Genomic DNA, 115,343 nt, shown 5'->3' on the forward strand with positions numbered 1-115,343 from the left:
CTTGGGTCTTGAGCCCGTTGCCGGTGATGTAGGCGACCGTGACATCGCTTTTCTTGATCACGCCCTGCTTCACCAGCTTGCGCAGCACCCCGATCGTCACGCCGCCGGCCGTCTCGGCAAAAATCCCCTCCGTCTGGGCCAGCAGCTTGATGCCCTCCACGACCTCTTCATCGGTGACCGCTTCCATCGCGCCGTTGCTCTCCGCGGTGGCCTTCAAGGCGTAGTAGCCGTCCGCGGGGTTGCCGATGGCCAAGGACTTGGCGATGGTCTTGGGCTTCACGGGTTTGAAGAAGTCGCGACCCGCCTTGTAAGCCGCGGCGATCGGGGAGCACCCTTCGGCCTGGGCCCCGTTCAGTCTCGTCGGCACCCGGTCGATCAAGCCCAGGGTGTGCATCTCGTGCAGGCCCTTCCAAATTTTCGTGAGCAACGAGCCCGAGGCCATCGGGATCACCACCTGGTCCGGCGCCCGCCAGCCCAGCTGCTCGACCGTTTCGAAGGCGAGGGTCTTCGATCCCTCCGCGTAGTACGGGCGGATGTTGATGTTGACGAAGGCCCAGCGATGTTCGGCGGCAATTTCGCTGCACAGGCGGTTGACGTCGTCGTAGTGTCCTTCCACTTCGACGACGTTCGGCCGATAGATCAGGTTGCCGAGCACCTTGGCGGCTTCCAGATCGCCGGGGATGAACACGTAGCATTTCATGTTTGCGGCCGCCGCGTGGGCCGCCACCGAATTGGCCAAGTTGCCGGTCGAGGCACAGGCGACGGTTTCGAATCCCAACTCCCTCGCACGCGTCAGCGCCACGGCGACGACCCGATCTTTGAACGACAACGTGGGGTGGTTGACGGTGTCGTTCTTGATGTACAGCTCGTCGAGCCCGAGAAACGCGCCCAAGTTCTTGGCCCTCACCATCGGCGTGAGGCCGGCATAGAGGCCGACGGTTGCGGCGCCCTCCACGGGGAGCAGGTCGATGTAGCGCCACATGCTGTCCGGTCCCTCGGCGATCTTCTTGCGCGAGATCGAAGTCCGGATCTCGTCGTAGTTGTATTTGACCTCGAGCGGGCCGAAGCACAGCTCGCACACGTGCATGGCCGTGGTGGGATACTCTTTGCCGCATTCCCGGCAGACGAGCGCTTTCATCTTGGTCATCGGAGCACCACAGTATGAAGTTGAGGCTGGGGCGACCGTCCACCGTGAGCGGGTCGGTCCAAACGTTTACTCCCCTCCCGGTCGCACCGCGCAGATTTCCGGCTCGTGATCGAACAGCTCGGTGATCGTCGGCCGTTCCCCGCAGAGGGGGCAGTGCGGGTTGCGCTTGATCCGGATTTCGCGGAACGCGGTGCGCCGGGCATCGTAATCCAACAGGCGGTCGGTCAACGGACGCCCGATCTTGAGGACCACCTTCAGGGCTTCCGTCGCCTGGATCGTCCCGATGATCCCCGCAAGCACGCCGATGACGCCGGCTTCCTGGCAGCTTGCGACGAGGCCCGGCGGCGGCGGATTCTTGAAGACGCAGCGATAGCACGCGGTCTGACGGGGAATGATCGTGAAGACACGCCCTTCGAAACGGAGGATGCCGCCGTGCACCAACGGCTTGTCGGCAAAGAAACAGGCGTCGTTGATCAGAAACTTCGCCGGGAAGTTGTCCACCCCGTCGATCACGATGTCATAGTCGCGGAACAGCTCGAGGGCGTTCTTGGAAGTCAGACGGTCCTCGTACATGATGACGTTGACGTCCGGGTTCAGCGCCTGAATCTTCTCTTGGCCGGAAAGCACCTTTGGGCGACCGACGTCGGCGGTGTGATGGAGGATCTGCCGCTGAAGGTTCGAAAGATCGACGACGTCGCTGTCGATCAAGCCGATCGTGCCCACGCCGGCTGCCGCCAAATACAGGGCGGCCGGCGAGCCGAGCCCCCCGGCGCCCACGATCAGAATGCGCGCCTGCGCGAGCTTCTTTTGGCCTTTCCCGCCTACTTCCGGCAACAGGATGTGCCGACTGTAGCGGTTGATCTGCTCTTCGGTGAATTCCACTGTTGCTGTCAGCTCTCAGCTTCCAGCTATCAGTTTCGGGCTGACGGCTGAAGGTGTCCCGGATCAGATATTGAAATACTTCTCGATGCTGATGTACCGCTCGCCGGTGTCGCAGAGCACGGTGACCACGTGCTTGCCGGGCCCGAGCTCGCGGGCCACTTTTTGCGCGGCAAAGACGTTCGCGCCGGCTGAAATTCCCACGAGCAGGCCTTCCTTCTTGGCGAGGAGCTTGGCCGTCTGGTAGGCCTCGTCGTCGGTCACCGTGATGACACCGTCGAGGATCGATCGGTTCAGGACCTTCGGGATGAACCCGGCGCCGATGCCCTGGATCTTGTGAGGGCCCGGATCGCCTCCCGACAGGACCGGAGACCCTGCCGGCTCCACCGCTACGATCCTAACCCGCGGGTTCCGCTCCTTGAACACCTCTCCGCAGCCGGTGATCGTGCCTCCCGTACCGACGGCGGCGACGAAGGCGTCGATCCGGCCGTCGAGCGCTTCCCAGATCTCGGGCGCCGTCGTTTTCCGGTGCATGTCCGGGTTCGCCGGGTTGGAAAACTGGTCCGGCATGAAATAGGACGGGTTTTGCGCGACGATGCTCTCGGCCTCCTTGATCGAGCCCTTCATGCCCTCCCAGGCGGCCGTGAGCACCAATTGAGCGCCATAGGAGGAGAGGAGGCTGGCTCGCTCCATGCTCATGCTTTCCGGCATGACGAGGATCAGCTTGTAGCCGCGGACCGCCGAAACCAATGCGAGCCCGATGCCGGTGTTCCCGCTCGTCGGCTCGACGATCGTCCCGCCCGGCTTCAGGCGTCCTTGGCGCTCCGCTTCGTTGATCATGTTCAAGCAGATGCGGTCCTTGACGCTTCCACCCGGGTTGAACGACTCCACCTTCGCGTAAATCGTCGCGCCGCCGTCGGGAGAGAGCTGGTTCAGGCGGACGAGCGGCGTGCGTCCGATCAGTTCCGTGATTTGCTTGTGCGCGAGGATCGTCAACGGCCGCCTCCCATGTAAAAGAGGAATTCGAGGCTGTCGCCGTCCTTCACCGGGGTGGTGCCGAGCTGGTCGCGCTCGAGCATCGTCGAGTTCAGCTCCACCGCCACCATGTGCGGGTCGATGCTCTTGGCTTTCAGCAGATCGAGGACGGTAGTGGCTTGGATGTCTTCGGGTTTCCCATTGATTTTTACGAGCATGAAGAGCTCCGCAAGTCTGCGTCAAGTAAAAGAATTCCAAACGCTAGCAAAGTCATCTCCGAATTGTCAAGGAGCGCCCGAGCCCGTGCGCTCCGGATGATTGGTCGCTGGATTATACCGGATCGTCCCGCGCTTCGTCTCGCCTCTTGACAGGATCCAGCGCCGGCCGACAGTATGGCGCACTTTTGATCATCGAACCGCCGATTGATCACCGATTGTCGAGGTCTCAGCGTATGTGGAAGCACAATTTCATGTTCCGGTATCAAGACGCGACGCCGCTCGAGCAGTCCGAGAACGAGCTCTTTCACGATACGGATCCGGCCCTCGACAGCGCCGGCCTTCAACTCGAAAAGTTCATCTCGGTATGGATTCAAGGGGAGGGCCGGGATGGGGAGCCGCCCGTGACGTTCACGAACATCTATGTGCGGACAGCCGTGCTGGACGTCCAGAAGCGGGCCGGGTTCCTGCAACCGCTCCAGGGACGAAGCCATCAAATCAAACAGATGTTGACGGCGGGGCAAAAGCAGTACCTCCGCGAGTGGCTGAGTCGGACCTCACCGCAAGCGTGGGCCGAGGCCGACGAGCACTTCAAACTGGTGTTCGAGGCGGAATGAGCCGGATGGCCTCCCGTGCACGGCCGCGCCTGGTCGTCCGTCTCGCGCTCGTCGACTCGGCGGCGGCCGGCCGGCTCGAGCGGGCCGGCCCGGCCGCTCACCACGAGGTCCCCGCCCCCGCCTTTCCATACAGTTTCTTGCGATGCGGCGGAGTGGAGCGCGATGAGCACTGAGCAGACCGACGTGGTCATCGTAGGAGCGGGGGGAGGCGGGGCAGTCCTCGGGCTTGCGCTCGCTCGTAAGGGCGTGAAGGCGCTCGTCTTGGAGCAGGCGCCAGGCCCGCCGACCGGGTTGAGAGGGGAAATTCTTCAACCGAACGGCCAGCGGGTGCTCGATCGGCTTGGGGTGCTCGATGCGCTGCCGGCCAATGCCGTCCGTGCCGTCCGGCACTTTCACTTCTACCGGGCCGGCGGCGAGCGGCTCTGCACGATCGACTATGGAATCCTTCCCCCGCCGTACAACCGAGCCTTGGTGACGCTGCCCAACGTCGCCCACCACGCCATCTTGTCGGCGCTCGAGCGCGCCGCGCCCGGGATGCTTCGCTATTCCACTTCATTCCGAGGCCTTCTCCGCGAGCAGGGACGTGTCGTCGGCGTGGAAGCGGAAGAGCGCGGTCGCGGCGTCACGATACGGGCCGAGCTCGTCGTGGGCGCCGACGGAGCGCGTTCGAAGGTTCGCGAGGCGCTCGGGATTCCGGCTCATGTCCATCTGTACCCGGAAGCCTATTTGATCGCCATCCTCGACAGCCCGTCCGACGAGCTTTCCGAAGGGCGCTACTACGTCGGGCGCCGTGAGATTCTCGGTCTGTTCCCCGCAGCGGACCGCAGGGTCTACCTCTTCTGGATGATCAAGGCGAACTCGATGTCCGAGGTGCAGTCCGCCGGACTCGACGCGCTCAAGGCGCGGTGGAGCCGCGTCGCGCCCGAGTGCCGCCGGCTGTTCGACCATTTGACCGACTGGGACCGGACGGCCTACATGCCGACCGGCCGCGTCCGGGCGAACACGTGGGTGGCGGACGGCGCGGTCTTGATCGGAGATGCGGCGCATGCCATGAACCCCCATGCCTCGCAAGGACGGATGCAGGCGATGGTCGACGCGATGACGTTGGCGGACCTCGTTCCGGCCTGGCTGGAGGGAGGAGACACCCTGTCCGGGACCTTGCGGACGTTCGAGCAGGCGCGCCGTCCGCAGGTCGACATGCTGCAACGGTTGGCGGACGAACAGGTCCGGGTTTGGAACACCGGGAACCCGGTCATCGGGTATCTGCGCGACCGCGTGTTCCGAACCTTGGACTCCAATGCGAGGCTGCGCTATCGTGTGCTCATGACGACCGCCGGTCTCAGAACGGCGCCCCCGTTCGGCCTGCTCGATCGCCTCATGGCCGCCGGCCTCCTGCCCGATCCGCACGCCAACGAGCTTCCCGCTGAAGCGCCGGTGAGCGTCTGAGCCATGCCGTCGAAGGACGAGATGATGCAGGCCTTGCCGGAGGAGCCGCGTGAGACGCTCAAGCGGTTCGTCCGTGACACCACCAAGCTCTTTGGGGGGCAGCTCGCGGGGCTCCTCGTCTATGGCAGCGCCGCTCGGCTGGAGTATCTGCCCGGCCGATCGAACCTGAACTTCCTCATCCTGCTCGACCGGTACGATCGCGATCTCCTGACGAAGTATGCCGGTGTGCAACCGCGATGGAGCCGTGAACAGGTCGTAGTGCCCTTGTTCCTCACCGACGCCGACGTCGCGGCCGTCCACGGGCTCTTTCCGCTGGAATACTCCGATATCAAGGAGCATCATGTGCTCCTTGCCGGTCGCGACCCATTCTTGGGTATCGAGATCGACTCCCGCTGCCTCGGGTTCGAGGCTGAGCAGGAAGTCCGGGGCAACCTCGTTCGGGTGCGGCAGCGACTGGTCGAGGGTGGCGGCACAACGGAGGCGATGGCCATCCTCCTGCCGCTCTCGCTCACCTCGATGCTCGCCGCGCTCCGCGGCGTGTTTCGACTGTTCGGGTGCCCGACGGCCTCGACCGAGACGATCTTGACCGACGCGCAGGTTCGGTTGGGGATCGACCCCGGCGTCTTCCGCGACGTCTGGAACCTCAAGCGCGGCCTCATCACGCCGGGACCCGTGGAGCTGCCCCGGCTCTTCGACCGCTATGTCAGTGCGCTTCAAGCCCTTGCCGATCGCCTGGGGGAGATGAGACAGGAGGGGCGCTTGTGACGCGACGAGCCCGTCTGCCGGCGGCCGCCCCCCTCGTGCTCCTGTGCGCGGTCCTCGCGATACCAGGTCCGCTGGCGGCCACACCGCCCGATCGAGCGGCGGTGCCGGAGCCGCTCGGATACGTGACGGACCATGCCGGCGTGCTGGATGCCGATTGGAAAGCCCGCATCCGCTCGGTCTGCCAAGATCTGGAACGGAAAACCGGCGTGGAGATGGTCGTCGTGGCCGTTCCCAATCAGGCGGCCTTCCGATCCGTCGCCGACTTCGCGTCGGCGGTCTACCAGCGATGGGGGGTCGGCTCCGCGCAACAGGAGCACGGCGTCGTCATTCTTGCGGCGATCGAGGAACGTCAGGCGGCGGTGACCGTCGGAAAGCCGCTGGTCGGACGCCTGACGCAGCCCGTCTTGGAGGACATCGGCAAGACCTACGTCGATCCAGCCTTTCGAGCCGGCCGCTACGGGGAGGGTCTGTATCGAACAACCGTTGCGCTGGCCGCCAAGGTCCAGGACGTCCGCGTCGGCGATCCGCCCCGGCGGCATCTCAAGGGGCTCGGCGTCGTCCTGACGGTCCTCACGTTCTTGGGTGCGTTCGTGTTTCTCTGGTGGATCAGCCGGCCGGATCTCCGGCACCCTTATCGGCGGCTGCACCGGCAGCTTTTCTGGGCCAGTGGGCAAGGGGGCTTCGGGGGAAACTTCGGGGGCTTCGGCGGAGGCACCGGCGAAGGGTTGAAGTGAACGGGTTCGGGCTGGACACGGAGCGCCGAACGGGAGCCTGGCTCTGCGGTCGTTCGGCGCTCAGCGTGTCAACGCTGTTTCAACGCCTCGAGGCCGGCGGTCGCACACGCATCATCCAGATGGGCGCCTGGTGCCCCGCCGACCCCGATCCCTCCCACCACCTCTCCTGCGAGCTCGATCGGCATCCCCCCGCCGAGGATCAGTATCTTCTCGTTCATATCCCGGAGCGCCTGGAGTCCCGGGACCTTGTTGATCAATTCAGCGAGCTCCGTCGTCGGGCGGCGTAGGCTCGCCGCCGTGTAGGCTTTTTTGGCGCTGCTGTCCGTGGTATGCGGACCGGCGCCGTCCCCGCGCATCAACACCTTCACCACGCCCGCGCGGTCCACCACCGCCGCGCTCACCCGGTAGCCGTCCTGCTTGCATTTTTCGACGGCTGCCGTCGCCGCCTTCGTCGCGAGCGACAGCGGGAGGACGACTTCTCGGGGAAGCTCTTCAGCGGCCGCGGGGAGGATCCGGAGACAGGCCAGCACGCACCCGGTGATCATGATCGGTTTCCACAGGTCTCGAGTCATAGGCTCTCCTTTATCAGCACTGCCATGGATCAAGCGACGTGAACCGCCTCACCTTTTCAGCCCGAGCTCACCCTTCGCCTTACCCTGGTTCTCTCCGTGGCACCGACCGGCGTTCCTCGAGGTCCAAGAGGTCCGCCCAGGTCGTGACGTCCGTTCGCGTCGGATCGATCGCATGGCGTAGTTGCTCGAAGTACGCGCGCTTGTCATCGGTATCGGGCCTCAGCGCGAGCATCATCCGGTTCCAGCGTTCGATCTCGTCAGGGGAACGAACCCGGGCCGTCTCCAGAAACCACGCGGCGATCTCCTCGTCCGATCGCCCCTTGACCGCTTCCAGGAATCGCTGCGGCGCGATCTCACTGAACTCGAGCAATCGTCGATCCAGCGGGCAGGGGAAGATATACTCGCCGTGCGTGCCGGCCAAGACCGCCCGGCACTTGTCGATCATACGCCCGAGATGCACGTAGCCCGCAAGGCGGTCCCGCAGACTTCGCGGGTACTGCGTGCGCAAATCCATCACAGCATCTGATGATTCGCGAACGTCAGCGATCGGACGACCACTTCCCCGTTCTCGAACGAAATGATCCGGCGGGTGGCCGGCAGGTCCGAGGCGTCGATCCGGACGTGGCTGTCCGTGAAGCTCTCGACGTTGGTCAGCCGGCGGTCCTGCGGGGTGTAGTAATAGACCGTGTAGCGCGACGTCAAAAATTTTCCATCCTGGGTCACCGCGCTCTCTTCGACGTTGATCGTAAAGGCCGTGTGCGGCATCTTCCGGTTGATTTGGGTGATCCGGTCGCCCTTGACCCGGTAAAACGACTCCATGCCGTCCCCATGGATGAAGAGCTTGGGACCGAACGGATGGTCCTGATCGTCGCCGAGCGTCAAGCTGTATTTGCCGTCGGATTCATCGAAGCTCCGGGGCCCCCGGTGGACGGCGATCATCCCGATCTGGCCTTCGGTCCACTTCTGGATCTCCGGGTCGGGTAGGCTGACGGTGACGTCACGCAGGCCCTTGACGGTGACCGTACCCCGGGTTTCTCTGCCGTTGACGTTGACGGTCAGATCGGCGGTGAAGCCCTTGAAGTCGGACTGCCATCGTGCGGTCTTTTCAAACGCCTGCTTCAACAGGGTTCTGGCTTTGGGATCGTCCTGCACCTGTGTTCCACTCTGCTGGCGGGTATACATTTCCATTCCCGTACTCCTTGGCTAAAAGGACAAAGCGCATTATAAAGCGAGGCCTTGGGGACCACAACGCGCGCGAGCTGAGCAGAAGACCGGAGAGCCGGCGGCGAGCGAGGGACAAAGGCTAATATTTCTGCATGGTTCTATGAAACTCTCAAAAGTTCGTGTATAATGGGGCCGCTTTCCGGCGACGGCCATTCCAACGAAAGGAGAGCGCCTGAGCATGGAACGACGACCGGCATCGACGGAAGAAGAGGAAATGAATCAGCGGCGACGGCTGCTGAATCTGGCCAGGAAGGGGGACCCGAAGGCCATCAACCGGCTGTTCGAGCTGTACCAGGTACGGGTATATAGCGGCGAGCAGCTGGCAAAAGCCAAGCGGCTCCCATCGATTGCGATCCATGAGAAGCCGGCGCCGCGTCAAAAGAAGTCGCCCAAGCGCACGGCCCGCCCGCCCGCTCGGAAGCCGAGCCGGAAGGTCACCCACAAGTAGATGCCCTCGGCCATCGGTCTATTGCATCGCCACGCGCAGCCCTCCCGCTGCTAGATGGTTGGCAATTCCCTCCGCGGTCTTCCGCTCCCCGCTGTAGACCACCGCGCTTCCCTGGTGATCGATCTGCCACGCCAACTCGAACGCCCGCTTGGGGTTCATCCCCGGAATCGCTTCACAAAAGAGTTGAATGACCTGCTGATAGGTGTGGCAGTTGCAGTTATACACGGTGACCCGGGCTTCAAGGTCATCGCCGGTGCTGGTGGAGACGTCTTCCAGTAACTCGGGTGTGACGAGGGTCCCAGGCGGATTCGCCATAGCGCTATTCTACCTTCTGCTCACAGGGGTGCCAAGGTCGTTGTCGGCCACGAGACCCGGGCCGTTACCACCCTTCGCGGTCGATCCGCTCGTGAACGACCGCGAGCTGCTCGCGGATCCGCGTCCGTTCCAGCAAATCAAAATGGGGCTTGGAATCGGTAACCGCCGTCAAATGAAGGGTGGTCGCGAGCCGCACGGTATGGTGAAGCGCAGCGGCGGTTTTCACGAGCGCGAGCCCGTATTCGTACTCATAGCCCTCGTCGGGTGTTCGGACGCCTCGGCTCAATCGACGAACTCGGTCCACCGAACAAGCGGCGGACACCCGTCGGGGGTCGAGGAGCGACAGGAGCGCGGCCGCTCCGGGGACGATCCTGTTTGCGATCCGCATGCTGTGGCTGAGATCGAACAGTCCCCGCTGGAATCGGCGGTCTTCGCCCAGCGCTCGATGAAACGAGCTCCTCCACACCGGGTCGGCGAGGTCCCGGTCGACGGCGACCTCAATGGCAGGGTCCAGCGGCCCCGACACCGAATGGCCTTGGACGATCCGTCCGGCCTGCACGAGCTCCGGATGCCGATCGCCCATGCGATCTTGGTAGGCCGTGAGCCCGGTCATCGCCGTGAGCTGAAGCGCCATGTAGTCGCGAAAGTGAACCGTCGCATAGCGCTCGAGCAACCGTTCGAGCGTGGTCTCATGGCAGAGGTGAAACGGGTAGTAGAGCGCATGGCGTGTGAGTGGGGTCGTCGACAAGCCGAAAACCACTGTGCTAGGTTGCGCCGATGCCAGCCTGGCTGAAAGAGGCCAACAAACTCTATCTCCTGCTCATCGTCATTCCCGTCGCCGCGGTGCTCGAATGGGGCCATGCCGATCCCCTGCTCATCTTCGTCGCCTCAGGGCTCGCGATCATCCCGTTGGCCGGCCTGATGGGCGAGGCGACCGAGCAGTTGGCAAGTCACGTCGGCGCCGGCGCGGGCGCCCTGCTGAACGCGTCGTTCGGCAACGCGGCGGAATTGATCATCGCCTTCATGGCGCTGCGGCAAGGCCTCCACGACGTCGTCAAAGCCTCGATCACGGGGTCCATCCTGGGCAACATCCTCCTCGTCCTCGGGGTGGCGATGGTCGCGGGCGGCCTTCGCTATGAGCGCCAGCGCTTCAACCGGACGGCGGCGGGAATGGGCGCCAGCCTGCTCCTGCTTTCCGCCGTCTCGCTCGTCGTACCGGCCCTTTTTCACTTCACCGCCGCCGATCAGGGCGTCGTGGTGGAGCGGGAGCTGAGCCTCGAGATCGCGATCGTCTTGTTCAGCATCTACGCGCTCAGTCTCCTGTTTTCCCTCCGCACCCACCGGCACCTCTTCGCCGGAGAGAACCCTGTGTCCCGTGCGGGCGATCACGCGGGATGGTCCAAGCGGACCGCCACGTTCGTACTGGCCGGTGCCACCATCCTGACCGCGCTGATGAGCGAACTGCTCGTCGGGGCGCTGGAGCCCGCCGCGGCGAGTCTCGGCATGACTCAGATTTTCGTGGGGGTGATCCTGGTCGCGCTCGTCGGCAATGCCGCGGAGCACAGCACGGCGGTTCTGGTCGCTTGGAAGAATGACATGGACCTGGCGTTGGGGATTGCCGTGAACTCGAGTCTTCAGATCGCGCTCTTCGTCGCCCCGTGCCTGGTGTTCGCGAGCTACGCCATCGGCTCGCCGCTCGACCTCATCTTCACGCCGTTCGAAGTCGCCGCCGTCACCGTGTCGGTCCTGATCGTCGGTTTCGTCGCGATGGACGGAGAGTCGCACTGGATGGAGGGTGTGATGCTGGTGGGGGTCTATCTGATCCTGGCGATCGCGTTCTTCTTCCTGCCCGGCTGAGACGTCCGCTCGGAACGACCGACGCTTGGATCAGCGATCGATCACCATTTGTCCATATCGATGACTTCGGTGGCGTCCCAGAGGTTCTTCCACTCGGCGTCCGCCAGCGCGAGCTCGCGGTCCCGCTCGGTCATCTCGTCAGGCGTGCCGGACGCTTTGGATGTGCCGGACGCCTGGGTTTTCGGCTCCTCCTGTTGCGGCCTGGCCGGTGCGGACGGCTGCACCGGCTGTTGCACCGGACCTTCTTTTCGGCGCTTCTTCGACGGGTCCATATTGACAGGCATCTGATTCCTCTCCGTCTCCGTCAGTTCCTACTCCGCGCTCGTCCGCCTTGTCAAGCCGGCGTTGACTGAGCCGGGTCGCATTGCTAGAGTGCCGACCAGCCGTGCACCGGAGGCCGTGTGCTGAGCGCCAAGGTTCTGTGGCCGCTGTTTCCCCTCCTGCTCCTGGTCGTGGTCGTGTGCCTGACCTGGGCCTTGGTGCGGGCGGTACGCCGGGCGCGCGGCACGGCCGCCGTCTGGCTGCAGGCTGCGGCGCTCGGCTGCTACCTGCTGGCGGCGTTCGCGGCGATTGCGAGCGAGCGCGGAGGGATGAGCCGGCACGTCCACCGACCGTTTTCGCTCCTGACGCAACTGGCGATCGCCGTGGCCCTGTACCACGTCTGGCCGAAGGACCGCTCGCTTGCCGCCCTCAACATCGCCGCCTGGGGCGCGATCTTGGCGGACACGGCCTTGCATTACCTTCTGCGTTAGCCGGCCCCTATGGGAGCTCCCAAGCCATCACTGACCGCGTTCCTTGTCTGCGACATGGTGATCGACGACAAGGCCACGAACAAGAAAAGCCTGATCGGGGCCTTCACCCATATTTGGGCGCAAGGCTTTCCGTGCATCCATCACAAGATGGCGGTGTATTTTTGTTTGACGGACGCGGAGGGGGAGTATGAAGTCGTGCTCCGCTTGGTGAACTCGGAAACGGAAGCGGTGCTTGCGGAAGCCGGCTTGTCCGTGGCGATCACCGATCGGCTGGCGATCAGCGACTTCGGCGTCAACATCCCGGTGGTGCAGTTTCCCGCCCCTGGGCGGTACGAATTTCAGTTGTTCGCCAACAAGGAGTTCTTGGGCCGGAAGGACTTCCTCGTGACCACGCTGCCTCTCCAGTCCGACGCGGACGGTTAAAGCAGGTCGACGGCGACCGAATCGGCGAAGCGGCGGCCGAGGGCCGTGAGCTTGAGACGGTCGCGGTCCTGCTCCAGCAATCCCGCCTGCAGCAACCGCTCGATCGCCGGCGGTCGAGCGCCGCTCTCGGCCCCAACCGATCGCATCGGCACTCCTTGGATCATCCGGAGACCGAAGATCAGCCGTTCACGTCGCTGCCGGTCTTCGGTGAGATCTTCGCGCTCCGCGATCGGGAGCTGTCCGGCGGTCACGCATTGCAGGTAATCGGCCAGGTCCTCGGTGTTTCCAGCCCGGGTCTCCGCGAGATAGGACTGTGCGCTCGGTCCCAATCCGAGGTACTCTCCGCCTTGCCAGTAGAGCAGGTTATGACGACAGGCAAAGCCGGGCCGGGCCCAATTCGAAATCTCGTACCGCTCGAATCCCGCGTCTTCGAGCCGTTGTGCGGCCAAGTCTTCCATGTCGTTTTGGAGAGTCGGGTCCGGCTCCCGGGCATGTCCTCGGCGCACGTCCACGGCCAGCCGGGTCTTCTCCTCCACGGTCAGGGCATAGCACGACACATGGGGAGGACCCAAGGCCAGGACTTCGTCGAGCGTCGCCTGCCAGGATGCCAGAGTCTGACCGGGCAACCCGTAGATCACATCCAGATTGATGTTGTGAAAACCGGCCGAGCGGGCGTGGCGGACAGCCGAGACGACGACGTCCGGGAGCATCCGCCGGCCCACCGCGCGCAACTCCACCGCCTCCATGGTTTGGACCCCGAAGCTGACGCGGTTGAACCCGTGATCGTAAAGCTGCTGGAGCTCCTCGACGGTGACGGTATCCGGCGCGGCCTCGATCGAGACCTCTGCGTCCGGCTTCACACGGGCGAACGTTCGGAGCTCGGCCAGCATCCGTGCGAGGTCGGTTGCGGGAAGTGAGGTGGGGGTTCCCCCGCCAAAGTAGATGCTGGAGACCTCGCGCTCGCCGAACGGCCGTTCCTTTGCATGGAGGTGCACTTCGTGCAGGAAGGCCTGTACATAGGCCGCCGCCCGATCCTCACGGTGAATCTGGAGATAGAAGGCGCAAAAATGACAGCGACTCCGGCAGAAGGGGACGTGGATGTAGAGGCCTGGCATAGGGATAGAGCGGTAGAGGGTTAGAGGGTTAAAGGCATAGCCCAAGCCTCATGCTCTTCAGAGCACCAACCTCTTCAGAGCACCAACGGTTTGATCGGCGAGAGGATCTTGGCCGGGTCGTCTCGCCAGGTGGCGGGATCGGCATCGACATAGAGCTCCACCTCGTTGCCGTCCGGATCCGTCACGTACAGGCTCTGCGTCACTGTGTGATCGCTCATGCCGACGATCGGCACCCGGTGCTCCTCGATCTCCCGTTTGGCCGCCCGCAACGCCTCGATGGAATCGCCGATCTTGATGCCGATGTGATACAGGCCGAGGCGGCGGCCGGGTGGCGGGCCGGGAGCCGGCCCGACGTCGATGAGCAGGAGCTCGTGGTGCGTGCGGCCCGAGGTCAACGCTGCAGCGGACCCGCCGAAGATGCGGCCGATTTCTTGGAAGCCGAGCAGATCGCGGTAAAAGGCCAAGGCGCGCTCGAGGTGGCTCACATACAGGACGATATGCCCCAGGTAATGGGCCTTCATCTGCTGATCCGTTACTCTAGACCTTAGACCTTCGACTGGGTGAAATCCTTGACGAGGGCAATCTCGATCTCGTCCTCGGGCGGGATCCCACGATTTCTGGCGTGAACTTTCCATGAGGGATGGCGCCTGAGCGACTCGAAGAGAAGCTTGATGACCTCCGGTTTCATTCGCCGCTCCCACTCGGCGACCCACGCATGGTTGTCTTCGTCGCCCTCGTAGTCATCGGGAAAGAGCGCTTCCAGACTGAAGCGGACGGTGAAGGTCTTGTCCTCTTGGAACATGCGATCTCCTGGCTCGGAACGTTGCGACTCGGGTGGCCGTCCGCCTATAATACACGCACGGGAGGAGCGACGACTATGCCGATCTTCGAATACATCTGCCAGGACTGTCAGCATCGGTTCGAGCTGCTCGTTCAAGGCTCCACCGTTCCGGAGTGCCCGGCCTGCAAGGCGACTCGATTGCAAAAGCAATTCTCGCCGTTCGGCGTCGGGGCCACGGGCGGATGGCCGTCCCCAGGGTCCGGCGCCTGTGGCACCTGCGGTGACCCGCGGGGGCCCGGCGCCTGCTCGATGAACTGAACCGGAGGCCGCAGCGTCTTCGTCCACCTGAGTGGCCGCTCCGCGACAACGTCTACCTGCTCAACCATCATCTGCCTGCTCCATGACCGTCGACGACGCCATCCAGACTTTGTCCTCCGCTGATCCGATCATCAAGCTCTTGCAAGAGGTCAAGCTGGGACGGATGCGGGCCACGGACCCCGGCTTGCGGGTGATCACGGAGTCCTGGATCGACAGCTATCGGAAAATCTTCGAAGGGGCGACCGACTTCGATGGGACCGCCCTGTGTCGCCTCGACCCGCGCCCCAGGCTCGCGGTGCTCGTCGCAGTGGGCGTCCTTCCGTCCGATCATCCGGGTGCCGGCTCGCTGCTCGCCGTCTTCGAGCAACGACTCTCCGCCGCGCTGAACCGTGCGCGCTGACCACCGGTCTTTCTCCATAGCGATATTGGTATTGGCGACGGCGATGCTGGGCCCGCTTATGGCCGTCCTCCTCGCTGCGGAGCTGAGCTCTGGCGTGCGTCCGCTCATCACGACGGACGGCGACCCGGCCCGGGCATTGTCGCACGCGACGCGGGTGCTCGATACGGCGGCCTCTATTGAAAGCTTTCTCGAGGACCTGGACGGCGCACCCCCTGACTGGGCCGCCGTCTTGCGTGATGGCGGTGAGCACGACGAGCGCCTGTCGGCTCTGAACCGCCAACGGGATCGCCGGCGTGGCGGCTCTCCGGTGCTGGAGGAGCGGGTGACGTTCTTCTGGCTCGGTGAGCTGTCGGACCGCGACGCGGAGACGGGTGGGTTTCGCGTGGCGGTGGGGCCGAAGTTGATTCGGACCCGGTGGGGGCAGGTCCGGTTCAAACCGGAAAGTCTGCCGGGCAGTCTCGTCGTGGTTCCGTCCGCCGACCAAACGGACGCGCTTCAGGCCCGGGTCGATCGCGGGGAGCGCATCGACATCCAGGTGGCATTTACCGGACGTCTCGTTCCCGAAGAGTCCCTCATCTACGACCTGACCCATGAGGAGCCTCGTGAGGGCCTCGTCATGCCCGTCGTTTTGATCGACCGGATCGATTATTTCGCTCGACCGTGAGGAGCCGACGGGAAGGCGCGCCGCGGACGATCAGCGGTCGTCTTTGGCGCAGCGGAAACCGGCCCCGCTGGGGCGCGCTTGGAGCGTGCCGTAATCGCGGTCCCCGGTGCGGAGGCTGGAGGCGGGTTTGAGCCACGACCCGCCGCGCATGACTTTGACGGAGCCCTTGGCCGGGCCGGGCGGGTCGCTGGCGGGCGCCTTGGCATAGTATCCAGGGTCGTACCAGTCCTCGACCCATTCGGACGCATTACCCGCCATGTCGAAGAGTCCGTACGGGCTGACGCCGTCCGGAAAACTGCCGACGGGGAGCGTGAGCACTTCACCCTTGATGCCCCGCTCCTTGGAGATCCGGGCGCCCTCTCCCGTCATCCAGAACGCGTTCCATTCATCGCCGGTCTTGAACTCGATCGTCCGGCCGGCCCAGTAGCTCGCGCTGTTCGCGAGCGAGGGGCTCCACTCGTTGCCCCAGGGGTAGCGGCGCCCGTCCGTTCCTCGCGCCGCCTTTTCCCATTCGGCTTCCGACGGGAGCCGCTTCCCCGCCCACCGGCAGTACTCCGCGGCATCCGCCCATCCGACGTTCACGACCGGGTGAGCGGCGATCTCCTTGGGCGCGGACGCCCCGTCCCACACGGTCGCGGCCGGATTGTTGTTCTCGGGTGCGCGATGTCCCGTCTCGTGGACGAACCGCTCGTAGTCGGCGTTCGTCACTTCATGGCGGTCGATCAAGAAGGCCCCGACGTAGACCCGTCGCTGGGGACGCTCGTCGTCGAATCCCTCTCCGCCGGCGGGGTTCCCCATCGCGAATTCGCCGGCGGGGACGAGGACCATCCCGTCGTCGGCGCGGGCCGATGGAAGCGTCGCGGAGGCAAGCGCGAGCGACACCAGGAGGCGCGCGAGGATGACGACACGGTCCGTCACGGCGACGACCGGGGCTTCGAGAGCCGGCAAGCGCGCGCGACCCCGTCTCGGTAGCGCAGCCAGAGGCGAAGACTCATGTCGAGCGCCGTGAGGATGCGGCGTTGCCGTCTCGGTTCCCGGGCATGGGACAGGACGATCTCATAGGCATCATGGCGGTGCCCCGCTTCGACCAGTTGGTGGGCGCGGATCAAATCCATGCAGGCGGGAGCGACGCCGTGGTGCTGGACGAGGGGATGCTTCCGTATGGTGTCCTCGATCTCGGACGCGGTTTTCGGCTGCGACGGCGCCGCGATCTCCCGGCGGTCCTTGATGCTGCCTTCGACGAAGATGGTGAGAACGGCCGCCGCGACGACCCAGTCCGGGCCCGCCGAGACCTCATCGAGCCACCGGCGGTAGGCTCGGCTGGCCGGCAACAACCGCACCCGCTCGAAGTCCTCGGCGACGTAGCCCAGTCCTTGCATCATCTCGAGAAAGAGCCGGGGATGGGATCGACCCACCGACAATCCTCCGGTGTCCTCCTCGAAAATATTCTCCGCCAGCTTTTGCCGGACGTCGAACGGTGGATTCCGACCGTGGACGCGGGCGAGCAGGACCGGAAAGTCGCGCACGTACACGGCGTATTCCTGCTGGAAATGGATCTTGAGCTGGGCGCGGCTCAGCCCCCCTCCGCTGAAGTGCGGCCAGGCCCAGTGATGTTTGCGATCCATGATCGCGAGCAACGCGTCTTGAAACCGTTTCGCGGATCGAGTCAGTCTCGCCATTGCTTTCTTTTCCCGCGGCTCGCTAGAATCGGCAACCGCCGGAGGCGGCGGAAGTTGAACTGTCACGCCGTCCCGGCCGTGGACGGCTGAACGCGGGTCTCGTCATGGATTCCATCACCATTCAGCAGCCCGACGACATCTTGAACGTCTTGGCCGACGTCTCGCTGCGCGGCAAAGGCTTCACCACCGACTGCCTGCTCGACTACGTGCTCGACGAAGGCTTTACCGAGCCGATCTACCTCAATGCCTCCGGTGAAGACCCGGAGGCCTACTACAAGGGGCGGCCGAATGCGTGGGCGATCTATCAGATCCGCGAGTGGAAGCGGGTGCTCACGATATCCGGCGGGCCGGGACGGGAACGCCGCGTCCAGATCGTCGAGACCCCGTAACCGCCGCTGTCGGCTTCGCGCGTGCGAACCGGTGCAGTCTAGGCGCGGTGCACACAAAAATCAACGCAGGAGCCCGTGCGTCTCGAGTGAGCCGTTGTGGCGAGGGGGCGCCGCGTCCCCCCGACGGCCAGTGTCGAATTCTTGCGGCCGACCGCCCGGGTCGGCGAGCGGCAGTTGAATCAAGAACGTGGCACCCTCATGAGGCCTGCTCTCGACCAGGATCAGTCCTTGGTGCTCCTCGATGATGCTGTGGCTGATCGACAGGCCGATTCCCGTCCCTCTCCCCACCGCTTTCGTCGTGAAGAACGGATCGAAGATGCGCGGCAGGTGATCCGCGGGGATCCCGATGCCGGTGTCTTGAAAGGCGATCTCGACCCCGTCGGAGCAGATGCGGCTGGTGATGCGCAGGGTGCGTCGGGGAGCGCCGTCGAGCGCATCGCGTGCGTTGGTCAAGAGGTTCAGAAACACCTGCTCGAGCTGGATGCGGTTCCCGAAGACGATCGGGTCGCGAGGCCACAGGTCGACGATCAGCTCGATGTCGCGCAAGCGGAACTGCTCCGACAGCAGGCCGAGCGCCGACAAGAGGCACTCGTGCACCGAGAAGTGCTGTCGCGACATCGGGGCGCTGCGGCCGAACGTGCGCAGGTGGCCCACGATAGCGGCGGCCTTGTTCACCTGCTGAAGCGCCTTCTCGATGCTCCGGCACGCGCTGGACGGGTCGACCGGCCCTCGGGCGAACTGATCGAGGAGATTGCCGAGAAACAGACTGATGTTGTTGAGCGGGTTGTTGATTTCATGGGCGATCCCGGTGGTGAGCTGTCCGAGCGACGCCAGCTTGGCGGACTGCACGAGCTGGGCCTGCTTGTCGCGCAAGGCCTGCTCGCGCTGCTCCGATTGCTTGAGCAGATGGAGGATTTCGTCCTCGGCCCGCTTGCGCTCGGTGACGTCCTTCAGGACGCCCGTCATGCGGAGCCCCGTCGCTCCGGGTTCTTCCGCCACGCGCCCTTGGTCGGCCACCCACCGTATCGATCCGTCGGGCGCGGCGATCCTGAACTCCGTCTGGTAGTCGCCTCCGCCCGCGAGGACCGTCCTCAGCTGCGCCACCACCCGGTCCCGGTCGTCGGGATGGATCAGCGCAAAGAACTGCGAGCCCGTTTGGACCGTCACGCCGGCCGGCAATCCCAGGACCCGATCGGCGTTCGTCGACTGCACCAGCCGGTCGGTGTCCGCCTGCCACTCCCACGCCACCATGCCGGCGGCATCCAAGGCGTAGCGAAGCCGCATCTCGCTCGCCCGTAACGCGTCTTCCGCACGTTGCCGGTCCGTGACGTCCGTGAACATGCCGAGCGCGCCGGTCACGTCGCCGCGCTCGTTCCACATCGGGCTGGTACAGCCCAGCACCAGGATCTCGCCGCCGTCGCTCCGGCGGAATCGGAAGTCGAATTGTTCCGAGACCCCTTCCTGGATGTTCTTGCTGAGGTGCTGCCGGGCGACCGGAAGGTCGTCGGGCAGGACGAACTCGAAGACGCTTCGTCCCTTCATGCCGGCGGCCGTCATGCCGAGCATCACCGCCATCCGGTCGTTGACGTAGGCCGTCCTCCCCTCGGCGTCTACGAGCCAGATGCCCTCGTTGGCCGTCTGGACGATCGTGCGATACCGCTGTTCGCTCGTACGCAGGGCCCCCTCGGCCTGCTTCCGCTCGGAAAGGTCGATCGCGAAAAACACTCCTGAATCGAGCCGATCGGCGAAGGTCGCCCCGCCGATGTACACCGGGATCCGGCGGCCGTCTTTGGTCGCGTATTCCTTCTCGTAGGGGCGGCAGGAACCACGGGCGGTGATCTCGTGCAGCGCCTCGTCGTCGAGCTCGCGATATTCGCCGGGCGTGATGTCCCGCCAGCGCAAGCGGTCCGCCTCCACGTCCTTGCGGCTAAAGCCCACAAGGTCGAGAAGCGCATCGTTGGCGTCGGTAATCCTTCCGTCGCGGGTCCAAACACCCATCGGGACCATGTTACACTCGAACGTGCGCCGGAACCGCGCTTCGCTCTTCTTGAGGGCATCGGTGCTCCGGAGCGCGCGCACCAAGAGCACCGCGGTGCCCCACAAGACCGGGATGCCGATCAGGCGATTGACGACCGCGGTCCACCCGGCGGGTGTGTACACCTGCCCGAGCGCCAAGAGGGCGGTCACGATTCCGGCGATGAGGAACACCGGCGAGAAGCGGCGCCGCGGCAGATAGATGGCGAGCCAGATCGGGATGAGGTAGAGCACCCAGATCGTCACGCCGGGCGTCAGGACATCGACGATGAAGATGCCGATGAGCAGCGACGCGAGCGTATACAGAATGAACGGGCGATCGTGCATGTCGTGGATCCCGCAGCGGGCCGGTATGATTATCGCCTCCGGTAAGGCTGCGTGCTGTCGGTCAGGCGTTCGGATGAAGTCAGACGGAGGAGGCGCGCCAGGCGGGCGCGGCGGGGGAGCAAGCGGATGTCGATCGGCTCACTGCACGGGGGCGTGATCTGGGGCTCCGTCGCCGTCGCGCTCGGAATCGGACTCTCGATGCTGATGTGGCCCATGATCAACGTGGTGGAAACCGGGCGCACCCCGCAATATCCGGACATCGTGCCCCGGGTCTATCCCGGCGACAAGGCGGCCGTCTTCGATGCGGCGCTGCACGCGGTCAGCCGATTGCCGCGATGGACCTTGATCGACTACGACGAGGGACGCGGTGAGATTCGGGCTGAAGCCGTCACGAGGGTGTTGCGCTTCGTCGACGACGTGCACGTCCGACTGGAAGAGCGCCCCGATGGGGTGACGGTACACGTCCGGTCGGCATCCCGGGTCGGGAAGGGGGACTTCGGGCAGAATGCGCGGAACATCCGCAGCTTCTTCAGCGAGCTCGATCGGCAGCTGACGGTCGAGGCGTTACACTGAACACGAGGGAACATGGTCGTCCTGATTGAGCCGCAGAATCAAGGTGAGCTCATCTTCATCAAGAGCCTCTTGGACGCGAACGGCATCCGCTATTTCGTGCGCGATGAGCACGTCGGGAGTCTCTATCCGGGCGTGCCCGCCGTGGCGGGCACCGTCATGGTCGGGGAGGACGATTTGGATCGCGCGAGCACGTTGATGAGCGAGCTGAGACGCGAGCAACGGGGGCCGTTTGGGCAGGTGCGCCGGCTGCGTGCGTCGGATGACCTGTGAGCAGTCGGTAGCCCGGAAATCGGGCACGGCGCGGGTGGGTCGGTCGGAAGGTCGGACTCGTCAGGAGCCGCCGAGGTCCTTCAACGGGTCGGTCTGATGGAATTTCGGAGGCGCCACGGCCTTCGGGCTGGGATCGTTGGAGTAGTACCAGCCGCCTACCAAAATGTTCTCCTCGAAATAAAGGTACCGGTGCCGGACGTCCGACGCGCTTTCCCAATCTTCGTAGATCCACTCCTCGCGTCGCAAGCCGTCCTTGGTATAGGACACGTTCATCGAATACGGCGAGCCCCATGCTTGCAGCACTTGCTGCCGGGTCATCCCGACCACGACGCGCTTCTCGGCGATGTGCTTCTCGAAAGTCGGATCCAGCAGGATCGGGACGTAGCGCCAGGACACCATGGCGATCAGAAGCAGCGCAAAGAACGCATAAATCGTAAGGCGAACGGGCCGCCGACAGAGGAACGGTTTGCTCGGGGGGGTGGGGGCTTCACTTGCCCGATCGCCCTCGGAGGCCAAGGCCTGGGACGACAGGGAAGGACCGTGTGTGGAGGCTTGCGTACCCATGAGAAGGGGGTGAGTCTAACAACCGGCCGATTTGGGAGTCAAGGGTCCCTAGCCATTGACCCGGCGGCGAGCCGGACTGAATCACCCATGTAGGCGCAGGAGGGCATTGGTCGAACATGGTGGTCGAGGTTGAACCCAATCCGAACTGCGAGCAGGCGGTGTTCGCCAGATTCAAGGAGGCGGGCTGCCAGCGGCCCGTCTTCCAGGTGAAGAGCTATGACCGGGTCCCGGAAGGGGAGTGGTGTTGGGTGACCGGTTGGACGGATGATCCGGAGCAGCCGATGTCCGGAGCCTCGCTCCAACCGGTGGAGGACTCCGGGGCAGGGATCGCGTATCTGGTGTTCGGCGGCATCTGGGGCATTCGGCTGAAGCCGGTGACGCTCGAGGAGGACTGGGACCTCGCGAGTCCGAATCAATGGGGCGAGCCATATCTGTTGCTCGCCGATCCCCGGGATGCCCGGAGCGAAGACTTCGAGCATCGGCCGTAGCTTCTCGGCGGCCGTGCGGCTTCGGGCTGAACGACGTCGTCAGGCCGGCTAGTCCGCGTACTGGGGGACGGGTATCTTCTTCGTCTTGGGCGGGGGCGGCGGGCGGAGTGCGAATTCTTTCGAGAAGGGGTTCATGATGGGTTCGTGCGTCAACCGTTGTCGTTCGCGGACGAGTTGGAGGCTCTGCGCGCTTACTTCCATGCGGTCGATGGGCGTCTGCAGCGTCAAGTACTCCGGCAGCCCCTGGAGTGAGAACATCTGGAAGGCGAGCGTCCAGTCGAGCGATTCTTTCGTCCGTTCCCGGACGATGGCCCGCGCTTCCGGGGACGGCGGGCCGGAGAACACGAGCAGCCAGATATTCGAGCGGAAGGCCGGCGCCTGCGGGGCCTGCGGCGGCCGGAACTCCGGAACAAGGCTCGGGATCCGTTCGATCGGAACCGGAGGGGTGAACTCGATGTCGACGAGACTGACGTACAGCGTCGGCGAATCGGAGGTGTCGTCGGGATCCATCATGTAGCTGAACGAGTAACGGACGTCCACCCCGTTACGTTTGTACGTGTACACATCCTCCCCGTTTTGCGGGGCGATCAGCTTTTTGAAATAGTTTTCCCAGTCGGCAAAGGAGTAGTACTTGAAGACCCGCAGGGCGGATTTGCGGTCACGGACCGCGTGCGGCGGTCCGAGCTTCTCGCGCAACTCCGTTTGCGTCAACCCGAGGTAACCGTCCTCGAAAAACGCGCCGCCCAAGGCGGAAGACGAGAGACTGACGAGGAAGAGCAGGACCGCGAGGGGGACGGCCGGGGAGAATGCACGTGACGTCACGAATGACCCCTGTGGCGCCATCGTATCGACGGGGTCCGAAGAAAGTCAAGACGGGGCACGCGCCTTGCCTGCTCCCATCAATGCCAGTATAGTGGCGCAGGGCTGAGACCGAGCATCACGGGAAGGTGCGCATGGAGAACTCGGTAGGGCGGCTGGAAGAGTTGCTGCAGGAACGGATCGTCATCATCGACGGCGCGATGGGAACGATGATCCAGGGCTACCGGCTCGACGAGGCGGGCTACCGCGGTCGGCAGTTCGCCGATCACCCGCGCGACCTCAAGGGCTGTAACGACCTCTTGTCGATCACGCGTCCGGATCTCATCGAGGAGATCCACCGGCAGTTTCTCGACGCCGGCGCCGACATCATCGAAACCAACACGTTCAACTCCACCTCCATTTCCATGGCGGATTATGGGTTGGAGGACCAGGTCTACGCCCTGAACTACGCGGGCGCCCGGGTCGCGCGACAGGCGGCGGACGCGGCCATGGCCCGGGACGCCGCGCGACCCCGCTTCGTCGCCGGCGCAGTCGGGCCGACGAATCGGACGGCGTCCATCTCACCCGACGTGAACAATCCCGCCTATCGCGCGGTCACCTACGACCAGCTCGTCGAGGCATACACGGAGCAGGTCCGAGGCTTGATCGACGGCGGCGTCGACGTCCTGCTCGTCGAGACCGTCTTCGACTCGTTGAACTCCAAGGCGGCGCTCTTCGCGATCGATGCCTACTTCGAGAGGATCGGCCGGCGCCTGCCGGTGATGGTCTCGTTCACCATCACACAGCGCGGCAACAACCGGACGCTGTCGGGGCAGACGGTGGAGGCGTACTGGAATTCGATCTCCCACATGCCCTTGTTGAGCGTCGGCATCAACTGCGCGTTGGGCGCCAAGGAGATGCGCCCCCACATCGAGGAGCTGTCCGGGCTCGTGCCGATCGCGGTGAGCTGCTACCCGAACGCGGGGCTGCCGAATGCCTTCGGCGGCTTCGACGAGACGCCGGAGATCATGGCGGGCGACCTGCGGGAGTTCGCGGAGTCCGGCTGGCTGAACATCGTAGGCGGCTGCTGCGGAACCACCCCCGCCCACATCAAGCTGATCGCGGACGCCGTGCGCGGCGTGCGGCCTCGGACGCCCGCCACCCCCGAGCCCTATACGCGCTTGAGCGGCCTTGAAGCGCTCACGATCCGTCCCGAGACGAATTTCGTCAACATCGGCGAGCGGACCAACGTCACCGGCTCGCCGAAGTTCGCCAAACTGATCTTGAGCGGCGACTACGACGGAGCCTTGGCGATCGCCAGGCAGCAGGTGGACGGCGGAGCGCAGATGATCGACGTGAACATGGACGAAGGCATGCTGGACTCCGAAAAGGCCATGGTGACCTTTCTCAACCTCATCGCCTCGGAGCCGGACATCGCCCGTGTCCCGGTGATGGTCGACAGCTCGAAGTGGTCGGTGATCGAGGCCGGCTTGAAATGCCTGCAGGGCAAGGGCGTCGTCAACTCGATCAGCCTCAAGGAGGGCGAGGCCGCCTTCACGGCGCACGCCCGGCTGATCCGCCGCTACGGCGCCGCCGTTGTCGTCATGGCCTTCGACGAGCAGGGGCAGGCCGACACGCTCGAGCGCAAGATCGAGATCTGCCGGCGCGCCTATCGGATCCTGACCGAGACCGTCGGCTTCCCGCCACAGGACATCATCTTCGACCCAAACATCCTCACCGTCGCGACCGGGATCGAGGAGCACAACGCCTACGCGGTCAACTTCATCGAGGCGACGCGCTGGATCAAGGCGAATCTCCCGCTGTGCAAGGTCAGCGGCGGCATCAGCAATATCTCGTTCTCCTTCCGCGGCAACAATGTCGTGCGGGAAGCGATGCACGCCGCCTTCCTCTACCATGCCATCAAGGCCGGCCTCGACATGGGCATCGTGAACGCGGGGCAGTTGGCCGTCTACGAGGAGATCCCCAAGGACCTCCTGGAGCTGGTCGAGGACGTCCTGTTGAATCGACGGCCGGACGCGACCGAGCGCCTGGTGACCTTCGCGGAGACGGTCAAGCAGAAGGCGAAAGGCGGGGAACAGGAAGACGAGTGGCGCGCGATGCCGGTCGAGGCCCGGCTGTCGCACGCCCTGGTCAAGGGCATCGTGGACTACATCGAGGCCGACGTCGAGGAGGCGCGGCGCAAGTATGCCAAGCCGCTCGAGGTGATCGAAGGGCCGCTGATGGCCGGGATGGACGTCGTGGGGGAGCTGTTCGGGTCCGGCAAGATGTTCCTGCCGCAGGTCGTCAAGAGCGCACGGGTCATGAAGAAGGCGGTGGCCTACCTGCTGCCGTTCATGGAAGCCGAGAAGCGGGCGTCCGGCGACCATCGACCGCAGGGAAGGGTGCTGCTGGCGACCGTGAAGGGCGACGTGCACGACATCGGCAAGAACATCGTCGGGGTCGTGCTCGGGTGCAACAACTACGAGGTGCTCGATCTGGGCGTGATGGTGCCGTGCGAGAAGATCCTGGCGACGGCCCGGGAGCAGAAGGTCGATGTGATCGGGTTGAGCGGGCTCATCACGCCGTCCCTGGACGAGATGGTCCACGTCGCCCGTGAGATGGCGCGCGAGGGCTTCGAGGTGCCGTTGTTGATCGGCGGCGCGACGACGAGCAAGGCCCACACGGCGGTGAAGATCGCGCCGGCGTACCGCAAGCCGGTCGTGCACGTGCTCGACGCCTCCCGGGCGGTCGGCGTGATGGGGAGCCTGCTCAGCAACGAGCAGAGCGCGGCGTTCGCCGAGCGCAACCGACTCGAGCAGGAGCGGATTCGAGAAGCGCACGCCGATCGAGGGCCGAAGCGCCTCCTGACGATCGAAGAGGCCCGCGCCCGCCGGCTGCCGGTCCGGTGGCGGGCCGAGGACCTGGCGAAGCCGGCGTTCACCGGGGTCCGCGTCCTCGATCGCGTGCCGCTCGAACAGCTCGTCCCGTTCATCGACTGGACGCCGTTTTTTCATACGTGGGAGCTTCGCGGCCGCTATCCCGCCATCCTGGAGGATCCGGCGGTGGGCGGTCGGGCGCGCGAGCTGTTCGACGATGCACGGAGGCTGCTCGAGGAGATCGTCGAGGGCCGCCTCTTGAGCGCCAAGGGCGTCTACGGCTTCTTCCCGGCGAACAGCATCGGCGACGACATTGAGCTCTATACCGACGAGAGCCGGACGCGGGTGCTCGGGGTCGTCCATACGCTGCGCCAGCAGGGGGAGAAGCCCGACGGGCAGTACAATCTGGCGCTTGCGGATTTCGTCGCACCCAAGGCTTCAGGCTTCCGCGACTATCTTGGCGCGTTCGCGGTGACGGCGGGCCTCGGCCTCGATGCGCTCTGCCGGCGTTTCGATCAGGACCATGACGATTACAACTCCATCATGGCCAAGGCGCTGGCCGACCGTCTGGCGGAAGCGTTCGCGGAGTTTCTGCACAAGCAGGCGCGCCTCGATTGGGGCTATGGGGAGGGCGAAGCGTTGACCCATGAGGACCTCATCCGTGAGCGGTACCGCGGCATCCGCCCCGCGCCCGGCTATCCCGCCTGCCCCGACCACACGGAAAAGCGGTTCCTGTTCGATCTGCTCGATGCCGAGAAGGCGGCCGGGATCAGCTTGACTGAGACGTACGCCATGCTGCCGGCCAGTTCGGTCAGCGGCTGGTACTTCGCGCATCCCGAGTCGCGCTATTTCGCGGTGGGGAAAATCGGCCGCGATCAGGTCCACGACTATCACCTGCGGAAGGAGATGGACCTGCGCACCGTGGAGCGCTGGCTGTCGCCGAACTTGAACTACGATCCGGAAGAGGAACAGCGGGGAGGAAGCGGGGCGGCCGCCGAAGCAGGTGCTCCTGCGGCCTCTCGCATCAAACCATGAAGCGCTAGGACCAGTCTAGGCGGTTGCCTGCAGGCTTTCCACCTGCGACCGAGCAATCGCGCTCTCGAGCGCCTCGACCACCCACCGATAACGCTCCTCGGCCCATGCGTTGAACCCGTCGGCATCCGGGAATACGAGTTCCCATGCCTTGACCCCGTCGAGCAGCAGGAGGTGGTGCGGGCGGTTGTGCCCGGGAAAGTAGACGACCAGCACGGCGGAGTTTCCGATCAGGCTGATGTCGGTGAAGACGTGGAGCATGGACGCCGGGGGGAGGGCGACCGCGCGGCTCGCGGCTTCCACGATGGGGTTGTAGACGCGGTTCAAGAACTGGGAAATCGCCTCATACGGCGCCTTGGCTTCATGCAAGCGATGGTTGGGCGCCTCACCGAACAGGTTCGCCGTGAAGTAATCGGCGGCCTCCCAACTGGGCATAACACCGGTCGTGACGAGGGCCTCGGTGATGTAGGCCATCCAATTTCGGCTGACGGCAGACGCGTTCATCACATTCCTCCACTGTGTGGCGGGCCGGGCCCGCATGAGTGTAACAGAGCTACCGATGCTGGAGTGCTGGAAACCGGATTACCTGGCAGGAAACCCTGAGGAGTCCCGGCGTGCGGCGCTTACTGTAGCGTGCGGCCCGGGTCTTGTCAATGTTCCGCCTCGGAGTAAGGAGGACGGCTACAGGTCGGCGTACTGACTGCGGACCATCAGGACTTCGTCCATGCCTTCGAGGAAGGTGTCGAGGAGCTCCGGGTCGAAGTCTTTCGCACGGCGTTTGTGGAGGATGTCGATCGCTTGCTCGACGGGGTACGCAGGCTTGTAGACCCGTTTGCTGGTCAGCGCGTCGAAGGTATCGGCAATCGCCGCAATCCGTCCCTCGAGGGGGATATCCGAGCCCTTCAACCCACGAGGATAGCCGCTGCCGTCGAACTTCTCGTGGTGGGTCCATGCGATCGTGGCCGCGAGGTTGAGCAGCTCGGCCCCCGACCCGGAAAGGATGCGATACCCGATCTCCGGGTGCAGGGCGATCGCCTTGAACTCTTCCGGCGTGAACTTCCCGGGTTTCAAGAGAATGTGATCCGGTGTCCCGATCTTGCCGATGTCATGCATGGGGCTCGCGATCCTGATCAACTCGCAATGCTGCGGATCGAGGCCGTGGCGACGTGCCAAGAGGGCGCAGTAGTGGCTCATCCGTTGGATGTGTTGGGCCGTCGCCCCGTCTCGGTATTCGGCGGCGATCGCCAATCGCTGGATGGTTTCCTCGCGGGAGAGCCGGAGCTCCTTCTCCGCGCGCTCGAGGCTCTCGATGGCGTGGCGGAGCGCCGAGGTGCGCTCCAGGACCGTGAGCTCCAGCCGCTCGCGGTGCGCCCGATTTTCGATCTCGAGGCGGCGGCGCCGCAGGGCGTTGGCGACGTTGATTACGATCTCGTTCGATTCGAACGGCTTCAAGATGTAGCCGTAGGCGCCGAGCTCGAGGGCGACGCTGGCAAGTTGCGGGTTGTCGAGCCCCGTCACCATGACCACCGCGGTCAGGGGGTACTGTGCAAGAATGAACCGCACCAGGTCCAGGCCCGACTCGCCGGGCATGTTGACGTCGCACAAGACGAGCGAGAATTCCTTGTCCTGCAGTCGTTCACGGGCTTCCTTGGCATTGGACGCAAAGGTGCAGCAATAGCCGTACTGTTCGAGAAGCCGACTCAGCATCCGCTGAATCGCGATCTCGTCATCGACGATGAGGATGTTTTCCATTATTCCTAGTATTTCTAAGGGGATGTCGGGAGTGCCGTAAGGATCGGTGATTTTCCTGCATCTGTCAACTCAACCGAGCAGCGAGTTCGACCGTCCTGAGGTGTGCAGATTCTGTACCTGATGAGCCGTCCCCATCTCATTGAGATCGATTCGCAGAACCCCGCGATGCAAGGGAGCGGCGTCCGAGCAGGGCGAGCGGGAGTGCGACCCGTCTTGCCGATGAATACAACCTGCCGTACAAATTTGTCCGACCGTGGTCATCTCGACGCACTTTCTGGAGGCGTTGCACCGCAGCAGAAGACTCCCTATCCTGTGCCATGCCCTATCTCTTCCCGCATGAAGCCGTGTTTGTGGCCGGGGTCGTCTTGCTGATCATCGGTCTCCTGTTCGTTCGTCTGAAACGCGGGCACCGGGCCGGCCATCGCGATACCCGGCGAGAGCCTTGATCATGGACACCTCGTCATTTGATCTTTGATGGACCCTACCTTATAATCCATCGTCTTGATTCTGAGGGGAAATCCGATGAGCCTCGCCGTGAAGCTGCGACGCGGAGACGGCCGCCGCAACGATGAAGTCCGGCCCGTGAAGATCACACGGGACTTCATCAAATACGCCGAAGGGTCGGTGCTGATCGAAATGGGCGGCACCAAAGTCATCTGCACGGCCTCGGTGGAGGAAAAGGTCCCGCCGTTCCTCAAGGACAAAGGGAAAGGATGGGTCACCGCCGAGTACTCGATGCTGCCCCGGGCGACCCACGAGCGGACGCCGCGTGAAGCCGTCAAAGGCAAACAGGGCGGGCGCACGCTGGAGATCCAGCGATTGGTAGGGCGGGCGCTCCGGGCGGTGACCGATATGGCGGAGATGGGAGAGCGAACGATCTGGATCGACTGCGACGTCATCCAGGCCGACGGCGGGACGCGCACCGCCTCGATCACGGGGTCGTTCGTCGCCTTGGCCGATGCTTTCGCGGCGTTGAAGAAGAAGCATCTGATCAAGAAACGGCCGCTGACGGATTACCTTGCCGCGATCAGTGTGGGCAAGGTCGGCGGCGATGTGATGGTCGATCTCGCGTATGCCGAGGACTCGTTGGCCGAAGTCGACATGAACCTGGTCATGACCGGGCGCGGGCGGTTCGTCGAGGTCCAGGGGACTGCGGAGCTCGCTTCCTTCGACAAGAAGGACCTGGACGAATTCATCGGCCTCGGCTGGAACGCGATCCAGAGCCTGGTGGCGCTGCAAAAGGATCTGATCGGAAACTTGGAATGATGGCGGGCATGCTGGCGGCGCTTCATCGAGCCCGCCATGCGCGATCTACGGAGTGACGGCGCCGTGAAGGACCTCGTCGTAGCCACTCGGAACGTGCACAAACGGGCCGAGATCGCGGCCTTGCTCAGCGATGTCGGCATCCGCATCAAGACCCTCGATGAGTTTCCCGATGCTCCGGACGTAGTCGAGGACGGCGAGACGTGTGAAGCGAACGCCGTCAAAAAGGCGCAAGCCATCGCTCGCTACACGGGGCTGCCGGCGGTGGCGGACGACACCGGGTTGGAAGTCGATGCGCTCGGCGGCCGCCCCGGGGTGTACGCGGCGCGATACGCCGGGGATGAGGCGACGTACGAGGACAATTGTCGTAAGCTGCTGCAGGAGCTGCGCGGTGTGCCGTCAGGCAAGCGGACGGCTCGATTCATCACGGTGGTAGCCATTGCAGACCCATCCGGCGCGGTCGAGACCGTCACCGGCGAGCTCGAAGGGGCCATTGCGGAATCCCCGGCCGGGGCGCGGGGCTTCGGATATGACCCCGTGTTCGTGGTGCCTGACCTGGGCAAGACGTTGGCCGAGTTGACTCCGGAAGAGAAAAACCGTATGAGTCACCGCGCGCGCGCGTTTGCGAAAGCGAAGGCGCGGCTCCGTAAGTTACAGTCACCGGTCGAAAACGTCGGGGCGTAGCGCAGCCCGGTAGCGCGCCTGCTTTGGGAGCAGGATGTCGGAGGTTCAAATCCTCTCGCCCCGACCATCCCTCGCTTGGCGTGAACCGAGCGCCTGTTGATTGGGGCGCTCGGAGAATACCTCACGTTCTCGCTTCGTATGGATGCCTTCTCCTCTCCGCGCCCGTAGCTCAGTCGGATAGAGCATCGGCCTGCTAAGTCTGACAGGCCACTGGAACCCTTCGGAATCACCAATGGTTCCGAGGGGTTTTTCTTGCCATTTTGGGTGGCGGGGATAGAAGATGGGCCGTTTTGGATGCTCTCGGGCACAATCGGGAGCACATTAATGCAGTGTTCAGTAGCGCGGTGATGAGGGACGAGTTTTCCAAACGTACTCAGGACAGGCTTGCAAAGCGTGCCGGAGGGGTCTGTTCGAATCCTGACTACGGGCGCCTACCTTCGCTGCAAGTCAAGGGAACGACGGTGTCGTTAATGTCGGTTGCAGTTGGAGAGCATCCATCTGACTATTCGGCATGTGTTAAGCAGCTAGTCGGTGTTCCCATTCCAGAGCTGCGGAAGGCATTGTTCTCGATGGTGACGAACGGGAACGCGGCCGAAGCCCAGTTAGCAGCTGAGTGCTTACAACAATCGACGATATCCGAGATGGCTATGGCCCTGTCCCCGAACCACGTCATCCCGATATTGATTCTGGACGTCCCTGGCCATTGACCGTCGGCGCGGCTGAGACCTCCCGCTAGAGCGCCGGCCACGCTCTACCTTTCTCGCAAACCGCTCTCAGAGACACCCGAATGGGGTTTGAGAGTCGCCTCAGGGAACAGGTACTCTTTGTAGGGATCTAGCTGATTTATCTTACGACCAACCTTGGGTAGCCTCGCTTACCTTCACGATTTCCCCGATAGTTCCAGAAAGAGAGCAAAGGAGTTTCCATGCCCAGTGTTGAATTCAATCAAGAAATTTGGAACAGGATCTGGCCATGGTCTCAGCAGGGGGAGGAATGGTCTGCCGGCTGGGGGAATGCTGAAGCCCAATGGTTCTTCTCGATCTATCCACGTATCCATTCCTTCCTTCCTGCAACGACTATCTTGGAAATCGCTCCAGGGCGCGGCCGTTGGACAGAGTTCCTCAAAAACCACTGCGAGCAGTTGATCGCGGTTGACCTTGCAGAAACCTGCATTGACTATTGTCGAAACCGCTTTGCCGCAGCTCGGCACTTAAGGTTCTACGTTAATGACGGTAAATCCCTAGACATGGTCCCGGACGAGACGATCGACTTTGCCTTCAGTTACGATTCACTGGTTCATGCCGACGCTGACGTGATTCATAGCTATCTACGACAACTCAGCCAAAAGTTAATGCCAAATGGTGTTGGCTTTCTCCATCACTCGAACCTCGGGCAGTACATTCGTCTGCTATTGTTAACAAATAAACTTCCGAAGGTTCTGCAGCGGATGCTGTACGGGCAGGGCGGCCTTATTGGTCCCTTATCATGGCGATCCTGGAATACCAGCGCTGACCTCGTTGAGCGATATTGTGAGGAGGTCGGACTTCAATGCATCAGTCAGGAGACCGTAACCTGGGGAACGAAAATCCTTCTCGATTGCTTTACAGTCTTCGTGAGAAAAGATTCTACATTGGCTCGCCCCAACGTTAAGTGGAAGAATCGAGCCTTTGATCACAAAGACTGTGCTAAGCCCTTAGCGACTCTTTACACTGGCTTGAAAGGGGACTGGAACACCCAACAACGTAGGCCCTCCCAAGCCATAACCACCTAGGCCCCCCGCGCCTACTTGACGTAGCCGCCTCGCCGCAACACGTCGACCGCGTGCCCGTTGGCCAAGAAAGTTTGGCACGGGTGCGGGATCGACGAGCTCAAGGTCAACGCATCCGTCCCAGGTTTCCGATGTGATGAAACAGCTCCCCGATTCGGCCCAGCGGTTCTCGTGCACCGGAAATAAGTGTTGGGCGGCAAGAATTGGCACTGAGCCGCGGTCAGGGTTTTTCGAGCATGAAGATTTCGAACGAGTCCGTCGATACCTACGTCCTGACCTTCAGGTTGTGGTGACGATCGCCACGCTGCAGCACGACTTCCGCCGAACCGGGTCAGGAATCTCACCCGCCGCGGTGTACCGGAGCGGGTGACGATGAAGGTGACTGGGCACAAGGGGTGTCGGTGTTTGACCGCTACAACATCGTGAACGATGCGGACCTCCAAGAGGCGACCCGAAAATTGGTCGCGGGCACAGTTGCGCGCACAGTCAGTCCTTCCGCGGTTGTCTCATCCCTCTCAAGTGTGCGAAACTCCAGGCGTGCGCCCGTAGCTCAGTCGGATAGAGCATCGGCCTTCTAAGCCGAGGGTCGCAGGTTCGATTCCTGCCGGGCGCGCCAGCTCTCAAGCTGGCAAGCCACGGTCAGGGAAGCGTCCCGGCCAATTCCAGATCGCCTCCGCACTGCCGCTCCTACCCCCAACTTCATCCGCCGAGAGCGACGCCGGTCGGTCGAAGAAGCGCTCTACGGACGTCGTTTCCGGCGACGTGAGAACCGTGTAGGAGACAACCCGCCTCCGCCCTTCCCCGGTCGAGACTAGTGATTTCCTGTGCCGTGCACTAGCCTACGACGAGCCCTACGGCGCCGTGATGGACCTCGTCAGCATCATCATTCCGTGCTTCAACCAGGCGCGCTTCGTGTCCGAGGCGATCGAGAGCGTCCTTGCGCAGAGCTATCCGCGGTATGAACTGGTCGTCGTGGACGACGGGTCGAGCGACGGCTCGGCGGACATCATCCGACGATATCCCGACCTGCGGTACGTGTATCAGCCGAATCAGGGGCTTTCGGCGGCACGAAACCGCGGCCTTGAAGTCGTTCGCGGCCGCTACGTGGTGTTCCTGGACGCCGACGATCGTCTCGATCCCCACCATCTGTCCATCAGCATGGAGACGATCCGGCGGGCGCCGGAAGCGGCAGCCGTCTTCGGCGATTACCGACTCTTGGGAAGCACGGCCGGCCACACGCATGACTGTGCTCCGAGACCGGATACGTACGGCACGCTCCTGCGTGGCAATATCATTCCCTGTCCCGCGGTTGCCGCCGTGAGGCGCGACATCGTGGCTGCGGTCGGCGGCTTCCGCCGCCAACTGCGGAGCGCCGAGGATTACGATTTGTTCCTGCGGATCGCCGCCCATTATCCCATGGTGTGCCATCACCGGGTCGTCGCGGAATACCGGCAGCACGAGGGGCAGATGTCGCGACGCTGGCACGTCATGCTGACCGCGTCCATGCAGGTTCTCCGGATGCAATCGCCGTACGTGAGGGCCAACCCACAGTACCGAGAGGCCCATCGCGCGGGCATCCGGCATGTCCAGCAGCGGTACGGAGAGCCTTTACTGTGGCAGACGACCGATGCCCTGCGGCTCCGCCGGTGGCACGAGGCGTTTGCGTGCCTGCGGGTGCTCGTACGCGATTATCCGACCGGGATGGTGGCTCACGTCGGGCGGAAGATTCGACGAGCGGTGCAGCGGCCGGGTTCGATCCCGGCGGCCGGTTGACGGTCAACTGCGAGATCGACGTAGGAGAGGTCGACGTAGGAATGGTACCTGCCCGCCGGCTCCTGCGCGCTGACTTGCGGGGGTAAGAAGGAGCCTTTAGAAGATGCAGCGGTAAGGCCGCTGTCCCTTTCGCGCCGGGCGAACAGGCCGCGGAAGGGCCGGTCGTCCGAGGAACGCCCGCTGATGGAGCTCCAATGTCAGCTACTGTGCTGAAGCCTCTGGCTGCCGCGAGACCGGGTCTGGTGACCACGGTCATTCCCTGCTTCAACCATGCCCGGTACTTGCCCGAAGCCATCGAGAGCGTTTTGAGCCAGACCTATGCCAACCGCCAGGTCATCGTCGTCGACGACGGCTCCAGCGACGAGACTGCGGACGTCGCGGCCCGCTACGCCGATGTGGAGTATGTCCGCCAGGAGAACCAGGGTTTGCCGGGTGCCCGCAATACGGGGCTTCGGCACAGCCGGGGAGAGTACGTCGTCTTCCTCGACGCCGATGACCGCCTCCTGCCCGGACACTTCGAAGCCAGCCTGTCGGCGTTTCGCCGGCACCCGGATGCGGCCTTCGTCTGCGGCAGCTTCCGCTACTTCGGGGCGGAGACGGGCCGCCGCTCATACCATTACTGCGAGCCTACGCCCGATCACTACGCCACGTTCCTGCGGTTCAACTTCATCGGTGCCATCCATTCGGTGATGTTCAAGCGTAAAGCGCTCCTCGCGGCGGGCGGGTTTTCGCCGGAGCTGCGGGCTTCCGAGGACTACGACCTCTACCTGCGCTTGGTCAGCCGATATCCGATGCACTGTCATCATCAGTTGGTCGCCGAGTACCGCCAGTACGCCCAGCAGATGAGCGGCCGTCCCGATCTGATGCTCGAGACGACGATGTCCGTGCTCCGGCGCCAACGTGCGCACATCAAAAACCGGCCGGCGTACCTGGAGGCATATCGGGACGGGGTCCGCCGGATGCGGGCCGACTATGGCGAGCGGGCGGCCTGGCAACTGGCGACGCTCGTCCGTGCGGGGCAGTGGCAGCGGGCGGCACAGTCCCTCCGGGTCTTGCTCCGCTGGTATCCGAGCAGTCTGCCGATGCTCCTCAAGCACAAGTTGGCCCGCCTCTATTCCGGCTCTCGGCCGGGGCATCCCGCGGCCCGTGCGGCGGCACCGAGCGGCGGCGTCGAAAGGAGAAGCCGATGAGCGGCCGGGTCGCCCACCGGGTGCAGCGGTGGCTGGGGTTTTCGTCTCCCGCCTCGGGTGGGCGCCCTCCACTGCATCAGGTCCGCTTTGGGGACCTGAGGCGGGTGACGCCGATCAGCCGGGTGTTTGGGTACGACCGCGGACTCCCCGTCGACCGCTACTACGTCGAGCGCTTCTTGGCCGAGCAGGCGCAAGCGATCCGCGGCCGGGTGCTCGAGGTGGGCGACGATAGCTATACGAGGCGGTTCGGCGGGGGCCGTGTGACCGCGAGGGACGTTCTGCACCTGCACGAGGGACAGGGAGCGACGATCGTCGCGGATTTGAGTCGCGCCGACCACATTGCCTCGGACCTCTTCGACTGCATCGTGCTGACCCAGACGCTGCATCTCATCTATGACGTCCCGGCCGCATTGAGGACGCTGCACCGGATCCTGAAGCCGGGCGGCACGTTGCTGGCCACGTTCCCGGGAATCAGCCAGATCGATCACTACGAATGGGCGGAACATTGGTACTGGAGTTTTACGACCCGGTCGAGCCGGCGCCTGTTTACCGAGGTGTTCCCGGCGAATGCGGTGGAGATCGAGGCGCAGGGGAACGTGCTGGCGGCCATTGCCTTCCTCCAGGGGCTTGCGACGGAAGAGTTGACCCCGGCCGAATTGGACTATCGGGACCCGGATTATGAGGTCCTCATCACGGCGAAGGCGGTGAAGCCGGCATGATCGGCGCCTGTGCCACGCTGTGGAAGCGGCTGCGGCAGGCGGGACGCGGCGCCGCCTGCCGTATCGTCCTCGTCTATCATCGCGTGGCCGACGTGCCGTCCGACCCTTGGGGGCTGGCGGTCTCTCCCGGGCATTTTTCCGAGCACCTGGAGGTGCTGCGTCGCCTCGCTGCGCCGTGCCGTCTGAACGACATGACGAGCCCGACCGGGCGCCCGCCGCGCCGCGTGGCCGTCACCTTCGACGACGGGTATGCCGACAACCTCCTCCACGGCCGTCCGATCCTGGAGCGGTACGACGTGCCGGCCACCGTGTTCGTCACGACGGGGTCCTATGGTCGGCAGCGGGAGTTCTGGTGGGACGATCTCGAACGGGTCTTGCTCACCCCGGGCACGTTGCCCGGCCGCCTTGCGCTCGTCATCGATGGCCGCCGGTACGAATGGCGACTCGATGGAGCGAGCCGGTACGAGGCGAGCGAGGCGGCCGGTCATCGCGGTTGGCGCGCGTGGGAGTCCACGCCGACGGCGCGGCATGCCGTGTACCGGGCGATCTGGGAGTTGCTCCAGCCGCTCGCCGAGGGAGAGCGGATCCGAGTCTTGCAGGGACTGTACGAGTGGGCCGGCGTGGAACCGCTCGTGCGCCCGTCTCATCGGGCGTTGACCTCGGACGAAATGCTGATGCTCGCCGAAGACGGATTGATCGAGATAGGGGCGCACACCGTCAGTCATCCCGTGCTGTCCCGCCTGTCGCGTTTCGAGCAGCAAGAGGAAGTCCGGGGCAGCCGACGATTCCTCGAGGAGGTTCTCGGCCGCCCGGTCACCGCGTTTGCGTACCCCTATGGGAAGCCCGCCGATTTCAACGAGGAGACCTTGGCGGTGCTTCGCGAATCGGGTGTACGCCATGCCTGCGTCAACGTGCCCGGGCGGATCACCGAGGCCTCGGATCCGCTCCGGCTTCCGCGGATGCACGTGCAAGACTGGGACGGCGAGGAGTTCGAGCGGCGGCTCTCCGCCTGGCTGAACGGCTGAAGACGTCTGAGGATGGAAGGCGCACGGACACTCAAGGCCCCCGTTGCTCCCACGAAGCCCTTCACGCTGATCGAGCCGCGGCGTGGTCTCTGGCACCTCGCGCTCGGCGATCTGTGGCACTATCGGGAGCTCCTGTACTTCCTGGTCTGGCGGGACGTCAAGGTCCGCTACAAGCAGACGGCGATCGGGATCGCCTGGGCGGTCCTGCAGCCGCTGGCCGCCATGCTCATCATGACGGTCGTGTTCGGCTACCTCGTCCGGGTGCCGTCCGACGACCTTCCCTACGCCTTGTTCGCCTATACGGCGCTCGTACCGTGGACCTATTTCGCGCACGCCCTCGGGCGGTGTGTGAACAGCGTCGTCGTGGACTCCTCCCTCGTGACGAAGGTCTACTTCCCGCGATTGATCATTCCGCTCACGTCGGTGCTGTCCCCGCTGCTCGATTTCTGTTGGGGGTTCCTCCTCTTGTTGGGGCTGGCCGCCTGGTTCGGCCGGCCGTTGGGAATCGCCGTGCTCGCCGCTCCGTTGTTTCTCCTGCTCGCCATGTTCACCGCGCTGGCCGTCGGCGCCTGGCTCTCGGCGTTGAACGTCCGGTATCGCGATGTGGGGCATGTCGTCCCGTTGCTCGTGCAGGTCTGGATGTTCGCCTCGCCCATCGTCTACCCGGTCAGCCTCGTGCCCGAACGATGGCGCTGGCTCTACAGCCTGAACCCGATGGTCGGCGTCATCGAAGGGTTTCGGTGGAGCGTGTTGGGCAAGGCCGCGCCGCCGCCCGAAATGGTGGCGGCGAGCGTCCTCTTCGTGGCGATCCTGTTGGTCGGCGGGATCGTCTTTTTCCGGAACATGGAACGGACCTTCGCGGATGAGATCTGATGAGTGACGTCGCGATCCGGGTCGAGAACCTCTCGAAGCAATACCGGGTGGGTATCCGGCGGCGTCGCTACGACTCGTTGCGGGAGCAGGTCGCCGATGCGGTGGCGACCCTCTTCACCAGGAAAGGACAGTCGCAGGAGGGGCGGACCATCTGGGCGCTCAAGGACGTCTCGCTGGAGATCCGTCATGGCGACGTGCTCGGGCTGATCGGCGCCAACGGCGCGGGCAAGAGCACGCTGCTCAAAATCCTTTCCCGCATCACCGATCCCACGAGCGGCCGGGCCGAAGTGTACGGCCGCGTGGGGTCGCTGCTCGAGGTCGGGACGGGCTTTCACCCCGAATTGACCGGCCGAGAGAACGTCTACCTCAGCGGTGCGATTCTGGGGATGAAGCGGCGTGAGATCGAGCGGAAGTTCGACGAGATCGTCGCCTTTGCCGAGATCGAGCGCTTCATCGATACGCCGGTGAAGCGCTACTCCAGCGGCATGTACGTGCGTCTGGCTTTTGCCGTCGCCGCCCACCTCGAACCCGAGATCCTCATCGTCGACGAGGTGCTCGCCGTGGGCGATGCGGCGTTCCAGAAGAAGTGCCTCGGGAAGATGGAGGACGTGGCGCATACGGGCCGGACCGTCCTGTTCGTGAGCCACAACATGAGCTCCCTGATCCAATTGTGCCCGCGCTCGATCCTGCTCGAGAAGGGGCGGGTGTCGGCGATCGGAGAGACGAAGGCGCTCGCCGAGCGCTACTTCGCGCTCCTCTTCACCCCGGACAAGACCGATCAACTCCTCACCGAACGACACAAACCCGACCGCGCTCGGCTGCGCTTCACCGGCGTCCGGCTCAGAAGTCCCGCGGGCATACCGATCACGGCGCCGATCGCCGGCGAGCCCGTGGAGATCGTGCTGGGATACGAGAGCTTCGAGCGCTTGGCCCATGTCCGGTTCATGCTCACGATTTACAACCATCGCATGATTCCGGTCACCCATTGTCATGTGGCTTCCTCCGGCCGCTCGTTCACGATTCCACCGGGCAAGGGGGAGGTGATCTGCCGAATCCCGCGGCTGCCGCTCCCCATCGGCTCGTACAAGATCGGGATCGCGGCCGAGGACGACGGGGGCGAGCTGGACCACGTCCCTTCCGCGTACTTTTTCAACGTGGAGGCCAGCAATTTTTTCCAGACGGCGTTCGTCCCGCCCATCGAATACTCGACCGCCCTCGTCGAACACGGTTGGGAGCTGAACGAACAGCCGTGACCGCCTTTGAGCGAGCCGTATGGTCAACGTCTTGATCGTCGTAGAGCCGGATCACGAGCGCCGTGAAGTTCGTCGAACGGGTCGAGCCGTCGCTCGCGTTCCTGCCCGGTTTGAAGACGGGCCGACCAGATCATGATCGTCCATGACGGGGCGGAAGTGTCCCGTGTGCCCGCGGCGAAAGGTCATGGAGTTCCATGAAGGTCTTGATCGAGCACCGGTCCGGAGCCAATCTGGGCGACATCGCGATGATCGAGGGGACCGTGGCCCGCTTGAGGCTCGTCTGTCCGGACGCCGAGATTTATGTGCCCGAGCGCGTCGGGTTCACGACGGATCTGTGGCGATCTCCCCGAGTGCACCGAGTCCGCGATTATGCCGTGTCGTATCCTTCGCGGGCGCAGTTGGCCGGACGGCGTTTCTGGTGGCGCTACGCGTCGACGCTCGAGCACTGCGCTCAGTGGGTCTTGACCCGTACGGTGGGGGCGGGCGTCGGCGCCGGCTTGCTGCCAGTGACCGCCCCGGCGCGCGCATCGTGCGGCGGCGGCACTCTTGCGGACTTCTGCCGGCCATTCGATGCTCTCCTGTTGCCCGGGCAGTGCGGGCTGACCGATTACTTTCCTGATTGTTTGATACAGCAGTGCTGTACGATCTTGGCGTTCGCCGAGCAGGGCAAACCGGTGCTGTTGACCGGGCAGCAACTCGGGCCCTTGCGGAACGCGAACTATCGGCGCTTGGTCGGCCGAGCCTTGCGCGCCGCGGTCTTTCTCGGCTTGCGAGAGCCGACGGAAACCATCTCGATCAGCCGAGAGGCGGGGTGCGCCGGCGACCGGGTGGAGCTGATGGGAGACGACTCGTTCGCGCTGCCGGCCGCGCACCCCGCCGAGGTCGACGCCTGCCTGGACTCGATCGGCATGAAGGACCGGCGCTTCATCGCGGTGAACATCCGGCTGGGGTATTATGCCCGTGAGCACAGCCGCCACGTCGAGAAGATCGCCGCGGTCCTGAACGACGTCGCAGACCGATCCCGCCTCCCGCTGGTCTTCGTTCCCACCTCCTTCGAAGCGCTCGATTCGGACGTGGAGACCGCTCGCCACTTGGCAGGGGTCGTTCCGAGTCTCAGGGTCCTCGACGGGAAGGGCTGCTCCGCCGGAGTGATCAAGGGGGCATTTGGGCGAGCGGTCGGAGCCGTCTGCATCTCCTATCACGCCTGTACGTTCGCTCTGAGCCAAGGCGTCCCGGCGGTGTGCCTGTACGACGGCGCTTACTATGGCCAGAAGGCGCGCGGCTTGTGCGCCTTCTGGGGGGATGAGCGGCTCGGCGTCGACCTCCAAGAGATGGAGGCCGGCGAGGCCGCCGGCGCGATCATGGGCGTGATCGAGGACGACGCCTTCCGGTGTACTCTCGGCCGCCGCGCCGCCTCCGCGATCGAGACGTGGAATCGGATTTTCGAGTCCCGCATGCGAGCAGCCCTTCAACCTTCTGAAGCCCGCCCCGCTCGAGTCGGCCGTCCGGCCGGCTGACCGTTCCAGGCCTCATCCATCTTTCCTCATCCATCTTTCGATGGATGCGCAAAACGGCCGGCTGCGACGAATTCCGCTGTCGCGGTCAGCGCGCCTGGCTCCCGTCCGAACGGACGGGTGCTACCCCCGCGAAGGACGCGGACAGTTCAAGTCACAGCCGCCGTCAACCGACATGATGACGTGGCATGAGGAATGCGTCGGAGCAGGGCAGGGTCGTCGGCAGAGAGCGGAGGTGAACCGTGCAGTCCCACCAGCCTGAGCCCGGACCGGACGAGCGCCCCGACGAGGAGACGTTCAGCATCCGTGAGTTGGTGGATGCGAGCCCGTCCACCATCTCGTTGATCGACACCCAGAAGTGGCAGGTGCGCTTTCAGAACTCATCCAGTCAGCAGATGTTCGGCGACATCGTCGGCAAGACGTGTTACGAAAGCATCTCGCAGTGCCCCGTGCGCTGCGCCTTCTGCCGAGCGCCGGAGGCGTTGGAAACGGGCAAGACCACGAGCAGCGAAGTGGAACACCCGGACGGACGCTGGTTCTTGGTCCAGTGGGCCCCGATCCGCAACGGGCAAAAGATTCTCGCCGTCGAGTCGATCACCGACATCACGGACAGCAAGCGGCGTGAGGAAGAGACGCGGCGCTTGAAGGACCTCTTCGAACACCAGGCGACCATCGACCCGTTGACCGAGCTCCTGAACCGGCGGGGATGGACGGAGCTGGCGGAGCGCGTCTGGTGGCGGGCGGTGCAGAACGATGAGGTCCTCGAGGTGCTGCTCTTGGATCTGGATCACTTCAAATCGGTCAACGACCGGTACGGGCACCAGGTCGGCGACGCGGTCCTGCGGCACGTCACCGCCGTCTTGCGCCAGCAGATTCGGCCCGGCGACCTGCTCGGACGCTGGGGCGGCGAGGAGTTCATTCTGCTCCTCCATCCGCCCGTCAAAGACGTCGGGACCGTCGCCGAGCGGATCCGCCAGGCGGTCGAGGACGCCTCGCTGGCGGTGCACGGTCTCGCGCACCCCATCCATGTGACGATGAGCATCGGCGGCACCACCTTCCATCCACAGGGACAGGACGGGGGTGGGCTCGATGCGGCCATGGCGAGAGCCGACAGAAATCTCTACCGTGCCAAGCAGTCAGGTCGCAACCGCATCGTCGTTTAGGCAGGATGTTGAAAAAGCCCCCCAGCTTTGTTCTCGCATCGCTCAGGACCTCAACGTACCGCAAAGGGTACGCCTCGGCCCCTCGCTCGCTGCGGCCGCGCTGGATGGACTTTTTGAACATCCTGCGGGTCATTCTGCTTTCATCCTTGTTTCCCGAAGTTCCTGATTTCAGCGTCCTCAAAATGGCTTTTCAATAATTTGCTAGGCTCCCCTCGGGTCACTTCCCGAACAGCTCGTCGCCCGTTCCGATCGGTTGCCGCTCCACCTGGTCGAAGCCGCATTGGGTCGGCGCCTTGTCCGGCCGCCACCTCAGGAACTTGGTGCCGTGCCGGAAGCGGCCCTGCGAGAAGTAATCGTATTGCACCTCGCAGACCAGCCGGGGCTCCAGAGGTTCCCATTCATGGTGCTCTCTTGCGGACCAACGGCTCGGGCCGCCCGGGGCCCGTCCCGTAAACCCCGGTCCACCGATCAGCGGCTCCACGACCGCGGCCAACTCCACTCGCTGCCCTCCCGAGAAGGACGAAGTAAAGCCGACGAAGTGCAGCAGGCCGGCCCGATCGTACAGGCCGAGCAGGAGCGATCCAACCGGCCGCGTTCCCGCCTGCCGCGAGCGCCGCGCCGCCTTCCCTGCGGCATAGCGAAAACCGGCCACCACGCAGTCCGCCGATTTCACGTGCTTGACCTTGATCATCGCGTCGCGCTGGCCGGCGCGATAGGGTTCGCCGCGTTTCTTGGCCATGACGCCGTCCAGCCCGAACGGCCCGAAGTCCTCGAACCACTGCTGAGCGACGCGCCTGTCCTCCGACTTCGGAGACAGTTGCAGGGAAGGGGACGGAGGAAGCGATCTCATGAAGGCCTCCAGGCGGCGCCGGCGTTCGACCAGCGGCCGGTCCAGGAGGGGCCCGAGCGGGTCATGGAGGAGGTCGAAGGCCACGTACGTCGCCGGGCTCTGCACGGCCAGCTTCGCGACCCGAGAGGCCGCGGGATGGATGCGGAGCAGGAGGTCGTCGAACGAGAGGCGGCCTTCGCGAAGGATCACGATCTCGCCGTCGAGCACGAACGAATCAGGCGTGAGCGATTGGAAGAGCGATACGAGCTCGGGGAAGTACCGCGCCAGCGGTTGCCCGGCTTTCGACTGGAGCGCAACGGCCGCACCGGACCGGTAGACGAGACACCGGAATCCGTCCCACTTGGGCTCGAACTGCCAACCCTCGCCGTCCGGCAGGCGGTCCCGGCGGAGCGCCTCCATCGGCGGCAGCGGAATGGGGACCGGAAGCGCAAGATGCGGAAAGCCGTCTGCCTGTGCCGTGCCCGGCAATGAAGCGATCGGAGGAGCGGGGCGATTCATGCGGGTGCCGTGGAGACGAGGCTGTTCAGATCGAACCGTTTCTTCCCGAGGACGGGCTTCCACAGGTCGCCGTCGGCCTTGAGCAGCGCCGGCACGTTGTCGAGCCGATAATCGGTCAGGCGGATCCCCCGTTCGACGTCCTCCCAGCGAACCGGCATCGAGACCGTCGCCAGCGGTTTCGGCCGGACGGAATAGACCGATGCGAGGGTCCGCCCCCAGGCGTTTTGGTTGTAATCGACGAGGACGCGTCCATACGGCCGGTTGGCCACCCGATATTCCGCGGTGACGTGTTTTGGATAGCGGCCTTCCATCGCCCGTGCGATCTCCTTGGCGACCGTCCACACCTCCTTTTGCACCGGCCCGCGAACGATCGGCACGTAGACGTGCATGCCCTTCGACCCCGTGGTCTTGGGATGACTTGGCATCCCGAGGCTGCCGAGGAGGTCCCGCAAGCGGAGCGCCACGTCGCAGACGTTGGTGAAATCGGAGCCCGGGCCGGGGTCCAGGTCGAAATTCAGAAAATCCGGTCGATCGTAGTCGTCACACCGCCCGTACCAGGGGTTGAGGTCGATGCAGCCCAGGTTCACGATCCAGAGGAGGCTGGGCAGGTCCTGGACGAGCGCGAAGTCGATGACGTTGCCGCGCCGGTGGGGTATGGAGCAGATCCGGATCCAGGGCGGCCGCGGGTTTGGGGCGCGCTTCATGAAGAAATGGTCTCCCTCCGCGCCGTTGGGGTAGCGCTTCATCACCATGGGCCGGTCGACGAGATGGGGGAGCAGGAACGGGGAGACGTCGGCGTAGTATTGGAGGAGTGCGGCCTTCGTGATGCGGTGCGCCGGCCAGAACACCTTGCGCAGGTTCGTGAGGTGCACCTCTTGACCGGCGACCTCGAGCGTCGCCTCGTCGATGGTATCCGGAATCAGCATGCGGCGCTTGCCGTCACGCGCAGCCACGGGGCCTCCTCGAGCCGTATCCTACACGCCTCGCCGGTGTGAGGCAGTCGGCTGACGGATTGCATTTCGGTTCCCCAGCACCTACAATGCGCCCCCGGATCATGCCGCGCCGGGACGTGACAGCCGCTGCTCGACCGCGTGCAGCACGACGCGCACGCACGCCCTCGAAGCCGACGGTCCTCGATCGCGGTCTGAAGCGCCGCTTCCAGCTCCGGCTCCTCAAATGGTATCGCGAGCATGGTCGGGACTTGCCGTGGCGCAAGACCTCGGACCCCTACAAGATCCTCGTCTCGGAAGTCATGCTCCAGCAAACACAGGTCGACCGGGTGATCCCGAAGTACCATGAGTTTCTCGAGCGGTATCCCTCCTTCGAGCGCCTTGCAGCGGCGTCGACCGAGGAGGTGAAAAAGACGTGGTACCCGCTCGGGTACAATATCCGCCCGTTGCGTCTCCACAGCATTGCCTGCGAGACCGTCGCCCGTTATGGAGGGACGCTCCCGAAGGAGCCGGAGCAACTGTTGTCGTTCAAGGGCATCGGCCGGTACACCGCGGGCGCCATCCGCTCGTTTGCCTTCAATGAAGATGCGCCGATCCTCGACACGAACGTCATTCGCGTGCTCCACCGCGTCTTCATCGGAACGGGCGATCCCAAGGCTCGGAAGGCGGAGCTCTGGAAGCTCTCCGAAGCGCTCATCCCGAGAGGGAAGGGATATGACTTCAACCAGGCGCTGATGGATTTCGGTGCGATGGTCTGCAACGCCCGCGATCCCTACTGCCTCCTGTGTCCGATGAAGGACTTCTGTAAGACGTATCCCTTCGAACACAAGCGATGACCGGGCGCTCCATGGCGGCGGAGCCGCCGCGGCCTGCCGACCGCCGAGACGGTAGGGGATCGATGGCTCAGACGGTGACGGGGGACAAACCGAGAATCGAGGTCGCCGCCGGGATCATCAAGCGGGACGGCCGGTACTTGATCACGAAAAGACAGGCCGGGGTGCACCTCGCCGGCCTCTGGGAGTTTCCCGGTGGAAAACGCGAGACCCACGAGTCGATCGAGGAATGTTTGGCGCGAGAGCTGCGTGAGGAATTGGGCGTGGAAATCGTACAGCCGGTCCACTTCGAAACGGTCCGCCACGATTATCCGGAGAAAATCGTCGACCTGCATTTCTTCACCTGCGGCATCGCCTCGGGTGAGCCGCGCGCCCTTTCATGCGAGGCCGTGAAGTGGATTCTCCCGTCGGAATTTCGCCACGAAGACTTCCCTCCCGCTGATCGGCCGATCATCGATCGCCTGCAGACGACGGGGTGACGTGCGTTTCCCGATCGACGCCAGGCTCAAGGATGGAACCGCCGTCCGGCTCGTCCAAGCCGGCCGGGACGATGTCGAGCCGTTGCGCACGCTCTACCGCGTCATCGTGGAGGAAGGCCAGTCGTATCCTCACGACCGCATGCCGGATGACGAAGACTTTCAGGATTACTGGTTCCGAGGCAAGAGCACCGTGGCCGCCTATGAAGCCGATCGGGTGCATCAGCCCCCGCTGCTCGGGGCGTTCTACTTGAAACCGAACTGGCCGGGACGTGCACGGCAGGTGGCGAACGCGGGGTTCATCGTCGCGCCCGAATGGCGAAACAAGGGGCTGGGCTGGCTTTTGGGGGCAACGATGCTCCAGTATGCGAAGGATCTGGGCTACCGGAGCGTGATCTTCAATCTGGTCTTCTCGAACAATCGCCCGGCCCGGCATCTCTGGCGGAAGCTGGACTTTCGCGAGGTCGGCGTCATACCCCAAGCCGTCCGCAACGACGACGGGAGCTACCAGGATGCCTTCATCCTGTGGCGGTCGCTTTGAGAAGAAGGGGTAAGGGATAAGTGGTAAAGGGATAAGGGTAGTAGGAGGCAGAGTGAAAGTCGCGCTCGATATCGAAACGGTTCAAGCGCCCAAGGAGGAATGGGCGCGCATCGCCGGCTGTCTCCCGCTGGTCGACCCCTCTTGCCTCGAGAACGCGGAGGACCTCTTTACCGCGTCGGAAGCCGAACAGCGGCGAAAGACGGAGGACGAGCTGTACGAGAAGTCGTCGTTCGACGGCACGTTCAGCCGGATCGTCTGCATCGGGCTCATCGTCTTCACGGACGCCATGGAGCCCCATGTTGCGGTCTCCTGGTACGGGCCGAACGAAAAGGAGCTGCTGCGGCAGTTCTGGGCGCGCATCGGCCAGATCCGCCCTTCTCTCTTCATCACTCACAACGGTCTCGGATTCGATCTGCCCTTTCTGAAGAAACGGTCGATCGTCCATCAGGTCAAACCGTCGGTCGACATCCCGCTGGCCAAGTTCCGCGCCGAGCCGGTGTATGACACGATGGCGATCTGGAGCAATTGGGAGGCGCGCGGATGGGTCAAGCTCGATGTCCTGGCGCGGGCGCTGGGCGTGGAGACGAAATCAGGCAGCGGGAAACAGGTCGCGGAGATGTGGGCGAACGGGCTGGGCAAAGATATCGCGGAATACTGCCTCCAGGATACGTATGTGGCCTATGCCTGTTACTGCCGCATGAACTTTCGCGAACCGCTCCCCAGCGGCACCGTGCTCCTCAATCGCGAGCTGATCGAGACGACCTAGCCGCCGTCAACCCTGATTTGGATTCCGATCGCCGCTACTCGATGACGAGCCGACCGGATTGGTTCTTCTCACCGCCCGGGACCGGAGCTTCCATCCTCGCCGTGTAGGTGTAGTGACCGGGAGACAAGAAGCACAGGCTCGCATAGTCGTTCGCTTTGATGCGGGCGCTGTTCGCCGTTGCATTGTTGCTCGAGAACAGGTTGAACATCCCGCTCTCCAGGAAGCCTTTCTCACAGGCCAGGCGGCCGTTCAAGTCCTCGACGAAGACGATCCGCACCGGTGCGCTCCGGGCGTTGACGAACCGGACTTCGTCGCCCTGACGCGCGTGGAGCTCCTCGGGGTTGAGCGTTTCGCCGATCCTGACGTCGTAGATCTTTCCGGTCCGGGTCGAGTGTTGCAGCTCCGGACCCGAGCTGCATGCCGCCACCAGCAGTGCCGTGTAGGCGATCGCGCTGAGCGCTCCTTGCCTTCGCATGATGCACCTCCATTACCCAAGTCTACTATAGGGCTACTTGCTATGACGGCTTGGGGCCATCGCCGAACTGCGCTACAGCGCGTAGGGAAAAGACGGGAGGACAGGGAAGATGCCGAGGAAGCCGTCGGACGGCCGGGATCCTACGAAGCGATATCTAGTCTACGGGAGGATGTCGGGCGACTGGGGAGTCGGACGAACTCGTTTTCGTAGGGCGTCGACCTGGGCATCGCGCTCCTCGAGTTGGCGGCGGAGCGTACGGAGCTCTTTCTTGAGGGCTTCCAGCTCGAGGTCCTTCTTGATGACGAGATCCTTGAGCGCTTGGGTGTCCTCGCCGTGGGAAGGGGTTCTCTTGGACGGTCTGGCAGTCTCGGGAGGACCTCCATTCGGTGTCGGCGGCTTGTCCTCGGCCGGCGCTCCTCGCTCCTTTGTACCGGGTGTCTGACCCACAGGGGGCGGCGACGACGCGGCCGGCGGCAGAGACGTCGCCTCACGAGCGGAGACCTGATGGGGTTGCACGGGCTCACTCTTGAGCGCCTGGTAATCGATCACGAGCATCGTCCGCGGGGATCCGTCGCGCAAGGCCGTTTGCTTGAAGAGATCGGGACGCAGCGCGGACTCCGGTTGGAACCGCAGCTCACGGTCCTCCAACCCCGTTTGCTCCGGGTAGTAGCGATTCGGGCCACTGATGACGTCCGGTTTGACCGCGCGGTGACGATACTTCTCCAACCCCACGTGCAGCGACAGCCCATGGACGTACAGCCATCCGGCCGTCGTCTCCGCCTGCGGCAAGCCGGTGACGGGCTGGGAGGAACCGACGCCGGCCCCCCTCGTGACCTGCGGTGCAATGGGGCTCACGAGGTGCGCCAGGCGAAAGCGAACCCGTTGGTCGGGCGTGGCTCGGGCCAGCGCCGAGCTGAGGAGAGGAGCCAGGAATGCGATGTCGTCGTCGCTGAAGACGCGGACGGGTTTCGTGTTCCCCGTGAGGAAGCGCTGGATCGGCGTCGTAGGCTCGACCACCTGAACTCCCGCGAGCGCGCGGGCGATCACCTGCTCGCTCAGCGTGACGGGGTGCGTGGCTTGAAACTCCGCTTTCGCGACGCGCTCCAAGCCGACGGCGCCCTGCGGGGATTCATGGAGCACCGTCTCCATGCGCGACCCGGTCGCGCAGGCAGCGACCAGTATGGCGCTGAACAGTATCGGAAGGGAGGAGCGCGGCAACCGGGACCTCACGATCGCCGCGCAGTCTAACACAACCCGGATACGGCCGGGAGGGAAAACACGGTGATTGACAGCCCGAAATCCGTCTGTTATGTCTAGGCCCAACGGGCGGGACAATGGTGTTCCTGCCTGAGCGGCTAGGACAACGGCGTCCTTTTGGTTGAACCCGTTCGCCAGGAGGACGTTTTTTTATGCCTAGCCATACCCCGTCGTCGAGCATCGGCGTTGGTCTGATCCCGCTTCTCGCTCTGATCACGACCGCCTGCAGCGTCCCCGTGATTCCGCCCACGGCCGCACAGTCGAGGAGCGCCGATGAGCAAGCACTCTTGGAAACGGCGATTCATGAGCGGGATGAAGCGCTCGCCCAGGTGAGCGCAGCCATCCTCCGCTATTGCCGGCTCCAAGGCGATTCCATTCGAGACCGCGAGGAATGCAGGATTCGGCGCTGGATGGATGTTCAGCGCCAGGCGAGCGTCGACACGGCCGAGCCGGGCGGCAGCCGAGCTGAACCGACCTCACGACTGCGCTGCGAAGCACAAGGCCGGCAGACCCTCTGCTCGAGGGTGCCGCCGGACCTCCTGCAAATCGAGCTGAGCCGACTCTACCGGCGTCAGTAGACCTGGTTGTGGGGCATGCTCCGCCGGTACTCGCGCGCCCGTTCGTCGGCCGTGTCAGCGGCCGCCCGCATCTCTCGGGCCAGGTCCAGCTTTCGATTGAGTTGCTCCTGGTCCTGGCGTTGAGCGTGGATTTGCGCTTCGAGCTCCAACTTGCGGGCCGCCTCACGGAGCTCGGCCGCCTGTTGGCGGAACTGGAACACGAGGTCGCTCGTGTTGCTGAGCGGCGAGCTCGGAATCCCTTGGACCCGCTCCGTCGACCCCGTCGAGCACGCCGACAGAGTCAGGCCGGCGAAGACTGTTGCGACTGCCGCGAAGGCTTTGACCGACCGAGGGCTGTTCATGGTCCGCCTCCTTGCAAAAAGAGCGATGCTGCTCCCATCATACCACCGCGAAACGCTGTGGAGGCAGCAGAGGACTCGGCCCGCCGAGGCTCTTGACATGAACCCGGCCAAGGGCTTATAAGGCTCGAATCCGGCGCCAAGAAGTGGACAAAGGGGTCCACTTCTCCCGCCGAAAGCTGTGAGAAGGACAACGACGTCCTTCTGGTCTGTGGAGACCGGAAGGGCGTTTTTTTTGGCACGCCGCCCCTCCGGTCTTGGTGTTCACCCTTTGGCACGAAGGAGACTGGAGGATGAATCGAGACAGGAGGAGGGAACAACGCCTGGCGTTGTTCCTGACGCACATCGTTGTCACGGCGGCATGCGTCTTCACGGTGTCGCCGGCATCGTCAGAAGAGCCGGCGGGTGAGGCGGCCGGGGCCGGCCGCCTCACCCGTGAGCAGGAAGCGCCAATCCGTCACCTGTGTGCGGGGTGTCTGGCGCCCATCTTCACGGACGGCAGCCGCGGAAGCGTCACCCCATACGGCCGCGTCGAGCTCGACGCGATCTACAGCAACCGGAATACCAACCCTCTCGACCCTGCCCAATTCAACGGCTATGCGACAGCGGCCGGCAGCAATAACAACGGCACGAGCACATTGAATCCCCGCTACAGCGTCTTCGGGATCCGTGCGGACCGGACCGACGGGAAGCACAGCCTGAAGGGCGTGGTGGAGGCGGACTTTTACGGAGAGCGCGACGTGGCCAGCAGCATCCTGCCGCGGCTCCGTTTGGCGAACGTCTCCTATTCGGTGAACAGGTTCACGATCGTCGCCGGGCAAGATTGGACGCCCGTCATGGCGCTCCACCCCGATCTGATCGATTTTTCTATCCTGGGCTACGGCGGCAACCTGTGGCAGCGCATCCCGCAAATCACGGTGCGGTACAGGTTCACCGAGAACTTCGACGCTCTGCTCACCGTCATGCGGTTCGAGCGCGGCCTGTATGCGATCTCCGGCCAGCGTCAAGTACGTCCCAGCTCGGGACCGAGGACTGCACAAGGCAACGCCCCGGCTCCCAATAACTCCGACGACGCCTTCAGCGACCCCGTCCTCCATCCCTATTACGGAACGAGGCTCGCGTACACCGGGACGGGTCGCCTGGACGGGGTCTTGGTCGCGGTGAGCGCCGCGTACCGCTATTACCGCTCGGCGCCGATCCCCGGAGGCGCCACGGGATTCGGATCATCCGGATTCACGCCCGGCCGGGACATCAACTCCTACCTGGTCGGCGCCGAATTGGTCGTGCCGATCACGCAAACCCTCAAGTTCTCCGGCGAGCTCGCGTACGGGCAAGCGCTCGGGCAGGAATTCTTTCGGTTCGGGCAGGACCTGAACCTGACGACGGGCAAGCCGGTGAGAACGTGGCTGGGCTGGGGGCAATTGTCTTGGGCGGCGGCGCGTGAGTACACCGTGCTGGCCGGGGCAGGATGGGACAATCCCTACGACAGCGACCTGCGCGGCAGCACGGTCAACGTGGATACCCAGTATCTGAACAACTATCGCACCTACCTCACCGTGGTCCATCCGATTTGGGCCGACTTCCACGTCGGGTTCGAATGGCAACACCTGTGGACGACCTGGGTGGTAGGGAACGGGAGTCAGAGTTTCCAGGGCGACATGTACAACATGTCGCTCTGGTACAACTTCTGACACAGCACTTCATTCTCAGCATTCGGCTCTCAGCTTCTGACTGAAGACTGACAGCCGACGGCCTTGACTCGAAAAGAGGAGCGATGACCATGGGTGACATGGATGGCAATGAAATGCCGAAAGACACCAGCGAGACCAATCAATCACGGCGGGAGTTCTTGGCGAGCAGCGGGAAGATCACTTACGGCGTCGGCGTCGCCGCGTTGCTCGGGAATCTGGGCAACTGGGCGTTGTCGTATGCGGCGGACAAGGAACCGATCAAGATCGGCGTGCTCCATTCCCTGAGCGGCACGATGGCGATCAGCGAGGTGTCCCTGCGCGACGTGGTGCTGATGGCGGTGGAAGAGATCAACGGCAAGGGCGGGGTGATGGGCCGCAAGATCCAGCCGGTCGTGGTCGATCCGGCGAGCAACTGGGACCTGTTCGCGGAGAAGGCCAAGCAACTGCTGCTCCAGGACAAGGTGGCCGCGGTCTTCGGCTGCTGGACGTCCGTCAGTCGCAAGTCGGTCCTGCCGGTCTTCGAAAAGAACAACGGCCTGCTCTTCTACCCGGTGCAGTACGAAGGCGAGGAATGCTCGCACAACGTCTTCTACACGGGTGCGGCCGTCAATCAGCAGGCGGTCCCGGCCGTGGAGTACCTGATGAGCAAGGAAGGCGGGGGCTACAAGAAGTTCTATCTGCTCGGCACCGATTACGTGTATCCCCGCACCACGAACAAGATCCTGCGCGCGATGTTGCTGGCCAAAAAGGTGCCGGAGGCCAACATCATGGAGGAATACACCCCGTTCCACCACCAGGACTACCAGACGATCGTCGGCAAGATCAAAAAGTTTGCGGCCGGCGGCGGGGCGTGTGTGATCAGCACGATCAACGGCGACAGCAACGTCCCCTTCTACAAGGAGTTCGCCAACCAGGGGTTGCGGGCCGAGGACGCGCCGATCATGGCGTTCAGCGTCGCCGAGGACGAGTTGCGCGGCATGGACGCCGGGCCGCTCGTCGGCCATCTGGCGGCCTGGAACTACTACCAGAGCATCGAGACGCCGGAGAACAAGAAGTTCGTCGCCGACTTCAAGGCGTACTGCAAGAAGAACAACCTGCCGGACGGCGACAAACGTGTGACCGATGATCCCATCGAGGCGGCCTACTACGGCGTCTACGTGTGGAAGCAGGCGGTCGAGAAGGCGGGAAAAACCGACGTCGACGCCGTCCGGAAGGCCGTCTACGGCATGGAGTTCAATGCGCCCGGCGGCAAGAAGAAGATGGACGAAGCGAACCATCACACCTACAAGCCGGTGCTGATCGGCGAGATCCAAAAGGACGGTCAGTTCAAGATCGTCTGGCGGTCCAAGGGGCTCGTGAAACCCGAGCCGTGGAGCGAGTACACGAACCCGGACAAGGGGTGCGATTGGGTGAAGCATCAGGGGACGTATCAGAAGAAGGCATGAGGGGCGCGTGGGAGGGCCGCCGTACCGGCGACGTCCGTAGGCGGCCCGATCCACGCCGCAGCTTTTTCAGGGAGCAGGGGAACCATTGAACAAGTTGTTCAGGATGATGTTCACCGCGCTCGCGCTCTGGGCCGCCGTGGCAGGGCCCGTGTCGGCTCTGGAGCCTGAGAGCCTGCATCAGCCGGCCGACGTCGAGCAGGCGCTGAAGGATGTGACGAGCGCGGACGCGTCGGCGCAGGAGGCGGCGGTCGCGGTGCTGATCGCGAGCGGCGATGTCGGTCTGCTCCCGAAGCTGGAGGAGGTGCGGGAAACCGCGGACCGAAGCGTCCGGATGCTCATCAAACCCGTCATCGATCTGCTCAAGAACAAGGCGAAGCTGTCGAGCGACGAGGCCGATCAGCGGCGGTCCGCGGCGACCGACCTCGGGACACTCGGCAAACCGGTCGCGATCCCGTGGTTGGAGGACCGGCTCGAGGTCGAGTCGGACCGATGGGTCCGCTATACGATCGAAGAATCGATCGCACTGATCAACCTGGGGTCGGCTGACCCCGCCGTGCAAGCCGCTGCGGCCGCCAAGCTCGGGGAGCTGAAGAGCGCGAACGCCGTCCCGACGTTGAAAGAACTGGCCGGCAGCCAGGCGCCCGAGCTGGCGACGGCCGCCAGGCAGGCGATCGAGCGGATCGAAACCTGGAGCAGTTGGGCGAGCGCCTTCGAAACGCTCTTCCGCGGGATCAGCCTCAGCTCCATCCTGTTGATCATGTCGCTCGGCTTGGCCATCGTGTTCGGCTTGATGGGCGTGATCAACATGGCGCACGGCGAGCTCATGATGGTGGGCGCCTATACGACCTTCGTCACCCAGGAGATCTTCAAGGCCTGGCTGTCGCCCGAAGTCTTTGATTACTATTTCCTCGCGTCCATGCCGCTGTCGTTCCTCGTCGCCGGCGCCTTCGGCTTGCTGCTCGAAGCGACCGTGATCCGATTCCTGTATGGGCGCCCGCTGGAGACGATGCTCGCCACGTGGGGCGTGAGCCTCATTTTCATTCAGGCCGCCCGCGTGTACTTCGGGGACTTGACCTCGGTCGCGGCGCCGAGTTGGCTCACCGGCGGCATGCAGCTCATGGTCGGCGTCTACCTGCCGTACAACCGACTGTTCATCATTGCCTTGTCGATCCTCTGTGTGGCCGGCATTTATCTCCTGTTGTTCCGCTCCGGGCTCGGGCTGCGCGTCCGGGCGGTCACGCAAAATCGAAACATGAGCGCCTGTCTGGGCATCCCGACGCGGAAGGTCGATGCCTACACGTTTGCATTCGGATCCGGGCTCGCCGGCCTGGCCGGCTGTGCCTTGACCTTGATCGGCAACGTGGAGCCCGGTCTGGGGCAGAATTACATCGTCGATTCCTTTATGGTGGTCGTGACGGGCGGGGTGGGGAAGCTGGCCGGCACGATCGTCGCGGCGCTCGGCATCGGCGGGCTCAACAAGCTGCTGGAGCCGAGCTTCGGTGCGGTCTACGGAAAAGTGCTCATCCTCGTGCTCGTGATCCTCTTCCTGCAGCGCCGGCCCTCGGGGTTGTTTGCCATGAAGGGGCGCTATGCCGACGCATAACGGGATGCTGAAACAGGTTTCCACCTGCGTGCTCGGCTCGAAAACATCCTCGACGCACTTCAGCGGGTACGCCTCCGGTTTGTTCTCACCTGCGGCCTTGTCGGAAAACCTGTTTGAGCCTCCCTCTCGAGAGCACGATGATGAGTGAGGCGGCCACGCGAAGAGAGTCGAGCGACGTCGGGGGGCTGGTGTCCTTTGGCGCCGTCGGGGTCCTGCTGCTCGTCGTGCTGCCCCTCCTGAACCTCTTGCCGCCCGAAGATTCGTGGCTGTACGTCTCGGACTTCAGCCTCAATCGATTCGGAAAATTCCTTGCGTTCGCAATCCTCGCGCTCGGGCTCGATTTGATCTGGGGGTACACGGGGATCCTGAGCCTGGGGCAAGGCGTCTTCTTCGGGCTCGGCGCCTACTGCATGGGCATGCATTTGATGTTGACGATCGGGAGCGAGAGCGTGTACGGGAGCGATCTGCCGGACTTCATGGTGTGGAACCAGGTCAAGGATTTGCCGTGGTTCTGGAAGCCGTTCTACAGCTTCCCGTTCGCGCTGCTCGCGGCGATCCTCGTGCCCACGATCTTTGCCGGCATTTTCGGCTTTCTCGCCTTCCGCAGCCGGATCCGCGGGGTGTACTTTGCGATCATCACGCAGGCGCTTGCGCTGTCCGCTTGGCTCGTCTTCAACCGCAACGAGACGAATCTCGGCGGCACGAACGGGCTGACCGACTTCAAGCAAGTGCTCGGCCTGCGCCTGACCGATCCTTCCACGCAACGGATCCTCTATATCGTCACGGTCCTGTGCCTGGGCGGCGCCTATCTTCTGTGCCGCTGGATCATCAGATCGCGTGCGGGACGCGTCCTCATCGCGATCCGGGACAGCGAGCAGCGCGTCCTCTTCACCGGGTATTCCCCGCCCAATTACAAGCTCTTCGTGTTCGTCGTCTCGGCGGCGCTGGCCGGGCTTGCGGGTATGCTGTACGTCCCGCAGGTCGGGATCATCACCCCGGCGCAGATCGGCGTCCTGCCGTCCCTGGAAATGGTGATCTGGGTGGCGGTCGGGGGGAGAGGGACGTTGATCGGCGCGGTGATCGGGGCCGTCGGCGTGAATTTCGGGCGCAGCATCCTGACCAATCACTTCCCGGAGCTGTGGCCGTTCTTCCTCGGCGGGCTGTTCATTGCGGTCGTGCTGCTGTTCCCCGACGGCTTCGTCGGCCTTGGTCAGAAGGCGCGCAAGAGCTGGTCCGCCTTTGCCCGGTCCCTGGTGGGCGGGCACGCCAAGGTCGAGGCGGAGGCGAAGGCCGAATCGGTTAAGTAAGTGAGTAATCGAGGTAATAAGTAATTCTGGCGCGGGGTTGCTCAGTGACTCAATCACTCAGAGTTCTTCAGCCCGAACCTTAACCTCAACCTCAGCCTCAACCTTTCCTGATGACTGACCGCGGCTCCATCATCTATCTCGAAGGCGTCACCGTCGATTACGACGGGTTCAAGGCGCTGAACTGTCTCAACTTCATCGTCAATTACAACGAGCTGCGGGTCGTGATCGGCCCGAACGGGGCCGGCAAGACGACGCTGTTGGACGTGATCTCCGGGAAGACGAAGCCGGTGAGCGGCCGGGTCATCTTCGGCAAGGATACGGACCTGATCGGCTTGCGCGAGCACGAGATCGCGCAGCTCGGGATCGGCCGGAAGTTCCAAGCTCCGTCGATCTACGGCAACCTCACGGTCTGGGAAAACCTGGACCTCTCGCTCAGGCGGCCGAGCAAAGGCGTGATCGCGACGCTGCTCGGCACCTCGACGCCCGAGGAGCGGGAGAGGATCGGCATGACGCTGGAGACGATCGGCCTGAAGGAGAAAGCGCACGTGCGCGCGGGATCGCTCTCGCATGGTGAAAAGCAGTGGCTGGAAATCGGGATGGTGATCCTTCAGGACCCGGCCCTGCTGCTCGTCGATGAGCCGGTCGCCGGGATGACCGACCGCGAGACCGAGCAGACCGGGGTGCTGCTGCAGTCGCTGGCCGCCAGGCACGCGATCGTCGTGATCGAGCACGACATGGAATTCGTCCGGCAGATCGCGAGGACCGTCACCGTGCTGCACGAAGGGACGGTGCTGTGTGAGGGGCCGGTCGAGCAGATTCAATCCGATCCCCGTGTCGTCGAAATCTATCTCGGCCGTCACAAGGGGGCCCATGCTGCGGCTCGATAACCTGAACGTCTACTACGGCGAGAGCCATATCCTGCGGAACGTCTCGTTCTCGGTGGAGCCGGGCCAGGTCCTGTGTCTGATGGGGCGCAACGGGGTCGGCAAGACGACGACGCTCAAGACGATCATGGGTCTCTTGAAGCCCAAGGCCGGCCGCGTGCTGTTCGGGGAGGCGGACATCACGGGCGAGAGCCCGGACCGTCGCGTGAAGCGCGGCCTGGCCTATGTGCCGCAGGGACGAGAGATCCTGCCGCATTTGACGGTTCGGGAAAACCTGCGACTCGGGTTTTGGGCCCGGGCTGCCTCGGAGAACGGGGCGACCGAAAAGGCCGCGTACGAGGAGGTCTTCACTCTGTTCCCGAAGCTCACGACGCTGCTCGACCGCCCGGGCGGCGTGCTGAGCGGCGGCGAACAGCAGCAGTTGGCCATCGGCCGGGCGCTGCTCTCGAATCCGAAGGTCCTTCTCCTCGATGAGCCGACAGAAGGGATCCAGCCGTCGGTCATCGATCAGATCGAGGAAGTCATCCTCGGCTTCAAGGCGCAGCGGCGGTTTTCGATCGTGTTGGTCGAGCAGGGCGTGCAGTTCGCAGCGCGGCTTGCGGACGGCTACGTAATTATGGCAAAAGGAGCGGTGGTCGCGACGGGCAAGACCAGTGAGTTGAGTGCAGAGCAGGTGAAGCAGCATTTGGTGGTATGAGGGGGCCGCGGCGGGACCCGGGGCGTGCCGCCGGCTTCGCGTTGATGCGTGGGCGAGGGGCGGCAATTGGAGTCCGTCGTATTGGCCGGCTGCAACTATAAAGCTGCGGCCAAGGGCCGCAAGGCCGTCGCGATCGGCACGGCATCCGGCTGGTGAACGGGCCGCGCCCGCCACGCGAGAGCCGCTGCCCGCCCCGGGTCCCACCGCGGCGTCTATTGAGAGAGTGAGGAGTTTGAAAAGTGGGGAGATGGGAAAGGAAGGAGCAAGGGTGGCGGCGGGGCCGGGCTCGGCCGCCGGCTTCGCGGCGATGCGTGAGGGAGGGACGGCAGCTGGAGTGAGTCGTGTTGGCCGGCTGCGACTATGAAGCTGCGGCGAAACGCCGCAATGCCGTCGCACCCGGCACGGCATCCGGCTCGTGAACAGGCCGTGCCCGCCACGCGAGAGCCTCTGCCCGAGCCCGGTCCCGCCGCGGCATCCATTGAAGGGTTGGATTGGAAGAGTGGGGAGAGAGGGGGAAAAGAAGAAGAGTAAGGTTGCGGAAGAGAGAAGAATTGAGGTACGAGGGCAAGTGCGACATTTGAAGTGCTCTCAAACGTGAACTCTCGATGTAGCATGACATGCATCTGACTCCGCGGGAACAAGAGAAGCTGTTGATCTACGTCGCCGCGCAGGTGGCGAAGGACCGGAAGGCGCGCGGGCTCAAGTTGAACCATCCCGAGGCCATGGCCTATCTGACCGCCGAGATCCTCGAAGGGATTCGGGACGGACGGACGGTCTCGGAGCTGATGAGTTACGGCGCGACCCTGCTGAAGCGCGACGACGTGATGCCCGGGGTGCCGGAGATGATTCCGGAATTGCAGGTGGAAGGGACGTTTCCGGACGGGACGAAATTGGTGACGGTGCACCAGCCGATCCGATAGAGGCCATGAAAAAGAAAGCCACGAAGAATCAGAGCCCGGCTCGATCGGCGGCGAAGTCGAAAAGTGGGAAGCAACCGCTCGGCCGGCGCTCCGTAGACGACCTCGTGCCGAGCGCGGTCATCCCGGGCGAAATCCTCCTTGGCCAAGGCGACGTCGTGGCCTTCGAGGGCCGCGAGACGCGGGAGCTGCTCGTGGCGAACACCGGCGATCGGCCGATCCAGGTGGGGTCGCACTGTCACTTTTTCGAGGCGAATCGAGCCTTGCGGTTCGACCGAGAAAAAGCGTTCGGGTTTCGCCTGCAGGTGCCGGCCGGGACCGCGGTTCGGTTCGAGCCCGGGGAGGAGAAGCGCGTGACGTTGGTCTCGATCGCCGGCAACCGTGTCGCGTACGGTCTCAACGGCCTCACGAATGGCCGCCTCGACGACCCCACTATCAAAGCCGCCGCGCTGGCACGTGCCGGGGAGCAAGGATTTGGCGCCGACCGGTAGCAGTGTTGAGCGAAAGGAGAACCAGGCTGCTCAAACAGGTCATCCAACAAGGCCGCAGGTGAAGCCTCCACCGCAGGCGTAGCCGAAGGCTACGTTGAGGATGAGGCGAGCCGAGAACGCAGTTGGGGGCCTGTTTCAGCAGCCTGAAGAGATGAAGATTCCCCGCCGTCAATACGCCGACCTCTACGGCCCCACGGCCGGTGACCGCGTTCGGCTCGCCGATACCGACCTCATCATCGAGATCGAAAGGGATCTGACGACGCCGGGCGAGGAGGCGAAGTTCGGCGGCGGCAAAGTCGTCCGCGACGGGATGGGGCAGTCCCCGGCGGCGACCCGGGCCTCGGGTGCGCTCGATCTCGTGATCACCAACGCCGTCGTGCTCGACTACTGGGGGATCGTCAAAGCGGACATCGGGATCCGCGATGGCCGCATCGTCGGGATTGGGAAAGCCGGCAACGCGGACATGATGGCCGGGGTCACGCCGGGCATGGACATCGGGCCCGGGACCGAGGTGATCTCGGCGGAAGGCAAGATCGTCACGGCGGGAGGGCTCGATACTCACATTCATTTCATCTGCCCCCAGATCATCCAAGAAGGCTTGGCGGCCGGGCTGACCACGCTGATCGGCGGTGGAACGGGGCCGGCGACCGGGACGAACGCCACCACGTGCACCCCGGGGGCGTGGAACATCCATCGGATGCTGGAAGCCGCGGAGGGGTTTCCCATCAACCTCGGGTTCCTTGGGAAGGGCAACTCCTCGCTGCCCGATGGCCTGGGCGAGCAGGTCGAGGCGGGCGCGATCGGGCTGAAGTTGCACGAGGACTGGGGGACGACGCCGGCGGCGATTTCGACCTGTCTGGACGTCGCGGAGCAGTACGACGTCCAGGTGGCGATCCATACCGATACGTTGAACGAGGCCGGCTTCGTCGAGGACACGATCAAGGCGTTCAAGGGGCGCACGATCCATTCGTTTCATACCGAGGGCGCCGGGGGCGGCCATGCGCCGGACATCATCAAGGTGTGCGGCGAGTCGAACGTGCTGCCGTCCTCGACGAACCCGACGATGCCGTTCACCGTCAATACCATGGATGAGCACCTCGACATGCTGATGGTCTGCCATCACTTGAATCCCCGCGTGCCGGAGGATATCGCGTTCGCGGAATCGCGTATCCGCCGCGAGACCATTGCGGCCGAAGACATCCTGCACGACATGGGGGCCATCAGCATCATGTCGTCCGACTCCCAAGCGATGGGGCGGGTGGGCGAAGTGATCATGCGCACCTGGCAGACGGCGCACAAGATGAAGCTCCAGCGCGGCCCGCTCGAAGGATCCGGCCAGCAGGAACACGACAACTTGCGCGCCAAGCGCTACGTGGCCAAGTACACGATCAATCCGGCAATCACCCACGGCATCGCGCACGAGGTCGGCTCGATCGAGGCGGGAAAGCTAGCCGATCTCGTCATCTGGAAGCCGGCCTTCTTCGGGGTCAAGCCCGAGATCGTCGTCAAGGGCGGCTTTCCGGTGTCCGCGGCGATGGGCGATCCGAACGCCTCGATCCCGACCCCCCAGCCGGTCTACACCCGCCCGATGTTCGGCAGCTTCGGCCGGGCCCCGTTCGCGACGAGCGTGACCTTCGTCTCCCAGGCGGCGCTCGAGAGGGAGGTGCCCAAGTCGCTGCACCTCCAGAAGCGGGTCGTGGCCGTGAAGCGCTGCCGCGGCATCGCCAAGCGCGATTTGAAGCTGAATGACGCCTTGCCGCGAATCGAGGTCGACCCCGAGACGTACGAGGTCCGCGCCGACGGGCAGTTGCTCACGTGTGAGCCGCTGGCGATCCTGCCGATGGCCCAGCGGTACTTCTTGTTCTAGGGGCGGCAAAGGATCTGCAGGCATCTGCGTCGTTCTCGGCCCGAAAAACTCCTCGACGTATTCCAGCGAATACGCCTCCGGTTTTTTCGAGCCTGCGGCCTTGCATCCGCCCGCATCTCCTTCGCCTCGCAACGAAGGATGACTCGGACCAGCCTCCTGGGCGATGAAAAAGCCCTATGAGCGAGGAGCATGGCCGACCGACGAGCGGTGACGACGGTGAGCGGAACATGAAGACCACCTCCTTGTTGAGAGGGCTTCGCTTCATCGACAGCTTCTTCCCTTCGGGTGGGTTCGCCTTCTCCTCGGGATTGGAAGCGGCGGTGCACGCGGGAGCCGTACGAAACGGCGGCGAGCTCTCCCGCTATGTCGAGGATCTCCTCGTGCGCGGCATCGGGCCTTGTGACGGAGCGGCCGTCGGACGAGCCCACGAGGCGGGCGATCGCCGACGACCGGATCTGGCGATCGAGGCCGACCGGGAGCTGGACTCCCTGAAAGTCAGTCGGGAGTCGCGACAGGCGAGCCGGCAGATGGGCCGGCAGGTCGTTCGTCTGGCCTTCATGGAGCCGGCGACCAGCACGGTGAACGCGTTCCTTGCCGAAGTGGAAGCAGACCGGACGCCGGGCCATCTGGCGATCGCGATCGGGCTGACGTTGAGCGCGTGCGGCTGGAGCCGGGAGCAGGCGGTCGCGGGGTTCCTTTATCACACGGCGGTGGGGTTCGTCTCCGCTTCGTTCAAGCTGCTCCCGATCGGCCAGCGGGAGGGGCAGCGCCTGCTCGATTCCTGGGTGCCGCTCATCGAGGACCTGAGCCGGCAAGCGGCATCGACCTCACGGTTGACTGCCTGGTGTCCGGTGCAGGACGTCTATTCCATGCGGCACAGCCGGTTGACCTCCCGGTTGTTCAGATCCTAATCTCATGGCTGACAGCGTATCGCTGATTACTGACGGCTGTTCATGAGCGCGGAGCACCATCATCACGCAGGCGACCGGCCGACGCTCGCGCGGGCGCGTGGCGTTCCAGTCATCGGGATCGGCGGGCCGGTGGGGTCGGGAAAAACGGCGCTGGTCGAGGCTCTGTGCACGCGGCTTCGTGATCGCTACAGCCTGGGTGTCGTCACCAACGATATCTTCACCAAGGAAGACGCGGAGTTCCTGACCCGGCGCGGCGTGTTGCCGGCCGATCGGATTACCGGGGTCGAAACAGGCGGCTGCCCGCACACCGCGATCCGGGAAGACGCCTCCCATAATCAGGAGGCGATCGATGACCTCGTGAAGCGGCTTCCCGGAGTCCAGTTGTTGTTCGTCGAGAGCGGCGGGGACAACTTGGCGGCGACCTTCAGCCCCGAACTGGTCGATGCCGTCGTCTACGTGATCGACGTATCGGCCGGGGACAAGATTCCACGAAAAGGCGGCCCGGGCATCACGCGTTCCGACCTGCTGGTGATCAACAAGATGGACCTGGCTCCCTACGTGGGGGCCGACCTCGGGGTGATGGAACGCGACAGCCGACGGATGCGAGGCGATGCGCCGTTCGTCTTCACCAACCTCCGGTCCGGCGAAGGACTCTCCGAAGTCGTGCGGTGGGTCGAGGCGTTCGTCCAATCCCATTCGGCCCGCGCCCATGCCGTCTCCGCCCATCATTCCAGCTAGCGACGCCGGCCAGGTCGGCCGGGCCGGCGACATCTCGCTCGCGTTCGTCCGTGCAGCGGGGACTACCGTCCTCTCGGAGTCCCGCGCGTGTACCCCCTGGCATTTCCTCCCCCCCATGACCATGGACGACGGGGCGGCCTACGCCCTGCTGGTCAACCCGTCCGGTGGGCTCGTCGGCGGAGATCGGCTCGGGATTCGTGTCGCTCTGGGCCCCGAAACCCGCGTCCTCTGCTCCACCCCGTCGGCCAACCGGGTCTATCGGTCGCTTGGGGAGCGCGCCGACCAAGTCGTCGACCTCGAGGTGGCTGAGGGCGCCGTGCTCGAATGGGTGCCGGACCTGACCATTCCGTTTGCCGGCTCTCGGTACCGGCAACGCATGCGCGTTCGCCTCGGAGCGGGAGCCATGTTGCTCCTTTGGGATGCGTTTGCTTCCGGCAGGGTGGCACGAGGCGAGCGGTGGCGCTTTGCGACGTTCGAGAACGAGGTGGAGGTGAGCGTCACGTCGGGGTGGTGTGCCAGGGAGCGATATCGTCTGGATCCGGGCGGAGCGGGCTGGAATGTCGGACTTGCCGAGGACTGGGACTACGTCGGGTCGCTCTGGATCATCGGGGAGTCGATGGCGGAGGAGAAGCGAAAGGGGCTGGAGGACAGTCTGGCGGCGATCCTGGGAGATCGGCAGGGCCGGGTATTGGGAGGGGTGTCGGAGCCAGCCGTGCGAGGCCTGATCGTGAAATTCTTCGCGAAATCAGCCCCGGATTTTACTGCGTGTTTCGAAGCTTGCTGGGCGGCTGCTCGGGCACAATTATGGGGTCTCCCGCTCCCGGCCCTGCGACGCTATTAACTCACCAGATTCCAAGTCCCATCATCACCATACCGATGACAAGCCAACCAAAGACGCCGACGGCGATCAGAGTTTCGAGCGACATAGCGAGCTCCGTGACATCTGTATGTGCGTTCTGTACTGCAAAGCCAATGCCGACGAAAATTGTTTCCTGGAAAAGCGAAGGACGTCGAATACTGGAGCAGAGATTCTCAGTTTTGTCTGTTGTTTGCCCTCATTGGACAGTGAGTCCATTTTTGTACATCGGTGGCAAAATTTGTCACAGGGTGTGGCTGATCTGAAAGCACGTCCAGTATGAGCGTCGGGGGCAGCGCTGTTCGAGGATCTTCGAAACCTCTCGCGAGGCTTCACGGACCAGCGGGGTTGCCAGGGGAAGGGACGGTGGCCAAGAGGCCTTGCAGCATGGCGTTCAACTCGTCTTCGCTGTGCTGTGACTGAAGCGTCGCTTTGATTTGGTCCAGCAGCGCCGTCGACTCCGGACCCAATTCCCGAATGACGGCCGCAAGATTTCCCTGCTGCAGCTCGGTCTGGATTTGGGCGTCATCCAGTTTGCCTTCAGCCATACGTTGTTGCAGCAGCTCAGCGAGTTGTTGGATTTGAGCCACGAGCGCCGGTGACATCATCCCGAACGTCCCGGAGGTTTGGCCGTAGCCGTCGGGTTCGAGCGCCAGGAGGAGCATCATGAAGGCGATGATCGGCCCGAAGTGCTGCTTCGACATTTCAGGTTCTCCTCTCGTTGTCACGGAAGTATAGCAGGCGGCTTGGGTGGGCTCCGAGGAGCACCTCTTTCATCGAGATAGTGAAAGATTCGTAGAGATGATCAGGTAAAATAATCCGATTTGTCCGTTGATTATGGTCCTGCTATGTGCCTATTTTCCTCTCAATGCTTCCATCTACTCAGCGAATTAATGAATGCCAAATGACCGGTAAAAACAATTCCGCTTAATGCGCATTTATTCATAATTGTTGGATTGACAGCGACGACCCTGGTGGCCTACTTTAGCGCACGCCGGAATGCTGCCGGGAGAGGCACGTGACTTCCGACCGGTTCTCTCGAGCGGGAATTTCGAAGGGACTGCGCGGTGCATCGCGAGCTGTTTGGTTCCTGGCTCGAAGACTCGGACGGATAGCGTCGAGGACGTTGGCCGAGCGTCTTGACACGTTCACACTACAGGCCTGTTGGCAAAGGAGACAGCATGAACGATTTGATCGAGGGGGTTCGGAAATTGCTCACGGAGAAGGAAGCCTTGGCGCTCAAGGAACGTCGCCTGATCGAGAGCTTGAACCAGGTGCTTCAGAAAGTCGGCTATCAGATCGTGCCCAAGGCCGGAGCGGGCGCAACCGGGCGACGCCGCGGCCGGCCGCCGAAAATTCAATCTCTCGTGAACAACATCCCGAAGCGTCGTGGCCGGCCGCCGAAGCGGGCAGGTGCGAAGTGATGTCGTCATGCAGGACGAAGAAAAGGCGGTCAGAATCCAGGAATTCGGTCGCGGCGCGCGCGCCCTCTTGGAATTGCTCGAACGCGGCGAAGCGCTGACGGGAGTCCAGGAAAACACGGTCATCGACACGATTCACGCGCTACAGCTCGCGTACAACGACTGGTTCCGCCGGCAGCCCCATAAAGAACAGTCCTTCCCGGCTGACCAACAGTAACGCCTCCCGCCGGTATGGGGCGACTATGCCGCGCCACGTCACGCGCCGTCTGGTCGCGTGCCGCCGTTTTTGCTGCTGTAACAGACTTGTCAATGCGCTTGCCGCTGCACTGAGCCCCCCGCACGGTTGAGAACTCTTCTCCCGGCTCCCGCCACAGCTCGACGATTTGGGCCTTGACATGCTTGGGTAAGAATGGTAATGATAACAATTATCAATATCGACTCGACTTTCCAACGTGTCTCGCAACCGGGCCGAGCGATATTGATCACAAGATAGGCCAGAGACCTCGCGTCCCGAGCCCCAGCCCTGGCTGGGGCTTTTTGTTTTCACAAAGGTACATCCGAATCAGGAAGGGATCACCATGAATCATGGGGCTGAATTGACGGAGAGGTCGGAGTGCCCGCCTATAGGTCAATCTATCCCGGCGACCCTCGACTATGCCTTGGTCGAGGCACTGTTTCATGAGTATTGGTCGAAGCTCGCTTCTTGGCTGCATCGGATCGTCGGATGTCGCGACACGGCTGATGAGCTGACCCAAGAGGCGTATTTGCGGCTGGTCTCCGCCTCAGACGGTCAAGCGATCGACCACCCCCGCGCCTTTCTCTATCGGACCGCGAAGAATCTGGCGCTCGATCACCTTCGCAAAGGCAAAGTTCACGCGTTCCAGACGACCGGGCTCGAAGAGGCGCTGCATGTCCGAAGCGATCAGCCGTCCGCGGATCGTGTGCTGGCGGACAAAGAGCGGTTCGATCGATTCGTGGCGGCCCTCGAGACGATGCCCGTTCGATCACGAGAAGTCTTTGTTCTCCATCGAGCCCATGACCTCAGCTACCGCCAGATCGCCGAACGCCTGAACATTTCCGAGAGCGCGGTGGAGAAGAACATGATGCGCGCCCTCACGCACTGCCGGCGTGCAGTCGATGAAGGTATGCCGTCTAGGAAGCGCTGAAATTGTACTCACTGCTCCGGCCGGATATACTGTCCCCTCTAGCGCCACTGTCGAGGGGGCGTGGCAGGGTGCCCTATCCGTGTCCGAGCGAGAGTCCGTTTCCAGTCAGGGGGGTGACGATCAACCAGGCCGTATCTCGGACGAGGCCCTGGCGTGGCTCGTACGCCTTCGATCGCCCACGGTCTCCGACGAAGAGCGGAATCGATTCGAAGCATGGAAGAACGCGTCCCCGGCACACCAGGAGGCGTGGGCTCGAGCGTGGCGTCTCTGGAACGATCCTGAGCTGACGCGTGCCGTCGAGCGGATGGCCGGGAGCCAAGCTGGTTCGGCCCACGTCCCCTCTCACACGCCTATTTCCCCCAAAGTTGCTCTCGCTGGGATCCTCGTCTTCGTGTGCGTGGTCCTTGTTGCCGTCAAGACTCTCCGGACGCCAGCGCCTCAGTACTCCACGCGTCCGGGTCAGCAAGAGCACATCCGACTACCCGATGGGTCGGCGGTGATCTTGAACACCCGGACCGCCATGTCCATCGAGGTGACGCAGGAACACCGCTATGCCGACCTGTTCACCGGAGAAGCCGTGTTCGATGTCGCCCCGGATCCCAATCGTCCATTCGTGGTCCGCGGGCAGGGGGTTGCCGTTCACGCCGTCGGAACGAGGTTCAATGTTCGGATGGACGAAAGCGTCGATGTCACGGTGATCGAGGGCATGGTGGAGGTGACAGCCGGCGGACGAGACGCGCCGGTGTCGGCTTCTGCGGGAAAGCGGATCTCCGTGCGGCACGGCGTGATCGGCTCGCCGGAGCCTGTGAGTGCGGATGCGGCGATCGCATGGACTCATGGCCGGCTGGTGTTCGATCAAACCCCACTGGGCGTCGCGATCGCCGAGATCGCCCGATATCACGACGGGCGCATCTTCATGCTCGGGGATGTCGGCAGTCGGGTCACGGTGAGTGGAACCTATTTTCTCGAGGACCCCGAGAGAATTCTCGAGACCCTTGCCCAGACCCTTCCCATCCACCTCGTTCGTGTGACGAACCGCCTCTGCTTCGTCTATTGACACGCCGGCCCTGAGCCCTTCAGCAGCGCACCTCCCGCTGACTCGAGCGGTTCACGGTGGCACGTCAGCCCTTCCCCTTGATCGGCATCCAGTGCAGGACGCCAGTCGCCTCTCTCACGTCCTGAGCTCGGGGCGAGCCCGCCCGCCGCCTCCCTCTCCTGAACTTCCTCGATCCATGGCCTTTCGTACCCCATCTTCTTCATGCCGAAAAAATGTTTCAGGCCGGGTGAGGGAGGCGCCGTCCTCTACGTCGAAGGGAGTACTTCTCCATGCCTATCGAGGAGGGGGATCTTCATCCGACCTATTAGGAGGGAATGATGTACGACGGCTGGTGGAAGCGGGTGGGGTTCACACGGTTCTTACGATCACCGATTGGAGCCCCTGTTCTCACGGTTGCGGCACAGGGGTTGTGCCTGTTCCTCCTGATCGGTGGGGCTTTCGAGCACGCTCTTGCCCAAGGCTCTCCATCTGCACAGTCGGGTGAGAAAAGAGACTATGATATCCCGCCGCAGCCGCTCGGCCCAGCGATGAACGAGTTTGCGAAGACCAGCGGGCTCCAGGTCAGTTTCCCTTCCGAGGTGGCTGCAGATCGGCACTCGCCCGGCGTCACCGGGCGCTACAGTCCCGACGAGGCCTTGCAGGCGCTTCTTGCGGGAACGGGCATGACGTATCGGTACGTCAGTGCCGATACGGTCACGCTTCAAAAGGCGTCTGAAGCGGAACCGCTCAGGATGGCTGCCAGTGAGCAATCCACCGGTCAGCCACAAGGCCCTCCCGAGCCGGATGAAACGTCGGCGTCGCAGGCCATCAAAATCCCCCAAATTCTGGTGAGAGAATCGCCGGTTGAGCGCGACTATTTCCAACCTGAAGAATTTATCGCAACAAGGATCCCTCTCGATCGAAAAGACGTTCCTGTCGTGAGCAACGTTGTGCCCCGGCAGGTCATCGAGGACCAAAAAGCAATTCGTTTGGATCAGGCGCTCCAGAACGTCAGCGGTGTCTTTTCGACGAACTTTGGATCCTTTTTCGATCCGATCCCGATCTGCCGGGGATTCGAATGCGGCTTCTTCAAGAACGTCCTTAGGCAAGACAAGTTCCGTCAGGCACGGCTGATCGAGATGGCCAATATTCAGCGGCTCGAAGTCCTCAAGGGACCTCCATCCGTGCTGTACGGCCGAAGCGAGCCGGGCGGTATCGTGAACGTCATGACCAAGCAGCCGCTGTCCAGCCATTACTACGCCGCCGATATGATCATCGGCAGCTACAACCTGTATCGACCCACGGTCGATTTCTCGGGGCCGCTCAACAGCAGCAAGACCTTGCTCTATCGCTTCAATGGTGCCTATGAAAGCGCGGAAAGTTTTCGGGACTTCGTCTTCGGCAATCGCTATTTTGCGGCTCCGGTATTCACGTGGAAAATCGGCAGTCGGACGGTCTTGACGTTCGAAGGAGAGTATCTGCGCGATCGCCGCTTCCTGGACCGCGGCCTTGTGGCGGTTGGCGATCGTCCTGCTGCGATTCCACTCAGCCGGCAACTTGGTGAACAGTTCAACGAGGTGAAGACACAGGATGGACGAGCCGGCTTTTTCTTGAATCATCAGTTCAACGACACCTGGTCGCTGCTCAGTGTATTTCGCGCTGATTTCAACGGGCAGGATTCGTTTGATGTGGGGCTGGGAAGTGTGGAAGCCGACGGCCGTACATTGAATCGATTCTTGTTGAGAACCGGCACCAGATTTTCCAGTTACTATTGGCGCAATGACCTTGTTGGCAAGATCTCGACCGGCTCGATTAATCATACGTTGTTAACCGGCTTCGAGCTCGGTCGGGAATCCTTCTCCAGCCAAGAGGGGTTTGTAGGCGCAACCTCGATCGACATCTTCAATCCAGTCTATGGCACGCAGGCCAAGATCGATGTCCCGCCGGCGTTCCTCTTTGACACCCTGCTCCAATCGGCCGGTTTCTATGTCCAGGACCACGTCGAGCTGCTGGAAAACCTCAAGCTCCTCGGCGGTGTCCGGTACGATATCTTTCGACAGCGGCAAAATACGGTAGGGTTCGGTGGTGCGCCGGTGCAAACGCAGGAGGACATGGCTTTCAGTCCCCGTGTTGGTCTCGTCTATCAGCCGATTCGGCCGGTCTCCTTGTATGCCAACTACACGCGATCCTTTGTGCCACAGCTTGGGGTCACGGCGGACGGCTCGGCGTTCAAGCCAAGCCGCGGCACTCAGTATGAAGTCGGTGTCAAGACCGATCTGATCCCGAACAGGCTATTTGCCAGCCTGGCCTTCTATCGGATTCTCCGAGACAATCTCACGACGCCAGATCCCGCCACGTTTGGGATCTTTTCGATTCAAACCGGGGAGCAGAAGAGCCGAGGCATCGAGCTGGACATTTCCGGCCAGATCACACCCGGGTGGAACATCATCGCTACCTATGCCTATACCGACGCGGAGGTGGAAACCGACAACACGTTTGCGCCCGGCAACCGGCTCCCAAACGTCGCGCGGCATGCAGGCAGTCTTTGGACCACGTACCAGATTCTAGAGGGGGCGTTGAAGGGCTGGGGCGTGGGGGCGGGGATCTTTGCGGCCGGAGAGCGAGTAGGCGATCTGGCAAATACCCTCGAGTTGCCCGGTTATGTGAGAGCCGATGCCGCTCTTTATTACCGGAAGCAGAATATCTTCAACCGGACCAACCTGTACGCCGCGCTGAACGTGAGAAATCTCTTCGACAAGGAATACTTCGCCGCCACCGACGGCTTCCGTGGCTCGATCCTTCCGGGCGCGCCGTTGACGTTCCTGGCGTCTCTCAAGCTGGAGTACTACTAACCGTCTTTCGACAGAGGAGCTCTCCTCGACTGCGCCAGTGGGTCCGCCCGCTGGCGCAGTCGTATTTGCTGAGAAGGTTCCCTTGGCGTCGATCGCACCTCGTAAGCTCCTGCTCGTGCTGCACCGGTGGCTGGGGCTGCTCGTCTCGGCGGTGGTCATCGTCATCGGTCTGACGGGGGCCGCCCTGGTTTTTGAGACGGAGATCGATGAAGCGCTCCACCCGGAGCTGTGGCGTGTCGTTCCGGGCGGCGTGCCGCTGTCCCTGGATGCCCTCCTCGACGCGGTTCATGCGGCCTATCCATCGGAGCGTCTGGAGTGGATCGAACTGCATGCTGCCCCGGATCATTCCGTTATTCTGCATACGGTCGGCGGCCGGCAGATCTTCGTGGATCCCTATTCGGCGGCCGTCTTGGGCGAACGGAAGTACGAGAACACGTTTTTCGGGACGATGTTCTCGCTGCACCGGACTCTCTTGGCGGGTGAAGCCGGCCGAATCGTCGTCGGTGTCGCGACCCTGGGGGCGCTCTTCCTGCTCGTCACGGGGATCTTTCTGTGGTGGCCGCGCACCCCGGCGCGCTCCAAACCCAGTCTCAATGTCAGGTGGAAAGAGGGAACGAGGCGCCTGATCTATGACCTGCACAATGTCCTGGGCTTCTATGCCTCCTGGTACCTGATCGTGATCGCGCTGACCGGTCTCGTCTGGTCGTTTCCTGTGGTGAACGAGGCGATCTTTTGGCTGACCCAGTCCCCTCCGCCTCCCTGGAAGTCGGAAGGCTGCTCGCAGGCGGTTCCCGGCGCCCGACCGCTCTCCGTCGACGAGGCCCTCCGCAGGGCAGACGCAGTCTTGCCGGGCGCGCAGGTGACCGAGTTGATGTTCCCGCAAAAGCCAGATGACCCCTACGCAATCACGAAGCGGTTTCCCAGGCGGGGGAATCCGAATGCTCAAAGCCATCTCTGCGTAGATCGGTACAGCGGGGAAATCCTGCAAGTGGCCAGATATGAAGATCTGCCGCTGGGGGCCACGATTCGGTTGCTGGTGTACCCGATCCACGTCGGTGCGATCTACGGCCTGCCGACTCAGGTCCTCGCCTTCATTGTCAGTCTTGTGATACCTATCTCTGCTGCCACGGGATTTCTTCTGTGGTGGCGGAAACGGAAGCCATCACCGGGTCTCGGCCGCTAGTGTTCGATGACTCTCTAGCCCTCGGAAGGCATCGAGCGAGTTACGGTCTTCTCATCGACACCGCCGACGCCCCGCCGCCGGGGCGGAACCGAGCAGGACGGGAACGGTGGGAATCAGGAGAGGCGACTTGAACCGAAGGGCCTGGCTCTTCACAGGTCTCGTGCTTTGTACCCTGCTGGGTGGGGGGCTGCTCCTCTCTCTGCGTTCGACCGAAAAACTCGGGGGATCGTCGGCCGCCACCGAGACGCCCGAGGCCGACCTCATCCGTGTCGACGTCGCCGAAGTCGTCCCCGGAAGTGTGACCGAGGCCGTGAAGGCGGTCGGCACGCTTCAGGCGAAGGAGGCGGTCACGATCCGGCCGGAGATCGCAGGCCGGGTGACGCAGGTCCTCTTTGAATCAGGCCGGCGGGTCAGCAAAGGCGCCGTGCTCTTCATGCTCGATGATGCGGAGCTGCGGGCACAGGCGGCCCAAACCGAGGCCCGACTGGAGGAGGCTCGAATCGGGTATGAGCGCATGAGGCAACTGGGTCAGGAAGGAAACCAGTTCGTATCCCAGGAGCAGATCGATCAGGCGGCGAGCAAGCTCAAGAGCGCGAAGGCGGAACACGCGCTGAACACCACCCGGTTGGAGAAGACGAAGATCCTTGCTCCCTTTTCCGGGCACCTCGGCATCCGACGCGTCTCACCGGGCGAATACGTCGAGCCGGGACAGGATCTCGTAACGCTGGAGGACCTGGACACGTTACACATCGACTTCAAGGTCCCGCAGACGTTCTTGAGCCGGCTCTCCGTCGGCCAGGAGGTGCGTCTCTTCACCGATGCCTACGCCGATGAAGAGTTCAGCGGAACGATTTCCGCACTCTCACCCCGCATCGATGAAGCCAACCGCGCCGTCCCCGTTCAGGCCCGTGTTCGGAATCCCTCCGGCAAGCTCCGTCCTGGGCTCTTTGCCAATGTCACGGTTCTGCTGGACCGCAACGACCACGCCTTGTTGATCCCGGAAGAATCGGTGATCCCGCAAGGCGCGCGGACCTACGTCTACCGGGTGGTGAACCAGACCGCCCGGTTGACCGAGGTCGAGCTCGGGGCCCGCGAGCGGGGCTTGGTGCAGGTCCTCGACGGGTTGCAGGCGGGAGACGTCGTGGTGCGAACCGGACAGCACAAGCTCCAGGAGGGGATGCGGGTGAGAATCGTGAATCGTTAATCGTTGTTCGTTCTTCGTCAGAGATGAACATGCTCGTTGCTTCCGACGATTAACGAGTAACGAATCACAAGTAACGATTCTCTTTGCCTCCGACGTTTCACGAATAACGAACAACGAATAACGATTCACGTCTCCCATGAGGCTCTCCGAAATTTCCATCCGCCGTCCTGTTCTCGCGACCGTCATGACGCTGGGGCTGGTCCTTTTCGGGCTCCTCGCCTTCACCCGCCTGTCGGTTCGCGAATATCCCGACATCGAGCGTCCCGTCGTCTCCATCCGGACCGTCTACCCGGGCGCGAGCGCTCGGTTGGTCGAGACCGAGGTCACGACGATCCTGGAGGACTCCGTCAGCGGAATCGCGGGACTGAGGGCGATCACGTCCATCAGCCGGGAGGAAGTGTCGCAGATCACCTTGGAGTTCGAGCTGGGGCACGATCTCGACGCCGCCACGAACGACGTCCGCGACCGCACCGCGCTCGTGCGGCGCCAGCTTCCGTTCGAGATCGAAGAGCCGATGGTGGCGAAATCGGACGCCGGTGACGACGAAGTCCTCTGGCTGGCCTTGTTCAGCGACCGGCATACGGAGTTGGAGCTGACCGACTTCGCGGATCGCCAGATTCGAACCCGCCTGGCGGTGCTCCCGGGCATCTCACACATCTATGTCGACGGTCAGCGGCGCTATGCGATGCGGATTTGGCTGGACCCGGACCTGCTCGCCTCGCGCCGGCTGACCGTGCAAGACGTCGAGGACGCGCTCCGCGCGCAGAACGTGGCGATCCCGTCGGGCCGGATCGAGAGCGAGCGGCGGGAGTTCACGGTGAGCACCGAGGGGGGGCTGGAGACGCCCGAGCAGTTCAACCAACTCATCGTGGCATACCGGGACGGCTATCCGGTTCGTCTCAATCAAGTCGGGGGAGCGGCGCTCGGAGCCGAAGACGACCGCAAGCTGGTTCGTGTCAATGGAAAGCCGGCATTGGGCCTCGGCGTCATGAAGCAATCCCGGGCCAATGCGCTGGCCGTGGCGCGAGCGGCCAAGCAGGAGATCTCCCGGATTCAGCCCTCCTTGCCGCCCGGCATGACGCTGGACGTCGCCTTCGACAGCTCCCTCTCCATCGAGCGATCCATTCGCGAGGTGTATGTCGCCATGGCGATCGCCCTGGGCCTCGTCGTCCTCGTCATCTTTCTCTTCCTTGGTGGCGCGCGGACCACGGTCATTCCCGCGGTGGCCATCCCCGCATCGATCGTGAGCACGTTCACGTTGCTGTATCTCTGGGGATTTTCGATCAACCTCCTGACGTTGCTGGGGCTCGTGCTGGCCATCGGCCTCGTCGTCGATGACGCCATCGTCGTGCTCGAGAACATTCACCGGCGCATCGAGGGCGGGCAGCCGCCGGAGCAAGCGGCGCTGGTGGGCAGCCGGGAGATCGGATTTGCCGTCATCGCGACGACTCTCGCGCTCGTGGCGGTCTTCATTCCCATCGCGTTTCTCACCGGGACCGTCGGCCGGCTGTTTGGGGAGCTGGCGCTCGCCGTCGCCGGCTCGGTCCTGATCTCGGGGTTCGTCGCCTTGACGCTCACGCCGATGATGTGCGCCCGGATGCTTCGGCGCACCCGTCCCGGTCTGCTCTCAGCCAAGCTCGAGTCGGGCTTCGCCCGGCTTGCCGCCGGGTATCGGCGCGTGCTGCACCAATCGTTTCGTGCCCGTTCCCTCGTTCTGTTCGTCGGAGGGGCGTCACTGGTCGTCAGCGTGTGGTTGGGGACGCGTCTTCCATCCGAGCTCGTGCCGGTCGAAGATTTGGGATGGTTCATCGGGATGATGACCGCGCCGGAAGGGTCCACCATCCGCTACACGGACGAATATGCCCGGCAGCTCGAGGCGCTCTACGCCCGGATACCGGAGATCCGATCGATCTACACCGTCGTCGGTCGCGGGGATCGCCCGACCGTCGTGAACCTTGCGGCGAGCTGGGCCTCCCTGGTCGATTGGGACGAACGGAGTCGGACCACCCAGGAGATCGTCGCACGCCTGACGCGCGACATGGAGGAGATGACCGGCGTGCAGGCCTTCCCCAATATGCCCTCGCCGTTCAGTGCGTCGAGCAGTAAGACCTCGCTCCAGTTGGTCATCGGCGGGAACTCGTATGAAGAGCTGGAACGGCAGGTCGGGCTGATCATCGGGAAGGCGAAGGGCCTCGAGAGCCTGACCAACTTGGATACCGATCTGGACCTGAACAAGCCCGAGCTGGAAGTGAAGGTGCAACGAAACAAGGCCGCGGACCTGGGCGTGTCCCTGGCCGGCCTGGGACGAACGCTCGAAACCCTGCTCGGAGGGCGTCCCGTCACGCGATTCATCCGGGACGGCCGGGCGTATCCCGTCATCGTAAAGGTACGGGACCGCGACCGCGTCAAACCGTCCGATATCCAGGCGCTGTACGTCCGCGGCCGCGACGGCCAGCCGGTTCCGCTCAGCAACCTGGTGACCATCCGCGAGACCGTGGCACCCAAGTCGTTGAACCACTACGATAAGATGCGCGCGGTCACGATCAGCGCCAGCGTGGCGCCGGGGTATACGCTGGGCCAGGCGCTGGAAGGGCTCGAGGCGACGGCACGAGAGATCGTGCCGCCTGGCACCCGCATCAGCTATGCGGGCGAAACGAAGGAGTTCAAAGAAGCGACCGGCGGCCTCGTGTTCGTGTTCGTGCTTGCGCTCGTGGTGATCTACCTCGTGCTCGCCGCGCAGTTCGAGAGCTTCGTGCACCCCTTGACGATCCTGCTGTCCGTCCCGCCGGCCGTCACGGGGGCCCTGCTCGCGCTGAAGCTGCTCGGCGGCACGCTGAACATCTATACCCAGATCGGGCTGGTAATGCTGATCGGGCTGGTCGCCAAGAACGCGATCTTGATCGTCGAGTTCGCCAACCAGCTTCGTCAACGCGGAAGCGATCCGACGACCGCGATCCTCGATGCCGCCACACTGCGGTTACGGCCGGTCCTCATGACCAGCCTCGCCACGGTCCTGGGGGCCGTGCCGCTCGCGTTGGCGACCGGCGCGGGCGCCGTCAGCCGCCAGCAGCTCGGCATCGTCGTCATCGGCGGCCTGCTCTTCTCGACGCTGCTCACCCTGTTCCTCGTCCCGGCCGTGTACCTCCTGCTGTCCCGAGAGCGAGTGACACATCAGGCTGCCCGTGTGGCTGATGACGAGCGGAACCTGCCGGAACCGGTGAGCCCGGTGATGGAAAGCTGAACGTGCCCTCTAGGCGGTATCCGGTCTGAAGGGATGAACCGTCGAAGGTGGAGTCTGGCCGAGCGCCCGCCAGGCGTCGGCTCGGGCTTGGAGCGCGCAGCGCCGGAGCCGGCGGGTATCCCTCGTCACGCACCTCACCAAGCCATTCTGGCTTGCCGGGGCAATGACGACGATCTTCACCGATTCTCCGTCCGCACCCGTGTAGTGACGCCTGCCGAGCGCCGCCATGGTGTCGTTGAAGCGCGTGTTCTCGTCGAACAGCGCGCGCTTGAGCGCCGAGTTGTAGTGGCTGGTGGCCCACCATGCGAGCGCGCGGAACGGTCGGCCGATCGGCTTGCTTCGAAACGACAGGGGCTTCGTCAGTACGGCGACGATGTAGCGGCATCCGCACTCCACGAGTCGTTCGAGCGGGAGGCGGTCACTGATGCTGCCGTCGAGGTACAACCGGTCGCCGACCTTTACGAACTTGTTGTAGAGGATGGGCATCGCCGCCGTCGCGCGAAAGGCTTCCCACAGATCAACGTCGCGGGATCGGTTCGTGACGTAATGGCTGGACGCGTCCTCGGCGTCGGCCAACGCGATGTGCAGCACCGTGGAGGCCTGGACCAAAGCCGGCAGATCGAAGGGCCGCACGTGGCGCACGACGTAGTCGATCAGGTAGTCGATGTCCAACTGCCGTCTCACCCGCAACAGATCGATGAACTTCCGGTTGCTCAAATGCTCGATGTAGGTCTCGACGCCATAGCGGGCTTGCCCGGTGATGAAATGCGCGCCATTGAGCGCGCCGGCCGAAGAGCCCGCCACGTGGTCGAAGCAACGGGTGAGCCCCATTTCCTCCAAGGCGGCGAGGGCGGCCAGGGAGTACACACCCCGCATCCCGCCGCCCTGCACCAGGAGGCCGATGGGAGGCACGTCGGTCTTGCCGTCGGCCTTGCGCCGGAGCGCCTCCCCGATTTCACGTGACACCTCCGCCTGAGCGGTGTCTCCCGTTCCTGATCCGCGTTCCTGAGAGTGCGAAGAAGTGTTCACAGGCAGCCCGTGGTCCATGATGCGTCAGCCCTCCATCTTGCCCGTGTCGATTAGCAGCCTGAAACGTCGATGTCAACTACGCAGCGACGGAGCGAAACACTGCCGGACTGCCTCGAGCCCCAGCATCCTGAAGCAACGAGTCCTCTTCGCGAACCGCTCCAGGCGACCCGCTACCGGCCTCCCGAGATCACACCCCCGCTGACGCAAGAGCGACGAAAATTTATTCCGGTCACCGGATGAGGGCGGTCCGGGCTGGCACGTCAACAGGACATGAATTCCTGATTGCTCGGGCTCGCCTCACGGTCGTGGCCGAGTCACTGGTATGCCCACTCCTCCCGACACATTCGTCGACCTTCTTCACGCGCGTGCGGCTCGGACGCCCGATCGGCGCGCCTTTACGTTCCTCGCCGACGGCGAGCACGATGCCCGCCATCTGAGCTATGGCGAGCTGGATCGGCAAGCACGCGAGATCGCCGCGCGGTTGCAAGCGATCGGAACGGCGGGCGATCGCGCCGTCTTGCTCTATCCGCCGGGCCTCGAGTACGTCGCCGCCTTCTTTGGATGCCTGTACGCCGGTGTTCTCCCCGTTCCAGCCTATCCGCCGCAGCGACGGCGGACCTTGCCGCGATTGAAAGCCGTCTTAGCCGACGCGCGTCCGACCGTCGCCCTGATGACGAGCCAGATTCAGGCCGGGCTTGAGCGCTTGTCGCGGCAGGACGAGGAGTTCCGGCGGATCCAACCACCCCGCCAGCTCGTCACGGACGGCGTGCTCGACGAGGCGGCCGATCGGTGGGTGAAGCCTCCGCTCGGTGGAGGCTCGCTGGCCTTTCTTCAGTACACCTCGGGGTCGACCGGCGTGCCGAAAGGCGTCATGGTGAGCCACGGCAACCTGCTCCACAACCAGCGCCAGATCGAGCTGGCGTTCGGCCATACGGAAGAGACGGTCGTCGTCGGCTGGCTGCCGCTCTACCATGACATGGGGCTGATCGGGAACCTGCTTCAGCCCGTTTACCTCGGCGTCCCCTGCATCATGATGGCGCCCCACCATTTTCTCCAGAAACCTTTGCGGTGGCTGGACGCGATCTCCCGCTACCGCGCCACGACGAGCGGCGGGCCGAATTTCGCCTACGAGCTGTGCGTACGGGAGATCCCCCCCGAGCGACGGCTGGCGCTCGATCTGGCGAGCTGGGCGGTCGCGTTCAACGGGGCGGAGCCGGTCCGCGCCGCCACGCTGGAGCGGTTCAGCGAGACGTTCGGGCCGTGCGGGTTTCGCCGCGCCGCGTTCTACCCGTGTTACGGCTTGGCCGAGGCGACGCTGTTCGTCGCCGGCGGCGCACCCGGCACGCCGCCGAGGATCGAGACGGTGCGGCGGTCGGCGCTCGAGCAGCATCAAGTGCTCGAAGAAGAGCCGGACGCCGGGCAAGGGCGCACGTTGGTGGGATGTGGGCGCCCTTGGGCGGAGCAGCAGGCGGTGATCGTCGACCCCGTGACGCAGGAGCCGGTGCCGAGCACCCAGGTCGGCGAGATCTGGGTGAAGGGGCCGAGCGTGGCCCTCGGGTACTGGAATCGACCGGAAGAGACGGCGCAGACGTTCGGCGCCCGGCTCGCCTCGACCGATGACGGCCCGTTCCTCAGGACCGGAGACCTGGGCGCCTTCAAGGACGGCGCCCTCTTCGTGACCGGTCGTCTCAAGGATCTGATCATCATCAGAGGCCGCAACCACTATCCGCAGGACCTCGAGGCGACGGTGGAGCGAAGCCACGCCGCGCTCCGCCCCGGGTGCGGAGCGGCGTTCTCCGTCGAGGCCGATGACCAGGAACGGCTCGTGGTCGTGCAGGAGGTCGAGCCTCGCGTGCAGGTGGCGCTCGATGAGGCGGCGGCGGCCATCCGGCAGGCCGTGGCCGAGCAGCACGATGTGCAGGTCGACACCATCGTGCTGATCCAGCCGGGAAGCCTCCCGAAGACGTCCAGCGGGAAGGTGCAGCGCCACCTGGTCCGGGCCAGGTTCCTGGAGGGAACGCTCGAAGTCATCGGGCAGTCCGTCGCCGAGCAGCCGAGCGCACAGGCGGCGTTCGTCGGTCCGGCGACCGCCGTGGAGCAAAGACTGGCGGACATCTGGGCGGATGTGCTCGGGCGGGAGCGGGTAGGGCGACACGAGCATTTCCTTGCGCTGGGCGGCGATTCGCTGCGTGCGACTCAAGTGGCCGCACGGGTGCGTCAAGCCTTTCACGTCGAGCTGCCGGTCGAACGTCTGTTCGAGTCGCCGACGGTCGCCGAGCTGGCTGACTATCTGGCGGACCACGATGAGCCGAGCCGCGCGGCCGGACCCTTCCAGCCCGCTCCGACGACGACGCCGGCCGCGCCGGAGGTCCCTCTTCCGCTCTCCTTCGCGCAGCAGCGACTGTGGTTCCTGGCCCAGCTCGAGCCCGCCGGCGCTTCGTACAACGTTCCGGCCGCCGTGCGATTGACCGGAGCACTCGATCGGGCGGCGCTCGAGCATGCCTTCACGGAGATCGTTCGTCGGCATGAGGTCTTACGTGCGACCTTCCCCCTGCTCGATGGGCAGCCGGCGCAGGTGATCGCACCCGCGCAGCCGGTCCATCTGTCGATCGTCGATCTCGGCCATCTGCCCGAGGCGGAGCGGGAGGCGGCCGTGCAACGGCTGGCGAAGGAAGAAGCGCGGCGCCCTTTTGATCTGATGAACGGGCCGTTGCTGCGCGCCGGCCTGCTGCGCCTCGGCGAACGCGAGCATGTGCTGCTGCTCACGCTGCACCACATCGTCGCCGACGGCTGGTCGATGAATGTTCTGGCCAAGGAGTTGGCCGCGCTCTATGCCGCTTCAGGGGAGGGCCGGCCGCCGGCGCTTCCTTCGCTTTCGATCCAGTACGCGGATTACGCCCGGTGGCAGCGGGAATGGCTTGGGGGTTCCGTTCGAGAGGTACAGCTTGCCTACTGGCGCCGGCGGCTGGCGGGCGCCCCGCCCGTGCTGGAATTGCCGACCGACCGGCCGAGGCCGGCCGTCCAAACCTCCCGCGGCGCTCAGTACGCCTTCGTCCTACCGGGCGCGCTCGCCGAGCGGGTCGCCGAGCTGAGCCGGGAACAGGGCGTCACGCTGTTCATGACCTTGCTGGCGGCGTTCTCGGTGCTCCTGTCCCGATACACGGGTCAGACGGATCTGTGCGTCGGCACGCCGATCGCGAATCGGACGCGCGTCGAGCTGGAAGGGCTGATCGGCTGCTTCGTCAACACGCTGGTGCTGCGGACCGATCTCTCCGGCAATCCTCGGGTGACCGAGCTCCTGGCGCGGGTGCGCGAGGGGGTGCTGGGGGCGCAGGCGCATCAGGACCTGCCGTTCGAGCAGCTCGTGGAGGCGCTGGAGCCCGTGCGCGAGGTCAGCCACAGTCCGCTGTTTCAGGTGATGCTCACGTTGCAGGCGCCCGCGCACCTGGAGCTCCAGGGGCTGGAGGCCAGGCTGCTGAATCTGGATCCGGGGACAGCCAAATTCGATCTCTCCCTGGATGTGACGCCAGAGGCGGAAGCGCTGGCCTGCACGTTGGAGTACAACGCCGACCTGTTCGACGAGGACACGGTCCGAAGGATGGCGGGGCATGTTCTTGCGCTGCTGCAAGGAATCACGGCGTCCCCGGCGGCGCGTCTCAGTGAGCTCCCCATGCTCACCGAGGCCGAGCGGCGGCTCCTCGTTGATTGGAATCAGACCTCGGTCGTCTTCCCAGCACTCGGCACTGAGCAGCCGGCGCACAGGACTGGAGCCTGCATTCATCACCTGTTCGAGGCGCAGGCGCAGCGGATCCCGGAGGCGGTGGCGGTCGTCTGGAAGGAACAGGCGCTGACCTATCGAGAGCTGAACGAACGGGCGGGTCAACTTGCGCGTTGCCTCCGCAGGCAGGGCGTGGGACCGGACGTCCCGGTCGGGCTCTGCTTGGAGCGCTCGCTCGACATGATGGTGGCCGTCCTCGGTGTGCTCAAGGCGGGGGGGACGTATGTGCCGCTCGATCCGGGCTATCCCAAGGATCGGCAGGCCTACATGCTGGCGGACGCCAAGGTCTCCGTGCTGCTGACGCAGTCCCGTCTCATCGAGGATCTCCCGCGCGCTCCGGTGCCGCTGATCTGCCTCGACCGCGACTGGCCCAAGATCGCCTCGTCACCGGTCGAGGCCGCGGAGCCTACGATCGTCCCCGATCACCTGGCCTACATCATCTATACCTCGGGATCGACCGGCCGTCCCAAGGGAGTGATGGTGACGCACGCTGCTTTGGTGAACGCCTTCCTCGCCTGGGAGCGGGCCTACGAGTTGGGAGAGGGCGGAACCCGCCATCTGCAGATGGCGAACTTCGCCTTTGACGTCTTCACCGGCGACTGGATACGAGCGCTGTGCTCGGGGGGACGACTCGTCTTGTGCCCGTCCGAGCTCCTCTTCTTGCCGGAGCAGTTGGCCGCGGTGATCCGGCGGGAGGGGGTCACCCATGCCGAGTTCGTGCCAGCCGTGGTCAAGCCGCTCGCGCAGCACCTGGAAACGACCACCCAGCGGCTCGATTCCTTGCGGGTGCTCGTCGTCGGGTCCGATGCCTGGGCGCGCAGAGACTATCAGGCGCTCCGAGGGGTGTGCGGGGCGGGCACCCGGATCGTCAATTCGTACGGCGTGACCGAGGCGACGATCGACAGTGCGTATTGCGAGCCTGCGTCACAAGAAGGACCGCCCGATGATCAGCCCCTCCCGATCGGATTTCCGATCGCCAACACACAACTCTACATCGTGGATGAGTTCGGTCAGCCGGTGCCGACCCGGGTCCCCGGTGAGCTGTGCATCGCCGGGGCGGGCCTGGCCCGGGGGTATTGGAACCGACCGGACCTGACCGCCGAGAAGTTCGCGCCGAACCCTTTTGGCCGGACTCCGGGCGCGCGTCTGTACAGGACGGGCGATCGCGCCCGCTCGCACCCGGACGGCGTGATCGAGCTGCTGGGACGCCTGGACCATCAGGTCAAGGTGCGCGGGTTCCGCATCGAGCTGGGTGAGATCGAGGCGCTGCTGCGGGAGCATCCGGACGTGCGGGAGGCGGTGGTGTCGGCGCGAGAGGACCGACCGGGCGAGAAGCGACTGGCGGCGTATCTCGTTCCGAGCGGGCGGCGGGAGCCGCTGCCCGAGGAGCTCCGGCGGCTTCTCTGCGCACGTCTGCCGGACTACATGGTCCCGTCGGTCTTCATGGTGTTGCCCGCGCTGCCCCTGACTCCGAACGGCAAGGTGGATCGCCGGGCACTGCCGGCGCCTGAGGCGGCCGCCCAGCCAACCGCGGGCTATGTGGCGCCGCGCACGCGGGCCGAGGAGGTCGTCGCGGACGTCTGGGCCGATGTGCTGGGCCTGGAACGAATCGGCGTGCACGAGAATTTCTTCGACCTGGGCGGGCACTCCTTGCTCCTGTCGAAGGTGTGGAGCGCACTCCGGGAGGCTCTTCGTTGCGAGCTCTCGATGATGGACCTCTTTCGCTATCCCACCGTCGAGACGCTCGCACGACACCTTGCTCGCGGCCATCCGGAGGTGGACCAAGCGGGTTCACCGGACGTACAGACGGACCGCCGTAAGGTGGGGCAACGCCGGCTGCGGCTACTCAACGAACGCCGGCAGGCGGCATCGCAGCACGAGGCGAGGGAGCATGAAGCAGCACAACGGTGACAGCCGGATGAGCGGTCTGGAGATCGCCATCACCGGGATGGCCGGACGTTTTCCCGGGGCGAACGATGTCGACGCATTTTGGCGGAACCTGTGCGACGGGGTCGAGTCCGTTTCGATGTTGACGGACGAGGACCTGCTGGCCTCCGGCGTCGAGCCGGCGCTTCTGGGTGACCCGAACTACGTCAGGGCGAGAGCCATGGTGGATGACGTCGATCTCTTCGATGCGGCCTTTTTCGGGTTCACTCCAAAAGAGGCTGAAATCATGGATCCGCAGCAGCGTCTGTTCCTGGAGTGCGCCTGGGAGGCGCTGGAGCGTGCCGGGTGCGATCCGGATAGGTACAGGGGGCTGATCGGAGTGTACGGCGGGGCGAGCATCAGCGGATATGGCAATCTCTTGGCGCAGGGCGGCCTGCTGCAATCGGCGGCCGATATGTCGGCCGTGCTCGGGACTGATCTGGATTTCCTCTCCTCCCGCGTCTCCTACAAGCTGAATCTGGAAGGGCCCAGCTTGGTCGTTCAAACGGCGTGCTCCAGCTCGCTCGTGGCGGTGCACCTTGCCTGTCAGGGGTTGCTGAGCGGCGAATGCGACATGGCGCTGGCCGGCGGCGTCTCCGTCAACGTGCCGCAGAAGGTGGGGTATCTGTATCAAGAAGGGGCGATCGCGTCTCCGGACGGCCACTGCCGCGCGTTCGATGTCAAAGCCCAAGGCACGGTGGGCGGCAGCGGCCTGGGGATCGTGGTCCTCAAGCGGCTGGAAGACGCGCTGGCGGACGGCGACCACGTGCTCGCCGTCATCAAAGGCTCCGCGATCAACAATGATGGAGCCGTGAAAGTCGGGTTCACGGCTCCCCGTATCGAAGGCCAAGCCAAGGTGATCAGCGCGGCGCAGGCGGCGGCCGACGTCGATCCGCGTTCGGTCACCTACGTCGAGGCGCACGGCACCGGGACGCCGCTCGGCGATCCGATCGAGATCGCCGCGCTGACGCAGGCCTTCCGGGCCGGGACCCAAGCGACCCGGTACTGCGCCATCGGCTCGGTGAAGACCAACATCGGTCATCTCGATGCGGCGGCCGGGATCGCCGGTCTGATGAAGACCGTGCTCGCGCTGTACCATCGGCGGATTCCGCCCAGCCTGCACTTCACCCGAGCCAACCCGCAGATCGATTTCGAGAACAGCCCGTTTTACGTGAACACGACGCTGTCGGAGTGGGAGACGGCGGGCACCCCGCGCCGGGCCGGCGTGAGCTCGTTCGGTCTCGGAGGGACCAATGCGCACGTCGTCCTCGAGGAAGCCCCCCCGGTCGAGACGCAGCCGTCCGCCCGGCCCTGGCACCTGTTGGTGCTCTCCGCCAAGACGAGCTCCGCCTTGGAGGTCGCCACGGACAATCTCGTGAGCCATCTGAAACGGCGCCCGGAAGCGGAGCTGGCGGACGTGGCCTCTACGCTCCAGCTCGGCCGCAAGGCGTTCGGGCATCGCCGCGTGGTGGCATGCGGCGATGTTCGAGACGCGGTGCAGGCGCTGGAGCGGCGAGCGCCCGACCGGGTGGCGACGGGCAGCGGGGCCGTGGGCGAACGACCGGTTGCGTTTCTGTTCTCCGGCCAGGGCAGCCAGTTCCCGAACATGGGCCGCGAGCTCTACGAGACGGAGCCTCACTTCCGTGACGAGGTGGACCGCTGCGCGGAGCGGCTGCGCTCTCACGTCGGGCTCGATCTTCGCGAGATGCTCTACCCCGCGCCGAAGGATCTGGAAGCGGCGCACGCGCGGCTCACGCAAACGGCGCTGACGCAGCCGGCGCTGTTCACGATCGAGTACGCGTTGGCGAAGCTCTGGATGGCCTGGGGGGTGCGGCCTCAGGCGATGATCGGGCACAGCATCGGCGAATACGTGGCCGCGTGTCTGGCCGGCGTCTTTTCCCTGGAGGACGCGCTCGCCCTGGTCGCCGCGCGGGGCAGGCTGATGCAACAGGTGCCCAGCGGCGCGATGCTCGCCGTGACCGCGTCCGAGTCGGACATCGCGTCCTCTCTCACCGAGGCGCTCTCCCTGGCCGCGGTCAACGCCCCGGCTCAGTGCGTCGTCTCGGGTCCGCTCGAGGCGGTCGAGCGACTGGAGCACACGCTCGCCGCCCGGCGGATCGAGTGCCGCCGCTTGCGCACCTCTCATGCGTTCCATTCCAGCATGATGGATCCGATCATCGGGTCCTTCGGAGACTGTGTGGCCCGCATCGCGCTGCATGCGCCTCGGATCCCCTATGTCTCGAACGTAAGCGGCACGTGGATCACCGAGGCCGAGGCGACGAATCCCCAGTACTGGGCCGCACATCTCCGCCGCACCGTCCGATTCTCGGACGGTCTCGCTGCCATTCGCCGGCGCGCCGACCACCTCCTGCTGGAAATAGGACCGGGGCAGACCCTGGCGGCGCTCGCCCGGCAGACGGCCGAGTCGGACGCGCCGATCTTCTGCTCCTTGCCGCGACGCCGGGACCAGGATGAGCGGGGCGCACAGTCGGCATTCCTGCTGACGACCCTTGGGCGGCTCTGGCTGCATGGCGCCTCGGTCGACTGGAGGGGACTCCATGCAGGCGAACGGCGCCGCCGGGTGCCGCTCCCGACGTACCCGTTCGAACGCCAATCCTACTGGGTCGGCTCTCGGGAGCGGGCCCGAGCGGACAAGCCAGTGGACAAGATGGAGGCGGCCGCCCCGCTGAAAAAGCCGGAGATCGCCGACTGGTTTTATCTGCCGTCCTGGACGCGCGCCAGAACGCCGTCCATCGACGCCGCCCGGATGCGGGCGTCCTGCTCCGCTTGGCTCGTCTTCGCCGACGGCTCCGGTCTCTCGTCGCAGCTCGTCAAGCGGCTGGAGCAGTTCGACCAGATCGTGACCACGGTCATGCCGGGAGAGCGTTTTGCGCGTATGGCCGACGGCGTCTACTCAATTCGGCCCCAGGAGCGTCAGGACTACGAGGCCCTGTTCGAGGAGCTCCATCAGCGGAACCGGCCGCCGGCGGTCGTCTTCCATTGCTGGAACGTGACCGGGGCGACCAAGACGGATCACGCGCACGACGCGTTGGAGGCGTTCCTGCGCGCGCAGGAAAGAGGGTTCAACAGCCTCCTATGCGTGGCCCAGGCGGCCGGCAGGCGCGGGGAGTCTCTGTCGATCGTCTCCGTGTCGACCGGGGTCGAGGAAGTCACCGGGGAGGAGGCCGTCTCAGCGGAAAAGGCGACGGTGCACGGGGCCTGCCGCGTCATTCCGCAGGAGTATCCGAATCTCACGTGCCGGAACGTGGACATCGAGCTGAGCGGCCCGGTGGTGTGGCTCTCGGAGGAGCTGTTGGATCCCCTCATTGCCGAAGCACAGACGTCTTCCAAGGACGAGCCCGTGGTGGCGTACCGAGGGCGTCATCGCTGGATTCAGCGCTTTGAGCCGGTCCGGCTCGAGCCGCCTGCGGGTCGGAGCCTGTTGCGGGACCGCGGAGTCTATCTGGTGACCGGAGGCTTGGGGGGCGTCGGCTTCCTGCTCGCGGATCACCTGGCGCGCACCGTCGGCGCCCGGCTGATCCTCACCGGCCGCGGGGAGCTGACCGACGACCGGCGTGAGAAGGTGCACGCGCTCGAACGCCTGGGGGCGGAAGTCTTGGTGGTCCGGGCTGATGCCGCCAGGCGTGACCAGATGCACGCGGCCGTCGAGCGGGGCTACGAGCGGTTCGGTGAGATTCACGGGGTGATCCATGCGGCCGGGGTTCCCGGGGGCGGGATGATCGAGCTCAAGACCATCGAGGCGGTCGAAGCGGAATTCGCTCCGAAGGCCATGGGGGCGCTGGTCCTCGACGCGCTCTTTCAGGACGCCCGCCTGGACTTCCTCGTGTTCTGCTCGTCGTTGAACGCGCTCACCGGGGGGTTCGGCCAGGTGGGGTACTGCGCGGCCAATGCATTCCTCGACGCATTCGCCCATCAGCTCGCGAGGCGGGGACGGCGCGCCGTGTCCATCAACTGGGATCGATGGAGCCGGGTCGGAATGGCCGTGGAGGCCGAAGCTCGCTTGAAGGCGCTGGGAGTGCCCGATCGCCTCCTCCTCGGGATGACGCCCGAAGAAGGGCAAGAGGTCTTCCGCCGCGTGCTCGATCACGCGGCATCCCTGCCGCAGATCCTGGCCTCGGTGCAGGAGTTCCCGACCAAGGACGCCGCGCCGGAAGCGTATGTGTCCGCGCTGTCGAAACCGGGCGACGGGGCCTCCGCCGCGCAGCATCCACGCCCGCACCTGACGACCGCCTACGTGGCCCCACGGGATGCCGTGGAGCAGGCGGTGGCGGCGATCTGGGAGCGGGTGCTGGGTCTCGAGCAGGTGGGCGCTCACGACGACTTCTTCGAGCTGGGCGGGGAGTCGCTGGTTGCGCTCCAGATTTTGAATCGGGTGCGCGACGCGTGTGGGACGGAGCTGTCCTTGCGTCAATTCTTCGAGAAACCGACCGTGGCGGGCCTTGCCGCCATGATCCGGGAGCGGGACGATCGCCGCGCCGACGGCCCGGCGCCCGATCTCGTCCCGCTTCCCAGGGAGGCGTCTCGGCTCCCGCATGCGCCGTCGAGGTAGCGGGTGCACCTGATCGTCTTTCTCCTGCGTCGATCGTGGCGGCTCCTGCTGCTCGCCGGCCTCGCGGGCTTGATCAGCGGGCTCAGCGGAGCGGGCCTGATCGCCCTCGTGCACACGGGCCTGAGCGCAACGGACGGGGCGCTGGCGACGCTCGTCTGGGGGTTCGCCGGTCTCTGCCTTCTCGTTCCCGTGAGCAGGGTGGTCTCGGAAGTGCTGCTGACCCGCCTTGGGCAAGCGGCCATCGCCGAGCTGCGGATGCAGCTCAGCCGCCAGATCGTGAATGCGCCGCTGCGCCATCTGCAAGAGCTCGGCTCCCCTCGACTGCTCGCGACCCTCACCGAGGACGTCTCGTCGATCGCGCAGGCGTTCGTCGAGCTTCCGATGCTCTGCATCAACGTCGCGACGGTCATCGGCTGCCTGCTCTATCTGGCCTGGCTCTCCTGGCCGTTGCTGGGGGTCGTGCTCGGCGTCATGGCCGTGGGTGTCGGCTCCTTTCAGGTGCACCAGCGGAGGGCGCTCGAATCGCTTCGCCTGGCCCGCGAAACGAACGATGCCCTCTATCAACGATTCCGCGCGCTGACGGAAGGGATCAAGGAGCTCAAGCTGCACCGACGCCGACGGGACGCCTTCGTGTCTCAGATCCTCCAGCCGACCGTGACGACGTATCGGCGACATGTCGTCGACGGGATGAGCCGATACGCGGCGGCGTCCAGTTGGGGCGGCTTGCTGTTTTATGCGGTGATCGGGCTGCTGCTGTTCGCCCCGTTGAGATGGCCGAGCGCGAGCGTCGACACGGTGACCGGCTATCTCCTCGTCCTGCTCTATATGATGGCCCCGCTCGAGCGGATCGTCGACATGGTCCCCGGTCTGGCGCGCGCGGGGATCGCCCTGAAGAAGGTGGAAGCGATCGGCCTGTCGCTCGCGTCGCACGACACCGAGTGCGACACGGTGCCACGAGACGCCTGCGCGATCGAGACGAACGGCCGGCCCCTCGTCGGTCGAGCGGCGCCGGGATGGACGCGCTTGGAGCTCGTCGAGCTGAGCCATCGCTACCACCGCGAATCCGAGGACCACGCGTTCAGGCTCGGGCCGATCAGCCTGACCTTCCACCCCGGCGAGCTGACCTTCCTGATCGGGGGCAACGGCAGCGGGAAGACGACGCTCGCGTTGCTGCTCATCGGGCTGTATCGGCCGGAAGGCGGCGAAATTCGCCTGGACGGGCAGGTGATCACCGACGCCAACCGCGATCAGTACCGGCAGCTGTTCTCGGTGGTGTTCTCGGACTTCTACCTGTTCGAGGGGCTCGTGGGGTTGTCGGCGGCCCAGCTCGACGCCCAAGCCCGCGAGTATCTCGTGCGGCTGCAACTACACCATAAGGTGCAGGTGCGGGACGGCGTGCTCTCCACGCTCGCGCTGTCGCAGGGCCAACGGAAGCGCTTGGCGCTCTTGACCGCCTATCTGGAAGATCGCCCCTTCTACGTGTTCGACGAATGGGCGGCGGATCAGGACCCCCTGTTCCGAAAGGTCTTCTATACGCAGCTCCTGCCGGATCTGAAAGCGAAGGGCAAGACCGTCTTGGTGATCACCCATGACGATCAATACTTCGGCGTGGCGGATCGCTGCATCCGGATGGATGTGGGGCGGGTCACCGAGGTCACCCGCCAGGCCGCCGTTCTCTCATAGCCGCGGACCGCGGGGCGGCGTCCGTCCGGATCTTGCTCGATGCAGTCGCGCGACCGAGAAATCTTGCGAAGGGTGTGAGGGGGAGGCCGCCGATCACGTCTATACCAGAGACGCGAGTGCGGGGACGAGCGAACGAGAGACCAGAGGAGAGCCGCGATGAACATCCATCTCGAAGAGCCGAAGCCGCTGGCGAGCAGCGCCGTGCCCACCGGGACCAAGCACTACTTGGAGCAGCAGGCTGCGCGCGAATCGAACGCGAGAAGCTATCCGCGGCGCATTCCGATCGCGATCCGGAGGGCGAACGGAATCTATGTGCAGGACACCGAAGGGCGGACCTATATCGACTGCCTCGCCGGGGCCGGAGCCCTGGCCCTGGGTCACAATCATCCTGTCGCCGTCGAGGCGGTTCAGCGCGCCCTCAGCGATGGGTTGCCGTGGCAAACCCTGGATCTGACGACCCCGGTCAAGCACGAGTTCACCGATGCGCTGTTGGCGAGCTTGCCGTCGGAGCTCGCGGCACATGCACGCATCCAGTTTTGCGGCCCCTCGGGAGCCGATGCCGTCGAGGCGGCCGTGAAGCTGGTCAAGACCGCCTGCGCGCGGCGCACCGTGTTGTCGTTTCACGGCGGATACCACGGCATGACGCACGGGGCGTTGTCGCTCACGGGATATCTCGGGCCCAAGGAGGCCGTGTCGGGCCTCATGGCCGACGTCCATTTCCTCCCCTATCCCTACGGGTACCGCTGTCCGTTCGGCGAGGGCGGTGAGCGCGGGCACCGTCTGTCGAGCGCGTACATCGAGCGGCTGCTGGACGATCCGAACAGCGGCATCCTGCCGCCGGCCGGCATGATCCTGGAAGTGATTCAGGGCGAGGGCGGGGTCGTTCCCGCGCCGGATGCCTGGTTGCAGGAGATCCGGCGTCTCACGCGTGAACGGAGCATCCCGCTCATCGTCGACGAGATTCAGACGGGACTGGGACGGACCGGCGCGATGTACGCGTGTCAACACGCCGGGATCGTTCCCGACGTGCTGGTGCTGTCGAAGGCGATCGGGGGAGGACTGCCGCTCAGCGTGGTGGTCTACCACGAACGCCTGGACCGATGGGCTCCAGGGGCGCATGCCGGGACGTTTCGCGGCAATCAACTCGCCATGGCGGCCGGCATCGCCACCATTCGGTTCGTCCGGGAGCATCGGCTCGACGAGCACGCGCGCGTCGTGGGGGAACGACTGCGGGCGTGCCTGTGTGAGATCCAGGCGCGCTTCGAATGTCTCGGCGATGTGCGGGGGCGCGGCCTCATGCTGGGTGTGGAAATCGTCGATCCGGAAGCCCGCCCGGATGCGCGCGGGTGCTATCCGGCCGACCCGATACGGGCGTCGCGGATTCAGAGCGAAGCCTTGCGCAAGGGCTTGATCCTGGAGCTGGGTGGGCGAGGCAACAGCACGCTCCGGTTCCTGCCGCCTTTGATCGTCACGGCCCAAGAGGTCGACACCATCTCCGAGATCCTGGCCGACGCCGTCAGGACGACGGAGCGTGGCGCACACGTGTCGTCCGCGTGAGCCACCGCCCGGTCACGGTCTTTCACGGGCACGTGGTGAACAAACTCCTCTATTCGGTGCTGGGCCTCTTGCTGGTGCTGGCGATCGGCGCAGCCGCCCTGCTCGTCACGCTCCGCGCGTCCCTGCCGGTGCTCGACGGAACAGGAGAGATCATCGGGTTGACGGCGCCGGTCACGGTGACGGTCGATGGCTTCGGCGTTCCGACGATCGTCGCCGGCTCGCGGTTGGACGCCATGCGGGCCTTGGGCTATGTGACGGCCCGCGACCGACTTTTCCAGATGGATTTCCTGCGCCGGAAGAGCGCCGGAAGACTGGCCGAGGTGATCGGGACGCCGGCGCTGGCATCGGATCTCGAACAGCGCCGGCTCGGCTTCTCGCCCGTCGTCGACTCGATCGTGGCGCATCTGCCCGATGAGCAACGGGCGGTGCTGGAGGCCTATGCGGACGGGGTGAACAGTTACCTGCAGCAGGCGGATTCGCTGCCGTTCGAATTTCTGCTGCTTCGGTACCGCCCGTCGCCATGGACGACCGCGGACAGCCTTTTGGTGGTGCTGAGCATGTTCCAGGCCTTGAGCTGGACCGAGGAAGAAGAGCGGATGCGGACGATCATGCAAACGGTGCTCCCATCGGAGGTCTACAGGTTTCTCGTCGCGCAGCGGGATCCGTACACCCGGGCGCTCCTCGAGGACGACGCGTCCGGGGCCCCCACCATCCCGGTACCTGTCGACGCCTTGGCCGCCTTACGGAGGCCGATCGACGTGAGGCAGGCCCGGCAAGCGGGACTGGTCCGCTTCACGGAGGCCGCAGTCGGTTCGAACGGTTGGGCCGTGAACGGCTCGAAGACGGCCGATGGACGGGCGATTCTGGCGAACGACATGCACCTGGACCTCCTCGTCCCGAACATCTGGTACCGCGTGCAGTTGCGTTACGAGGCGGTCGAGATGGCCGGGATCGTGTTGCCCGGCGTCCCGGTGGTGATCTCCGGAACCAACGGGGCGGTGGCCTGGGGATTCACCAACATGGAGGGCGATTTCCTGGACCTGGTCGCGCTCGACCTCAACCCCGAGGACCCGGATGAGTACCGGACGCCGGAAGGCTGGAGACGGTTTGAAACGAGAGAAGAGGTGATCAAAGTCAAGGACGATCGGGATGTGCCGCTGACCGTCCGGAGCACGATCTGGGGACCCGTCAGGCCGCGGCCGCTCCTCGGGCGTCCGGTTGCGGTGCGCTGGACGGCGCTGGAGCCCACGGCGGTCGACATCGGGCTCGTTCACATGGACCGTGCGCGCTCACTGGACGATGCGCTGGCCGTCATGAACCGGGCCGGAGCGCCGGGGAGCAACGTGCTGCTGGCCGACGCGAGCGGCCGCATTGCCTGGACCTACACCGGGAGGATCCCGGTGCGCCGAGGCTTCGACGGAGCGACGAGCCGCTCCTGGGCGGACGGCCGGGTCGGCTGGGCCGGCTTCATTGCCCCGGAGGAGCTCCCGCGCCTCGTCGATCCGCCGTCTGGCTTCATCGTGAACGCAAACCATCGCATGCTGGGTCCCGACTATCCCTACGTCATCGGCCATGATTTCGCCAACGGCTACCGCGCGTATCGGATCACCGAGCAGTTGCGCGCCATGCCGAAGGTGGTCGAAGCCGACCTGTTGCATCTGCAACTCGACACGACCAGTCACTTCTACCGGTTTTATCAGCGGCTGGCGTTGGCCGAGCTGACGGACTCGGCGGTGCAAGGGCGCCCGTTGCTGATGGAAGCCCGGGACGTGCTCCGCGCCTGGAACGGCCGGGCGGATGCGGACAGCGTCGGATTCGGCTTGCTGGTCCGGTTCCGAAAGGCGCTGGCCGGGTCCGTCTTCACTCCGTACTTGTCGTCGTGTCGCGCGCAGGACGAGGGCTTCTTCTATGGCGGCGAGGTCGACGCCCCGCTGCAGACCCTACTGACCGAGAAGGTCCAGGCGCTGGTGCCCGATCCCGATCACTACGACGGATGGGCCCCCTTCATTCTGGCCGTCCTCGAGGAGAGCGCGCGGCAAGTGAAGGACCAGTACGGCGTCGGGTCGCTCGCGGACCTGAGGTGGGGACGGATGAACCACGTGCGGATCGCGCACCCTCTCGGCGAGGCGCTTCCGGGGCTGAGCCAGGTGCTCGATATGCCCGCGGACGAATTGCCCGGCTGCGGGTTCTGTATCCGGATGGCGAGCGGGACGCTCAGTGCCAGCGAGCGTCTCGTCGTCAGTCCCGTCCGCGGTCAGGACGGTCTCTTTCACATGCCCGGAGGGCAGTCGGGTCATCCGCTGTCCCGGCACTATCGAGATCAACAGGACTCATGGGTGGAAGGGCGGCCGTTGCCTTTCTTGCCCGGACCGGCCGTTCACACGCTACGGCTCGTTCCAGGGCGCAAACCAGTCAGCGCAACCTTGCAGGAGGCAGCATGAGCAGAGAGGAGCAGGAGGACACGACGATCTACAAAGTGGTGGTCAACCACGAGGAGCAGTATTCGATCTGGCCGGCCTACCGGGACAACCCACCGGGATGGCGGGACGCGGGGAAGACCGGCGCCAAGGCGGAGTGCCTGAGCTATATCAAAGAGGTCTGGACGGACATGCGGCCCCTGAGTCTGCGACGGCGGATGGACGAGGCGGCGGGCGGTGCGCCGTCGTGACGACCGCGTACGCCGGTCGCTCCTGGGTGGTCACGATGCGCGGCGGCGGGCCGGCCGCCCGGGTGCGGCTGTTCTGCATTCCCTACGCAGGCGGGGGTGCCTCCGTCTTCCGCCGGTGGCCCTCCGGCCTGCCGGACGACGTGGACGTGTGCGCCATCCAGTTGCCGGGCCGGGAGACACGGCTGATGGAGCGCCCGTGCTCGTCTCTGGTGTCTCTCGTCGGAGACCTGAGCGAAGCCCTCGCCCCGCACCTCGACCGGCCGTTTGCCCTGTTCGGCCACAGCGTCGGAGCCTTGATCGGCTTCGAGCTCGCGCGTCGACTCAGAAGGCGGGATGGACGGCTTCCGGTGCATCTGTTCGTGTCCGGCTGCCCCGCGCCGCAGGTTCGCGACACCGGCCCGCCGATCCACGGTCTGCCGGAACCGGAATTTCTCGATCGGCTGCGCCGGTTCAACGGGACCCCGCCGGAAGTCTTCCAGCACCGTGAGCTGATGGAGTTGGTCGTGCCCGTGCTCCGGGCCGACTTTGCCTTGCGCGAGACGTATGAGCTCGTCGCGGAGTCGCCGCTGGAGTGCCCCATCTCCGCCTTCGGCGGCTCGGACGACCGCGATGTGCCGCTCCCGCAGGTCGAGGCGTGGCGTGAGCACACGCGGAGCACCTTTCACCTGCACACGCTTCCCGGCGGCCATTTCTTCCTGCACACCGCGCAGGCGCTCCTGCTGGAACGGGTTTCTCTGGCCTTACAGGGAGCGTGACGGTGGCTCCATCGCACGAGAGCGCGGCGATCGACTCCCCGGCGGCTCCGATGACGATCGGGGTGGACGATGTGCACGTGTGGTGGAGCACGCTGGACGACGTGAGCGGGCTCACCGACTCGTTCGAGGGGGTCCTGTCGGCGGACGAACGGAGACGGGCGGACCGGTTCTCCTTCCCGCAGGCCCGGACGCGATTCGTCCTGAGCCGCGGGCTGCTCCGCCTCATTCTCTCGCGATACGTGGGGCGAGAGCCGGGCCGTGTGGCGTTCTCGTACGGGAGGTATGGCAAGCCGGCCCTCCGGACGATGCCGGCAGAGCCGGCGCTGCGCTTCAATGCGTCGCATTCCGAGGAACTCATCCTCTACGCGGTCACGCGGGGACGCGAGGTCGGGGTCGATGTGGAGCGCATCCGGCCCCAGTTCCCCTACGGCGAGGTCGTGGGGCAGTTCTTTTCTCCGTCCGAGAAGGACTCGCTGTACGCGATGGCTCCGACCCGCCGGTGCGACTGGTTTTTCGCCTGCTGGACGGTCAAGGAGGCGTATCTCAAGGCGATCGGCAGAGGTCTCAGCGGACCGCTCGATCGGATCGAGGTCGCGGTCTCGCCCGACGTCTCGCGTGTCTCGATGCGGGTCGACGGCCAGCCGGATGCCCGCGCCTTCGAGGCTCGGCTCTTGCGGCCGTTCCCGGGGTACCTCGGCGCCTTGGTGGTTGAGGGCGGTCCGTACCGGCTGACGTGTCGGCGTTGGAGGTCGGACGCCCTCGGGTGAGGGAGTGAAGGGATCGTCCGTCAGAGTTCGGTGAGGCTGGACGAAGGAGAAGCGCCATGGGTCGTCTCGAACCTACTCTTCAGACCGCTCTTCAGACCGAGACATGGTCGGGATCCCCGCTGCCGCTCGTGGTCCGGGTGCCTCCCGGCGACGATCGCGCGCCGGACTCGCTCGCGGATGCCGCCAAGGAGCTCGCCGACGCGCGGTTGTACCGGCATGGCGCGATCCTGTTCCGCGGCTTTCCCGTTCGCTCGGTCTCCGCGTTCGAACGGTTCGTCAGGGTCCTCACGCCCACTCTCCTCGACTATGAGTTCGGGTCCACGCCCCGCTCGCAAGTGACCGGCCGGATCTACACCTCGACGGAATATCCCGCGCACCAGACCATCCCGCTCCACAACGAGCAGGCGTACACGACCGAGTGGCCGATGAAGATCTGGTTCCACTGCGCGCAGGCGGCTCCCGAAGGAGGCGAGACGCCGATCGCCGACAGCCGGCGGGTCTTCGATCGTATCCCGACGAAGATCAGGGACCGGTTCATCGAGAAGCAGCTCATGTACGTGCGGAACTACGGCAACGGGCTCGACGTCCCGTGGCAGCAGGTGTTCAACACTACCGATCGAGCGGCGGTCGAGGCCTATTGCCGGGGAGCCGGGATTCAGTTCGAGTGGAAGCCGGACGGCGAGCTGCGTACGCGGCAGGTGTGCCAGGCGGCCGCGGTCCATCCCCGGACGGGGGAACGGGTCTGGTTCAATCAGGCGCACCTGTTCCATGTCTCCAATCTGGACCCCCAGGTCCGCGAGGCGCTCCTCGCCGCCGTCGGCGAGGAAGACCTGCCGCGCAACGTGTACTACGGGGACGGCGCGCCCCTGGAGTCGTCCGTGCTGGACGAGATCCGGAGCGTCTACGACGATCTCGCGGTCCGTTTCCCGTGGCAAGAGGGCGATCTCCTGATGGTGGACAACATGTTGGTTGCCCACGGCCGCATGCCCTTTCGCGGGCCGCGCCGAATCCTGGTGGCGATGGCCGAATCCCATCGTGGCAGTGGAGCAACAGACCGATGAAGGACGCGACGGAGACATCCGCCGCTCGTGAAGGCGTCTACGTCTTCCCGATGAGCTTTGCGCAGCAACGGCTGTGGTTTCTGGCGCAGCTCGAGCCCGACAGCTCGTCCTATCATATGCCCGTCGCCCTGCGGATCGTGGGGGCGCTCGACGTCGCGGCGATGGAACAGAGCCTTAGGGAGATCATCCGGCGCCATGAGGTGCTCAGGACGACCTGTGCGACCATCGACGGGCAGCCGGTGCAGGTGATCGGGGCCGACCCCTCCGTGCCGCTGTCGATCGTGGACCTCCGAGGCACGCCGGAAGCAGACCGCGAGGCGGCGGTCGAGCGACTGGCAAGGCAAGAGGCCCAGCGCCCCTTCGATCTGACGAAGGGGCCTCTGCTGCGCGTCCACCTGGTGCGACTCGGCGGGCTCGATCAGGTCCTGCTGCTCATCATCCATCACATCATCTTCGACGGCTGGTCGGCGGCGATCCTGGCCCAAGAGTTTGCGGCCATCTATCCCGCCCTGGCGGCCGGTCGGCCGTCGTCGCTGCCGCCGTTGCCGATCCAGTATGCCGATTTTGCGCACTGGCAACGGCAGTGGCTTCAGGGGCCGATGCGGGACCGGGAGCTGGCGTATTGGCGCGACCGGCTGGCGGGCGCGCCGGATCGACTGGAGTTGCCGACGGATCGACCCCGGCCGGCTGTGCAACGGTACCGTGGCGCACGCTATCGGTTTGCCTTACCGTCCGGCGTCGTGGAGCGGCTGGAGAGCCTGGCGCGCGAGCAGGGCGCCACGCTCTTCATGGCGTTGCTCGCCGGCTTCCAGATCCTGCTCGGTCGGTACAGCGGGCAGCGGGACTTCTGCATCGGAACGCCGATCGCGAATCGTCCTCGCCTGGAGCTGGAAGGGCTGATCGGGTTCTTCGTGAATACCCTGGTCCTCCGGGCTCGCTTGGAGGGGCATCCGTCCACCCTGGAGGTCCTCGGGCGCGCCCGCGAGACCGTGCTCGAGGCCCAGGCCCATCAAGACCTGCCGTTCGAGCAGCTCGTGGAAGCGCTGCAGCCGGCACGGGCGCTCAGTCATTCTCCCCTCGTCCAGGTCATGTTCGCGCTCGAGCACCGCGTTCCGCCATTGGAGATCCCCGGCCTCTCGATTCACCTCTTCGACGTCGACCCGGGCGCCGCCCCGTTCGAGCTGTCGCTCGAGATCGTGCCTGGCCCTTCTGAGTATCAGGCCATCCTCGAATACAGTACCGACCTCTTCGAGGAAGGCACGATCCGGCGAATGGCGAACCATTTCCTTCTCGTGCTCGACGGCATGACGGCCCGGCCGGAGGTCCCGGTCGACGACCTGCCGTTGCTCACGGAGGAGGAACGCGCCCAATTCCTCATCGCGTCCTCCGCGCTCGATACTCCGCACTCCGCACTCCCCATTCCGCTCTGCGGCGCCTCCCCCGCACTCGGCACTCCGCACTCGGCACTCCGCACTCACCCGTGCGTGCACGAGTTGATCGAGGCTCAAGCTGTCCGGACGCCGGAGGCGATCGCCGTGGCGCTCGAGGACCGGGCGCTGACCTACCGGGAGCTGGACGCTCGTGCAAACCGATTGGCTCGCGAGTTGCGCCGGCGGGGAGTCGGACCGGACGTGCTCGTGGGGCTCTGCCTGGAACGTTCGATCGAGATGATCGTGGGACTGCTCGGCATCCTCAAGGCCGGGGGCGCCTATGTGCCGATTGATCCCACGCATCCGAAGGCACGGACGGCGGCGGTGTTCAACGACGCCGGCGTCCGGCTCGTCCTGACCCAGGAGCGATGCCTCGCGCAGCTGCCGGATGCCGGGATCGAATGCCTGTGCCTGGATCGGGATTGGTCCGTGATCGCGCGCCACCCGGGCGAGCCCGGCGCGAGCGGCGTGCAGCCGGAGAATCTGGCCTATGTGCTCTATACCTCGGGGTCCACGGGGAGGCCGAAGGGGGTTCTGATCACGCACGGCTCGCTGGCGAGCTACGTGAGATATGCCAGGGAGGCGTTCGGGCTCGAGCCGTCCGACCGGGTCCTGCAATTCGCGTCGGTCACCTTCGACGCGAGTGCCGAGGAGATCTATCCCTGCTTGGCGTCCGGCGCCGCCTTGGTGCTCCGCACGGACGGGATGCTCGAGTCGGTGCCCGCGTTCGTTCGAGCGTGCGCGCACTGGGGCATCACCGTTCTGGATCTCCCCACCATGTATTGGCACGAGCTCACCGCGCGACTGGCCGGCGAGGTTCAGGTTCCGCCGGCGCTCCGGCTCACGATCATCGGCGGGGAGCAGGCGCGGGCGGATCGGCTTGCGCTCTGGGCCGGATCGGTGGGGCGGGCGTGTCGCCTGCTGAATACGTACGGGCCGACGGAGACGACGATCGTAGCCACCTGCGCCGACCTGACGGGCGCCGCCGCTGCCGACCCGGTTCCCATCGGCCGAGCGGTCGCGCAGGCGCAGGCCTATGTCCTGAATGGGACGATGCAACCGGTGCCGATCGGTGTGCCGGGCGAGTTGTACATCGGCGGGGCCGGGCTCGCGCGGGGGTATCTGAACCGGCCGGATCTCACGGCGGAGACATTCGTTCCCGATCCCTTCGGGGCGGCGCCCGGAGGACGACTGTACCGGACGGGCGATCGCGTGCGCCGGCGAGCGGACGGACAACTCGAGTTCCTCGGACGGATCGACCATCAGATCAAGTTGCGCGGGCTCCGGATCGAGCTCGGGGAGATCGAGGCGCAGTTGCGCGCCCATCCCGCCGTGCGGGACGCGGTGGTGCTCCTGCGCGAGGAGTCGGGGGCGCGGCGCCTCGTGGCGTACGTCGTCGGCGAGCCGGCGGGGTCGGCGAACGAGCTGCGACGGTTTCTCCAGGACCGCTTGCCGGATTACATGGTGCCGGCCGCCTTCGTGTTCCTGTCGGCGCTGCCGCAGACCCCGGCCGGCAAAGTGGACCGCTCCGCCTTGCCTGCGCCCGCCATCCTCACGAGACGAGAGGGCGCCCCTCGGCTGCCGAGCACCCGAGCGGAAGCGGTCTTGGCCGAGATCTGGTCCGGGGTGCTCGGCAAGTCGGACATCACGGTCCATGACAACTTCTTCGAGCTGGGCGGGGATTCCATCCTGAGCCTTCAGGTGGTGGCGCGGGCTCGCGATGCCGGGCTGCGGCTCACGCCGCGGCAGATCTTCCAACATCAGACCATTGCAGAGCTCGCCTCGGTGGCCGGCGAGCCGGGCACGCGGGCGGTTGACCACGTGTCCCCGGGCGCGGAGGTGCCGCTCACGCCCATCCAACGATGGTTCTTCGAGCAGGAGATCCCGAACCGCCACCACTGGAACCAGGCGCTGTTGCTGGAGGGGCAAGGAGAGATCCGGGTGGCGGCCCTGGAGGAGGCGGTACGGGCGCTGGTGGAGCATCACGACGCGCTACGGCTGCGGTTCGTGCGTGAGGGCGATCGGTGGCGCCAGCGGTACGCCGCCGATCGACCGACCGACTCCGAGCCGGCGGTCGTCCGGGTCGACCTCTCCGATGTCCCGGCCGAGCAGCAGCGGGCGAGGCTGGAAGCGGCGATCGATGAATGGCAACGACGGCTACATCTGGCCGAGGGCCCGGTGCTGCGCGCGGTCTGGTTCGACTTGGGTCCGCGGCGCTCCGGCCGTCTCCTGCTCGTGATCCATCACCTGGTCGTCGACGCCGTGTCGTGGTGGATCCTCTTGGAAGATCTCCAGGCGGCCTATGGGCAGCGCCTTCGTGGGGAAGCCGTCAGGCTGCCGGCCAAGACGGCGTCGTTTCAGGAGTGGGCCGGACGCCTGATCGAGGAGGCGCGGTCGCCGACCGTGCAGGCCGAAGCGCCCTACTGGCTCGGTCTTCTCCAGGCCGCACGGCCGGTCCCTCTCGATGATCCGACGGGGGCGCGGACCGAATCGACCACCGCCGTGGTCATGGACGTCCTGAACGAGGAGGAGACGCGAGCGCTGCTCCAGGATGCGGCGCATGCCTACCGCATGCGAGTCGATGAGGTGCTGCTGACCGCGCTCGCCCAAACGCTCGTGCGATGGACCGGCGATGCGCGAGTCCTGATCGAGGTCGAGGGGCATGGCCGGGAGGAGCTGTCCGAGGAGATCGACGTCTCCCGGACGGTCGGCTGGTTCACGACGCTCCATCCCGTCGGGCTGGACGTCTCGTCGGAGGCGGGGCCGGACGAGGCGCTCAAGAAGGTCAAGGAACAGATCCGTCGAGTGCCCCGCGGCGGCATCGGGTACGGGCTTCTGCGATACCTCTCGGACAGCGAAGCCGCGGGGCGGCTGCACGGGCTTCCACAAGCTCGGATCAGTTTCAATTACCTGGGGCAGTGGGACCAGACGTTCGCGGGAAGCTCACTGCTCACGCTCGCCGCCGAGGCGACCGGCGCGGATCGCGACCCTGCGGGATCCCGGGGCTACGACCTGGAGATCGACGCCGTGATCGTCGGCGGCCGCCTGCAGGTCCGCTGGAGCTACAGCAGCGCGCGCCATCGCGAGGAGACGATCCAGGACCTGAGCCGCGGGTGCATGGAACGGCTGCGCGCGCTCGTCGGATACTGCCGCCGGCCGGAGGCCGGCGGCCTCACGCCGTCCGATGTTCCGCTGGCCCGGCTCGATCAGCCGCGACTCGATGTGCTCTTCGGCGCCGACCGCGACGTCGAAGACGTCTATCCGTTGACGCCGCTGCAGCAGGGCCTGCTCTTTCATGCCCTCTATGCCCCGGACACCGGCGTCTATGTGGAGCAGGTCTCCTGCACGGTCGAAGGTCGCCTCGATCTCGCCGCCTTCCGGCAAGCCTGGCAGCAGGTGGTGGACCGCCATCCGGCTCTCCGCACGGCCTTTCTCTGGCAGGGGGAGGGCGTGAGCGAGCCGCTCCAAGTCGTCCGGCGTCGGGTTGGTCTGCCGCTGACGTGCTTGGATTGGCGGGATCTTTCCGAAGAGGAGCAGCGGGCGAGACTTCAGGAGTGGCTCGAGACGGACCGCAAGGCCGGGTTTGATTGCGCCCGGGCTCCGCTCCTCCGATTGACGGTGATCCGGCAAGCGGAGCGGCTCCATCGCGTGGTCTGGACCCATCACCACCTCCTCCTGGACGGCTGGTGCGTGCCGGTGCTGCTCAAGGAGGTGCTGGCCGGCTATGAGGCGTCGCTCCGCGGAGAGCGGGCGATCTTTCCACCGTCCCGCCCGTATCGGGACTTCGTCGCGTGGTTGCAACGGCAGGACCCGAACGAGGCGGAACGCCATTGGCGCGAGGCTTTGGCGGGCGTGACGGCCCCCACGCCGCTCGGCATCGATCGGCCCGACGTCGGGGGGCAGGCGGGTGGGGTCGGCTCTCACGTCGTCACCCTGTCGTCTTCGACCACGCGCGCCCTCACGACATTCGTGCAGCGCCATCAGTTGACGCTGAGCACGCTCATGCAAGGCGCCTGGGCGTTGCTGTTGAGCCGATACAGCGGGGACCCGGACGTCGTCTTCGGCGTGACCGTCTCGGGTCGGTCCGCTCCCCTCCACGGCATCGAGGCGATGGTGGGGCTCCTGATCAACACGCTGCCGCTGCGGGTGAGGGTGCCGGCGACGGCCACCGTCTTGTCCTGGCTGAAAGAGCTTCTGGCGCAGAGCGCAGCCGTGCATCACTACGAGCACACGCCGCTGACGAGCATCCAGAGCTGGAGCCAGATCCCCAAGGGGCAGCCGCTCTTCGAAAGCCTGCTGGTCGTCGAGAACTATCCGACCGATCCCACGGTCTTTGCCGGGTCGTCCGAGCTCCATGTGAGCGAGGTCACGGTCGACGATCAGACGAATTATCCGCTCACGATCACGGTGCTTCCCGGGGCCGAGCTGAGCCTCCGCTGTTCCTACGACCGGCGACGCTGCGACGAGGAGAGCGTTCGACGCATGCTCGCGCACGTGGCCCGCCTGCTCGAGGAGCTTTCCAGGAACCCGGGGCTGTGCCTGGGGGAGATCTCGCTGCCGACGGAACAGGAGCGGCATCTCCTGGGGACTTGGAACGCCACCGAACGAGCTTATCCTCTGGAGCGCTGCGTGCACGAGCTGATCGAGGCGCAGGCCGAGCAGACACCGGAGGCCTGTGCCGTCGTGTTCGAGGGACAACGGCTGACGTATCGGGAGCTCAATGCACGGGCCAACCAGGTGGCGCACCATCTACGGCGGCACGGGGCGGGACCCGACGTCCTGGTCGGCATCTGCTTGGAGCGCTCGCTCGAAATGGTGGTCGGGCTCCTCGGAATTCTCAAGGCCGGTGCGGCCTATGTCCCGATCGACCCTGATCATCCACGGGAGCGAATCGCCTTCATGCTCCAGGATATGGCGGCCCCCCTGTTGGTGTCCTGTGAGGCGCTGGCGGAGGCGCTTCCCCCGCATCCTGCCCGGATCATCTGCCTGGACCGCAACGGATCGAGGATCGAGCGCGAGAGCACCGACGATCCGAACGTGCCCCTGTCCCTTCAACACCTGGCCTACACCATCTATACCTCCGGTTCGACAGGGAGACCGAAGGGGGCCGGCATTCCGCACGGCGGTCTGCTCAACCGGCTGCTCTGGATGCAGGAGCAGTACCGCCTGCAGCCCGGCGATCGCGTCCTGCAGAAGACGCCGTTCAGCTTCGATGTGTCCGTCTGGGAGTTCTTCTGGCCCCTGATGACCGGCGCCTGCCTGGTCGTCCCGCGCCCCGGCGACCACCGCCACCCGGACCGTCTCGTCGAGCTGATCGTGCGCCATGCGGTGACGACCCTGCATTTCGTGCCCCCCATGCTCCAGGCTTTCCTCGATACGCCGGGCGTGAACGCCTGTCGATCCATCCGGCGCGTGATCTGCAGCGGGGAGGCGCTCCCGGCCGAGCTGCAGCGGCGTTTCTTCGAGCGGATGCACCCGGAGGCGGAGCTCCACAATCTCTATGGCCCGACCGAGGCGTCCATCGACGTCACCGCCTGGGCCTGCCGCCGGGACGATCCCGGCGCCTCGGTTCCGATCGGCTCGCCCATCGCCAACACGCAGATCCATCTGTTGGATCCGCTCGGCCATCCGGTTCCCGTCGGCGTCGCGGGCGAGCTGTACATCGGCGGCGTCGGGCTGGCGCGCGGCTATCACGGCCGCCCGGATCTGACGGCCGAGAAATTCCTTCCCGACCCGTTCACCTCGCGGCCAGGCGCGCGGCTCTATCGAACCGGCGACCTCGCTCGTCGCCGGGCGGACGGAGCGATCGAATTCCTCGGTCGCTTGGATCATCAGGTGAAGATCCGGGGGTTCCGCGTCGAGCTCGGCGAGATCGAGGCGCGGTTGCTCGAGCATCCTTCCGTGGGCGAGGCGGTCGTGATCGCCCGCGAGGATCACCCCGGGCAGAAGCGATTGGTCGCCTATGTGGTGGGAAGAGGCGCGGCCCCCGACGGGGACGAGCTGCGGGAGTGGCTGACCCGACACCTCCCCGATTACATGGTCCCGGCTTTCCTCGTGCCGCTGGACGCCCTCCCGCTCAGCGCGAACGGAAAAGTGGCCCGCCGGGCGCTGCCGGCTCCCGATCTCTCCTCGATCCGCTCACGTGACTACGTGGCACCGAGGACCCAGGTGGAAGGCCTCCTCGCCGAGATCTGGGCGCAGGTGCTCCATCTGGACCGGATCGGCATCCACGACAACTTCTTCGAGCTCGGGGGCGATTCGATCGTCACGCTGCAGATCGTCGCCCGGGCCCGCCAGCGCGGTCTCACGCTGACGCCCCGGGACCTGTTCGAGCATCCCACGATCGCCGAAGCGGCCGCCGTCGCCGTCCAGGAGGGCGAGCGCACGCCGACCGATCACCATCCGGGCCAGGACGTGCCCGAGGTTCCGCTCACCGAGCAGGAGCTCGGTCAGCTCTTGGAGGAGATTCGATAGGAGCCTATGTCGCAGCCCGTCGCCTCACCGACCCACATCGAATCGATCTACCCGCTCTCTCCGATGCAGGAAGGCATGCTGTTCCACACGCTGCTCAACCCCGGCTCCGGTATGTACCTGATGCAGAACCGGTACGTGCTGGAAGGCGAGGTGGACAGCGAGGCCTTTGCCCGCGCGTGGCGTCGGGTCGCCGAGCGCCATCCGATCCTCCGGACCTCGTTCGCGTGGAAGAGCCAGAAACAGCCGCTGCAGGTGGTGCACAAGGACGTCGAGCTCCCGGTCGAGGTGCTGGACTGGCGGGGGAAAGCCGGACCCGAGCAGGACGAGGAGGTTCAGGCCCTGCTGCGAGCGGAGCTCGCGGAGGGATTCGATTTCAACAAGGCTCCCTTGACGAGAATCAGGTTGATCCGTCTGGCCGAGAAGACCTACGAGTTCATCCACAGCTTCCATCATATCCTGCTCGATGAGTGGTGCACCTCGCTGCTCATGATGGATTTCCTCGCCCACTACGAAGCGTTCGCACAGGGACGTCCGCTCGCGCTCCCGATGCCCCGTCCGTACCGTGACTACATCACCTGGCTCCAGCGGCAGGACCTGGGGACGACGGAGCGCTTCTGGCGTGCGTACCTGAAAGGGGTCACCGCTCCGACGCCGCTCGTGTTCGAGGAGCGGCTCGGGGGGATCGCCGATCAGGGGGCGGAGATCGGGGATGAAACGGGAAGCTTGGATGCCGAGAGCACCTCGGCGCTCGTCGCCCTCGCCCAACGGCACCAATTGACGCTCAACACGCTCGTCCAGGCCGCCTGGGCGCTGCTCCTCAGTCACTACAGCGGCGAGAGCGACGTGCTGTTCGGAGTGACCGTCGCGGGGCGGCCGCCCGAGCTGCCGGAGGTCGAGTCGATCGTCGGGCTGTTCATCAATACCTTGCCGCTGCGGCTGGAGGTCCGGCCCGAGCGCCCGCTCCTGCCGTGGCTCAAGGAGGTCCTGGCGGAGAACATCCGGATCCGCCGCTACGAATACACGCCGCTCCTGCAGGTGCAGGAGTGGAGCGAGCTCCGCCGGGGCCAGGGACTGTTCCAGAGCCTCTTCGTCTTCGAGAATGCGCCGATCGATCCGGCGCTCCGCGACGGCCGGATCGTCTTCAAGGTGCGGGACGTGCAATACCGGGTGCACACGAACTATCCCATGACGGTCGTGGCCTGGCCGGGACCCGAGCTCGGGCTCAAGCTGTCCTATGACGTGCGCGCGTTCCACGCGGACAGCGTCGCGCGCATGCTCGGTCATCTCAAGACGCTGCTTGGGGGGATGGCGCGTCATCCCGACGCCCGGCTCGGCGACCTTCCGCTCCTGACCGAGGCCGAGCATCAGCAACTCGTGGCCTGGAACGAGACGAAACCTATCTTCCCACCACGCAGCACTGATCTCCCAGCACTCAGCACTCAGTGCTCAGCACTCAGCACTGCATCACTCTGCTATCCGCAGCTCTTCGAGGCGCAGGTGCGCCGCACGCCGGATGCGGTGGCCGTGATCCATCAGCCCTCAGCGCTCAGCCTTCATTCAGCACTCCGCACTCCGCGCTCAACACTCGGCGGCGACACGCGCCTGACCTACCGGCAATTGAACGCCCGAGCCAACCGGGTGGCCCGCGCGCTCGCGGCCGAAGGGGTCGGTCCGGAGACGGTCGTGGCGCTGCTCGATGAGCGCGGCGTGGATTTCCTGACGATGGTCCTGGCGGTCTTCAAAGCGGGTGGCGCCTATCTCCCGTTGGATCCCAAGCACCCGGCGGCGCGGATCGCACACCTGCTCACGTTGAGCCGTGCCCCCGTGCTGCTCTGCACCTCCGGGTTCAACGAGCGGGCGGCCGAGGCGGTAGGCCTCGTGTCGTCCGACCGGCCGCCCCGCGTACTGTCGATCGAGACGATCCTGGAGGACGGTTGGCCGGACACGGACCTCCCGGCGCAGGGCGGCCCGCGCCACCTGGCGTATGTGATCTACACCTCGGGATCGACCGGCATACCCAAGGGGGCGATGGTCGAGCATCGGGGGATGCTCAACAACATGGTGAGCAAGATCCCCGTATTGGGGCTCACGGCCGACGATGTGATCGCCCAGACCGCATCGCAATGTTTCGATATCTCGGTGTGGCAGTTCTTGACGGCATTCCTCGTCGGCGGGTGTGTCTCGATCGTGCCGGATGAGATCGCCCACGATCCGAGCCGCTTGCTCACGTTCGTCGACGCGGCCGGCCTCACGGTGCTCGAAACCGTCCCGGCCATGATGCAAGGCCTGCTCGATGCGTCGGGTGACGCGTCCCGCCCCTCTCTGATGGGGTTGCGCTGGCTGCTCCCCACCGGCGAGGCCCTGCCGCCGGTCGTCTGCCGGCGGTGGCAGGCCGCCTTTCCGTCCGTGCGGCTCCTGAACGCCTACGGGCCGGCGGAGTGCTCGGACGACGTGGCGCTCCACCCGATCGAGCCGGCGCTGCCCGAGGATGCGACCAGCGTGCCCATCGGGCGTCCGGTCGACAACCTGCGGTTGTACGTCCTCAATCGCATGCTCCAACCCGTACCGGTCGGCGTTCCCGGTGAGCTGTGCGTGGCCGGCGTCGGCGTCGGCCGCGGCTATCTCAACGATCCCGCCCGGACGGCGGAGGTCTTCGTTCCCGATCCCTTCGGGAAGGAGCCGGGCGGCCGGCTCTACCGGACGGGCGACCTTGCCCGCTCCCGCCCCGACGGCATCCTGGAATTCTTGGGACGCTTGGATCACCAGGTGAAGATCCACGGCTTCCGGATCGAGCTCGGCGAGATCGAGGCGCACCTCGGGGCGCACCCGTCGGTTCGCGACACGGTGGTGCTGGCGCGTGAGGACCGTCCCGGCGAGAAACGGCTGGTCGCCTACGTCGTGCCGAGCGAGGAGGCGCCCTGGGCACCCGACACGCTCCGCGCCTTTCTCGCCGAGCGGCTGCCGGCGTACATGGTCCCGGCCGTGTTCACGGCGTTGCCGGTACTGCCGCGCACACCGAACGGCAAGCTCGACCGCAAGGCGTTGCCGGCACCGGAACCGAAGGTACCGGGGCGGGCGGCAGGCCCGCAGACTGCGACGGAAGAGCTGGTGGCGGGGATCTGGGCCGAGGTGCTGGGGGTGGACCGGGTGGGCCGGCACGAGGACTTCTTCGAGCTGGGAGGGCATTCGTTGCGGGCGACCCAGGTCATGGCGCGCGTGCGGACCGTGTTCGGGATCGAGCTTCCGCTCCGCACCCTCTTCGAATCTCCGACGGTCGCCGACCTGGCCAAGGCAGTGGATGCGGCTCGACTCGACGGGGCTGGTGTCCAGGGGCCGCCGTTGCTCCCGGTGGTCCGGACAGGACCGGTGCCGCTGTCGTTTGCACAGCAGCGATTGTGGTTCTTATCCCAACTGGAGCCGGACAGCGCGTTTTACCACATCCCCGCGGCGCTGCGGGTCACCGGGCCCCTGGATCCGTCCGCGCTGGAGCGGAGCTTCAATGGGCTCGTCGCTCGTCACGACGTGCTGCGAACGACGTTTGCGATCCAGGAAGGCGAGCCGGTGCAGGTGATCGCGCCCGAACAGGAGGTACGGCTCTTCCGGGTCGATCTCAGCCTTCTGCCGGAGGTCGAGCGGGAAGCCGCTGCGCGGCGGCTTGCGCGGGAAGAGGGGCAGCGCCCCTTCGACCTGACGAACGGCCCCCTGCTGCGGGCCGGTGTGCTTCGCCTCGGCGAGCTCGACCACGTGCTGTTGGTCACCCTGCACCACAGCATCGCCGACGGCTGGTCGATGAACGTGCTGATCCACGACGTGGCGACGTTGTACACGTCCGATCTGGCCGGCCGTCCGGTGTCCCTGCCCGCGCTCCCGATCCAGTACGCGGATTATGCCCAGTGGCAACGCCGGTGGCTCGAAGGCCCGGTGCGGGAGGCGCAACTCGCGTACTGGCGACGGCGATTGGCGGGCGCCCCGCCCGTGTTGGAGCTGCCGGCGGACCGGCCGCGGCCGGCGGTGCAGAGCTACCGGGGCGCCCGGCATGCCTTCGTCGTGCCGACCTCCCTCGCGCAGGCCCTTGCCGCGCTGAGCCGCCGGCAGGGGGCGACCCTGTTCATGACGCTGCTGTCGGCGTTTCAGGTGTTGGTGTTCCGCTATACGGGTCAGACGGATCTGTGCATCGGCACGCCGGTCGCCAACCGTACGCGCGCGGAAGTGGAAGGGCTCATCGGCTTCTTCGTCAACACGCTCGTGCTGCGGACCGATCTCGCCGGTAACCCGCGCGCGACCGAGCTGCTGGCGCGGGTTCGGGAGGCGGTGCTGGGGGCGCAGGCGCATCAAGACCTGCCGTTCGAGCAACTGGTCGAAGCACTGGAGCCGGCCCGGGACCTCAGCCACAGTCCGCTGTTTCAGGTGATGTTCGCGCTCCAGACGCCGCCGGAACAGACCGTGGCGATCCCGGGGGTGCAGGTCGACGTGATGGAGGTGGATCCGGGGAGCGCCAAGTTCGACCTCTCGTTGGAGATGACGGCGGAAGCGGAGGAGCTCACCGGCTTCTTCGAGTACAGCACGGACCTGTTCGACGAACGCACCATCCGGCAGATGGAGGCGCATTTTCAACGGGTGCTCCAGGCCATCGTGGCGAACCCGGAGGTCCGGATCGCCGACGTGCCGCTGCTCTCCGAACCGGAGCAACACCAATTGCTGGTCGAGTGGAACAGCTCCGCCGTCCTCAGCACTCAGCACTCACCACTCAGCACTTCCGAGGATGCCTCCGAGCTCAGCACTCAGCACTCACCACTCAGCACTTCCGAGGATGCCTCCGAGCTCAGCACTCAGCACCCAGCACTCAGCACTTCCGAGGATGCTTCCGAGCTCAGCACTCAGCACTCAGCACTCGGCACTCACCTGTGCCTGCACGACTTGGTGGCCGCGCAAGCCGCCCGCACGCCGGACTCGGTCGCGGTCGTCCGGTCCGGACAGACGCTCTCGTATCAGGAGCTGGATGCGCGGGCGAACCGGCTCGCGCGGTACTTGCGGCGCCACGGCGTGGGGCCGGAGTCCCTCGTCGGCCTCTGTGTCGAGCGCTCGCTCGACATGGTCGTCGGGGTGCTCGCCATCCTCAAGGCCGGTGCGGCCTATGTGCCGATCGACCCGACGTATCCTCGGGAACGGATGCTCTACATGCTCGACGACGCGCAGGTCTCGGTCCTGCTGACCCAGGAGCGGCTACTCGGGGTCCTGCCCCAGCGGGCCGGCAGGTGCCTCTGCATCGATCGCGACTGGCCGGAGATCGCCGAGCAGGAGGGGGGCGCGCTCGCCGTCCTCCATCACCCGAGCCATGCCGCCTACGTGATCTACACCTCGGGCTCGACGGGACGGCCGAAGGGCGTCGTGATCACCCACGGGAGCGCCGTCACGCTCGTTCAATGGGCGCACACCGTCTATCGCCCCGAAGACCTCCGGGGCATGCTGGCCTCCACCTCGCTCTGCTTCGATCTGTCCGTCTTCGAGCTGTTCGTTCCCCTCAGTTGCGGCGGGCGCGTGATCATCGCCGACCATGCCCTCGAGCTGCCGGCGCTCCCCGAAGCGGAGGAGGTGACGCTGATCAACACGGTGCCGTCCGCCATCGCCGAGCTGCTTCGCCAGCAGGCGATTCCCCGGTCGGTTCGGACCGTGAATCTGGCCGGCGAAGCGCTCAAGCCCGCACTGGTCGATCAGCTCTACGCGTTGGAACACATCGAGCGGGTCTTCGACCTCTATGGGCCGTCGGAGGACACGACCTATTCGACCTACGCGCTGCGCCGAGCCGGGGGCCCGGCGACCATCGGGCGTCCGATCGCCAAGACGCAGGCGTACGTGTTGGACCAGCGGCTCACGCCGGTCCCAGTGGGGGTCCCGGGCGAGCTCTTCATCGGGGGCGCCGGGCTGGCGCGGGGCTATTGGAAGCGCCCTGATCTGACCGCGGAGAAATTCCTCCCCAGCCCCTTCGGTCCGACGCCCGGCAGCCGGCTGTATCGAACGGGCGACCTGGTGCGATACCGGCCGGACGGCACCCTCGAATTCCTCGGGCGGATGGACCACCAGATCAAGCTGCGGGGCTTTCGCATCGAGCTGGGCGAGATCGAGGCGCATCTGCTCCGACATCCGGATGTCCGGGAGGCCGTCGTGCTCCTGCGGGAGGACCGGCCCGGCGAGAAGCGCCTGGTGGCCTACGTCGTGCCGCAACCGGGCGCGACGCCTGCGTCGGACGCCCTGCGCCGTGTTCTTTCCGAGCAGCTCCCCGAGTACATGGTGCCGTCCGTGTGCGTCTCCCTGCCCGCGCTCCCGCTCACGCCCAACGGGAAGCTGGACCGTCGGGCGCTGCCGGCGCCCGAGGTGGACGCCCAGCGTGAACGGAGCTACGTCCCGCCGCGGTCCGCCGCCGAAGCGCTCCTCGCGCGCACATGGGCCGACGTGCTCGGCCTGGAGCGCGTCGGGGTGCTGGACAACTTTTTCGAGCTCGGGGGCGATTCCATCCTGGGCCTGCAGGTCATCGCGCGGGCCAAACAGGCCGGCCTGGTGCTGACGCCGCGACAGCTCTTCCAGCACCAGACGATCGCCGAATTGGCCGCGGCGGCGGGCGAGCTTGGGGCGGCTGTGAAGGAGCGTCCGGGCGTTCGGGCCGGACAAGGGGTGGTGACCGGCGAGGTGCCTCTCACGCCGATCCAACACTGGTTCTTCGAGCAGGAGCTCCCGAACCCGCATCATTGGAATCAGGCCGTGCTCCTCGAGTTGACCGAGCCGGTGGAGCCCCCGGCGTTGGAGGCGGCGCTCGGGCACCTGGTGCAGCACCACGACGCCCTGCGGATGGAGTTCGTCCGCGAGGGGGAGGGCTGGCGGCAGATCAACCGCGCCGACGCGCCAGCGAGCCTCTTGACCGTGGTGGATCTGTCGAGCCACGCGCCGGACGCGCAGCCCCTGACCTTGGAAGCGATCGCCTCCGAGTGGCAGGCGCGCCTCCATCTGAAGGATGGGCCGCTCCTTCGGGGTGTGCTGTTCGAACTGGGCGACGGCCGCTCGAGCCGGTTGCTCCTCACCGTGCATCACTTGGTCGTCGACGGCGTCTCGTGGCGAATCCTGATCGAGGATCTCCGGACGGCCTATCAGCAGCAGATGCGCGGGCAGGCGGTCTCATTGCCGGCGAAGACCACCTCGTTCAAACAGTGGGCGGAGCGGATCCGGCTCCATGCCCGGTCGGAGGCTCTGCGGCAGGAGGCCGGCTACTGGCTGGATCCGCGACGGAGCGCGGTGGCGCCCGTGCCGGTGGACGAGCCTCGGGGGGACCGCACCGAAGCCGCGCTCGAGAACGTGACGGGTTCGTTGAGCGAGGCGGACACCCGAGCCCTGTTGCACGAGGTGCCCGACGCCTACCACACGCGCATCGACGAGGTGCTGCTGACGGCGCTGGCCCAGGCTCTGGGGACATGGATGGGGAGCCCGACGGTGCTGGTGGATGTGGAAGGGCATGGGCGGGAAGATCTCTTCCCGGAGCTCGATGTCTCGCGGACCGTGGGCTGGTTCACCAGCATCTGTCCGGTGCTGTTGGAGATGCCGCCGGACTGCCCGCCGGCCGAGGCGCTGAAGACGATCAAGGAGCAGCTCCGAAAGGTTCCCCATCGGGGAATCGGGTACGGGATGTTGCGGTACCTGGACGGAGCCGGCCAGGTCGCCGACCAGCTACGGGCCCAACCGGCCGCGCAGATCTGCTTCAACTACCTCGGCCAGTTGGATCAGGCGCTCCCGGAGCGGGGCTGGTGCGCGCCGGCACGGGAATCCGTGGGAAGGGAGCACGACCCAAGGAGCCCGCTCAGGTACGAATTGGACATCAGTGCGGAGGTCCAGGAGGGACGACTGGAGGTCACGTGGAGCTACAGCCGAGAACGATACCGGCGGGCGACGATCGACGCCGTGAGCCGACGTTACCTTCAGTGCCTCCGCGCGCTGATCGCGCACTGTCTGTCCCCTGAAGCCGGCGGGTACACGCCGGCCGACTTTCCGGACATCGACATCGAGCAAGAAGCGCTGGATACCATCTTGGAGAGCATGGATTGACACCGATGCGGACCCAAAAGGACGTCGAGTCGATTTACTATCTGTCCCCGCTGCAGGAAGGCCTGCTGTTCCATCACGTCTCCGACGCCGACGCGGATGCCTATTTCTACCAGTATGGGTTCTTGCTGGAAGGCGACCTCCATCTGCCCGCCTTCGAGCAGGCGTGGCAGCAGACGGTCGACCGGCACGCCGTGTTGCGCACGGCCTTCGTCTGGGAACGGGTGGAGAAGCCGCTGCAGGTCGTACGCCGGAACGCCACGCTCCCGCTTCACTGTCACGACTGGCGCGGCTATCCCGAAGGCGAGCGCAAAGCGGCCCTGGAGTCCTTGCTCGCCGCCGATCGTCGGGCGGGCTTCGATTTTCTTCAGCCGCCGCTGATGCGGCTGACGTTGATCCGCGTGGCCGACGACGCCTGGTACTTCATCATCAGTCACCACCATATCCTTCTCGACGGATGGAGCTTCGCCGTGATCCTCAAGGAGGTGATGGCCTCCTACGAGGCGTTCGTGCAAGGCCGCTCGCGCGCCCTGCCGCCTCCCACCCCCTATCGCCACTATATCGCCTGGCTCAAGCGACAGGACCTGGCGGCGGCCGAACGCTTTTGGCGGGCGGCGCTCGCTGGATTCACGGCGCCCACGGTGCTGCCTCTGGAGCCTCCCCAAGATCCCCCCGGGAACGGTTCGACGCTCTATGCGGAGCAGGGGATCCGATTGTCGAAGGGCGAGACCGAGGCGCTCCTGGCCTTCGCCCAGCGCCATCACCTGACGTTGAACACGGTCGTGCAGGGCGCGTGGGCCATGTTGCTGCGCCGGTACAGCGGCGAGCGCGAGGTGCTGTTCGGGGCGACCGTCTCCGGCCGCCCGACGGATCTGCCGGGCGCCGAAACCATGGTCGGTCTGTTCATCAATACCTTGCCGATCCGCGTGCGGGTCCGCGGCGAGGAGACCGTCTCGTCGTGGCTGCGCGCGCTCCAGCAACAGAACAGCGATCTGCGGCAGTACGAGTGGGCGCCGCTCACGTGCCTCCAGCGCTGGAGCGAGATCCCGAGCGGGCAGCCGCTGTTCGACACCCTGGTCGTGCTCGAGAACTATCCGGAGGACGACGCGCCGGAGGCGCGGCCGGGCCGGCTGACGGTGAGCCTCCTGGCCCCGCCGGCGGAGGGGACCCCCACGCCGACGGCCGGGCGCAACAATTATCCGCTTTCCCTGATCGTCGAGCCGAGCGCCGAGCTTCGGATGATCCTGTGTTATGCGCGGCGGCGTTTCGAGCACGGCGCCGTGGCGCGCATGCTCGGGCACTACCGGGCGCTGATCGAGGCCATCGCGGCACGACCCGAGGCCCGCGTCTCCGAGCTGTCGCTGCTGACCGAAGACGAGCGGCGGCAGGTGCTCATCGCATGGAATACTCCGCGGTCCGCCTCTTCCGAGCTCAGCACGCAGCACTCCGCACTCCGCACTGCCCCGGATGCTTCCGAGTCCGTCTCTTCAGCGCTCAGCACTCAGCACTCAGCACTCCGCACTGCCCCGGATGCTTTCGAGCTCGCCCCTTCCGAGCTCAGCACTCAGCACTCAGCACTCAGCACTGAACAGAGCCTGTGCGTGCATCAGCTCGTTGACGCGCAAGCCCGGATGCACCCCGATGCCGTCGCCGTGGTGTACGAGGGGGAGACGCTCAGTTACCGGGAGTTGGACGCGCGGGCGACCGGGCTGGCGCGTCACCTGCGACGGCTTGGGGTCGGCCTCGAGGTGCGGGTGGGGCTGTGCGTGGAGCGTTCCCTCGAGATGATCGTGGGTCTGCTCGCGGTTCTCAAGGCGGGCGGAGCCTACGTTCCGCTCGATCCCAAGCTTCCGACGGAGCGGCTGACCGACATGCTCGCGGACAGCGGAGCGCGGGTGGTGCTGACGCAATCGAAGTGGGAGCACGCGCTCGAACGCGCGGCGGTCGTCCGCGTCGTCCTGGATCGCGGGTGGGACGTCATCGTGCGGGACGCCTCCGAGGTCACCGCCCCCGAGGTCCAGCCGGCCAACCTGGCGTATGTCGTCTACACGTCCGGCTCGACCGGTCGCCCCAAGGGCGTGGCGGTCGAGCACCGTCAACTGACCAACTACGTGCAGGGCGTGCTGGAACGGCTGGGGCTTCCGGCCGGGGCCAGCTTCGCGACGGTCTCCACCATTGCCGCCGATCTCGGGAACACCGCGATCTTCGGGGCGCTCTGTTCGGGGCGGCCGTTGCACGTGCTCGCCGCCGACCGCGGATTCGACCCGGACGGCATGGCGGAGTACATGCACGATCATAGCGTCGATGTCCTGAAGATCGTGCCCAGCCACTTGGCCGGTCTTTTGGAAGCCGGACGCCCGGAACGGGTCTTGCCCCGACGTTGTCTGGTTCTGGGCGGTGAGGCGACGCCCCCGGAGCTCCTTGCCAAAGTGCGGGCGCTGGCGCCGGCCTGTGCGATCGTCAATCATTACGGCCCGACCGAGACGACGGTGGGCGTGTTGACGCACCGACTGTCAGAGGACGGCGAGTCCGGACGGATGCCGATCGGTCGGCCTCTGGCGAACACGTACGCCTATGTCCTGGATGAGGATCTCCAGCCGGTCCCCGTCGGCGTCCCCGGCGAATTGTATCTCGGCGGAAGCGGGGTCGCACGCGGCTACCTTCAGCGCCCGGACTTGACTGCCGAGCGGTTTCTGCCCGATCCGTTCGGCCTTCACTCAGGAGGGCGCGTGTACAGGACGGGCGACCGTGTCCGCTATCGACCCGATGGCGGCATCGAGTTCCTGGGGCGCGTGGATCATCAGGTGAAGGTCCGAGGCTACCGGATCGAGCTCGGCGAGATCGAAGCGCACCTGCGTGGCGAACCGGCCGTGCGAGACGCCGTCGTCGTGCTTCGCGAAGGCCCGGATGGAACCAGGCGGCTGGTCGCCTACGTCGTCCCGAACGAGGACGCCGTGCTGGACGGCGCCCGCCTGCGCGATCGACTCAGCCATCGCCTGCCGGATTACATGATCCCGAGCGCGGTCATGGTCCTGCAGGCCCTTCCGCTGACTCCCAACGGCAAGCTGGACCGCGGGGCGCTCCCGGACTCCGAGCAGGCGGGGGGTGCCGAGCCCCGCGAGTACACGGCGCCGCGCAATGCGATCGAGGCGACGCTTGCAGGCATCTGGGCGGAGGTCTTGCGCCTCGAGCGGGTGGGCGTCCACGACAACTTCTTTGCCATCGGCGGGGACTCCATCCGCAGCCTCCAGGTCATTGCCCGGGCCAATCAACGGGGCCTCAAGCTCACGCCGAAGCAGTTGTTCGAACACCAGACCATCGCCGAGGCGGCCAGGGTCGCCGTGCCGCGCGAGTCGAACGGACGGACGGACCACCGGGAGCCCGAGGGCCCTTCCCCGTCGCGGGATACTGAGCCGGCCGCGCCTCCCCGAGTCCCCTTGGTTGCGTTGGATCAAATCGATCTCGGCGCGCTGGGGGTGGACGGGAACGACATGGAGGATCTCTACCCGCTGTCCCCGATGCAGGAGGGGATGCTGTTCCACACGCTCTTGAATCCGGGATCGGGCATCTACTTGATGCAACAACACTACCGCTGGCAGGGCGCGCTGGATCGCGAAGCGTTCGTGAAGGCCTGGCACCGGGTGATCGAGCGGCATCCGATCCTGCGCACCTCCTTCAGGTGGAAGGATCTGAAGCAGCCCCTCCAGGTCGTGCACAAGTCCGTCGATCTGTCGTCGGTCGTCGAGGAGCTGGATTGGCGCGGCCTCCCGGAAGCCGAGCAGGAGGCTCGCTTGAACGTCGTCCTGCAGGAGGAATTGAAGAACGGCTTCGATCTTTCCAAGGCGCCGCTCATGAAGATTCGGCTGATTCGCGTCGCCGACACGGCGTCTCACATCGTGAGGAGCTTTCATCACATCCTCACGGACGATTGGTGTTTCTCCTTGCTGATGATGGACTGCCAGGCCTACTACGAGGCCTACGTCGAAGGCCGGGAGCTCCATCTGGCGCCGCCTCGGCCGTATCGCGACTACATCGCCTGGTTGCAGAAGCAGGACCTCGCCGCGGCCGAGGCGTTCTGGCGCAACGAGCTGAAGGGCTTCGTAACCCCGACCTCGTTCGGGATCGAGCGTCCGGCCGGCAAGCCGGCGGCCGACGAGCCGGCGATGGGCGACGCGTACGCGGAGCTCTCGGCCTCGACCACCGAACGACTGCTCGCCCTCGCGCAGCAGCACCAGCTCACGCCCAACACCTTCGTCCAAGGTGCCTGGGCGCTGCTGCTGAGCCGATACAGCGGTGAACGAGACGTGGTGTTCGGCGTCACGGTGGCCGGCCGGCCGACCGAGTTGGAAGGGGTCGAGTCGATCGTGGGCCTGTTCATCAACAGCCTGCCGTTGCGTGTGGCGGTCCCGCCGGACGCCACGGTCATCGAGTGGCTCAAAGATCTCTTGGCCCATAACTACCGGCTGCGCCAGTACGAATATCCGCCGCTCATTGCCATTCAGCGATGGAGCGAGCTCCCTCCCGGGCAGGCCCTGTTCCGCAGCCTCGTCGTCTTCGAGAATGCGCCGAAGGATCCGAGGTTGGGCGAGCAGCGAGGCGACGTGAGCATCACGTTCGAACAGGACCGGGTGCATACGAACTATCCCATCACCGTCGTGGCGTACCCGGGATCCGAGCTTGGCATCAGATTGTCCTACGACCGGCAATGGTTCGAGCACGAGGCCGTCGAACGGATGCTCGGACATCTTCACCGCCTCCTCGAACGCATGACCGCCACTCCCGAAGCCCGCCTCGCCGACTTCTCGATGCTCAGGGATGAGGAACGGCAGCAGCT

The 115,343-nt window shown here is 65.1% G+C and carries 93 protein-coding genes and 2 tRNA genes (2 of these 95 cut by a window edge); 68 read left to right on the plus strand and 27 right to left on the minus strand.

The genetic code is table 11. The features are described 5' to 3' along the window. The 4 genes from thrC to thiS form a co-directional block, all read right to left on the minus strand. On the minus strand, window positions 1-1,147 hold the 5' portion of the coding sequence (thrC, locus tag ACWHYV_RS09230) for a threonine synthase (RefSeq protein WP_447980346.1). Its footprint begins 104 nt before the window's first position; the window shows 1,147 of its 1,251 coding nt (coding positions 1-1,147); the start codon lies at window positions 1,145-1,147; the stop codon falls past the left edge of the window. A 66-nt stretch (window positions 1,148-1,213) separates the two neighbouring features. Next, the gene (locus ACWHYV_RS09235; RefSeq protein WP_447980347.1) at window positions 1,214-2,029 is read right to left on the minus strand and encodes a HesA/MoeB/ThiF family protein; all 816 of its coding nucleotides are present in this window, start codon (window positions 2,027-2,029) and stop codon (window positions 1,214-1,216) included. A gap of 63 nt (window positions 2,030-2,092) precedes the next feature. Beyond that, the gene (cysK, locus tag ACWHYV_RS09240; RefSeq protein WP_447980348.1) at window positions 2,093-3,022 is read right to left on the minus strand and encodes a cysteine synthase A; all 930 of its coding nucleotides are present in this window, start codon (window positions 3,020-3,022) and stop codon (window positions 2,093-2,095) included. Beyond that, entirely contained in the window at window positions 3,019-3,219 is a 201-nt protein-coding gene (gene thiS, locus ACWHYV_RS09245) for a sulfur carrier protein ThiS (RefSeq protein WP_447980349.1), read from the minus strand. The genes cysK and thiS overlap by 4 nt, the downstream gene beginning before the upstream one ends. Before the next feature lie 233 nt (window positions 3,220-3,452). Here thiS and ACWHYV_RS09250 point away from each other — a divergent pair, with 233 nt between their 5' ends. The 5 genes from ACWHYV_RS09250 to ACWHYV_RS09270 are packed head-to-tail and all read left to right on the plus strand — an operon-like array spanning window position 3,453 to window position 6,778. Continuing rightward, a complete protein-coding gene (locus ACWHYV_RS09250) occupies window positions 3,453-3,833 on the plus strand; it encodes a hypothetical protein (protein WP_447980350.1) in 381 nt (126 codons plus the stop codon). Beyond that, window positions 3,830-4,006, plus strand: coding sequence for a hypothetical protein (locus tag ACWHYV_RS09255; protein WP_447980351.1), 177 nt, complete (start codon window positions 3,830-3,832; stop codon window positions 4,004-4,006). The genes ACWHYV_RS09250 and ACWHYV_RS09255 overlap by 4 nt, the downstream gene beginning before the upstream one ends. After that, the gene (locus ACWHYV_RS09260; RefSeq protein WP_447980352.1) at window positions 3,996-5,279 is read left to right on the plus strand and encodes an FAD-dependent monooxygenase; all 1,284 of its coding nucleotides are present in this window, start codon (window positions 3,996-3,998) and stop codon (window positions 5,277-5,279) included. Before ACWHYV_RS09255 ends, ACWHYV_RS09260 begins: the two co-directional genes overlap by 11 nt. Before the next feature lie 3 nt (window positions 5,280-5,282). Further along, entirely contained in the window at window positions 5,283-6,044 is a 762-nt protein-coding gene (locus ACWHYV_RS09265) for a hypothetical protein (RefSeq protein WP_447980353.1), read from the plus strand. Further along, window positions 6,041-6,778, plus strand: coding sequence for a TPM domain-containing protein (locus ACWHYV_RS09270; protein ID WP_447980354.1), 738 nt, complete (start codon window positions 6,041-6,043; stop codon window positions 6,776-6,778). Before ACWHYV_RS09265 ends, ACWHYV_RS09270 begins: the two co-directional genes overlap by 4 nt. 68 nt (window positions 6,779-6,846) lie before the next feature. Here the strand turns inward: ACWHYV_RS09270 and ACWHYV_RS09275 are convergent, their stop codons facing one another. The 3 genes from ACWHYV_RS09275 to ACWHYV_RS09285 form a co-directional block, all read right to left on the minus strand. Further along, a complete protein-coding gene (locus tag ACWHYV_RS09275; protein WP_447980708.1) occupies window positions 6,847-7,323 on the minus strand; it encodes a GlcG/HbpS family heme-binding protein in 477 nt (158 codons plus the stop codon). A gap of 106 nt (window positions 7,324-7,429) precedes the next feature. Then, window positions 7,430-7,864, minus strand: coding sequence for a DUF5069 domain-containing protein (locus tag ACWHYV_RS09280; RefSeq protein ID WP_447980355.1), 435 nt, complete (start codon window positions 7,862-7,864; stop codon window positions 7,430-7,432). After that, a complete protein-coding gene (locus tag ACWHYV_RS09285) occupies window positions 7,864-8,538 on the minus strand; it encodes a DUF3386 family protein (RefSeq protein WP_447980356.1) in 675 nt (224 codons plus the stop codon). Before ACWHYV_RS09285 ends, ACWHYV_RS09280 begins: the two co-directional genes overlap by 1 nt. Before the next feature lie 214 nt (window positions 8,539-8,752). Here ACWHYV_RS09285 and ACWHYV_RS09290 point away from each other — a divergent pair, with 214 nt between their 5' ends. After that, window positions 8,753-9,022, plus strand: coding sequence for a hypothetical protein (locus ACWHYV_RS09290; RefSeq protein WP_447980357.1), 270 nt, complete (start codon window positions 8,753-8,755; stop codon window positions 9,020-9,022). Between the two features lie 18 nt (window positions 9,023-9,040). Here ACWHYV_RS09290 and ACWHYV_RS09295 read toward each other — a convergent pair whose 3' ends face one another. Then, window positions 9,041-9,337, minus strand: a complete 297-nt coding sequence (locus tag ACWHYV_RS09295; protein ID WP_447980358.1) for an ATP-dependent Clp protease adaptor ClpS — start codon at window positions 9,335-9,337, stop codon at window positions 9,041-9,043. Window positions 9,338-9,401: 64 nt separating this feature from the next. Beyond that, window positions 9,402-10,085, minus strand: coding sequence for a hypothetical protein (locus ACWHYV_RS09300; protein WP_447980359.1), 684 nt, complete (start codon window positions 10,083-10,085; stop codon window positions 9,402-9,404). 29 nt (window positions 10,086-10,114) lie between these two features. On the opposite strand from ACWHYV_RS09300, the gene cax reads away from it, so the two are divergent. Then, window positions 10,115-11,194, plus strand: coding sequence for a calcium/proton exchanger (gene cax / locus ACWHYV_RS09305; RefSeq protein ID WP_447980360.1), 1,080 nt, complete (start codon window positions 10,115-10,117; stop codon window positions 11,192-11,194). A 41-nt stretch (window positions 11,195-11,235) separates the two neighbouring features. Here cax and ACWHYV_RS09310 read toward each other — a convergent pair whose 3' ends face one another. Continuing rightward, complete coding sequence (locus ACWHYV_RS09310) at window positions 11,236-11,478, minus strand: hypothetical protein (RefSeq protein ID WP_447980361.1); 243 nt, start codon at window positions 11,476-11,478, stop codon at window positions 11,236-11,238. A 117-nt stretch (window positions 11,479-11,595) separates the two neighbouring features. Here ACWHYV_RS09310 and ACWHYV_RS09315 point away from each other — a divergent pair, with 117 nt between their 5' ends. Together ACWHYV_RS09315 and ACWHYV_RS09320 are read left to right on the plus strand one after the other, a co-directional pair. Next, window positions 11,596-11,946 carry a hypothetical protein gene (locus ACWHYV_RS09315; protein WP_447980362.1) on the plus strand — a complete coding sequence of 117 codons (351 nt, stop codon included), beginning with the start codon at window positions 11,596-11,598 and terminating at the stop codon, window positions 11,944-11,946. A gap of 9 nt (window positions 11,947-11,955) precedes the next feature. After that, complete coding sequence (locus tag ACWHYV_RS09320) at window positions 11,956-12,369, plus strand: DUF6941 family protein (protein ID WP_447980363.1); 414 nt, start codon at window positions 11,956-11,958, stop codon at window positions 12,367-12,369. Here ACWHYV_RS09320 and hemW read toward each other — a convergent pair. From hemW to ACWHYV_RS09335, 3 genes are all read right to left on the minus strand, one after another. After that, window positions 12,366-13,484 (minus strand): radical SAM family heme chaperone HemW, encoded by a 1,119-nt coding sequence (gene hemW, locus ACWHYV_RS09325; RefSeq protein ID WP_447980364.1) that lies wholly within the window; start codon window positions 13,482-13,484, stop codon window positions 12,366-12,368. The genes ACWHYV_RS09320 and hemW overlap by 4 nt on opposite strands. Before the next feature lie 74 nt (window positions 13,485-13,558). Continuing rightward, window positions 13,559-14,005, minus strand: a complete 447-nt coding sequence (locus ACWHYV_RS09330; RefSeq protein WP_447980365.1) for a VOC family protein — start codon at window positions 14,003-14,005, stop codon at window positions 13,559-13,561. A 23-nt stretch (window positions 14,006-14,028) separates the two neighbouring features. Next, window positions 14,029-14,286, minus strand: coding sequence for a hypothetical protein (locus tag ACWHYV_RS09335; RefSeq protein ID WP_447980366.1), 258 nt, complete (start codon window positions 14,284-14,286; stop codon window positions 14,029-14,031). 75 nt (window positions 14,287-14,361) lie between these two features. Between ACWHYV_RS09335 and ACWHYV_RS09340 the strand changes: the two genes are divergently transcribed. The 3 genes from ACWHYV_RS09340 to ACWHYV_RS09350 all read left to right on the plus strand — a co-directional run bounded on the left by ACWHYV_RS09340 (window position 14,362) and on the right by ACWHYV_RS09350 (window position 15,647). Further along, window positions 14,362-14,583, plus strand: a complete 222-nt coding sequence (locus ACWHYV_RS09340; protein ID WP_447980367.1) for an FmdB family zinc ribbon protein — start codon at window positions 14,362-14,364, stop codon at window positions 14,581-14,583. Between the two features lie 82 nt (window positions 14,584-14,665). Continuing rightward, the gene (locus tag ACWHYV_RS09345) at window positions 14,666-14,983 is read left to right on the plus strand and encodes a hypothetical protein (protein ID WP_447980368.1); all 318 of its coding nucleotides are present in this window, start codon (window positions 14,666-14,668) and stop codon (window positions 14,981-14,983) included. A gap of 94 nt (window positions 14,984-15,077) precedes the next feature. After that, window positions 15,078-15,647, plus strand: a complete 570-nt coding sequence (locus ACWHYV_RS09350; RefSeq protein ID WP_447980369.1) for a hypothetical protein — start codon at window positions 15,078-15,080, stop codon at window positions 15,645-15,647. Window positions 15,648-15,677: 30 nt separating this feature from the next. Here ACWHYV_RS09350 and ACWHYV_RS09355 read toward each other — a convergent pair whose 3' ends face one another. Together ACWHYV_RS09355 and ACWHYV_RS09360 are read right to left on the minus strand one after the other, a co-directional pair. Continuing rightward, window positions 15,678-16,595: a formylglycine-generating enzyme family protein gene (locus ACWHYV_RS09355; RefSeq protein ID WP_447980370.1), complete on the minus strand. Its 918-nt coding sequence runs from the start codon at window positions 16,593-16,595 to the stop codon at window positions 15,678-15,680. Beyond that, complete coding sequence (locus ACWHYV_RS09360) at window positions 16,562-17,326, minus strand: iron-containing redox enzyme family protein (protein ID WP_447980371.1); 765 nt, start codon at window positions 17,324-17,326, stop codon at window positions 16,562-16,564. Before ACWHYV_RS09360 ends, ACWHYV_RS09355 begins: the two co-directional genes overlap by 34 nt. A gap of 104 nt (window positions 17,327-17,430) precedes the next feature. Between ACWHYV_RS09360 and ACWHYV_RS09365 the strand changes: the two genes are divergently transcribed. Continuing rightward, window positions 17,431-17,715 carry a hypothetical protein gene (locus ACWHYV_RS09365; RefSeq protein WP_447980372.1) on the plus strand — a complete coding sequence of 95 codons (285 nt, stop codon included), beginning with the start codon at window positions 17,431-17,433 and terminating at the stop codon, window positions 17,713-17,715. 60 nt (window positions 17,716-17,775) lie between these two features. On the opposite strand, the gene ACWHYV_RS09370 is transcribed toward ACWHYV_RS09365, so the two are convergent. Continuing rightward, on the minus strand, window positions 17,776-20,076 hold the full coding sequence (locus ACWHYV_RS09370) for a PAS domain-containing sensor histidine kinase (RefSeq protein WP_447980373.1): 2,301 nt from the start codon (window positions 20,074-20,076) through the stop codon (window positions 17,776-17,778). 126 nt (window positions 20,077-20,202) lie between these two features. Here ACWHYV_RS09370 and ACWHYV_RS09375 point away from each other — a divergent pair, with 126 nt between their 5' ends. Both ACWHYV_RS09375 and ACWHYV_RS09380 read left to right on the plus strand, forming a co-directional pair. Beyond that, window positions 20,203-20,649: a DUF1499 domain-containing protein gene (locus ACWHYV_RS09375; RefSeq protein ID WP_447980374.1), complete on the plus strand. Its 447-nt coding sequence runs from the start codon at window positions 20,203-20,205 to the stop codon at window positions 20,647-20,649. 12 nt (window positions 20,650-20,661) lie between these two features. After that, window positions 20,662-20,919, plus strand: a complete 258-nt coding sequence (locus ACWHYV_RS09380) for a putative signal transducing protein (protein ID WP_447980375.1) — start codon at window positions 20,662-20,664, stop codon at window positions 20,917-20,919. Between the two features lie 60 nt (window positions 20,920-20,979). Here the strand turns inward: ACWHYV_RS09380 and ACWHYV_RS09385 are convergent, their stop codons facing one another. Continuing rightward, window positions 20,980-21,483: a hypothetical protein gene (locus ACWHYV_RS09385; protein WP_447980376.1), complete on the minus strand. Its 504-nt coding sequence runs from the start codon at window positions 21,481-21,483 to the stop codon at window positions 20,980-20,982. Between the two features lie 116 nt (window positions 21,484-21,599). On the opposite strand from ACWHYV_RS09385, the gene ACWHYV_RS09390 reads away from it, so the two are divergent. Beyond that, window positions 21,600-21,971: a hypothetical protein gene (locus ACWHYV_RS09390; protein ID WP_447980377.1), complete on the plus strand. Its 372-nt coding sequence runs from the start codon at window positions 21,600-21,602 to the stop codon at window positions 21,969-21,971. Between the two features lie 48 nt (window positions 21,972-22,019). Here the strand turns inward: ACWHYV_RS09390 and ACWHYV_RS09395 are convergent, their stop codons facing one another. After that, window positions 22,020-22,793 carry a hypothetical protein gene (locus tag ACWHYV_RS09395; RefSeq protein ID WP_447980378.1) on the minus strand — a complete coding sequence of 258 codons (774 nt, stop codon included), beginning with the start codon at window positions 22,791-22,793 and terminating at the stop codon, window positions 22,020-22,022. A 131-nt stretch (window positions 22,794-22,924) separates the two neighbouring features. On the opposite strand from ACWHYV_RS09395, the gene metH reads away from it, so the two are divergent. Then, window positions 22,925-26,680: a methionine synthase gene (metH, locus tag ACWHYV_RS09400; protein ID WP_447980379.1), complete on the plus strand. Its 3,756-nt coding sequence runs from the start codon at window positions 22,925-22,927 to the stop codon at window positions 26,678-26,680. Window positions 26,681-26,695: 15 nt separating this feature from the next. Here metH and ACWHYV_RS09405 read toward each other — a convergent pair whose 3' ends face one another. Next, the gene (locus tag ACWHYV_RS09405; RefSeq protein WP_447980380.1) at window positions 26,696-27,181 is read right to left on the minus strand and encodes a hypothetical protein; all 486 of its coding nucleotides are present in this window, start codon (window positions 27,179-27,181) and stop codon (window positions 26,696-26,698) included. Window positions 27,182-27,358: 177 nt separating this feature from the next. After that, a complete protein-coding gene (locus tag ACWHYV_RS09410; RefSeq protein WP_447980381.1) occupies window positions 27,359-28,429 on the minus strand; it encodes an HD domain-containing phosphohydrolase in 1,071 nt (356 codons plus the stop codon). 540 nt (window positions 28,430-28,969) lie between these two features. Between ACWHYV_RS09410 and rph the strand changes: the two genes are divergently transcribed. The 14 genes from rph (at window position 28,970) to ACWHYV_RS09480 (ending at window position 41,654) form a co-directional block, all read left to right on the plus strand. Next, window positions 28,970-29,695, plus strand: a complete 726-nt coding sequence (rph, locus tag ACWHYV_RS09415) for a ribonuclease PH (protein ID WP_447980709.1) — start codon at window positions 28,970-28,972, stop codon at window positions 29,693-29,695. A 36-nt stretch (window positions 29,696-29,731) separates the two neighbouring features. Next, window positions 29,732-30,376, plus strand: a complete 645-nt coding sequence (locus ACWHYV_RS09420) for an XTP/dITP diphosphatase (protein ID WP_447980382.1) — start codon at window positions 29,732-29,734, stop codon at window positions 30,374-30,376. Next, window positions 30,367-30,443: transfer RNA gene (locus ACWHYV_RS09425), tRNA-Pro, on the plus strand. Before ACWHYV_RS09420 ends, ACWHYV_RS09425 begins: the two co-directional genes overlap by 10 nt. Window positions 30,444-30,989: 546 nt before the next feature. Further along, a complete protein-coding gene (locus tag ACWHYV_RS09430) occupies window positions 30,990-31,112 on the plus strand; it encodes a hypothetical protein (RefSeq protein WP_447980383.1) in 123 nt (40 codons plus the stop codon). Between the two features lie 189 nt (window positions 31,113-31,301). Further along, complete coding sequence (locus tag ACWHYV_RS09435; RefSeq protein ID WP_447980384.1) at window positions 31,302-32,147, plus strand: class I SAM-dependent methyltransferase; 846 nt, start codon at window positions 31,302-31,304, stop codon at window positions 32,145-32,147. A gap of 536 nt (window positions 32,148-32,683) precedes the next feature. Next, window positions 32,684-32,760 (plus strand) — tRNA-Arg (locus ACWHYV_RS09440). Between the two features lie 248 nt (window positions 32,761-33,008). Next, on the plus strand, window positions 33,009-33,917 hold the full coding sequence (locus ACWHYV_RS09445; protein WP_447980385.1) for a glycosyltransferase: 909 nt from the start codon (window positions 33,009-33,011) through the stop codon (window positions 33,915-33,917). Window positions 33,918-34,111: 194 nt separating this feature from the next. After that, a complete protein-coding gene (locus tag ACWHYV_RS09450) occupies window positions 34,112-35,107 on the plus strand; it encodes a glycosyltransferase family A protein (RefSeq protein ID WP_447980386.1) in 996 nt (331 codons plus the stop codon). After that, window positions 35,104-35,826, plus strand: a complete 723-nt coding sequence (locus ACWHYV_RS09455; RefSeq protein WP_447980387.1) for a class I SAM-dependent methyltransferase — start codon at window positions 35,104-35,106, stop codon at window positions 35,824-35,826. Before ACWHYV_RS09450 ends, ACWHYV_RS09455 begins: the two co-directional genes overlap by 4 nt. Continuing rightward, window positions 35,823-36,851 carry a polysaccharide deacetylase family protein gene (locus ACWHYV_RS09460; protein WP_447980388.1) on the plus strand — a complete coding sequence of 343 codons (1,029 nt, stop codon included), beginning with the start codon at window positions 35,823-35,825 and terminating at the stop codon, window positions 36,849-36,851. Before ACWHYV_RS09455 ends, ACWHYV_RS09460 begins: the two co-directional genes overlap by 4 nt. 12 nt (window positions 36,852-36,863) lie before the next feature. After that, the gene (locus tag ACWHYV_RS09465) at window positions 36,864-37,724 is read left to right on the plus strand and encodes an ABC transporter permease (RefSeq protein ID WP_447980389.1); all 861 of its coding nucleotides are present in this window, start codon (window positions 36,864-36,866) and stop codon (window positions 37,722-37,724) included. Beyond that, window positions 37,724-38,977 carry an ABC transporter ATP-binding protein gene (locus ACWHYV_RS09470; RefSeq protein WP_447980390.1) on the plus strand — a complete coding sequence of 418 codons (1,254 nt, stop codon included), beginning with the start codon at window positions 37,724-37,726 and terminating at the stop codon, window positions 38,975-38,977. Before ACWHYV_RS09465 ends, ACWHYV_RS09470 begins: the two co-directional genes overlap by 1 nt. Window positions 38,978-39,171: 194 nt before the next feature. Next, a complete protein-coding gene (locus ACWHYV_RS09475; RefSeq protein ID WP_447980391.1) occupies window positions 39,172-40,494 on the plus strand; it encodes a polysaccharide pyruvyl transferase family protein in 1,323 nt (440 codons plus the stop codon). Between the two features lie 239 nt (window positions 40,495-40,733). Next, window positions 40,734-41,654, plus strand: coding sequence for a diguanylate cyclase (locus ACWHYV_RS09480; protein ID WP_447980392.1), 921 nt, complete (start codon window positions 40,734-40,736; stop codon window positions 41,652-41,654). Window positions 41,655-41,871: 217 nt separating this feature from the next. Here the strand turns inward: ACWHYV_RS09480 and ACWHYV_RS09485 are convergent, their stop codons facing one another. Then, on the minus strand, window positions 41,872-43,002 hold the full coding sequence (locus tag ACWHYV_RS09485) for an ATP-dependent DNA ligase (RefSeq protein ID WP_447980393.1): 1,131 nt from the start codon (window positions 43,000-43,002) through the stop codon (window positions 41,872-41,874). Further along, window positions 42,999-43,955, minus strand: coding sequence for a non-homologous end-joining DNA ligase (gene ligD, locus ACWHYV_RS09490; RefSeq protein ID WP_447980394.1), 957 nt, complete (start codon window positions 43,953-43,955; stop codon window positions 42,999-43,001). Before ligD ends, ACWHYV_RS09485 begins: the two co-directional genes overlap by 4 nt. 101 nt (window positions 43,956-44,056) lie before the next feature. On the opposite strand from ligD, the gene ACWHYV_RS09495 reads away from it, so the two are divergent. From ACWHYV_RS09495 to ACWHYV_RS09510, 4 genes are all read left to right on the plus strand, one after another. Continuing rightward, window positions 44,057-44,788 (plus strand): A/G-specific adenine glycosylase, encoded by a 732-nt coding sequence (locus ACWHYV_RS09495; RefSeq protein WP_447980395.1) that lies wholly within the window; start codon window positions 44,057-44,059, stop codon window positions 44,786-44,788. Between the two features lie 62 nt (window positions 44,789-44,850). Continuing rightward, window positions 44,851-45,264, plus strand: coding sequence for an 8-oxo-dGTP diphosphatase MutT (gene mutT, locus ACWHYV_RS09500; protein WP_447980396.1), 414 nt, complete (start codon window positions 44,851-44,853; stop codon window positions 45,262-45,264). Between the two features lies 1 nt (window position 45,265). Beyond that, on the plus strand, window positions 45,266-45,802 hold the full coding sequence (locus ACWHYV_RS09505) for an N-acetyltransferase family protein (RefSeq protein ID WP_447980397.1): 537 nt from the start codon (window positions 45,266-45,268) through the stop codon (window positions 45,800-45,802). 52 nt (window positions 45,803-45,854) lie between these two features. Beyond that, window positions 45,855-46,568 (plus strand): 3'-5' exonuclease, encoded by a 714-nt coding sequence (locus ACWHYV_RS09510; protein ID WP_447980398.1) that lies wholly within the window; start codon window positions 45,855-45,857, stop codon window positions 46,566-46,568. Window positions 46,569-46,602: 34 nt separating this feature from the next. On the opposite strand, the gene ACWHYV_RS09515 is transcribed toward ACWHYV_RS09510, so the two are convergent. Both ACWHYV_RS09515 and ACWHYV_RS09520 read right to left on the minus strand, forming a co-directional pair. After that, window positions 46,603-47,043, minus strand: a complete 441-nt coding sequence (locus ACWHYV_RS09515; RefSeq protein ID WP_447980399.1) for a hypothetical protein — start codon at window positions 47,041-47,043, stop codon at window positions 46,603-46,605. A 159-nt stretch (window positions 47,044-47,202) separates the two neighbouring features. Further along, window positions 47,203-48,192: a hypothetical protein gene (locus ACWHYV_RS09520; RefSeq protein WP_447980400.1), complete on the minus strand. Its 990-nt coding sequence runs from the start codon at window positions 48,190-48,192 to the stop codon at window positions 47,203-47,205. 260 nt (window positions 48,193-48,452) lie between these two features. Here ACWHYV_RS09520 and ACWHYV_RS09525 point away from each other — a divergent pair, with 260 nt between their 5' ends. Next, window positions 48,453-48,878 (plus strand): hypothetical protein, encoded by a 426-nt coding sequence (locus tag ACWHYV_RS09525; protein ID WP_447980401.1) that lies wholly within the window; start codon window positions 48,453-48,455, stop codon window positions 48,876-48,878. Here ACWHYV_RS09525 and ACWHYV_RS09530 read toward each other — a convergent pair. Further along, window positions 48,872-49,219, minus strand: coding sequence for a hypothetical protein (locus ACWHYV_RS09530; RefSeq protein ID WP_447980402.1), 348 nt, complete (start codon window positions 49,217-49,219; stop codon window positions 48,872-48,874). The two genes, ACWHYV_RS09525 and ACWHYV_RS09530, sit on opposite strands and share 7 nt — an antisense overlap. A 290-nt stretch (window positions 49,220-49,509) precedes the next feature. On the opposite strand from ACWHYV_RS09530, the gene ACWHYV_RS09535 reads away from it, so the two are divergent. From ACWHYV_RS09535 to ACWHYV_RS09590, 12 genes are all read left to right on the plus strand, one after another. Further along, entirely contained in the window at window positions 49,510-50,907 is a 1,398-nt protein-coding gene (locus tag ACWHYV_RS09535; protein ID WP_447980403.1) for a hypothetical protein, read from the plus strand. A gap of 89 nt (window positions 50,908-50,996) precedes the next feature. Next, a complete protein-coding gene (gene urtA, locus ACWHYV_RS09540) occupies window positions 50,997-52,352 on the plus strand; it encodes an urea ABC transporter substrate-binding protein (protein ID WP_447980404.1) in 1,356 nt (451 codons plus the stop codon). Window positions 52,353-52,437: 85 nt separating this feature from the next. Beyond that, window positions 52,438-53,955, plus strand: a complete 1,518-nt coding sequence (urtB, locus tag ACWHYV_RS09545; RefSeq protein ID WP_447980405.1) for an urea ABC transporter permease subunit UrtB — start codon at window positions 52,438-52,440, stop codon at window positions 53,953-53,955. 140 nt (window positions 53,956-54,095) lie between these two features. Further along, the gene (urtC, locus tag ACWHYV_RS09550) at window positions 54,096-55,262 is read left to right on the plus strand and encodes an urea ABC transporter permease subunit UrtC (protein WP_447980710.1); all 1,167 of its coding nucleotides are present in this window, start codon (window positions 54,096-54,098) and stop codon (window positions 55,260-55,262) included. Window positions 55,263-55,372: 110 nt separating this feature from the next. Further along, window positions 55,373-56,149, plus strand: coding sequence for an urea ABC transporter ATP-binding protein UrtD (gene urtD, locus ACWHYV_RS09555; RefSeq protein WP_447980406.1), 777 nt, complete (start codon window positions 55,373-55,375; stop codon window positions 56,147-56,149). Beyond that, complete coding sequence (gene urtE / locus ACWHYV_RS09560; protein WP_447980407.1) at window positions 56,133-56,843, plus strand: urea ABC transporter ATP-binding subunit UrtE; 711 nt, start codon at window positions 56,133-56,135, stop codon at window positions 56,841-56,843. The genes urtD and urtE overlap by 17 nt, the downstream gene beginning before the upstream one ends. 617 nt (window positions 56,844-57,460) lie before the next feature. Next, the gene (locus ACWHYV_RS09565) at window positions 57,461-57,763 is read left to right on the plus strand and encodes an urease subunit gamma (RefSeq protein ID WP_447980408.1); all 303 of its coding nucleotides are present in this window, start codon (window positions 57,461-57,463) and stop codon (window positions 57,761-57,763) included. 5 nt (window positions 57,764-57,768) lie between these two features. After that, a complete protein-coding gene (locus tag ACWHYV_RS09570) occupies window positions 57,769-58,251 on the plus strand; it encodes an urease subunit beta (RefSeq protein WP_447980409.1) in 483 nt (160 codons plus the stop codon). A 151-nt stretch (window positions 58,252-58,402) separates the two neighbouring features. After that, window positions 58,403-60,118 carry an urease subunit alpha gene (ureC, locus tag ACWHYV_RS09575; protein ID WP_447980410.1) on the plus strand — a complete coding sequence of 572 codons (1,716 nt, stop codon included), beginning with the start codon at window positions 58,403-58,405 and terminating at the stop codon, window positions 60,116-60,118. 227 nt (window positions 60,119-60,345) lie between these two features. Beyond that, window positions 60,346-61,029 (plus strand): urease accessory protein UreF, encoded by a 684-nt coding sequence (locus ACWHYV_RS09580; protein ID WP_447980411.1) that lies wholly within the window; start codon window positions 60,346-60,348, stop codon window positions 61,027-61,029. Window positions 61,030-61,071: 42 nt separating this feature from the next. Next, entirely contained in the window at window positions 61,072-61,767 is a 696-nt protein-coding gene (gene ureG / locus ACWHYV_RS09585) for an urease accessory protein UreG (protein WP_447980412.1), read from the plus strand. Further along, entirely contained in the window at window positions 61,739-62,608 is an 870-nt protein-coding gene (locus ACWHYV_RS09590; RefSeq protein WP_447980413.1) for an urease accessory protein UreD, read from the plus strand. Before ureG ends, ACWHYV_RS09590 begins: the two co-directional genes overlap by 29 nt. Before the next feature lie 347 nt (window positions 62,609-62,955). Here ACWHYV_RS09590 and ACWHYV_RS09595 read toward each other — a convergent pair whose 3' ends face one another. Then, the gene (locus tag ACWHYV_RS09595; protein ID WP_447980414.1) at window positions 62,956-63,327 is read right to left on the minus strand and encodes a hypothetical protein; all 372 of its coding nucleotides are present in this window, start codon (window positions 63,325-63,327) and stop codon (window positions 62,956-62,958) included. Window positions 63,328-63,804: 477 nt separating this feature from the next. On the opposite strand from ACWHYV_RS09595, the gene ACWHYV_RS09600 reads away from it, so the two are divergent. From ACWHYV_RS09600 to ACWHYV_RS09635, 8 genes are all read left to right on the plus strand, one after another. Then, complete coding sequence (locus tag ACWHYV_RS09600) at window positions 63,805-64,047, plus strand: hypothetical protein (RefSeq protein ID WP_447980415.1); 243 nt, start codon at window positions 63,805-63,807, stop codon at window positions 64,045-64,047. Between the two features lie 7 nt (window positions 64,048-64,054). Further along, window positions 64,055-64,261 (plus strand): hypothetical protein, encoded by a 207-nt coding sequence (locus tag ACWHYV_RS09605; protein ID WP_447980416.1) that lies wholly within the window; start codon window positions 64,055-64,057, stop codon window positions 64,259-64,261. Between the two features lie 442 nt (window positions 64,262-64,703). Continuing rightward, on the plus strand, window positions 64,704-65,210 hold the full coding sequence (locus ACWHYV_RS09610; protein WP_447980417.1) for an RNA polymerase sigma factor: 507 nt from the start codon (window positions 64,704-64,706) through the stop codon (window positions 65,208-65,210). Then, window positions 65,182-66,267, plus strand: a complete 1,086-nt coding sequence (locus ACWHYV_RS09615; protein ID WP_447980418.1) for a FecR family protein — start codon at window positions 65,182-65,184, stop codon at window positions 66,265-66,267. The genes ACWHYV_RS09610 and ACWHYV_RS09615 overlap by 29 nt, the downstream gene beginning before the upstream one ends. Window positions 66,268-66,581: 314 nt before the next feature. Further along, window positions 66,582-69,098: a TonB-dependent siderophore receptor gene (locus ACWHYV_RS09620; protein WP_447980419.1), complete on the plus strand. Its 2,517-nt coding sequence runs from the start codon at window positions 66,582-66,584 to the stop codon at window positions 69,096-69,098. An 82-nt stretch (window positions 69,099-69,180) separates the two neighbouring features. Further along, a complete protein-coding gene (locus tag ACWHYV_RS09625; RefSeq protein ID WP_447980420.1) occupies window positions 69,181-70,281 on the plus strand; it encodes a PepSY-associated TM helix domain-containing protein in 1,101 nt (366 codons plus the stop codon). Between the two features lie 127 nt (window positions 70,282-70,408). Beyond that, window positions 70,409-71,485: an efflux RND transporter periplasmic adaptor subunit gene (locus ACWHYV_RS09630; protein WP_447980421.1), complete on the plus strand. Its 1,077-nt coding sequence runs from the start codon at window positions 70,409-70,411 to the stop codon at window positions 71,483-71,485. A gap of 136 nt (window positions 71,486-71,621) precedes the next feature. Further along, the gene (locus ACWHYV_RS09635; RefSeq protein WP_447980422.1) at window positions 71,622-74,726 is read left to right on the plus strand and encodes an efflux RND transporter permease subunit; all 3,105 of its coding nucleotides are present in this window, start codon (window positions 71,622-71,624) and stop codon (window positions 74,724-74,726) included. Window positions 74,727-74,735: 9 nt separating this feature from the next. Here ACWHYV_RS09635 and ACWHYV_RS09640 read toward each other — a convergent pair whose 3' ends face one another. Continuing rightward, window positions 74,736-75,692 carry a patatin-like phospholipase family protein gene (locus tag ACWHYV_RS09640; RefSeq protein ID WP_447980423.1) on the minus strand — a complete coding sequence of 319 codons (957 nt, stop codon included), beginning with the start codon at window positions 75,690-75,692 and terminating at the stop codon, window positions 74,736-74,738. 385 nt (window positions 75,693-76,077) lie between these two features. On the opposite strand from ACWHYV_RS09640, the gene ACWHYV_RS09645 reads away from it, so the two are divergent. The 12 genes from ACWHYV_RS09645 to ACWHYV_RS09700 form a co-directional block, all read left to right on the plus strand. Beyond that, the gene (locus tag ACWHYV_RS09645) at window positions 76,078-81,444 is read left to right on the plus strand and encodes an amino acid adenylation domain-containing protein (RefSeq protein WP_447980424.1); all 5,367 of its coding nucleotides are present in this window, start codon (window positions 76,078-76,080) and stop codon (window positions 81,442-81,444) included. Further along, on the plus strand, window positions 81,425-86,029 hold the full coding sequence (locus ACWHYV_RS09650; protein WP_447980425.1) for an SDR family NAD(P)-dependent oxidoreductase: 4,605 nt from the start codon (window positions 81,425-81,427) through the stop codon (window positions 86,027-86,029). The genes ACWHYV_RS09645 and ACWHYV_RS09650 overlap by 20 nt, the downstream gene beginning before the upstream one ends. 3 nt (window positions 86,030-86,032) lie before the next feature. After that, complete coding sequence (locus ACWHYV_RS09655) at window positions 86,033-87,712, plus strand: cyclic peptide export ABC transporter (RefSeq protein ID WP_447980426.1); 1,680 nt, start codon at window positions 86,033-86,035, stop codon at window positions 87,710-87,712. A gap of 156 nt (window positions 87,713-87,868) precedes the next feature. Beyond that, window positions 87,869-89,269, plus strand: coding sequence for a diaminobutyrate--2-oxoglutarate transaminase (locus tag ACWHYV_RS09660; RefSeq protein ID WP_447980427.1), 1,401 nt, complete (start codon window positions 87,869-87,871; stop codon window positions 89,267-89,269). Then, a complete protein-coding gene (locus ACWHYV_RS09665) occupies window positions 89,266-91,710 on the plus strand; it encodes a penicillin acylase family protein (RefSeq protein ID WP_447980428.1) in 2,445 nt (814 codons plus the stop codon). Before ACWHYV_RS09660 ends, ACWHYV_RS09665 begins: the two co-directional genes overlap by 4 nt. Continuing rightward, on the plus strand, window positions 91,707-91,937 hold the full coding sequence (locus ACWHYV_RS09670) for an MbtH family protein (protein ID WP_447980429.1): 231 nt from the start codon (window positions 91,707-91,709) through the stop codon (window positions 91,935-91,937). Before ACWHYV_RS09665 ends, ACWHYV_RS09670 begins: the two co-directional genes overlap by 4 nt. Next, window positions 91,934-92,692 carry a thioesterase II family protein gene (locus ACWHYV_RS09675; RefSeq protein WP_447980430.1) on the plus strand — a complete coding sequence of 253 codons (759 nt, stop codon included), beginning with the start codon at window positions 91,934-91,936 and terminating at the stop codon, window positions 92,690-92,692. The genes ACWHYV_RS09670 and ACWHYV_RS09675 overlap by 4 nt, the downstream gene beginning before the upstream one ends. Window positions 92,693-92,694: 2 nt before the next feature. Continuing rightward, window positions 92,695-93,459, plus strand: coding sequence for a 4'-phosphopantetheinyl transferase family protein (locus tag ACWHYV_RS09680; RefSeq protein ID WP_447980431.1), 765 nt, complete (start codon window positions 92,695-92,697; stop codon window positions 93,457-93,459). Window positions 93,460-93,515: 56 nt separating this feature from the next. Beyond that, window positions 93,516-94,520 (plus strand): TauD/TfdA family dioxygenase, encoded by a 1,005-nt coding sequence (locus ACWHYV_RS09685; protein WP_447980432.1) that lies wholly within the window; start codon window positions 93,516-93,518, stop codon window positions 94,518-94,520. Next, window positions 94,517-102,424 carry an amino acid adenylation domain-containing protein gene (locus tag ACWHYV_RS09690; protein ID WP_447980433.1) on the plus strand — a complete coding sequence of 2,636 codons (7,908 nt, stop codon included), beginning with the start codon at window positions 94,517-94,519 and terminating at the stop codon, window positions 102,422-102,424. Before ACWHYV_RS09685 ends, ACWHYV_RS09690 begins: the two co-directional genes overlap by 4 nt. 6 nt (window positions 102,425-102,430) lie before the next feature. Then, window positions 102,431-110,512, plus strand: coding sequence for an amino acid adenylation domain-containing protein (locus tag ACWHYV_RS09695; protein WP_447980434.1), 8,082 nt, complete (start codon window positions 102,431-102,433; stop codon window positions 110,510-110,512). Window positions 110,513-110,517: 5 nt separating this feature from the next. Beyond that, on the plus strand, window positions 110,518-115,343 hold the 5' portion of the coding sequence (locus ACWHYV_RS09700) for an amino acid adenylation domain-containing protein (protein WP_447980435.1). Its footprint extends 4,336 nt past the window's final position; the window shows 4,826 of its 9,162 coding nt (coding positions 1-4,826); its start codon is at window positions 110,518-110,520; its stop codon lies beyond the right edge, outside the window.

This window comes from Candidatus Nitrospira bockiana (genome assembly GCF_965152565.1).

Bases quoted from the DNA above. Each gene is read 5' to 3' on its own strand.
- thiS (WP_447980349.1), bottom strand. From the start codon at position 3,219: ATGCTCGTAAAAATCAATGGGAAACCCGAAGACATCCAAGCCACTACC.
- ACWHYV_RS09250 (WP_447980350.1), top strand. From the start codon at position 3,453: ATGTGGAAGCACAATTTCATGTTCCGGTATCAAGACGCGACGCCGCTC.
- ACWHYV_RS09255 (WP_447980351.1), top strand. From the start codon at position 3,830: ATGAGCCGGATGGCCTCCCGTGCACGGCCGCGCCTGGTCGTCCGTCTC.
- ACWHYV_RS09260 (WP_447980352.1), top strand. From the start codon at position 3,996: ATGAGCACTGAGCAGACCGACGTGGTCATCGTAGGAGCGGGGGGAGGC.
- ACWHYV_RS09265 (WP_447980353.1), top strand. From the start codon at position 5,283: ATGCCGTCGAAGGACGAGATGATGCAGGCCTTGCCGGAGGAGCCGCGT.
- ACWHYV_RS09275 (WP_447980708.1), bottom strand. From the start codon at position 7,323: ATGATCACCGGGTGCGTGCTGGCCTGTCTCCGGATCCTCCCCGCGGCC.
- ACWHYV_RS09280 (WP_447980355.1), bottom strand. From the start codon at position 7,864: ATGGATTTGCGCACGCAGTACCCGCGAAGTCTGCGGGACCGCCTTGCG.
- ACWHYV_RS09285 (WP_447980356.1), bottom strand. From the start codon at position 8,538: ATGGAAATGTATACCCGCCAGCAGAGTGGAACACAGGTGCAGGACGAT.
- ACWHYV_RS09290 (WP_447980357.1), top strand. From the start codon at position 8,753: ATGGAACGACGACCGGCATCGACGGAAGAAGAGGAAATGAATCAGCGG.
- ACWHYV_RS09295 (WP_447980358.1), bottom strand. From the start codon at position 9,337: ATGGCGAATCCGCCTGGGACCCTCGTCACACCCGAGTTACTGGAAGAC.
- cax (WP_447980360.1), top strand. From the start codon at position 10,115: ATGCCAGCCTGGCTGAAAGAGGCCAACAAACTCTATCTCCTGCTCATC.
- ACWHYV_RS09310 (WP_447980361.1), bottom strand. From the start codon at position 11,478: ATGCCTGTCAATATGGACCCGTCGAAGAAGCGCCGAAAAGAAGGTCCG.
- ACWHYV_RS09320 (WP_447980363.1), top strand. From the start codon at position 11,956: ATGGGAGCTCCCAAGCCATCACTGACCGCGTTCCTTGTCTGCGACATG.
- hemW (WP_447980364.1), bottom strand. From the start codon at position 13,484: ATGCCAGGCCTCTACATCCACGTCCCCTTCTGCCGGAGTCGCTGTCAT.
- ACWHYV_RS09330 (WP_447980365.1), bottom strand. From the start codon at position 14,005: ATGAAGGCCCATTACCTGGGGCATATCGTCCTGTATGTGAGCCACCTC.
- ACWHYV_RS09335 (WP_447980366.1), bottom strand. From the start codon at position 14,286: ATGTTCCAAGAGGACAAGACCTTCACCGTCCGCTTCAGTCTGGAAGCG.
- ACWHYV_RS09340 (WP_447980367.1), top strand. From the start codon at position 14,362: ATGCCGATCTTCGAATACATCTGCCAGGACTGTCAGCATCGGTTCGAG.
- ACWHYV_RS09345 (WP_447980368.1), top strand. From the start codon at position 14,666: ATGACCGTCGACGACGCCATCCAGACTTTGTCCTCCGCTGATCCGATC.
- ACWHYV_RS09360 (WP_447980371.1), bottom strand. From the start codon at position 17,326: ATGGCGAGACTGACTCGATCCGCGAAACGGTTTCAAGACGCGTTGCTC.
- ACWHYV_RS09365 (WP_447980372.1), top strand. From the start codon at position 17,431: ATGGATTCCATCACCATTCAGCAGCCCGACGACATCTTGAACGTCTTG.
- ACWHYV_RS09370 (WP_447980373.1), bottom strand. From the start codon at position 20,076: ATGCACGATCGCCCGTTCATTCTGTATACGCTCGCGTCGCTGCTCATC.
- ACWHYV_RS09375 (WP_447980374.1), top strand. From the start codon at position 20,203: ATGTCGATCGGCTCACTGCACGGGGGCGTGATCTGGGGCTCCGTCGCC.
- ACWHYV_RS09380 (WP_447980375.1), top strand. From the start codon at position 20,662: ATGGTCGTCCTGATTGAGCCGCAGAATCAAGGTGAGCTCATCTTCATC.
- ACWHYV_RS09385 (WP_447980376.1), bottom strand. From the start codon at position 21,483: ATGGGTACGCAAGCCTCCACACACGGTCCTTCCCTGTCGTCCCAGGCC.
- ACWHYV_RS09390 (WP_447980377.1), top strand. From the start codon at position 21,600: ATGGTGGTCGAGGTTGAACCCAATCCGAACTGCGAGCAGGCGGTGTTC.
- metH (WP_447980379.1), top strand. From the start codon at position 22,925: ATGGAGAACTCGGTAGGGCGGCTGGAAGAGTTGCTGCAGGAACGGATC.
- ACWHYV_RS09405 (WP_447980380.1), bottom strand. From the start codon at position 27,181: ATGAACGCGTCTGCCGTCAGCCGAAATTGGATGGCCTACATCACCGAG.
- ACWHYV_RS09410 (WP_447980381.1), bottom strand. From the start codon at position 28,429: ATGGAAAACATCCTCATCGTCGATGACGAGATCGCGATTCAGCGGATG.
- ACWHYV_RS09420 (WP_447980382.1), top strand. From the start codon at position 29,732: ATGCGCGATCTACGGAGTGACGGCGCCGTGAAGGACCTCGTCGTAGCC.
- ACWHYV_RS09435 (WP_447980384.1), top strand. From the start codon at position 31,302: ATGCCCAGTGTTGAATTCAATCAAGAAATTTGGAACAGGATCTGGCCA.
- ACWHYV_RS09445 (WP_447980385.1), top strand. From the start codon at position 33,009: ATGGACCTCGTCAGCATCATCATTCCGTGCTTCAACCAGGCGCGCTTC.
- ACWHYV_RS09450 (WP_447980386.1), top strand. From the start codon at position 34,112: ATGTCAGCTACTGTGCTGAAGCCTCTGGCTGCCGCGAGACCGGGTCTG.
- ACWHYV_RS09455 (WP_447980387.1), top strand. From the start codon at position 35,104: ATGAGCGGCCGGGTCGCCCACCGGGTGCAGCGGTGGCTGGGGTTTTCG.
- ACWHYV_RS09460 (WP_447980388.1), top strand. From the start codon at position 35,823: ATGATCGGCGCCTGTGCCACGCTGTGGAAGCGGCTGCGGCAGGCGGGA.
- ACWHYV_RS09465 (WP_447980389.1), top strand. From the start codon at position 36,864: ATGGAAGGCGCACGGACACTCAAGGCCCCCGTTGCTCCCACGAAGCCC.
- ACWHYV_RS09470 (WP_447980390.1), top strand. From the start codon at position 37,724: ATGAGTGACGTCGCGATCCGGGTCGAGAACCTCTCGAAGCAATACCGG.
- ACWHYV_RS09475 (WP_447980391.1), top strand. From the start codon at position 39,172: ATGAAGGTCTTGATCGAGCACCGGTCCGGAGCCAATCTGGGCGACATC.
- ACWHYV_RS09485 (WP_447980393.1), bottom strand. From the start codon at position 43,002: ATGAATCGCCCCGCTCCTCCGATCGCTTCATTGCCGGGCACGGCACAG.
- ACWHYV_RS09495 (WP_447980395.1), top strand. From the start codon at position 44,057: ATGCCGCGCCGGGACGTGACAGCCGCTGCTCGACCGCGTGCAGCACGA.
- mutT (WP_447980396.1), top strand. From the start codon at position 44,851: ATGGCTCAGACGGTGACGGGGGACAAACCGAGAATCGAGGTCGCCGCC.
- ACWHYV_RS09515 (WP_447980399.1), bottom strand. From the start codon at position 47,043: ATGCGAAGGCAAGGAGCGCTCAGCGCGATCGCCTACACGGCACTGCTG.
- ACWHYV_RS09520 (WP_447980400.1), bottom strand. From the start codon at position 48,192: ATGGAGACGGTGCTCCATGAATCCCCGCAGGGCGCCGTCGGCTTGGAG.
- ACWHYV_RS09525 (WP_447980401.1), top strand. From the start codon at position 48,453: ATGCCTAGCCATACCCCGTCGTCGAGCATCGGCGTTGGTCTGATCCCG.
- ACWHYV_RS09530 (WP_447980402.1), bottom strand. From the start codon at position 49,219: ATGAACAGCCCTCGGTCGGTCAAAGCCTTCGCGGCAGTCGCAACAGTC.
- ACWHYV_RS09535 (WP_447980403.1), top strand. From the start codon at position 49,510: ATGAATCGAGACAGGAGGAGGGAACAACGCCTGGCGTTGTTCCTGACG.
- urtA (WP_447980404.1), top strand. From the start codon at position 50,997: ATGGGTGACATGGATGGCAATGAAATGCCGAAAGACACCAGCGAGACC.
- urtC (WP_447980710.1), top strand. From the start codon at position 54,096: ATGAGTGAGGCGGCCACGCGAAGAGAGTCGAGCGACGTCGGGGGGCTG.
- urtD (WP_447980406.1), top strand. From the start codon at position 55,373: ATGACTGACCGCGGCTCCATCATCTATCTCGAAGGCGTCACCGTCGAT.
- urtE (WP_447980407.1), top strand. From the start codon at position 56,133: ATGCTGCGGCTCGATAACCTGAACGTCTACTACGGCGAGAGCCATATC.
- ACWHYV_RS09565 (WP_447980408.1), top strand. From the start codon at position 57,461: ATGCATCTGACTCCGCGGGAACAAGAGAAGCTGTTGATCTACGTCGCC.
- ACWHYV_RS09570 (WP_447980409.1), top strand. From the start codon at position 57,769: ATGAAAAAGAAAGCCACGAAGAATCAGAGCCCGGCTCGATCGGCGGCG.
- ureC (WP_447980410.1), top strand. From the start codon at position 58,403: ATGAAGATTCCCCGCCGTCAATACGCCGACCTCTACGGCCCCACGGCC.
- ACWHYV_RS09580 (WP_447980411.1), top strand. From the start codon at position 60,346: ATGAAGACCACCTCCTTGTTGAGAGGGCTTCGCTTCATCGACAGCTTC.
- ureG (WP_447980412.1), top strand. From the start codon at position 61,072: ATGAGCGCGGAGCACCATCATCACGCAGGCGACCGGCCGACGCTCGCG.
- ACWHYV_RS09590 (WP_447980413.1), top strand. From the start codon at position 61,739: ATGCCGTCTCCGCCCATCATTCCAGCTAGCGACGCCGGCCAGGTCGGC.
- ACWHYV_RS09595 (WP_447980414.1), bottom strand. From the start codon at position 63,327: ATGTCGAAGCAGCACTTCGGGCCGATCATCGCCTTCATGATGCTCCTC.
- ACWHYV_RS09600 (WP_447980415.1), top strand. From the start codon at position 63,805: ATGAACGATTTGATCGAGGGGGTTCGGAAATTGCTCACGGAGAAGGAA.
- ACWHYV_RS09605 (WP_447980416.1), top strand. From the start codon at position 64,055: ATGCAGGACGAAGAAAAGGCGGTCAGAATCCAGGAATTCGGTCGCGGC.
- ACWHYV_RS09615 (WP_447980418.1), top strand. From the start codon at position 65,182: ATGAAGGTATGCCGTCTAGGAAGCGCTGAAATTGTACTCACTGCTCCG.
- ACWHYV_RS09620 (WP_447980419.1), top strand. From the start codon at position 66,582: ATGATGTACGACGGCTGGTGGAAGCGGGTGGGGTTCACACGGTTCTTA.
- ACWHYV_RS09635 (WP_447980422.1), top strand. From the start codon at position 71,622: ATGAGGCTCTCCGAAATTTCCATCCGCCGTCCTGTTCTCGCGACCGTC.
- ACWHYV_RS09645 (WP_447980424.1), top strand. From the start codon at position 76,078: ATGCCCACTCCTCCCGACACATTCGTCGACCTTCTTCACGCGCGTGCG.
- ACWHYV_RS09650 (WP_447980425.1), top strand. From the start codon at position 81,425: ATGAAGCAGCACAACGGTGACAGCCGGATGAGCGGTCTGGAGATCGCC.
- ACWHYV_RS09660 (WP_447980427.1), top strand. From the start codon at position 87,869: ATGAACATCCATCTCGAAGAGCCGAAGCCGCTGGCGAGCAGCGCCGTG.
- ACWHYV_RS09670 (WP_447980429.1), top strand. From the start codon at position 91,707: ATGAGCAGAGAGGAGCAGGAGGACACGACGATCTACAAAGTGGTGGTC.
- ACWHYV_RS09685 (WP_447980432.1), top strand. From the start codon at position 93,516: ATGGGTCGTCTCGAACCTACTCTTCAGACCGCTCTTCAGACCGAGACA.
- ACWHYV_RS09690 (WP_447980433.1), top strand. From the start codon at position 94,517: ATGAAGGACGCGACGGAGACATCCGCCGCTCGTGAAGGCGTCTACGTC.
- ACWHYV_RS09695 (WP_447980434.1), top strand. From the start codon at position 102,431: ATGTCGCAGCCCGTCGCCTCACCGACCCACATCGAATCGATCTACCCG.